Source organism: Microbacterium gilvum (genome assembly GCF_039543865.1).
GTDB classification, from domain to species: domain Bacteria; phylum Actinomycetota; class Actinomycetes; order Actinomycetales; family Microbacteriaceae; genus Microbacterium; species Microbacterium gilvum.
The window spans coordinates 171430-284364 of the sequence record NZ_BAABKO010000002.1; the positions used below are offsets into that span (position 1 = coordinate 171430).

General features: G+C 72.3%; 103 protein-coding genes and 1 tRNA gene (2 of these 104 cut by a window edge). 40 read left to right on the forward strand and 64 right to left on the reverse strand.

Annotated elements, in window-relative coordinates; genetic code table 11:
• The 5 genes from ABD998_RS06610 to ABD998_RS06630 all read right to left on the reverse strand — a co-directional run.
• A protein-coding gene (locus ABD998_RS06610; protein ID WP_345437269.1) for a FecCD family ABC transporter permease crosses the window boundary here: on the reverse strand, nt 1–743 show its 5' portion. 307 nt of this gene lie to the left of the window's left edge; 743 of the gene's 1050 nt are visible here — the first part of the coding sequence; it begins with the start codon at nt 741–743; its stop codon lies beyond the left edge, outside the window.
• A complete protein-coding gene (locus tag ABD998_RS06615; protein ID WP_345437271.1) occupies nt 740–1783 on the reverse strand; it encodes an iron chelate uptake ABC transporter family permease subunit in 1044 nt (347 codons plus the stop codon). Before ABD998_RS06615 ends, ABD998_RS06610 begins: the two co-directional genes overlap by 4 nt.
• Before the next feature lie 4 nt (nt 1784–1787).
• Nucleotides 1788–2678, reverse strand: coding sequence for a siderophore-interacting protein (locus tag ABD998_RS06620; protein ID WP_345437273.1), 891 nt, complete (start codon nt 2676–2678; stop codon nt 1788–1790).
• A complete protein-coding gene (locus ABD998_RS06625) occupies nt 2675–3640 on the reverse strand; it encodes an ABC transporter substrate-binding protein (RefSeq protein ID WP_345437275.1) in 966 nt (321 codons plus the stop codon). The genes ABD998_RS06620 and ABD998_RS06625 overlap by 4 nt, the downstream gene beginning before the upstream one ends.
• A gap of 107 nt (nt 3641–3747) precedes the next feature.
• Complete coding sequence (locus ABD998_RS06630; protein WP_345437277.1) at nt 3748–4530, reverse strand: helix-turn-helix transcriptional regulator; 783 nt, start codon at nt 4528–4530, stop codon at nt 3748–3750.
• A 56-nt stretch (nt 4531–4586) separates the two neighbouring features.
• Here ABD998_RS06630 and ABD998_RS06635 point away from each other — a divergent pair, with 56 nt between their 5' ends.
• The 5 genes from ABD998_RS06635 (at nt 4587) to ABD998_RS06655 (ending at nt 11299) form a co-directional block, all read left to right on the forward strand.
• Nucleotides 4587–6161: an ABC transporter ATP-binding protein gene (locus ABD998_RS06635; protein WP_345437279.1), complete on the forward strand. Its 1575-nt coding sequence runs from the start codon at nt 4587–4589 to the stop codon at nt 6159–6161.
• Entirely contained in the window at nt 6158–7867 is a 1710-nt protein-coding gene (locus tag ABD998_RS06640; protein ID WP_345437281.1) for an ABC transporter ATP-binding protein, read from the forward strand. Before ABD998_RS06635 ends, ABD998_RS06640 begins: the two co-directional genes overlap by 4 nt.
• A gap of 77 nt (nt 7868–7944) precedes the next feature.
• Complete coding sequence (locus tag ABD998_RS06645) at nt 7945–9342, forward strand: MFS transporter (RefSeq protein ID WP_345438246.1); 1398 nt, start codon at nt 7945–7947, stop codon at nt 9340–9342.
• Nucleotides 9343–9478: 136 nt separating this feature from the next.
• The gene (locus ABD998_RS06650; protein ID WP_345437283.1) at nt 9479–10312 is read left to right on the forward strand and encodes an HAD family hydrolase; all 834 of its coding nucleotides are present in this window, start codon (nt 9479–9481) and stop codon (nt 10310–10312) included.
• A 114-nt stretch (nt 10313–10426) separates the two neighbouring features.
• Nucleotides 10427–11299 (forward strand): helix-turn-helix transcriptional regulator, encoded by an 873-nt coding sequence (locus ABD998_RS06655; protein WP_345437285.1) that lies wholly within the window; start codon nt 10427–10429, stop codon nt 11297–11299.
• Nucleotides 11300–11333: 34 nt separating this feature from the next.
• Here the strand turns inward: ABD998_RS06655 and ABD998_RS06660 are convergent, their stop codons facing one another.
• Entirely contained in the window at nt 11334–12527 is a 1194-nt protein-coding gene (locus tag ABD998_RS06660) for an MFS transporter (RefSeq protein WP_345437287.1), read from the reverse strand.
• A gap of 250 nt (nt 12528–12777) precedes the next feature.
• Between ABD998_RS06660 and ABD998_RS06665 the strand changes: the two genes are divergently transcribed.
• Nucleotides 12778–15096: an immune inhibitor A domain-containing protein gene (locus ABD998_RS06665; protein WP_345437289.1), complete on the forward strand. Its 2319-nt coding sequence runs from the start codon at nt 12778–12780 to the stop codon at nt 15094–15096.
• Between the two features lie 232 nt (nt 15097–15328).
• Here the strand turns inward: ABD998_RS06665 and ABD998_RS06670 are convergent, their stop codons facing one another.
• On the reverse strand, nt 15329–15898 hold the full coding sequence (locus ABD998_RS06670; RefSeq protein WP_345437291.1) for a MarR family winged helix-turn-helix transcriptional regulator: 570 nt from the start codon (nt 15896–15898) through the stop codon (nt 15329–15331).
• 133 nt (nt 15899–16031) lie between these two features.
• Here ABD998_RS06670 and ABD998_RS06675 point away from each other — a divergent pair, with 133 nt between their 5' ends.
• Both ABD998_RS06675 and ABD998_RS06680 read left to right on the forward strand, forming a co-directional pair.
• Nucleotides 16032–17168 (forward strand): hypothetical protein, encoded by a 1137-nt coding sequence (locus ABD998_RS06675; RefSeq protein ID WP_345437293.1) that lies wholly within the window; start codon nt 16032–16034, stop codon nt 17166–17168.
• Nucleotides 17169–17497: 329 nt separating this feature from the next.
• Nucleotides 17498–17863, forward strand: a complete 366-nt coding sequence (locus ABD998_RS06680; RefSeq protein ID WP_345437295.1) for a YchJ family protein — start codon at nt 17498–17500, stop codon at nt 17861–17863.
• 83 nt (nt 17864–17946) lie between these two features.
• Here ABD998_RS06680 and ABD998_RS06685 read toward each other — a convergent pair whose 3' ends face one another.
• From ABD998_RS06685 to ABD998_RS06730, 10 genes are all read right to left on the reverse strand, one after another.
• Nucleotides 17947–18726 (reverse strand): lytic murein transglycosylase, encoded by a 780-nt coding sequence (locus ABD998_RS06685; protein WP_345437297.1) that lies wholly within the window; start codon nt 18724–18726, stop codon nt 17947–17949.
• A gap of 323 nt (nt 18727–19049) precedes the next feature.
• On the reverse strand, nt 19050–21938 hold the full coding sequence (locus tag ABD998_RS06690) for an HtaA domain-containing protein (RefSeq protein WP_345437299.1): 2889 nt from the start codon (nt 21936–21938) through the stop codon (nt 19050–19052).
• An 87-nt stretch (nt 21939–22025) separates the two neighbouring features.
• On the reverse strand, nt 22026–22610 hold the full coding sequence (locus ABD998_RS06695) for a hypothetical protein (RefSeq protein WP_345437301.1): 585 nt from the start codon (nt 22608–22610) through the stop codon (nt 22026–22028).
• A 203-nt stretch (nt 22611–22813) separates the two neighbouring features.
• The gene (locus tag ABD998_RS06700; RefSeq protein WP_345437303.1) at nt 22814–23830 is read right to left on the reverse strand and encodes a WxL protein peptidoglycan domain-containing protein; all 1017 of its coding nucleotides are present in this window, start codon (nt 23828–23830) and stop codon (nt 22814–22816) included.
• A gap of 73 nt (nt 23831–23903) precedes the next feature.
• Nucleotides 23904–25031, reverse strand: coding sequence for an HtaA domain-containing protein (locus ABD998_RS06705; protein ID WP_345437305.1), 1128 nt, complete (start codon nt 25029–25031; stop codon nt 23904–23906).
• A gap of 86 nt (nt 25032–25117) precedes the next feature.
• Nucleotides 25118–26392 carry a hypothetical protein gene (locus ABD998_RS06710; RefSeq protein ID WP_345437307.1) on the reverse strand — a complete coding sequence of 425 codons (1275 nt, stop codon included), beginning with the start codon at nt 26390–26392 and terminating at the stop codon, nt 25118–25120.
• Nucleotides 26389–27546, reverse strand: a complete 1158-nt coding sequence (locus ABD998_RS06715; RefSeq protein WP_345437309.1) for a hypothetical protein — start codon at nt 27544–27546, stop codon at nt 26389–26391. Before ABD998_RS06715 ends, ABD998_RS06710 begins: the two co-directional genes overlap by 4 nt.
• Nucleotides 27543–28391 (reverse strand): heme ABC transporter ATP-binding protein, encoded by an 849-nt coding sequence (locus ABD998_RS06720; RefSeq protein ID WP_345437311.1) that lies wholly within the window; start codon nt 28389–28391, stop codon nt 27543–27545. Before ABD998_RS06720 ends, ABD998_RS06715 begins: the two co-directional genes overlap by 4 nt.
• Nucleotides 28388–29443 carry a FecCD family ABC transporter permease gene (locus ABD998_RS06725; protein ID WP_425562957.1) on the reverse strand — a complete coding sequence of 352 codons (1056 nt, stop codon included), beginning with the start codon at nt 29441–29443 and terminating at the stop codon, nt 28388–28390. Before ABD998_RS06725 ends, ABD998_RS06720 begins: the two co-directional genes overlap by 4 nt.
• A gap of 92 nt (nt 29444–29535) precedes the next feature.
• Nucleotides 29536–30633, reverse strand: a complete 1098-nt coding sequence (locus ABD998_RS06730; RefSeq protein WP_345437313.1) for a heme/hemin ABC transporter substrate-binding protein — start codon at nt 30631–30633, stop codon at nt 29536–29538.
• A gap of 70 nt (nt 30634–30703) precedes the next feature.
• Here ABD998_RS06730 and ABD998_RS06735 point away from each other — a divergent pair, with 70 nt between their 5' ends.
• On the forward strand, nt 30704–31009 hold the full coding sequence (locus ABD998_RS06735) for a DUF2470 domain-containing protein (protein ID WP_345437315.1): 306 nt from the start codon (nt 30704–30706) through the stop codon (nt 31007–31009).
• Between the two features lie 46 nt (nt 31010–31055).
• The gene (locus ABD998_RS06740) at nt 31056–31709 is read left to right on the forward strand and encodes a biliverdin-producing heme oxygenase (RefSeq protein WP_345437317.1); all 654 of its coding nucleotides are present in this window, start codon (nt 31056–31058) and stop codon (nt 31707–31709) included.
• Between the two features lie 18 nt (nt 31710–31727).
• Here the strand turns inward: ABD998_RS06740 and ABD998_RS06745 are convergent, their stop codons facing one another.
• Nucleotides 31728–32969, reverse strand: a complete 1242-nt coding sequence (locus ABD998_RS06745) for an MFS transporter (protein WP_345437319.1) — start codon at nt 32967–32969, stop codon at nt 31728–31730.
• 28 nt (nt 32970–32997) lie between these two features.
• On the opposite strand from ABD998_RS06745, the gene ABD998_RS06750 reads away from it, so the two are divergent.
• Together ABD998_RS06750 and ABD998_RS06755 are read left to right on the forward strand one after the other, a co-directional pair.
• The gene (locus ABD998_RS06750) at nt 32998–33537 is read left to right on the forward strand and encodes an NUDIX hydrolase (RefSeq protein WP_345437321.1); all 540 of its coding nucleotides are present in this window, start codon (nt 32998–33000) and stop codon (nt 33535–33537) included.
• 74 nt (nt 33538–33611) lie between these two features.
• Nucleotides 33612–34385 carry an SDR family NAD(P)-dependent oxidoreductase gene (locus ABD998_RS06755; RefSeq protein WP_345437323.1) on the forward strand — a complete coding sequence of 258 codons (774 nt, stop codon included), beginning with the start codon at nt 33612–33614 and terminating at the stop codon, nt 34383–34385.
• Between the two features lie 4 nt (nt 34386–34389).
• On the opposite strand, the gene dcd is transcribed toward ABD998_RS06755, so the two are convergent.
• Both dcd and ABD998_RS06765 read right to left on the reverse strand, forming a co-directional pair.
• The gene (dcd, locus tag ABD998_RS06760) at nt 34390–34995 is read right to left on the reverse strand and encodes a dCTP deaminase (protein ID WP_345438250.1); all 606 of its coding nucleotides are present in this window, start codon (nt 34993–34995) and stop codon (nt 34390–34392) included.
• A 32-nt stretch (nt 34996–35027) separates the two neighbouring features.
• Nucleotides 35028–35948 (reverse strand): hypothetical protein, encoded by a 921-nt coding sequence (locus tag ABD998_RS06765; RefSeq protein ID WP_345437325.1) that lies wholly within the window; start codon nt 35946–35948, stop codon nt 35028–35030.
• A gap of 64 nt (nt 35949–36012) precedes the next feature.
• On the opposite strand from ABD998_RS06765, the gene ABD998_RS06770 reads away from it, so the two are divergent.
• A tRNA-Gly gene (locus ABD998_RS06770) sits at nt 36013–36086 on the forward strand.
• A 32-nt stretch (nt 36087–36118) separates the two neighbouring features.
• On the opposite strand, the gene ABD998_RS06775 is transcribed toward ABD998_RS06770, so the two are convergent.
• Genes ABD998_RS06775 through ABD998_RS06790 form a run of 4 tightly spaced genes read right to left on the reverse strand, consistent with a single transcriptional unit; the run spans nt 36119 to nt 39839 of the window.
• Nucleotides 36119–36883 (reverse strand): GntR family transcriptional regulator, encoded by a 765-nt coding sequence (locus tag ABD998_RS06775; RefSeq protein WP_345437327.1) that lies wholly within the window; start codon nt 36881–36883, stop codon nt 36119–36121.
• Nucleotides 36884–36929: 46 nt separating this feature from the next.
• A complete protein-coding gene (locus ABD998_RS06780; protein ID WP_345437329.1) occupies nt 36930–37727 on the reverse strand; it encodes an ATP-binding cassette domain-containing protein in 798 nt (265 codons plus the stop codon).
• A complete protein-coding gene (locus ABD998_RS06785) occupies nt 37724–38785 on the reverse strand; it encodes an ABC transporter permease (protein WP_345437331.1) in 1062 nt (353 codons plus the stop codon). Before ABD998_RS06785 ends, ABD998_RS06780 begins: the two co-directional genes overlap by 4 nt.
• 55 nt (nt 38786–38840) lie before the next feature.
• Complete coding sequence (locus tag ABD998_RS06790; protein WP_345437333.1) at nt 38841–39839, reverse strand: substrate-binding domain-containing protein; 999 nt, start codon at nt 39837–39839, stop codon at nt 38841–38843.
• A gap of 122 nt (nt 39840–39961) precedes the next feature.
• On the opposite strand from ABD998_RS06790, the gene ABD998_RS06795 reads away from it, so the two are divergent.
• Nucleotides 39962–40849, forward strand: coding sequence for a sugar phosphate isomerase/epimerase family protein (locus ABD998_RS06795; RefSeq protein WP_345437335.1), 888 nt, complete (start codon nt 39962–39964; stop codon nt 40847–40849).
• A gap of 45 nt (nt 40850–40894) precedes the next feature.
• Here ABD998_RS06795 and ABD998_RS06800 read toward each other — a convergent pair whose 3' ends face one another.
• The 3 genes from ABD998_RS06800 to ABD998_RS06810 all read right to left on the reverse strand — a co-directional run bounded on the left by ABD998_RS06800 (nt 40895) and on the right by ABD998_RS06810 (nt 44578).
• Nucleotides 40895–42340, reverse strand: coding sequence for a sugar porter family MFS transporter (locus ABD998_RS06800; protein ID WP_345437337.1), 1446 nt, complete (start codon nt 42338–42340; stop codon nt 40895–40897).
• Between the two features lie 122 nt (nt 42341–42462).
• Nucleotides 42463–43629, reverse strand: coding sequence for a Gfo/Idh/MocA family protein (locus ABD998_RS06805; protein WP_345437339.1), 1167 nt, complete (start codon nt 43627–43629; stop codon nt 42463–42465).
• A gap of 31 nt (nt 43630–43660) precedes the next feature.
• Entirely contained in the window at nt 43661–44578 is a 918-nt protein-coding gene (locus ABD998_RS06810; RefSeq protein ID WP_345437341.1) for a sugar phosphate isomerase/epimerase family protein, read from the reverse strand.
• An 87-nt stretch (nt 44579–44665) separates the two neighbouring features.
• On the opposite strand from ABD998_RS06810, the gene ABD998_RS06815 reads away from it, so the two are divergent.
• A complete protein-coding gene (locus ABD998_RS06815) occupies nt 44666–45655 on the forward strand; it encodes a LacI family DNA-binding transcriptional regulator (protein ID WP_345437343.1) in 990 nt (329 codons plus the stop codon).
• Nucleotides 45656–46065: 410 nt separating this feature from the next.
• Here ABD998_RS06815 and ABD998_RS06820 read toward each other — a convergent pair whose 3' ends face one another.
• Nucleotides 46066–46956, reverse strand: coding sequence for an aldo/keto reductase (locus tag ABD998_RS06820; RefSeq protein ID WP_345437345.1), 891 nt, complete (start codon nt 46954–46956; stop codon nt 46066–46068).
• Nucleotides 46953–48464, reverse strand: coding sequence for an MFS transporter (locus ABD998_RS06825; RefSeq protein ID WP_345437347.1), 1512 nt, complete (start codon nt 48462–48464; stop codon nt 46953–46955). The genes ABD998_RS06820 and ABD998_RS06825 overlap by 4 nt, the downstream gene beginning before the upstream one ends.
• Before the next feature lie 181 nt (nt 48465–48645).
• Here ABD998_RS06825 and ABD998_RS06830 point away from each other — a divergent pair, with 181 nt between their 5' ends.
• Nucleotides 48646–49539, forward strand: a complete 894-nt coding sequence (locus ABD998_RS06830; protein ID WP_345437349.1) for a helix-turn-helix domain-containing protein — start codon at nt 48646–48648, stop codon at nt 49537–49539.
• 337 nt (nt 49540–49876) lie between these two features.
• Here ABD998_RS06830 and ABD998_RS06835 read toward each other — a convergent pair whose 3' ends face one another.
• Genes ABD998_RS06835 through ABD998_RS06850 form a run of 4 tightly spaced genes read right to left on the reverse strand, consistent with a single transcriptional unit; the run spans nt 49877 to nt 54914 of the window.
• Nucleotides 49877–50725 carry a carbohydrate ABC transporter permease gene (locus ABD998_RS06835; protein WP_345437351.1) on the reverse strand — a complete coding sequence of 283 codons (849 nt, stop codon included), beginning with the start codon at nt 50723–50725 and terminating at the stop codon, nt 49877–49879.
• A complete protein-coding gene (locus ABD998_RS06840; RefSeq protein ID WP_345437353.1) occupies nt 50722–51645 on the reverse strand; it encodes a carbohydrate ABC transporter permease in 924 nt (307 codons plus the stop codon). The genes ABD998_RS06835 and ABD998_RS06840 overlap by 4 nt, the downstream gene beginning before the upstream one ends.
• A 55-nt stretch (nt 51646–51700) precedes the next feature.
• Complete coding sequence (locus ABD998_RS06845) at nt 51701–52984, reverse strand: ABC transporter substrate-binding protein (RefSeq protein WP_345437355.1); 1284 nt, start codon at nt 52982–52984, stop codon at nt 51701–51703.
• Nucleotides 52985–53042: 58 nt separating this feature from the next.
• On the reverse strand, nt 53043–54914 hold the full coding sequence (locus tag ABD998_RS06850) for a glycoside hydrolase family 127 protein (protein WP_345437357.1): 1872 nt from the start codon (nt 54912–54914) through the stop codon (nt 53043–53045).
• Nucleotides 54915–55025: 111 nt separating this feature from the next.
• Here ABD998_RS06850 and ABD998_RS06855 point away from each other — a divergent pair, with 111 nt between their 5' ends.
• Entirely contained in the window at nt 55026–56060 is a 1035-nt protein-coding gene (locus tag ABD998_RS06855; RefSeq protein ID WP_345437359.1) for a LacI family DNA-binding transcriptional regulator, read from the forward strand.
• A gap of 33 nt (nt 56061–56093) precedes the next feature.
• Here ABD998_RS06855 and ABD998_RS06860 read toward each other — a convergent pair whose 3' ends face one another.
• Nucleotides 56094–56885 (reverse strand): SDR family NAD(P)-dependent oxidoreductase, encoded by a 792-nt coding sequence (locus tag ABD998_RS06860; protein WP_345437361.1) that lies wholly within the window; start codon nt 56883–56885, stop codon nt 56094–56096.
• A gap of 96 nt (nt 56886–56981) precedes the next feature.
• Here ABD998_RS06860 and ABD998_RS06865 point away from each other — a divergent pair, with 96 nt between their 5' ends.
• Nucleotides 56982–57476, forward strand: coding sequence for a MarR family winged helix-turn-helix transcriptional regulator (locus ABD998_RS06865; RefSeq protein ID WP_345437363.1), 495 nt, complete (start codon nt 56982–56984; stop codon nt 57474–57476).
• 34 nt (nt 57477–57510) lie between these two features.
• Here the strand turns inward: ABD998_RS06865 and ABD998_RS06870 are convergent, their stop codons facing one another.
• The gene (locus ABD998_RS06870) at nt 57511–58761 is read right to left on the reverse strand and encodes a hypothetical protein (RefSeq protein ID WP_345437365.1); all 1251 of its coding nucleotides are present in this window, start codon (nt 58759–58761) and stop codon (nt 57511–57513) included.
• Nucleotides 58762–58836: 75 nt separating this feature from the next.
• Here ABD998_RS06870 and ABD998_RS06875 point away from each other — a divergent pair, with 75 nt between their 5' ends.
• Nucleotides 58837–59748, forward strand: a complete 912-nt coding sequence (locus ABD998_RS06875; protein WP_345437367.1) for a carbohydrate kinase family protein — start codon at nt 58837–58839, stop codon at nt 59746–59748.
• Between the two features lie 3 nt (nt 59749–59751).
• On the opposite strand, the gene ABD998_RS06880 is transcribed toward ABD998_RS06875, so the two are convergent.
• From ABD998_RS06880 to ABD998_RS06890, 3 genes are all read right to left on the reverse strand, one after another.
• Nucleotides 59752–61149 (reverse strand): DUF1593 domain-containing protein, encoded by a 1398-nt coding sequence (locus tag ABD998_RS06880; protein WP_345437369.1) that lies wholly within the window; start codon nt 61147–61149, stop codon nt 59752–59754.
• A complete protein-coding gene (locus tag ABD998_RS06885; protein ID WP_345437371.1) occupies nt 61146–62279 on the reverse strand; it encodes a serine hydrolase domain-containing protein in 1134 nt (377 codons plus the stop codon). Before ABD998_RS06885 ends, ABD998_RS06880 begins: the two co-directional genes overlap by 4 nt.
• Nucleotides 62280–62414: 135 nt before the next feature.
• A complete protein-coding gene (locus ABD998_RS06890) occupies nt 62415–62807 on the reverse strand; it encodes a DoxX family protein (protein WP_345437373.1) in 393 nt (130 codons plus the stop codon).
• A 93-nt stretch (nt 62808–62900) separates the two neighbouring features.
• Between ABD998_RS06890 and ABD998_RS06895 the strand changes: the two genes are divergently transcribed.
• The gene (locus ABD998_RS06895) at nt 62901–63722 is read left to right on the forward strand and encodes a nucleoside hydrolase (protein WP_345437375.1); all 822 of its coding nucleotides are present in this window, start codon (nt 62901–62903) and stop codon (nt 63720–63722) included.
• 56 nt (nt 63723–63778) lie between these two features.
• Here ABD998_RS06895 and ABD998_RS06900 read toward each other — a convergent pair whose 3' ends face one another.
• On the reverse strand, nt 63779–64144 hold the full coding sequence (locus tag ABD998_RS06900) for a winged helix-turn-helix transcriptional regulator (RefSeq protein WP_345437377.1): 366 nt from the start codon (nt 64142–64144) through the stop codon (nt 63779–63781).
• Nucleotides 64145–64238: 94 nt separating this feature from the next.
• Between ABD998_RS06900 and ABD998_RS06905 the strand changes: the two genes are divergently transcribed.
• Nucleotides 64239–65093 (forward strand): SDR family oxidoreductase, encoded by an 855-nt coding sequence (locus ABD998_RS06905; RefSeq protein WP_345437379.1) that lies wholly within the window; start codon nt 64239–64241, stop codon nt 65091–65093.
• 165 nt (nt 65094–65258) lie between these two features.
• Here the strand turns inward: ABD998_RS06905 and ABD998_RS06910 are convergent, their stop codons facing one another.
• Entirely contained in the window at nt 65259–66464 is a 1206-nt protein-coding gene (locus ABD998_RS06910; RefSeq protein WP_345437381.1) for an MFS transporter, read from the reverse strand.
• A gap of 170 nt (nt 66465–66634) precedes the next feature.
• Here ABD998_RS06910 and ABD998_RS06915 point away from each other — a divergent pair, with 170 nt between their 5' ends.
• On the forward strand, nt 66635–67675 hold the full coding sequence (locus ABD998_RS06915; RefSeq protein WP_345437383.1) for an NAD(P)-dependent alcohol dehydrogenase: 1041 nt from the start codon (nt 66635–66637) through the stop codon (nt 67673–67675).
• A 46-nt stretch (nt 67676–67721) separates the two neighbouring features.
• On the opposite strand, the gene ABD998_RS06920 is transcribed toward ABD998_RS06915, so the two are convergent.
• Nucleotides 67722–70541: a sugar-binding domain-containing protein gene (locus ABD998_RS06920; RefSeq protein ID WP_345437385.1), complete on the reverse strand. Its 2820-nt coding sequence runs from the start codon at nt 70539–70541 to the stop codon at nt 67722–67724.
• A 184-nt stretch (nt 70542–70725) separates the two neighbouring features.
• On the opposite strand from ABD998_RS06920, the gene ABD998_RS06925 reads away from it, so the two are divergent.
• Together ABD998_RS06925 and ABD998_RS06930 are read left to right on the forward strand one after the other, a co-directional pair.
• Complete coding sequence (locus ABD998_RS06925; protein ID WP_345437387.1) at nt 70726–72015, forward strand: MFS transporter; 1290 nt, start codon at nt 70726–70728, stop codon at nt 72013–72015.
• Nucleotides 72016–72080: 65 nt separating this feature from the next.
• Nucleotides 72081–72797 (forward strand): FadR/GntR family transcriptional regulator, encoded by a 717-nt coding sequence (locus tag ABD998_RS06930; RefSeq protein ID WP_345437389.1) that lies wholly within the window; start codon nt 72081–72083, stop codon nt 72795–72797.
• A gap of 6 nt (nt 72798–72803) precedes the next feature.
• On the opposite strand, the gene ABD998_RS06935 is transcribed toward ABD998_RS06930, so the two are convergent.
• Nucleotides 72804–74183, reverse strand: coding sequence for a glycoside hydrolase family 30 protein (locus ABD998_RS06935; protein WP_345437391.1), 1380 nt, complete (start codon nt 74181–74183; stop codon nt 72804–72806).
• The gene (locus ABD998_RS06940) at nt 74183–75481 is read right to left on the reverse strand and encodes an MFS transporter (protein WP_345437393.1); all 1299 of its coding nucleotides are present in this window, start codon (nt 75479–75481) and stop codon (nt 74183–74185) included. The genes ABD998_RS06935 and ABD998_RS06940 overlap by 1 nt, the downstream gene beginning before the upstream one ends.
• 118 nt (nt 75482–75599) lie before the next feature.
• Between ABD998_RS06940 and ABD998_RS06945 the strand changes: the two genes are divergently transcribed.
• The 4 genes from ABD998_RS06945 to ABD998_RS06960 all read left to right on the forward strand — a co-directional run bounded on the left by ABD998_RS06945 (nt 75600) and on the right by ABD998_RS06960 (nt 82528).
• A complete protein-coding gene (locus ABD998_RS06945) occupies nt 75600–76622 on the forward strand; it encodes a LacI family DNA-binding transcriptional regulator (protein WP_345437395.1) in 1023 nt (340 codons plus the stop codon).
• Between the two features lie 177 nt (nt 76623–76799).
• Nucleotides 76800–78281: a DUF3375 domain-containing protein gene (locus tag ABD998_RS06950; protein ID WP_345437397.1), complete on the forward strand. Its 1482-nt coding sequence runs from the start codon at nt 76800–76802 to the stop codon at nt 78279–78281.
• The gene (locus ABD998_RS06955; protein WP_345437399.1) at nt 78268–79059 is read left to right on the forward strand and encodes a DUF4194 domain-containing protein; all 792 of its coding nucleotides are present in this window, start codon (nt 78268–78270) and stop codon (nt 79057–79059) included. Before ABD998_RS06950 ends, ABD998_RS06955 begins: the two co-directional genes overlap by 14 nt.
• A gap of 148 nt (nt 79060–79207) precedes the next feature.
• The gene (locus ABD998_RS06960; protein ID WP_345437401.1) at nt 79208–82528 is read left to right on the forward strand and encodes an ATP-binding protein; all 3321 of its coding nucleotides are present in this window, start codon (nt 79208–79210) and stop codon (nt 82526–82528) included.
• A gap of 19 nt (nt 82529–82547) precedes the next feature.
• On the opposite strand, the gene ABD998_RS06965 is transcribed toward ABD998_RS06960, so the two are convergent.
• Complete coding sequence (locus ABD998_RS06965; RefSeq protein WP_345437403.1) at nt 82548–83333, reverse strand: helix-turn-helix transcriptional regulator; 786 nt, start codon at nt 83331–83333, stop codon at nt 82548–82550.
• 74 nt (nt 83334–83407) lie between these two features.
• Here ABD998_RS06965 and ilvD point away from each other — a divergent pair, with 74 nt between their 5' ends.
• Nucleotides 83408–85267 (forward strand): dihydroxy-acid dehydratase, encoded by a 1860-nt coding sequence (gene ilvD, locus ABD998_RS06970; protein WP_345437405.1) that lies wholly within the window; start codon nt 83408–83410, stop codon nt 85265–85267.
• A 17-nt stretch (nt 85268–85284) separates the two neighbouring features.
• Entirely contained in the window at nt 85285–85806 is a 522-nt protein-coding gene (locus ABD998_RS06975; RefSeq protein ID WP_345437407.1) for a GNAT family N-acetyltransferase, read from the forward strand.
• Here ABD998_RS06975 and ABD998_RS06980 read toward each other — a convergent pair.
• The 4 genes from ABD998_RS06980 to ABD998_RS06995 all read right to left on the reverse strand — a co-directional run bounded on the left by ABD998_RS06980 (nt 85779) and on the right by ABD998_RS06995 (nt 88224).
• The gene (locus tag ABD998_RS06980; protein ID WP_345437409.1) at nt 85779–86294 is read right to left on the reverse strand and encodes a hypothetical protein; all 516 of its coding nucleotides are present in this window, start codon (nt 86292–86294) and stop codon (nt 85779–85781) included. The two genes, ABD998_RS06975 and ABD998_RS06980, sit on opposite strands and share 28 nt — an antisense overlap.
• Before the next feature lie 48 nt (nt 86295–86342).
• The gene (locus ABD998_RS06985) at nt 86343–86492 is read right to left on the reverse strand and encodes a hypothetical protein (protein ID WP_345437411.1); all 150 of its coding nucleotides are present in this window, start codon (nt 86490–86492) and stop codon (nt 86343–86345) included.
• A gap of 145 nt (nt 86493–86637) precedes the next feature.
• On the reverse strand, nt 86638–87711 hold the full coding sequence (locus ABD998_RS06990) for a carboxylate-amine ligase (protein ID WP_345437413.1): 1074 nt from the start codon (nt 87709–87711) through the stop codon (nt 86638–86640).
• A 63-nt stretch (nt 87712–87774) separates the two neighbouring features.
• Nucleotides 87775–88224: a MarR family winged helix-turn-helix transcriptional regulator gene (locus tag ABD998_RS06995; protein WP_345437415.1), complete on the reverse strand. Its 450-nt coding sequence runs from the start codon at nt 88222–88224 to the stop codon at nt 87775–87777.
• Between the two features lie 116 nt (nt 88225–88340).
• On the opposite strand from ABD998_RS06995, the gene ABD998_RS07000 reads away from it, so the two are divergent.
• Both ABD998_RS07000 and ABD998_RS07005 read left to right on the forward strand, forming a co-directional pair.
• Entirely contained in the window at nt 88341–89516 is a 1176-nt protein-coding gene (locus ABD998_RS07000; RefSeq protein WP_345437417.1) for an MFS transporter, read from the forward strand.
• A gap of 79 nt (nt 89517–89595) precedes the next feature.
• Nucleotides 89596–90660 carry an FUSC family protein gene (locus tag ABD998_RS07005; RefSeq protein ID WP_345437419.1) on the forward strand — a complete coding sequence of 355 codons (1065 nt, stop codon included), beginning with the start codon at nt 89596–89598 and terminating at the stop codon, nt 90658–90660.
• Nucleotides 90661–90684: 24 nt separating this feature from the next.
• Here ABD998_RS07005 and ABD998_RS07010 read toward each other — a convergent pair whose 3' ends face one another.
• Both ABD998_RS07010 and ABD998_RS07015 read right to left on the reverse strand, forming a co-directional pair.
• Nucleotides 90685–91971 (reverse strand): serine hydrolase domain-containing protein, encoded by a 1287-nt coding sequence (locus ABD998_RS07010; RefSeq protein WP_345437421.1) that lies wholly within the window; start codon nt 91969–91971, stop codon nt 90685–90687.
• Nucleotides 91972–92053: 82 nt separating this feature from the next.
• The gene (locus ABD998_RS07015) at nt 92054–93430 is read right to left on the reverse strand and encodes an ATP-dependent DNA helicase (RefSeq protein WP_345437423.1); all 1377 of its coding nucleotides are present in this window, start codon (nt 93428–93430) and stop codon (nt 92054–92056) included.
• 67 nt (nt 93431–93497) lie between these two features.
• Here ABD998_RS07015 and ABD998_RS07020 point away from each other — a divergent pair, with 67 nt between their 5' ends.
• A complete protein-coding gene (locus ABD998_RS07020) occupies nt 93498–94565 on the forward strand; it encodes a hypothetical protein (RefSeq protein WP_345437426.1) in 1068 nt (355 codons plus the stop codon).
• A 16-nt stretch (nt 94566–94581) separates the two neighbouring features.
• Here the strand turns inward: ABD998_RS07020 and ABD998_RS07025 are convergent, their stop codons facing one another.
• The 7 genes from ABD998_RS07025 to ABD998_RS07055 form a co-directional block, all read right to left on the reverse strand.
• Nucleotides 94582–95196: a Sec-independent protein translocase family protein gene (locus tag ABD998_RS07025; protein ID WP_345437428.1), complete on the reverse strand. Its 615-nt coding sequence runs from the start codon at nt 95194–95196 to the stop codon at nt 94582–94584.
• On the reverse strand, nt 95184–95999 hold the full coding sequence (tatC, locus tag ABD998_RS07030) for a twin-arginine translocase subunit TatC (protein WP_345437430.1): 816 nt from the start codon (nt 95997–95999) through the stop codon (nt 95184–95186). The genes ABD998_RS07025 and tatC overlap by 13 nt, the downstream gene beginning before the upstream one ends.
• Nucleotides 95996–96265: a twin-arginine translocase TatA/TatE family subunit gene (gene tatA / locus ABD998_RS07035; RefSeq protein WP_345437432.1), complete on the reverse strand. Its 270-nt coding sequence runs from the start codon at nt 96263–96265 to the stop codon at nt 95996–95998. The genes tatC and tatA overlap by 4 nt, the downstream gene beginning before the upstream one ends.
• A gap of 23 nt (nt 96266–96288) precedes the next feature.
• Nucleotides 96289–97278 carry an intradiol ring-cleavage dioxygenase gene (locus ABD998_RS07040; RefSeq protein ID WP_345437434.1) on the reverse strand — a complete coding sequence of 330 codons (990 nt, stop codon included), beginning with the start codon at nt 97276–97278 and terminating at the stop codon, nt 96289–96291.
• A gap of 93 nt (nt 97279–97371) precedes the next feature.
• Entirely contained in the window at nt 97372–99342 is a 1971-nt protein-coding gene (locus tag ABD998_RS07045) for a cytochrome c oxidase assembly protein (RefSeq protein WP_345437436.1), read from the reverse strand.
• 173 nt (nt 99343–99515) lie between these two features.
• On the reverse strand, nt 99516–99803 hold the full coding sequence (locus tag ABD998_RS07050) for an HU family DNA-binding protein (RefSeq protein ID WP_271172653.1): 288 nt from the start codon (nt 99801–99803) through the stop codon (nt 99516–99518).
• A gap of 189 nt (nt 99804–99992) precedes the next feature.
• Nucleotides 99993–100577, reverse strand: coding sequence for a TetR/AcrR family transcriptional regulator (locus tag ABD998_RS07055; RefSeq protein WP_345437444.1), 585 nt, complete (start codon nt 100575–100577; stop codon nt 99993–99995).
• A gap of 121 nt (nt 100578–100698) precedes the next feature.
• Between ABD998_RS07055 and ABD998_RS07060 the strand changes: the two genes are divergently transcribed.
• Nucleotides 100699–101523, forward strand: coding sequence for an alpha/beta hydrolase (locus tag ABD998_RS07060; protein ID WP_345437446.1), 825 nt, complete (start codon nt 100699–100701; stop codon nt 101521–101523).
• Between the two features lie 64 nt (nt 101524–101587).
• Here ABD998_RS07060 and rpsN read toward each other — a convergent pair whose 3' ends face one another.
• From rpsN to rpmB, 3 genes are read right to left on the reverse strand one after another with little or no spacing between them, the layout of a single operon-like run.
• Nucleotides 101588–101893, reverse strand: a complete 306-nt coding sequence (rpsN, locus tag ABD998_RS07065; protein ID WP_345437448.1) for a 30S ribosomal protein S14 — start codon at nt 101891–101893, stop codon at nt 101588–101590.
• 2 nt (nt 101894–101895) lie between these two features.
• Complete coding sequence (gene rpmG, locus ABD998_RS07070) at nt 101896–102066, reverse strand: 50S ribosomal protein L33 (protein WP_155049151.1); 171 nt, start codon at nt 102064–102066, stop codon at nt 101896–101898.
• Entirely contained in the window at nt 102066–102302 is a 237-nt protein-coding gene (gene rpmB / locus ABD998_RS07075; protein ID WP_317139406.1) for a 50S ribosomal protein L28, read from the reverse strand. Before rpmB ends, rpmG begins: the two co-directional genes overlap by 1 nt.
• Before the next feature lie 333 nt (nt 102303–102635).
• Between rpmB and ABD998_RS07080 the strand changes: the two genes are divergently transcribed.
• From ABD998_RS07080 to ABD998_RS07105, 6 genes are read left to right on the forward strand one after another with little or no spacing between them, the layout of a single operon-like run.
• On the forward strand, nt 102636–103934 hold the full coding sequence (locus ABD998_RS07080) for an extracellular solute-binding protein (protein ID WP_345437455.1): 1299 nt from the start codon (nt 102636–102638) through the stop codon (nt 103932–103934).
• Nucleotides 103935–103944: 10 nt separating this feature from the next.
• Entirely contained in the window at nt 103945–104868 is a 924-nt protein-coding gene (locus ABD998_RS07085) for a carbohydrate ABC transporter permease (protein WP_345437457.1), read from the forward strand.
• Nucleotides 104865–105710, forward strand: coding sequence for a carbohydrate ABC transporter permease (locus ABD998_RS07090; RefSeq protein ID WP_345437459.1), 846 nt, complete (start codon nt 104865–104867; stop codon nt 105708–105710). The genes ABD998_RS07085 and ABD998_RS07090 overlap by 4 nt, the downstream gene beginning before the upstream one ends.
• A 13-nt stretch (nt 105711–105723) precedes the next feature.
• On the forward strand, nt 105724–106911 hold the full coding sequence (locus ABD998_RS07095) for an ROK family transcriptional regulator (protein WP_345437461.1): 1188 nt from the start codon (nt 105724–105726) through the stop codon (nt 106909–106911).
• Entirely contained in the window at nt 106908–108452 is a 1545-nt protein-coding gene (locus tag ABD998_RS07100) for a GMC oxidoreductase (protein ID WP_345437463.1), read from the forward strand. The genes ABD998_RS07095 and ABD998_RS07100 overlap by 4 nt, the downstream gene beginning before the upstream one ends.
• Nucleotides 108449–109411 carry a sugar phosphate isomerase/epimerase family protein gene (locus ABD998_RS07105; RefSeq protein WP_345437465.1) on the forward strand — a complete coding sequence of 321 codons (963 nt, stop codon included), beginning with the start codon at nt 108449–108451 and terminating at the stop codon, nt 109409–109411. The genes ABD998_RS07100 and ABD998_RS07105 overlap by 4 nt, the downstream gene beginning before the upstream one ends.
• 40 nt (nt 109412–109451) lie before the next feature.
• On the opposite strand, the gene ABD998_RS07110 is transcribed toward ABD998_RS07105, so the two are convergent.
• The 4 genes from ABD998_RS07110 to ABD998_RS07125 all read right to left on the reverse strand — a co-directional run.
• The gene (locus ABD998_RS07110) at nt 109452–110429 is read right to left on the reverse strand and encodes a zinc-binding dehydrogenase (RefSeq protein WP_345437467.1); all 978 of its coding nucleotides are present in this window, start codon (nt 110427–110429) and stop codon (nt 109452–109454) included.
• A gap of 43 nt (nt 110430–110472) precedes the next feature.
• Nucleotides 110473–111057, reverse strand: coding sequence for a TetR/AcrR family transcriptional regulator (locus tag ABD998_RS07115; RefSeq protein WP_345437470.1), 585 nt, complete (start codon nt 111055–111057; stop codon nt 110473–110475).
• Nucleotides 111058–111132: 75 nt separating this feature from the next.
• Complete coding sequence (locus tag ABD998_RS07120; protein ID WP_345437472.1) at nt 111133–111792, reverse strand: DNA-3-methyladenine glycosylase; 660 nt, start codon at nt 111790–111792, stop codon at nt 111133–111135.
• On the reverse strand, nt 111789–112935 hold the 3' portion of the coding sequence (locus ABD998_RS07125; RefSeq protein ID WP_345437474.1) for an Ig-like domain-containing protein. It continues 455 nt past the right edge of the window; 1147 of the gene's 1602 nt are visible here — the last part of the coding sequence; the start codon falls outside the window, past its right edge — the gene reads right to left on this strand; the stop codon is at nt 111789–111791. Before ABD998_RS07125 ends, ABD998_RS07120 begins: the two co-directional genes overlap by 4 nt.

A 112935-nucleotide genomic window follows, 5' to 3' on the forward strand; every position in this document is an offset into this window, starting at 1 on the left:
ACGCCGAGCGCCGCCGCGGCGTCTTCTCCCAGCTCGAGCAGGTGCATCCGGTCGGCGAGGCAGGCTGCGGCGATCGCGAGCGGCACGATGACGCAGGCCGCCACGGCGACCTGCTCGAACGTCACGGCGTTGAGCGAGCCCGAACCCCAGGCGCTCGCGAGGAGCGCGAGGTTGAGGTCGGCGTTGAGGATGATCCAACTGTTGAGCGAGGAGAGCATCGACGCGATGCCGATCCCGACGATGATGAGCCGGAACCCCTGGAAGCCCCGGCGGAACGCGAGGAGGTACACGACGAGCGCCGTCGCCGCGCCGCCCGCGATGGCGCCCGCCGCGGTGGCCGCGACGCCCGTCCCCACGGTGGTGATGACGAGGAGCGCGCCCGTGTAGGCGCCCGCGTCGAACCCGATGATGTCGGGGCTGCCGAGCGGATTGCGCGTGAGCGACTGGAAGATCGCGCCGCCGACCCCGAGCGCGACGCCGAAGAGGAGGCCTGCGAGCACGCGCGGCAGGCGCCACTCGACGACGACCAGCCGCGCGCGCGGCTCGCCCGTCCCCGCGAGGGCGCCGAGGACCTCGGGCACGCTCAGGGCCGACTCCCCCAGCGTGAGCGCGACCACGCCGACGGCGGCGGCCAGCACGGCCGCCGCCGCCGTGACCGCGGCCGCGCGCACGCCGATGCGGCGCGACGCGATCGGCGTGCGGAGGACGACGACACGGCGCCCGGCGTCGAGGGCGGCGGTCACAACGCGCTCGCATTCCGGCGGCGCACGAGGGCGATCAGCACGGGCGCGCCGATGACCGAGGTCACGATCGACACGGGGAGCTCGCCCGTGGGCAGCACGAGCCGGCCGACGACATCGGCCGCGAGCAGCAGGAGCGGCGCGGCGAAGAGCGTTCCCGCGAGGATCCATCCCTGATGCGGGCCGACCATCCAGCGCACGACGTGCGGCACCATGAGGCCGACGAACGCGACGGGGCCCGCCGCGGCCGTCGCGGCGCCGCAGAGCAGCGTCACGGCGACGATCGACAGGATGCGGGTGAGCACGACGCGCGAGCCGAGCGCCGTGGCGAGGTCGTCGCCGAGCGCGAGCGCGTTGAGCGAGGGCGCGAGGCAGAACGCGATGACGATGCCGGCCGCGAGGAACGGGAGAACCGTGTAGGCGTCGGCGGCGATCGCCGTGAGCGATCCCACGTTCCACGAGCGCATGGAGTCGAACACCCGCGGGTTGAGGAGGCCGATCGCGGCGACGACGCCGCCCATGACGGCCCCGAGCGCGACGCCCGACAGCGTCATCCGCAGCGCATCGGGGGCACGACCTCCGGCCGATCCGATGAGGTAGACGAGCACGGTGGCGACGATCGCGCCGGCGAACGAGAACCAGATGTACCCGCTCGCCGACGCGACGCCGAAGAAGGCCAGTCCCACGACGACGCCGAGGCTCGCCCCCGCGTTGACGCCGAGGATGCCCGGATCGGCGAGGGGGTTGCGCGTGAACCCCTGGATGAGGGCGCCGGCGATGCCGAGGGCGGCCCCGACCGCGAGGCCGACGACGGTGCGGGGGATCCGCATGTCGCGCACGATGGCGCCCGCGTCGCCCTCGCCCGTCACGAGCCCCGCCCAGACCGAATCCGGCCCGATGCGCTGCGATCCGAGCACGATGCTCGCGACGCACACGACAGCGAGGGCCCCGGCGAGGGCGAGCACGACGAGCCCCCGCCTCGCGGTGCTCGCATCGGCGGGCATCGCGTCGGAGGCCGCCTCGTCGAGAGCCGGACCGGCCATCCGATCAGAGCCCCAGCTTCTCGAGCTCGGCCTCGTACGCGTCCTCGATCTCCTCCTGCGGGCGCGACTCGTCGTCCCACATCGCCATGAGGCGGTCGCGGACGGCGTCGTCGAGCGCGTCGTAGCGCTCGCGCCAGGCCTCCGCGTGCTCCGTCCAGTAGCCGATGACCTTGTACGCGTCGGAGGGCAGCTTCAGCCCGTGGCGCAGGTGGCGGCGGACGCCCCGCGTCGCCTTCGTCTCGCCGGCGACCCAGACGTAGCCGGGTCCGGACGGCAGCTCCGAGGCGCGCACGATCTCCTCGATCCGGGTGGGCGCGTGGCCGTTGCCGCCGTGCACCCAGTGCAGCTCGACGCCGTCCGGCACCACGAGGGGGAGCTCGTCGGCGGCGGAGGCGACCTCGACGACGACGCGTGTGCGGACGCCCGCGGGCGCCGTCTCCGCGAGCCGCGCGGCGGCGGGGAGCCCGGTCGCGTCGGCGACGAGCAGCTGCCAGGCGATGCCGGCCGGCGGATCGTACAGGCCCTTGGGGGTGTTGACCCCGACGACGTCGCCCGGCTGTGCGCGCAGCGCCCAGGCCGCCGCGACGCCGCCGTCGTGCACGACGAAGTCGATCGTGAGCTCGCGAGCCTCCTCGTCCCATCCGCGCACCGTGTAGGTGCGCAGAGGGGCGGGCTCGACGCCCTCCGGATAGTCCCAGTAGCCGTTGTCCGTGGGGAACGGCAGCTTCGGCTCCTCGCGGCCCTCCTGGGGGAAGAAGACGCGCAGGTACTCGTCGCCGACCCCGGTCGAGACGAAGCCCTCCAGGCCGTCTCCGCCGAAGACGACCCGCGCCATCCCGGGGCTCAGGCGCTCGACGCGCTGCACGACGACGCGGTGCACGAGGTTCACGGTCATCCGAGCAGCGCCTCCTCGACGACGCTCAGGAAGGCGTCCTGACCGCTGGGCGAGCCGTAGAGCATCTCGTAGTTGAAGCCGTGGATCTCGCCGTTCTGCACGAACGGCAGCGCGTTCCAGAGCGCGTTGCCCGTGAGTGCCTCGTCCGTCTCGACCGCCACGGAGCCGTCTTCGTTCGCCCCCGTGAAGGCGATGTCGACGCCCTCCAGCTGGCCGACCTGCTCGGGGCTGAGCTCGGTGTACTCGTCGCCCGCGGGGAGGCCCTCGTCGGTCGCGTTCATGAGCGGCGACATCTCGAGGCCGAGGTCGGCGAGGACGAGGCACGGCACGCCGTAGCACGACGTCGTCACCTGCCCCTCCCACAGGCCGATGTCGGCGACGACGGGGTGGATGTCGGCGGCGTCCAGCCGCTCGCGGATGTCGGCGACGCGCGCCTCGTACTGGTCGACCCATGCCTGCCATTCGTCCTCGCGCCCGAGGTCGACGGCCGCCTGCGCCGCGACGTCGCGCCAGTCGCCGCCGTCGAACGCGTTGTACGTGTAGGTCGGGGCGATCTTCTGCAGCTGCCCGTCGAGGTCCTCCTCGTAGCCGAGGCCGTTGAGGATGAAGTCGGGCTCGGCCTCGAGCACCGCTTCGAGGTTGAACTCGGGGAAGTTCCCGAAGGTGTCGAGGCCCGCGAGCTCCTCCTGCGGGAAGAAGTCGGGGAACGCGGTGAAGTCGTCGCGGATCGGCTGCGTGCCGGCGAGCTCGAAGCCGAGCGTGATGAGCAGGTCGACGTCGGTCGTGTAGAAGCCGAGGGCGGCCTGCGGCTCGGCCGGCATCTCGATGTCGGCGCCGGTCGGCGTCGTCACGGCGACGGTCGCCGCGTCGTCGGCCTCGGTCGAGGTGGTCGAGCTCGCACACGAGGCGAGCAGGAGGCCCGTCGCGGCGAGCGCGGCGAACGTCAGAGCTGTGGAGCGCATGGTGGTGTCTTCCGGGAGGGTTCGGGGGAGCCGACCGCCTTAAGTAAGGCTTGGCTAACCCAGTATGAACCGGCCGATTGTCGCCATCCGGACAGATCGTGTCGCGCTCAGGCCGAGATGCGCGCGGATCGGCTGCGTGCCGATGCGTACTCCCCCGGCGTCCGGCCGATCTCGCGCCGGAACGCCTGCACGAACGCGCTCGGCGTGGCGTACCCGGCCCGTCGGCTCACGCTCACGACGGTGTGGTCGGCGGCGAGCCACTCGATCGCCCTGCGCATGCGGGCGCGCGTGCGCCACCCGGCGAAGCTCATGCCCGTCTCGGCGACGAAGAGCCGGGAGAGGTTCCGCGCGCTCGCACCCACATGGCGACCCCAGTCCTCGATGGTCCTGTCGTCGGACGGATCGGCGAGGATGGCCTCGGCCACGCGCCGGGTGCGCTCGTCGGAGGGGATAGGCAGGTCGACCGTCGCGACCTCGACGGGCTCGAGCAGTCCGAGCGCGAGCTCCTCGGCGTGCAGGCGGGCGGCGGGCGCGAGGTACGGGGCCGCCTCGAGCCGGTCGAGCAGGGCGCGGACGACCTCGGGGATGACGACGGCCGTCGTCGACGGCGCGACGGGCGCGATCTCGGCCTCCACGAACGTGCAGCGGAACGCCGTGCCGGCGGCCGCGACCACGCGATGCGCCACGCCGGCGGGGATCCAGAGGCCGAGCGCTCCGGGGACGGCGAAGTAGCCGTCGTCGGTCTCGGCGGTGAGGGTTCCCCTGCTGCCCCAGAGCAGCTCGTGGCGAGCCTCGTGGACGTGCTTCTCCCACTCCACGCGATCGGACACGTCGAAGGAGTTCGTGCCGATGCGCCAGACGGGCGGGGCATCCTGTCCGATCTGCGACATCCTCTGTCCACCTGTCGTCTTGTCGTCAAGGTTAGGCGACCCTAAGCTACCACGACGTGCCCACCCTCGTCTCCCCCTGGATCCGCGGACGACGCGGTCTCCTCGCCCGCGCCTCGCTCGGATTCTCGCTGCATCAGGCCTGCGAGGCCGCCGTGCCCATCGCCGTCGGGATCGTCATCGACGTCGCCATCTCGGGCTCGGACCCCGCGGGCCTCGCGATCGGCATCGGCCTGCTGGCGGTCGTCTTCGCGGCGCTGCTGTCGTCGTGGCGGATGGGCGAGCTCGCCGCCATGCGCCTCTACGTCGACATGGACTACGCGGTCCGCCGCGATCTCCTCTCGCGCGCGCTCGACCCTTCCGGCCGCGCACGGCGCGGGGGCGGCGAGGCGCTGTCGCTCCTCACCTCCGACGTGTCAGAGACCGCGTCGGTCGCCTGGATCCTCGGCCGCGCGGCCGCCTTCGCCGTCGCGATCGCGGTCGCGGCGGCGGGTCTCCTCGCAATCTCCGTCCCGCTCGGGATCACGGTGCTCGTCACGACGCCGCTCCTCGCCTTGTCCGTGCACCTCGTCACGCGCCCGCTCGAGCGCCGTTCCGCCGCCGAGCAGGCGGCCCTCGCCGACTCCTCGGCGATCGCGTCGGACCTGCTCACGGGACTGCGCACCGTCAAGGGTCTCGGGGCCGAGGACGAGGCCACCCGCCGGTTCGGGCGCGCGAACGCGGCGACGCTCGCCGCCGCCCTGCGCGCAGGCAGCGCGGAGGGCATGTTCTCGGGGGTCAGCGCGCTGCTCTCCGGCGCCTTCCTGGTCGTGCTGGCGGTGCTGGCGTCGAATGCCGCGCTCGACGGCACGATCACGGTGGGCCAGCTCGTCACGGTGATCGGCCTCGCACAGTTCCTGCAGTGGCCTCTCACCTCGCTCGCCTTCACGGGCGCGGAGCTCGCAACGGTGCGCGCATCGCGCCGCCGCATCGAGGAGTTCGCGTCCGGCGTCGAGACGTCCCCGCACGCCGACGTCGCAGCTCCCCTCGGGGCCGTGCGGATCGTCGGCGCGGACGGGGGGCCGCTCGCCGGCCTCGCCCTCGACATCGCGGCGGGCGAGTTCGTCGGCGTCGACGCCGACGAGGAGCGCGCCCGCGCCCTGGAGGCGCTGCTCGGCGGCGTCGCACCCGCCGCCCACGGCACCGCCCTCGTCGACGGCGAGCCGCTCCTGCGTCCCCCGTCGCCGGGCGTCGCGCGCGTGGTGTCCGCTCCCCATGAGGCGGCCATCCTCACGGGCACGGTCGCCGACAACGTCGGCGTGCGCAGCCGGGATGACATCGCCACCGCCGCGGCGCTCGAAGACGTCCTGGCCGTCGACGGATGGGACAGGGCCGTCGGCGAGCGCGGCCGGCTGCTCTCGGGCGGCCAGCGCCAGCGCGTCGCGCTGGCGAGGGCACTCGCCTCCGACGCGGTCGTGCTCGCCCTGCGCGAGCCGACGACGGCGGTCGACGCCGTGACCGAGTCGCGCATCGCGGCCGGCATCCGCGAGCTGCGCTCCGGGCGCACGACCATCCTCCTCACCCGCAGCCGTGCGCTGCTGGCCGTGTGCGACCGCGTCGTCACGGCCGACGACCTCGTCGGAGAGCCCGCATGAGCCTGCCCCTCGCCACCGCAGACTCCCGCCGCACGCGGCGCGCGCTCGGAGAGCTCGTGCGCGGCCAGGCCGCCGGCTTCGCCGTCGCCGTCGCGGCGCTCGCCGCGGGCGCCGCGGCCGGCGTCGCGAGCCCTCTCGTGCTCGGCGCCGTCGTCGACGCCGTGACCGCGCGCGAGCGCGACGACGTCACCGCGCTCGTCATCGCCCTCGTCGCGGTCGTCATCGTGCAGGCGCTCACGGCGGTCTGGTCGCGCGTCGCGGTCGTCCGCGTCGGCGAGCGCATGCTCGCCCGTCTGCGCGACCGGCTCGTGACGCACGTGCTCCGTCTGCCGGAGCGGCGCGTGGAAGACGCGGGGCGCGGTGAGGTCGTGTCGCGCGTCTCCGGCGATGTCGCGGTCGTCGGCGACACCGTGTCGTCGGTCGTCCCCGGCACGGCGGCGGCCGCCTTCTCGATCGCGGCGGCGGCGGCCGGGCTCGGGGCGATCGACCTGCGGCTGACGCTGGCGGCCTGCGTCGCCGTGCCCATCCAGTGGCTCGCGCTGCGTCGGCACCTGCGGAGGTCCATGCCCGTCTACCGCGCATCGCGGGCCGCAGCGGGCGAGCGATCGCAGCGCATGCTCGAGGCCATCGAGGCGCGCGGGACCCTGACCGCCTTCGGCACGACGCGGATGGCGGAGGAGCGCGTGGACGAGTCGGCCCGCCTCACCGCCGACCTGTCGATGCGCGCGACTCGGCTGAGCGCGCGGTTCTGGGGCCGGCTCAACATGGCGGAGTTCGCAGGGCTCGCCGCGGTCCTCGTCATCGGCTTCGCCCTCGTGCGCAGCGGAGCGGCGAGCATCGGCGCCGCGACGGCCGCCGCCCTGATGTTCCTGAACCTCTTCGGCCCGATGGGCACCGTGCTCGCCGGGTTCGACGACCTGCAGCGCGCCGCGGCGAGCCTCGCGCGACTCGTGGGCGTGCTCGACGAGCCGGTGGAGACGGCGGCGGACGTGAGCGCCGGCGCGCGGGCACCGGTCGGGATCGAGATCTCGGGGCTCAGCCATGCGTACGGCGAACGCGTGGTGCTCGACGACGTGAGCCTGGCCATCCGGCCCGGCGAGCATGTCGCGATCGTCGGCGCGAGCGGTGCAGGCAAGTCGACGCTCGCCGCGCTCGTCTGCGGACGACTCGACGTCGAGCGCGGGTCGGTGCGCTTCACGGGTGCGGCGGCCCCGCGCATCGTGCTCGTCACGCAGGAGAACCACGTCTTCGCAGGCGCGCTCGCCGACGACCTGCGGATGGCCGCGCCCGACGCCGACGACGAGGCGCTCCGTGGAGCGCTCGCGGCAGCGGGGGCGGACGGGTGGGCCGCACGCCTCCCCGACGGGCTCTCGACCGCCGTCGGGGCAGGCGGGCAGGAGCTCACCGAGGTGCGTCGGCAGCAGCTCGCCCTCGCGCGCGTGCGCCTCGTCGACCCCGACGTGCTCGTGCTCGACGAGGCGGCGTCCGAGGCGGGGAGCGCCGACGGCGACGTGCTCGACCGGGCGGCGCTGCGGCTCGCCGCGGGGCGCACGACGCTCACGATCGCGCACCGGCTGGAGCAGGCGCGCGCCGCCGACCGCGTCGTCGTGATGGACGCCGGCCGGGTCGTCGAGGAGGGCACTCACGCGCAGCTGCTCGCGGCGGGCGACGGCTACGCCCGGCTGTGGCGGGCGTACGGCGCGTGAGCGGGCGCTAGTCTCGGCGGGAAGGGGCGCGAGGGGGCGCCACCGCGCGTTCACCGAGGAGGCCTAGCGTGACCGACATGCCCGACTCCGCGCATCCGCCCGCCCCGCCCGCGACAGCCGACAGCGGAGCGCTCCCCGTCATGGGCCTCGACCTCGCCGAGCAGCGCTCCACGACCCGTGGCACGATCTTCGCGTGGGCGCTGTGGGACTGGGCGACGCAGCCCTTCAACACCGTCATCCTCACGTTCATCTTCACGGCGCTCTATCTCACGACCGACGTCTTCCTCGCCCCCGAGGTGCGGGCGCTCGCCGACGACGATCCCGTCAAGGTCGCCGCCATCGCCGACCTCACCTCGGGACTCGGCTGGGGCACGACGATCGCCGGCCTCCTCATCCTCGCCGTCGCTCCCGTCCTGGGTCAGCAGGCGGATGCCGCGGGACGGCAGAAGCTGTGGCTCGGCATCGGCACGGGTGCACTGGCCGCCTGCATGCTCGGCCTGTGGTTCGTCGAACCGGCACCCGCCCTGTTCTGGCTCGGGGTCGCGCTCATCTCGGCGGGCACCGTGTTCGGCGAGATCGCGGCGGTCAACTCCAACGCCATGCTCGTCGGCATCGCGACGTCGAAGACGATCGGCCGCGTCTCCGGACTCGGCTGGGGATTCGGGTACCTCGGCGGCATCGTCGCCCTCGTCCTCGTGATCGTCTTCTACGTCGCCGACTGGTTCGGACTGTCCGAGGAGGGCGGGCTCCCCTTCCGCCTCATCGCCGTCGGCTGCGCGCTGTGGACGATCGCGTTCTCGATCCCGATCTTCCTCAAGGTGCCAGAGCCCTCGCTCGGCCGTCCGGAGCGGCGCGCGGGCTTCCTGCAGTCGTACCGCCTGCTCGTGCGCGATGTCACGGGGCTCTATCGATCGCCTGCGACGCGGCACACGTTCTGGTTCCTCCTGTCGAGCGCCGTCTTCCGCGACGGCCTGGCCGGCGTCTTCACGTTCGGAGCCGTCATCGCCTCGGCCGTCTTCGGCTTCGAGTTCCTCGACCTCGTGATCTTCGGCGTCGCCGCGAACCTCATCGCCGGCATCTCGACGATCGTCGCCGGCCGCCTCGACGACCGGTTCGGGCCGAAGCGCATCATCCTCTTCTCGCTCGCGGCGATGGTCGTCTCGGGGCTCGCCGTCTTCGCCCTCGTCGGCGCGGGCCGCACGGTGTTCTGGATCGGCGGCCTCGCGCTGTGCGTCTTCGTCGGGCCGGCCCAGGCCGCATCGCGCTCGTTCCTCGCGCGCGTCACGCCCGCCGGCCGCGAGGGCGAGATCTTCGGCCTCTACGCGACGACGGGCCGCGCCGCGAGCTGGATGGCCTCGGCCGCGTGGGCGGCCCTCATCGCGATCACGGGGCAGACGGCCTTCGGGATTCTCGGCCTCGTCATCGTGCTCCTCGCCGGCTTCCTCCTGCTGCTCCCGGTCAGGGCGACGCGGTAGCGCGCCCCGCGCCGGACGCATCGCAGGAGATCCAGCGCGAAGCGCGACCAGAGCGCCCGGGATGGCCCGCATCGCGCCCCGTCGGCCGCCGGATCTCCTGCGGCATGTCCGCAGGGCAGCGGGGTAGCGTCGGGGGATGACCCGCTCCTCCCGCCGCCGCATCGTGTTCCTCGACATCGACGGGACGATCCTCGACCACGACGGCACCATCCCCGCCTCGACGATCGCGGCCATCCGCGGCGCACGGGCGAACGGGCACCTCGTGTTCCTCGCGACGGGCCGCACCCCGCTCGAGATCGACGAGAAGGTCACCGACATCGGATTCGACGGCATCGTCGCGGGCGCCGGGGCGTTCGTCGAGCACGACGGCGCCTGGGTCGTCGAGCACCTCATGCCGGAGGACGCCTGCCGCCGCCTGCAGGAGGAGCTCGAGGCGCTCGGGCTCGACTACGTCCTGCAGGGCCGCGAGTACGCCCACCCGACCCCCGGGATGCAGGCGCGCCTGCGGCAGCAGCTCGGCCTCCCCGACGGCGACCCCGGCACGGCCGAGCGCGGGCTCGGCCGCTACCTCGGCGAGATCGCCCCGCTGCGCCACGACCTCACCGCGAAGGCCGTCTTCTCGGGCGACGACCTCGGCGCCTACGACGCCGTCGTGCGGGCGCTCGGCGCGGAGTTCACCGTGATCACGGGAACCATCCCCGGGATGGGCACGGCGAGCGGCGAGGTCTCGATGCCGGGCGTGACGAAGGGCAGTGCCATCGTCGAGCTGCTCGACCGCCTGGACATCGACATCGCCGACGCCGTGGCGATCGGCGACAACAACAACGACCTCGAGATGCTCGAGGCGGTCGGCCTCGGCATCGCCATGGGCAACGGCACGCTCGAAGCCAAGGAGGCGGCCGACGAGGTCACCGATCCCCTCGACGAGGGCGGCCTCGCGAACGCGTTCCGCCGCCACAGCCTGATCTGAGCCCGCGCATCCGGGCCGGCGCATCCGGGCCGGATGCGGGGGCCGCGCACGCTCTCCCGGGAAGAAGCACGCCGCGGCACGCGTTGGCTCCGGCATGAGCGGAGCGACGAACACGTGACCGGCGGCGATCCGCACGCCCTCGAGCACCTGCTGGCGACGCTCGACTGGCGGCTCGTCGAGGCGAGCCGCCCGGAGATCGACGCCGGCGGACGTCTCGCCCTCCCTGCGGGCGAGACGCTGCTCGTCTACGTCGCCGCCGGCTCGGCGACAGCGGAGGGCGGGAGCCGCGTCGGCTGCGCCGTCGCCGAGGATGCGCAGCTGCACCCGGCGCCCGACAGCGCGCTCGTCGAGGGCGACGCCCTCATCGCGATGGGCCGCGCGGACGTGCGGTTGGAGAGCTCGGCGGGCGCTTCGCTCGTCATGGCGCGGCTGCGCGACGCGTCGGCCGCCGCGCATCTGCTCGACGTCATCCCCGACGTCGTGTCGGTCTACGGCTTCGCGGCGCTGGAGCCGACGGCCGCCGCCCTCGCCGCGACCCTCGGCCCCGGCACGACGCCGCGCTCCGGCGACCCCGTCATCTGCGGGCTGATGGCGACGACGGTCGTGCTCGCGCTGCTGCGCGCGTGGACCGAGGCGGGCTGCGCCCCCGCCGGATGGCCCGCGCGCTCCTCCGATCCGCACCTCGCCCACGTGCTCGAGGCCATCCACCGCGACCCCGGCCGCAGCTGGACGCTCGATGCGCTCGCCGCGATGGCGACGATGTCGCGGACCGTGTTCGCCGAGCGCTTCCGCGCCGCGACGGGGGCGGCTCCCCTCGGCTATGTGACGGGCGTGCGGATGGCCGCGGCGAAGGCGCTGCTCGCCGGCGCGACCGTGTCGGAGACGTCGCGCGCGCTCGGCTACGGCTCGGACGAGGGCTTCAGCCGCGCGTTCCGCCGCCACACGGGGATGACCCCGACGGCGTGGCGGGCCGGCGCGGTCGTCTGACGGCCCGAGACGGCAGCGCCGGGCGCGCGCGTCGTCAGCGCCTGCCGGCGATCCCGAAGAGCGTCGCGCCGACCGCGACGGCCGCGATGCCCGTGAGGTAGGCGGCCTGCACGCCGGCGGCGTCGACGAGCAGCCCGCCGACGGCCGCGGCGAGCATGATCGCGAGCTGGAAGCCCGCCACGACGAGACCGCCCCCTGCCTCGAGCCGGTCCGGCAGTCGCCGTCCGATCCAGGCGTTCAGCACGATGAGCCACGCGGCGAAGGCGGCGCCCCACACGACCACGGCGGCCCCGACGACGCCGAGCGACGTCGGCCACACGACGACCGCGACGATCGGGAGCCCGACGAGCACGGGGACGACGGCCGACAGCAGGGCCAGGTGGCGGTCGACGATCGCCCCCGTCACGATGTTGCCGACGAGGCCGCCCACGCCGAAGAGCGCGAGCAGGACGACGATCGACCCCTCGGCCAGCGGTTCGCCATCCTGCTGGATGCGCTCGAGCGCGAGCCGGATGTAGGTGTACGCCGTGAAGTGCCCGAAGACGGTCAGAACATGGCCGGAGAGCCCGAGCCCGATGCCGGGTCGGCGGAGCGTGCTCGCGAGGATCCCCAGGCTCGCCGCGCTCTCGGACGGCACGCGCGGCAGCAGCAGGCGCACGGCGACGCCCACCGCCGCCGTCACGACGGCGGCGCCGGCGAACACGGCACGCCAGTCGGCGATCGTCGAGAGCAGGACGCCGAGCGGCACGCCGAGCACCGTAGCGAGCGACGTCCCGGCGGTCGTGAACATCACGGCGCGCCCCAGCCGCTCCGGCCCGGCGATCCGCGCCGACACCGTGAGCGACATCGCCCAGAAGCCGCTCAGCGCTGCCCCCAGCAGCACGCGCGAGGCGAGCACGATCGCGAGCGACGGCGCGATCGCGACGAGGAGGTTCGACGCGGCTGCCGCGAAGGCGAGCCACACGAGGAGCGTGCGGCGGTCGAGCCTCGGCACGAGCAGGCCGATCGTCGGCGCCACGAGGAAGCCGACGAGGGCCGTCACCGTGACGGCCTGCCCGGCCTGTCCCGGTGTGACGCCGAGGTCGCGGGCGAACTCCGTGAGCACGCCGTTGGGCAGGAACTCCGCGGTGACGAGCAGGAAGCTCGTGAGCATCATGACGACGAGCGCCGCGGAGCGGAAGCGGGGCCGGGCGGGCGCGGGAGCCGTCAGGGAGAGCGTGTCGGTCATGACGGAGGTCAACGCCCCCGCGGCGCGTTCCTTCCGACGCGACGTCCGGACCATCCGACCGATCGTCCGGGAGCCCGATCGACCGGCCGCTCGGGGCATGGGCAGAACTCCCCATGCGCGAAACGCCGCAGGACATTCCTGTGTAACACCTGGGTGCCTAGGTTCGGATCATCCGCCCGCTCGGCGAGGTCGCCGTGCGGGTTCCGGGCGCCGGCCGACCGCCGGCGCGACGACATCCCTCGGAGGAACAGTGAAGTCACGCACCGCATGCGCCCTGGGAGCAGCGATCCTGCTCGCTGGCGCGTTCGTCCCGACCGCCGCCACCGCGGCACCCGGCGCGGCGGAGGAGACCCCGCCGCTCGACGCCGCCGCCACCGCGCAGGAGGACAACCGGCCCGACCCCCTCGCCGAGAAGCGCACGGAGGAGAAGCAGCAGGCCGCCGAGCTCGTCGCGACCGGGCAGGCCGACATCCAGCAGCGCGGGTCCGGCAAGAGCAAGACGCGCGTCGTCGAGATCGCGCCGGGCGACTACGTCGAGTACGGCGTCCAGGAGACCGCCCAGCTGTTCTCGATCCTCGTCGAGTTCGGCGACGAGGCCGACACGCGCTTCCCCGACGCCCCCGCGTCGGGACCGCTGCACAACGAGATCCCCGCGCCCGCCGAGGGCGACAACTCCACCTACTGGGAGGAGGACTTCTCGCGCGAGCACTTCCTCGAGATGTTCTTCACCGGCCTCGAGGACCAGGGCGGCGAGTCGTTCGCGGGCGTCTACGACGAGATGTCGTCCGGCCGCTTCGATCTGCAGGGCGACGTGTCGGATTGGGTCACGGTGCCGTACGCGGAGGCCTCGTACGGCCAGACGGAGTCGCAGGACGACATGACGCGCTTCATCCAGGACTCTGCCGACGCCTGGTACGACGCCCAGGTGGCCGCCGGCCTGACGCAGGACGAGATCGTCGCGGAGCTGCAGCAGTACGACGTCTGGGACCGCTACGACCTCGACGGCGACGGCATCTCGAACGAGCCGGACGGCTACATCGACCACTTCCAGGCCATCCACGCAGGAGAGGGCGAGGAGGCCGGAGCACCCGAGTGGGCGATCTGGTCACACCGCTGGGCCGTCGGCCAGTCGGGCCTCGGCACGGAGGGACCGGCCGACTACGCCAAGGTCGGCGGCGTGCGCATCGGCGACACCGACATCTGGATCCGCGACTACACGACGGAGCCCGAGAACGGCGGCCTCGGGGTGTTCGCGCACGAGTTCGGCCACGATCTCGGACTGCCCGACTACTACGACACCGACGGCGGCGAGAACGGCACCGCGTTCTGGACGCTCATGAGCTCCGGCTCGTGGCTCGGCCACGGCGACGGCGCGATCGGTACGACGCCCAACCACATGGGCGCGACCGAGAAGCTCTTCCTCGGTTGGCTCGACTACGCCACGGTCGACGCCGGCACGTCGGCGACGATCGACCTCGGACCGTCGTTCCACGCGACGACGCGCCCGCAGGCGGTCATCGTCAACCTGCCGGACGGCGAGGAGTTCATCGAGACGGGGCCCGCGGCATCCGGGACGAAGTACTTCTTCTCCGGCAGCGGAGACGGCCTCGACACGACCGTGACGAGCCCGGTCTTCACGGTTCCCGCGGACGGCGCGCTGACGGCGCAGGTGTCGTACGACATCGAGGCGGAGTGGGACTACGCGTACGCCGAGATCACGACCGACGGCGGCGCCACCTGGACGGCGCTCGCGACCGACCACTCGACGACGGACGACCCGAACGGGGCGAACCTCGGCAACGGCATCACGGGGGCGACCGACGGTTGGGCGCCGCTCTCGGCCGACCTGTCGGCCTACGCCGGCGCCGACGCGCAGATCCGCTTCCGGTACGTCACGGACGGCGCCGTGTCGAACCCCGGGTTCCAGGTCGACGACATCGCCGTGGGTGACGCCCTCGCGACGGACGTCGAGGACGACGGCGCGGGCTGGACGCTCGACGGCTTCGTGCTGATCGACGGCGGCGGATACACGGTGCCCTACACGCACTACTACATCGCCGAGAACCGCGCGTACGGCGGGTACGACCTCACGCTCGCGGAGGGTCCGTACAACTTCGGCTGGTCGACGTCGGCGCCGAACACCGTCGAGCACTACCGCTACCAGGACGGACTTCTCATCTGGTACGCGAACTCGCTCTACGCCGACAACAACGTCTCCGCCCACCCGGGCGGCGGCGAGGCGCTCCCCGTCGACGCCCGTGCGGCGGCTCTGACGTGGTCGGACGGCACGGTCGCCCGCAACCGCATCCAGTCGTTCGACGCGACGTTCGGCCTCGACAAGACCGACAAGCTGTCGCTGCACCGCGAGACGGAGGCGGGCATGACGACGCTCACGGTCGGCAAGCAGAAGCCGGTCGCGGTGTTCGACGACACCGACCCGTACGCGTACTACGACGAGAGCAACCCGCAGAACTCCGTCATCGTCGGCGGCACGGGCACGACCATCCAGGTCGTGAAGGCCGACGCGAAGGCCGGAACCATGCGCATCGCGGTGACCGCCGGGGAGTGATCCCGGCGTGACCCGGAACGCCGGGCGGCCGCTTCGGCCGCCCGGCGTTCCGTGTTGCGCGGGATGGCGGGGGCGGGCGGGCAGCACGGGCGCGGGGCGGGCGTGCACACCGCAGGAGATCCGCGCTCGGCGCAGCCGGTCTGGCACGCGACTCTGCGGATGGCACCCCGTGCGATGGAGGGATCTCCTGCGCTGCATCCGCGGGGCGGGGCGCGCCGGGGGCGGGCCCCGCTCAGGGGGTGGGCGGTCGCTGCGGCCACGCGTCGGCGAGGCGGGTCAGCAGCGCGGCGAGCTGCTCGCGCTCGGCGTCGGTGAATCCCCCGAGAGCCTCCTCCACCGCGTCGGCGCGGGCGCCGCGGGTGCGGGTGGCGAGAGACCTCCCCTCGTCCGTGAGGACGATGAGCGTGCGGCGGGCGTCGTCGGGGTCGGCCTCGCGCCGAGCGTGCCCGGTCTCCACGACGGCGGTCACGAGGCGGCTCGCCCGCGGCTGGTCGACGCCGAGACGCTCGGCGATCTGCCCGACCGACAGCGGCGCATCCGCCGACACGAGCACCTCGAGCAATCGCATCCGCGCCACCGAGCGGCCGAACGGCCCGTGCGGATGGTCGCCATGGGGCCCGTGCGGATGGCCGTGTCCGTGCGCGAACGGGCCGCGTCCATCGGCCCCGGGGAACGGAGCCGCGCCATCCGGCCGGCGCCCCTCGAAGCCCGGGGGTCGCCCGAACGGGCCCTCGCCCCCTCGGCGCCCGAGACGCAGGCGTGCGAGGGCGGCGGCGATGCGGGCGGCGGGCGCGTCGGACATGGAATCCAAAATACATGACATTTGACATGCACCGATCTTGCATGTCATCATGCATACATGTCATCTGACATATGAAGCGGATCGATCCGCCGGTGCCGACAGGGCGCCACCGATCCGCGACGAGAGGATCACCATGACCACCGACACGAACACACCCGACACACCCGACACACCCGACACACCCGACGTCCCCGACACCGACCGCACCGCGCGCCGCCCGCTCGGGTTCTGGCTCACGGCCGCCGACGCCGTGCTCGCCCGGGAGATCGACGACGCCTTGGCGTCCGAGCACGTCGACCGCCGCGACTGGCGTCTGCTGAACGCGCTCGCCGGAACCGTCGACGCCCCGGGTCTCCACGACCGTCTCGCACGCAAGCCGCATCGGGTCGCGCGTCTCGCCGACCGCGGATGGACCGCGCTCGAGGACGGGGAGTGGACGCTCACCGACGACGGACGCGCCGCCCTCGCCCGCATGACGACGGCGGTCGCCGCCGTGCGCGAGCGCGTCGCGGCGGCCGTGCCCGCCGACGACCTCGCCACGACGATCGCCTCACTCGAGTCGATCGCACGCGCACTCGGATGGGAGGAGGGCGCGCCGCTCCCCCGCCGTGGGAAGCGCGCAGGACGAGCCGAGCCCCGCGGCCGGCGCCGCGGCGTCGAGCCGGAGGCGCACGGTGCCTGGCCGGTGCGCGGCCACGGGTTCGGGCCGGGGCACGGGCGCACGTTCGGACCGGGGCACGGGCACGGGCGCGACCACGGGTTCGGGCGCGGCTTCGGGCCGGACGGACACGGCATCGGGCAGGGCCACGGGCGCGACATCGGGCAGGGCCACGGGCACGGGCGCGACTTCGGGCCGGACCACGGGCGCGACTTCGGGCAGGGCCACGGGCGCGAGTTCGGGCCGGACCACGCGCGCGAGTTCGGGCCGGGCCACGGGCGCGAGCGCGAGTTCGGGCCGGGCAACGGGCACGCGCGCGACCACGGGTTCCGGACGGACGGCCGCGGCTTCGGGCCGGACGACCGCCACGGGTTCGACCCGCACCGAGGCCACGGTCACGACCGGGGAGGGCGACGTCGGCGCGACGTCGCCACGGGCCCCCGGCATGGCGCGGGGATGGGCCAGGGCGATCACCGCCGCCACGGCTTCGACCCGGACCAGAACCACGACCGCTGCGTCGGCCCGGACCGCCGGCACGGCGCCGGCATGGCCCAGGGCGACCACCGCCGCCACGGCTTCGGACGACCCCACCGCCGCGACGACGCCGCGTGACCAGCTGCTCGCGTCGCACGATCTGCCCTCCCGAGCAGCAGGACGTGCGACGGGCAGCACCCTCCGCGTCCGGCGGCGGCGTTCGAACGTCGCCGCCGGGCATTCGCACATCCCTCCAGGCATTCCGCGCGGTGCATACCTTCCCCTCCGCGGTCTGTGCACAGCCTCTGCCCGCGCGATCACGGCCCTGCCGTCTCGCCCCTCCACAGCGTCTCCACACTGCGTACAGCGCTCTGCACACCTTCTCCACATGGTTATCCACAGGCTGGGGAGAAGCCCGGGAGGCGTATGCGCGGCGGGCATTCGAACGCACGCCGTAGGCTCGCCCCGTGAGCTTCGCCGAGACGTGCCCGTGCGGCAGCGGCCGCCCCTATCCGAGCTGCTGCGGCGCGCTCCACAGCGGCGCGCGGGTCGCCGCGACGCCGGAGGAGCTCATGCGCTCCCGGTACGCCGCCTTCGCCCGCGGCGACGCCGACTACCTCGTGCGCACGTGGCATCCGCGCACACGCCCTGGCGAGCTCGATCTGCGCGACAACCCCGTGTGGACGGGTCTCGAGATCGTCGAGGCGAGCGGAGACGAGGTCGCGTTCGTCGCGCATTTCACGACGGCAGATGGCCCCGGATCCCTCTCCGAGCGATCGCGTTTCACCCGGCGCGGCGGCCGTTGGGTCTACGTCGACGGCGACGTCGCGTAGCCCTCACGCCGTGCGTGGGCGGAATCCGCCGCCGACGTGCCGCCGAACCGGCCGAAACCGCCCACACGCGATCTGGATGATCGCTACCCTGCGGCGGCGTAGCGGGTCGCCGCCTCCGCGACCTGCAGCTGGTAGTCGTCGGTGTCGTTGTACGAGCGGATGGCCGCGATCCAGGCGTCCGATCCCTCGAGCGTGCCGCGCGCCTGGCAGAGGTAGCGGGCGGCGGTGAGCGCGACGTCGTCGATGTCGTGCGGATCGACGACGCCGTCGCCGTCTCCGTCGACGCCCCAGATCGCCCAGGTCTCGGGGATGAACTGCATCGGCCCGACAGCTCGGTCCCACATCGTGTCGCCGTCGAGCGATCCGCCGTCGGTGTCGGGGATGGCCATGGTCTCGTTCGTCCCGTCGAGCGGGATGCCGACGATCCCCGGGCGCGCGACGCCGTCGGCGTCGATCGCGCCGCCGAGCAGGGTGCCGTGATGGCTCTCGACCCATCCGATGCCCGCGAGCGTGTTCCAGCCGACGGCGCAGCCGTAGCGCGTCCGCGCGGCCAGGTCGGCGGCCGCGTATGCCGAGAGCGCGCGCTCGGGGATGCCCGTGGCGGCGGCCACGCGCACGACCCATTCGGCGTCGACCACGGCGGCGGCCGTCGCGGTGTCCGCCGAGGTGGGGGTCTCCTCGGCGGAGAGCGGTGCGGCGGGCTCGGCTGCGGTGACCGCCGGGCTCGGCGGGGCGGGCGGCTGCCCCGGCTGCAGCGCAAGGGCGAGGAGCCCGCCGATGACGCCGAGCGCGACTACGCCGCTCACGGCCGAGACGGCGATCTGCGCGCCGTTCCGCCGCGCCGTCCGCCTCCTCCGTCCCATCCGCTCAGCCTGCCCGATGCGCCTGACCGTCTGCCCCGCGGAGGGCACGGAGGACACAGCGCAGGAGATCCACACACCCCCGAGGCGGGCACGCCGGAGACAGCGCAGGACATCCGCACACCCCCGCGACAGGCGCCCGCACCATCCGGGCAGAGGCCGCGGGCCGGGGCTCAGGATCTCCTGCACTGTGTCCACCTCCGCACGGGCTCCACCACCTGCACAGGCTCCACCTCCTGCACTGTGTCCACCGCCCGCCAGGATCCACCGCCTGCACAGGCTCAACCTCCTGCGCGGTGTCCGCCTCCCGCCCGCTCTGCCGGGAGTCAGCTCACCGCCGTGACGGTGACGAGCGCGCGATAGTCTCCGGCCGGCACGTCGGCGTCGATCCGCAGCGCGAGCGCCGCGCCGAGCTCGGCGCTCGCGGGTCCGGTCGACACGGCGAGCGTGCGCGGCTCCGCGAGCCCCGAGGCCGCCGGGCCTGCGACGACCGCCGCGCTCTCCGACACCGCCGTCGGCGTCCACGACAGCGCGTCGGCCGCGAACGACGCGGCGCCCGACTCGAAGTCGCTCACGCTCGCCGACACCGTCCATCCCGCCGCCGTCGTGCGGGTGTCGTCAACGACGACCGTGTTGAGCGACCCGGATGCCGTGAACGAGTCCCCCTCCTGCGTCGCCGTGCCGAGGTGCGCACCCTGGCCGGGTGACCACGACCACGAGAACGAGCCGCCCGGAGTCGCCCCGTCGGGGAGCGTCACGACCACCTCACCCGCCGACGGCGCGCCCACCGTGAGCGCGGCCGGCTCGGTGAGCGCCTCTCCCGCGACGTTGACGAGCCGGGCGCGGAACAGCGCGCCGTCGGCGCCGCCCGTGACCCGCAGCGTCGCGCCGTCCACGGCGTAGACGTCCGAGTCGACGATGTCGACCCATCCGCCGCCTTCGGCCCGCTGCCAGGTCACCGCGGGTTCAGGTGCGCCGAGCGACGACACCGAGAAGACCGCCGTCGCCCCGGCCGCGACGGCCTGCGGCTGCGGATGCGCCGTCACGCGCGGAGCGGCGACCACCTCGACGGAGAGCTCGACCGCGTCCGACACGACGTCGCCCGCATCGCTGCGCGCGATGAGCCGGTAGCCGGCGCCCGCGAGCGCCTCGCCCGCCTGCACCGTCAGCCTCGACGTCGTCGCGCCCGCGTGGGTGCCGTCGTCGGCGACATCGCGCCATCCCGACGCCGTCGACGTCTGCCATTGCAGGGCGTCGGCGCCCTCCACCTCGGCGGAGAACACGACGGCGGCGGGCTCGGCAGGTCCGGGGGAGCCGTCGTCGAGATAGTCGGTCGCGGTGAGCACGGCCGTCTGCGACATCGGCTGCGACGCGAACGTCGGGGCCGCCTGCCAGTCGTAGACGTACGCAGTCCGGTACGTCTTCTGCGCGAGGTACTGCTCGACGGTGAGGAGGTTGGCGTTCGTGACGGCCGTGGGGTACGAGGTGCCGGCCGGCGACGGCACCGTGATGAAGACGCGGTCGCCGACGGCCGCGACCGAGGTCGGCACGCCGACGCCCTCGCCGACGACGAGCTCGGCGCGCAGGGGCAGCACGCCGTCGGCCCGGTCGCGGCCGTCGAACGCCTGCACGAGCTTCGATGCCGAGTTCACGACGTAGACGCGGCCAGCGCCGTCGATCGAGAGCGCCGTGGCATAGGCGGGAAGCGGGGTGTGCGCCACGACGGCGCCGCCCTCGACCGTGGCGATCCAGCTGCCGCCGGCGGTGAGCGACTCGTTGACGATCGCGTGCACGGTGCCCGTCTCCGCATCCCGCACGATGCCGGCCGCCCTGTCGGTGTCGGCAGCTGTCGTCGTGAGGGTCACGGCGCGATCGCGATGCACGACGGGCACCCCTGCCCGCAGGCCCGTGACGGGGTAGAGCTCACGGGTGCCCGCGGTCGACCCGGCGTCGTAGATCCACGCCTCACCCGTCGACCGGTCGACCGAGAGGTAGCGTGCTCCGACCCCGGTGAGCTCGGACAGCAGATGCTCCTGCGTCCAGGCGCCGTCGACGCGCGTGAACGTGAAGAGGCCCTTCGCCGCGTCGAGGAAGAACAGGCGTCCGCCGGACGGGTCGACATCGACGGTCGCATACGAGGGCGATGCCGACATGCCCGTCAGCACCTGCACCGCGCCGTCGGCCGTCGGCGGGATCACGACGAGCCCGTGGTTCGCGATGTGCGCGAACACCTCCCCCGTCGCGGTGTCGAGGGCCGCGGTGTAGAGCATGTAGGCGGGGTTCGCACCGACCGATGCGGTGCGCCCCTCGGTGAGGTCGAACTGCGCGCGGACGTCTCCCGTCGCCGCTTCGACGATCGTCGCGGTGACCTCGCCCTGGTCGGGGTGGGGGATGCGCGTGGTCGCCGCGATGCAGTCGGCGTAGACGCCGACGTTGTGGGCGCGGCACTGCGAGTAGACAGAGGGGCTGTAGCCCGTGGCGATGATCGTCACGGTGCCGCGCGCCTCGTCCGCGACGACGTGCACGGGTTTCACGCCGCCTTCGACCTCGCCGGCCGGCATCAGCGACGCGGTTCCCGGTTCGGCCCAGTCCTCGCCCTCGCCGTCCGCCTCCCAGTCGCCCGTGAGGCTCAGCGAGACGGGATCGAGCACGGCGCCCGCCCCGTAGAACCCTCCGAAGGCGGCGGCCCCCGTCGCCGTGAGGGTCGTCGGGATGCCGTTCCAGTCGAGCGTGCCCGCTCCGACGACGCGGTCGCCGCGGGTGGCGTCGAGCGTCGCGAGGTCGACGCGCCCGTAGTCCACGGTCTCCCCCGTGGTCTTGTTGCTCGTCACGTCGGCGCGCAGCGTCGCCGAGCCGTCGGCCGCGATGCGCGCCTCGATGTCGGCGATGCGCAGGTCGAGCACGCCGTCGTGCCCCGTGAAATGCACGGCGCCCGTGGTCGCGACCACGACCTCCCCCGAGGAGGCGTCGTAGGACGCGTTCGACGAGGGCCAGCGGTAGGTGCCGTCGGCGTTCTGCGTCACGCCGCCCTCGAGCGTCGCGCTGCCGTGCGCGGTGCCGGTGATGTACGTGCGGAAGCTCGCCTTGACGCCCCAGTCGAGGAAGGCGCCGCCCTGCGCGGAGGCGAGGTTCGAGACGCCGACGACGGCGCCGAGCGCGAGGAGAGGAACGACGAGGGCCGCGAGCAGGCGGCGCGGGCGACGGCGGATGGCCATGGGCGGGGTGCTCTCTGGTCGGGTGGAGCGCGAGGGAAGGAGGGGAGAGAGGAGGGGAGGGCGCCGTGGGGCGCCCTCCCCGGACGATCAGCCGAAGTAGACGGGGATCTTGTTGTCGTTGCCGCGATCCCAAGAACCGTGGGCGCTCAGCGTGTAGACGAAGCAGTCGACGCGGCCCGCGGTCGTGTCGGTCGGACCGCTCGTGCACGTGAACGAGTTCGCGTCTCCATCCGAGAACGTCGACTGCACGGTCAGGGCCAGGCCGTCGAAGTCGCCCGCGGTCGTGAGCTCCCACTCGTCAGAGGCGGTCGCGTCGGCGCCGTTGTGCACCCAGAACTGGCCGCCCGCGTGCGACGCGAACGTGCTCGCCTCGAGGTAGACGTCCTCGATCTCGACGTCGGGCCCGAAGGCGACGTAGATGCCGGCGTCGGAGAACAGCCATCCCGCCCAGGCGGGGTTGTAGTCGAAGCCCTCGCCCGAGATCTCGATCGTGTGGCTTCCGGAGCCGCCGGTGTAGATGGCGGCCGGCGACGAGCCGGCGCCGTTGTCGATGTGCAGCGGCACGATCGCCGCCGACGCGCTCAGCGGGGCGACGGCGAGGAGCGCGAGCGTCGCGCCCGTGGCCGCTGCCGCCTGGAGTGCGCGCTTCGCGCGCGGGGTGATGACAGTCATTTCCCTGATGCCTTTCGGTATCGTCGGGAGAACGCCGGTCGGCGCTCTCTTCCAGCGCGGCGCCGTCTTCACGGCGCCGTTCTCGAGGCCGCCGGCGCGCCGGGGCGAGTCCCTTTCCACTGAGCTCGCCCCGGCACCCCTTCCGGGGCGCGGCCGACGTCGTCGAGCGACGGACGGCTCCGCGCGGACGCGGAGCCGAGGTCTCACATCCGCGGCTCCTCTCGGCGTGCGCGGGAGCGACGGACGAGCACGAGCGCGAGCACGACGCCGGCGACGACGAGGACGAGGAGTCCGCACAGCGTCCACGAGACGGCGGGTGTCGAGAGCTCGACGGTGACGGCGGCGAGGGGCTGCGCTCCGAGCCCCACCGCGGCGGGGGCGAGGGTGACGGCCCCGCTCAGCCATCCCATGGCGGGCACGTCGGCCAGCACGCGCTCGACGACGATGACGGAGCCGGGCACCACCTCCGGCGTCGTCTGGGCGCCGAGCGCCACGGCGCCCACGCCGAGCGGTCCCGCGAGGGCGACGGCGTCGTCGGCGAGCACGCGCGTGTTGCCGGTGTTCTCGAGGCGGTAGGTGACGGTGACGGTGCCGCCGGCGAACGGGTTCCAGGAGGGGGCGAACACCGCCTGCGCGTCGACGACCTCCGCGGAGGGGGCGAGCTCGCCCGCGACGCGCAGGTTGATGCGGATGCCGAGGCGGCGGTCGACGGCGAGCGGCTCGCCGTCGGTGCGGGTGACGAGCGAGGTGACCACGCCGGCCGGGTGGTCGCCGGGAGACGCGTCCGTCGGCACCGTGACGGTGAAGGGCACCTCGGCCGACTCGCCCGGCGCGAGCACGATCTCGGAGACGTCGAGGGCGATCCAGGCGCCGGAGTCCTCGAGCGGCTCGTCGGCGAGACGCAGGTCGAGCACCCCCTCGGCCGTCGTGTAGGCGTCGGCGGCGTATACGCCGAGTGCGAGCGACTCGGTCCCCGTGTTGCGCACCACCATCGCGTCTTCGACGACGGCGCCGGGATCGACCTCGTAGTCGAAGTTGGCGCGGTCTTCGGCGCCGCCGGGTTCGACGCCCCAGGCGACTCCCTCGGATGCGGACGCCGCCGCGACGGGGGATGCGGACGCCGCCTCGGCGGCAGGTGCGGCCGCCGCCGGTGCGGCGACGGCGAGCGGGAGGGCGACGGCGACGGCGAGCGCGGCGGTCGCGGAGCGGGTTCGGATCATGGCTCCGGGTTCAGACGGGGTGTCCCCCCGGCGCGGAAGTCCTCTTCCACGCCGGGGGAGGCGGTGGTGGGAGTCAGCTCAGGGCTGTGACAGTGACGGTGGCGGCGTAGTCGCCGGCCGGGGTGTCGTTGGGGACGGACAGCGAGAGCTCGGCGTCGACCTCGGCGCTGGCGGCCGCGGTCGACGAGGCGAGCACGGTCGACGAGCTGAGATCGCTCGCGGCCGCTCCCGGCGTGACGGCCGAGCTCGCGGACGTGACCGACGGCGTCCAGCTGAGGTTCTCGGCCCCGAACGAGCCGGCGCCCGACGTGAAGTCGCTCACGCTCGCCGAGATCGACCAGTCGTACGGCTCCGATCCGCCGGCGCGCGTGTCGGTGACGACGATGGTGTTGAGCGCACCCGTCGCGACGAAGCTGTCGTCCTGCTCGACCGCGGTGCCGAGGCTCGCGGCGTCGCCGCTGCCCCATGCCCACGAGAACGCCCCGCTCGGCTCGGTCGGGGTCGTCGTCTCGGGCACGGTGACGGTGATCTCGTCCTCGCCCGCCGGCTCGACGGGCGTCTCGCCCGCGCCCTCGATCGTGGCCGTGACGGAGAAGTCGTCGAGCACGGTGCCCGCCGCGTACAGCGGGTTGGCGCCGGCTCCCTCCTCCGTGACGACGACGTTCGTGCCGGTCACGGTGACCTGGTCGCCGTCGATCGTGACGACGGGCGAGCCGATGTCGGCGAGGACGACGTCGGTCTCGTTGAAGGTGCCCTGCGGGAACGAGCCGAAGGCGATGTCGGCCTTCACGTAGGTGTCGGCGACGATGCTCGCTTCGGCGCCGTCGACGACGATCGAGATGTTCGAGAGCGCGACGTCGAAGAAGTGCGCCGTGTAGGTGAACTGGGCCTTGCCCGCGGTGTCGATCGTGACGGTGTCGGCGTCGACGACGTGACCGCCCGCGACGGGGAACAGGAAGCCCGCGTTCGCGGCCGTGCCGTTGCGCTCGGCGCCGTCGGCGACGCTGATCTGGCCGCCGCTCGAGACGTAGTTGCGGAAGCTCTCCTTGTAGCCCCAGTCGAGGTCGCCGCTGTCGGCGACGACGTCGTTCTCCGCCGCGTTCGCCGGTGCGGCGAACGCGACGCCCGCCAGGGTGAGGGCTGCGGCGGCGAGGGTCGCGGCGGTGCCGCGGCCGAGCCGCCTGGTGATCGTGGAGTCCACGTTCGTCCTTTCGCTGTGTGATCCACCCGTTCGGCACGCGCCGAACGGGACGGGTTGAACCAAGGTAAACCTAACTTAGGCGAGCCTCACCTTACAAGTCGCGGATGCGGCCTCATCCAGGGGAGGATCGGGATCCCTGCGAGGTGCATGGCGGCGAGCGCCGCGACGAGACCCGCGAGCATCGCGACGAGCCCCGGGAGGGAGAAGCGAGAGAACCAGTCGCCGGCGTCGGGGATGAGCCCGGTGCCATCCGTCCGGACGAGGCTCGCCGTCGCAGCGGTCGGCGCCGCAGCGGCCGCAGCCGTCGTGGTCGTGACGGGTGCCGCTGCGGTGGGCGCCGCGGGCGCCGCCGTGGTCGTGCGCGCTCCGAGGCTCGGCTGCAGCACCTGCCCCGTGCCCTGCGCGGGCGACTGCGCGGGCGGGTCCGACGACACCGGGACGGCGGCGTCGTAGCTGACGTAGAGCGTCGTGGGCGGCTTGACGCTGTCGCGCTGCCCGTTCGTCGTCATCCAGTAGCCCGCCTGCCCGAGTCGCTCCTGGAACTGCAGGAACGTCGCCGGGAACGCGCCCCAGTACTCCGCGTTGTCGAGGGTCTTGGCCGCCTGGCCGTCGATGGCGGCCTCCACGCCGACATAGACGGGCACCTCCGCGAAGCCGCCCGAGGAGAGCTCGGCGCCGCGGATCTCCGCGATCACGACGTCGTCGGCCGAGATCGGCGCCCACTTCGACATGTCGTCTCGCGAACTCGCGAAGCCGCTGAGGTCCGCCGTCACGACGCCGTCGCCGTCGGCATCCATGACGAGCCTCGGGTCGCTCGCGCTCCAGTACGACATCCCGCCGTAGAACGCGACGGTGAACGAACCCGTCCACTGGATTTCCACGCCCTCGGCGGAGGCCTCCCCTACACCGCCTGAGACGATGACCTGCGATTCCGACCTGCTCGTGAGCGAGGTCGACGAGACGGGCACCCCGTCGCGGTCCAGGCACTTCGTCTCCCAGGTCGCCGGCGCCCATCCACCCGTGGACGTCGCCTTCACGATCGAGACGTTGCCGCTCTCCGATGCGTAGAAGCCGTCGGCGGCCGTCCACTCGCGGGCTCCGCCCGCATCGCCGGCGACACCGGCGGAGAGGAAGTTGCATCCCCCGGCGAACGCGCCGCTGTTCGCCTCGTCGCTCACTCCCCAGCGCAGCTCGGCGTTCGCGATCTCCCCCTCGCCCGCGTGTCCGCCACCGGATGCGGCGTCGGGAATGGTGACGGTGAGGTCGGAGCCGTCGCCATCCTCCGCCGACGCCGCTGCGATGCCCGCGAGCGGCGCGACGAGCAGGCCGAGCACGATGCCCGCGGCCGCGACGGCCCTCACGCCGCCACCTCCGTGCGGGCTCGGCGCGTTCTCGCGGCGCGCACGATCGCGGTGACGATGTTGGCGACGACCAGGACGGCCGCGAGGGCGACGGCCACGAGCATGACGGTGATGACCCAGGCGGGCGCTCCGCTCTCGGTCGCGGCGGCGGCGCCGGCGACGGCGTTCGCCGCGACGGTGATCTCGGCCTCGACGACGCCCTCCGTCGCCGCCCCCGTCACGGTGACGAGGTGCGTGCCCGCCGCGAGGTCCGCCGGCAGCTGCAGCACCCCGGCGACCTCGCCCGCCGATCCCGCGGCGAGGGGCCCGACGGCCGAGACGCCGCCGTCGAGGCTCGCGACGACCTGCTCGCCGGCCGCGAAGCCGCGTGCCGTGAAGGAGAGCACGTCGCCAGCCGTCAGCGTCGCGGTCGACATCCCGAGGCGGAGATCGCCGATCGCGACGGCATCCTGCACCGTCGCCCCCGCGGCGGCGTCTGCGGAGTCGGCGGCATCTCCCGAGGCGGCCGACGCGTCGGATCCCGTTGCCGCCCCGGTCGCCGGTGCTTCCGCTCCCGCCTCCGGCACGACGAACTCGACGGGCGTGAAGGTCTCGTTGGCGGCGTTCTTCACACCATGAGCACCGAACGTGATGACGCCGCACTGCACCGACAGGCAGTCGACCGTCGTGGCGTTGCCGCTGCGGTCGAGTGCCTGGAACTGCGGACCGGGGACGGTCATCTGCACCGACCACGAGCCGGACGCGTCGATGACGGCCTGCGCCGACGCCTCGGTCTCGCTGCCGGGAAAGGACACGAAGCGCTGGTACCCCTGATTGTCCTTGGCCTCGCTGTCGGGGATGTAGAGGTAGTCGTCGCCGACGACGCCGCCCTCGCTGGGCTTCCACCCCGACTGGTCGACCCATCCGAAGAGCACGTAGATGCCGCCGAACCCGCCCTGCACGGACTGGAAGCCCGAGCCCGTCACCGTGATCGACGTCGCGTACTCGGCATCGACGCGCCCGTCGCCGAGCGAGCTCGTCACGGAGACGCCGGCGGCCGCGTGCGCCGCCGTCGCGGGCGCGAGGAGCGCCGCCCCGAGGGCGAGGAGCACCGCCGCCGCGGTGCGGACCCGGCGGACGGTGCGGCGGGGGGTCGCTGTTGCCTGGATGGTCATGAGGCGGTCCCTTCGGGTGGGAGCACGTGCGCGATGCCCGTGCGGACGACGTCGGCGAGAGCGGCGGGCGCCGCGCTGCGGTCGGGGACGACGAGCGGGGGCTCGCCGGGGAACGGCGCGATGACGCGCACGGGATGGCCGTAGACCTCGGTGAGGAGACTCGCGTCGAGCGCGCGGGCGGGGCTGTCGACCACCCGCAGCCGACCGTCGTGGAGAACGGCGATGCGGTCGGCGTGCGCGGCGGCGAGGTTGAGGTCGTGCAGCACGATGAGCGCCGCCCCTCCCGCCGAGGCATGCGCCCTGGCGCGCAGCAGCACGCGCTCCTGGTGCCGGATGTCGAGGGCCGCCGTCGGCTCGTCGAGCACGAGCACGGGCGCCGCCTGTGCGAGCGTGCGCGCCAGGGCCGCCCGCGACCGCTCCCCGCCCGACAGCTCCGTCGTGCGCCGCGCCGCGAGGTGCTCGACCTCGGCATCGGCAAGGGACGCCGCGATCACGACGTCGTCGTCGGCCTCGAGGGGATGGCCGCGCCACGGCGTACGCCCCATCTCGACGACCTCCGACACGGTGAAGGGGAACGACACCTCGTTCGCCTGCAGCAGCACGGCCCTCGTGCGGGCGAGATCCCGCCGGCCGGTGCGGGCGATCGGCTCGCCGAGCAGCCGCACGTCGCCGCCGTCGAGGGGGATGTCGCCGACGAGCGCGGCGAGGAGCGTCGACTTGCCGGCGCCGTTGGGGCCCACGAGCACGAGCACCTCGCCGCGGCGCAGGTCGATGTCGACTCCGTCGAGCAGCAGGCGCCCGCCGAGACGCACGCGCAGCCCGCGGGCCTCGATGAGCGCGGTCATGCCCATCCCCCCGACCTCCGTCGCGCGCGTCGGAGCAGCCAGAAGAAGAACGGTCCGCCCACGAGCGCCGTGATCATCCCGATCGGCAGCTCGGCGTAGGGCACGAGCGTGCGCGCGGCGAGATCGGCTGCGCTCAGCAGCACGGCGCCGCCGAGCGCGCTCGCGGGCAGCAGGAGCCGGTGACCGGGACCGAGGATCATCCGGAAGACGTGCGGGACGACGAGGCCGACGAACGCGATGATCCCGCAGGTCGCCACGCCGACCGCCGTGAGGAGCGCCACGAGCGCGATGGCGGTCATCCGCAGGCGCTCGACGTCGACCCCGAGGTGGCGCGCCTGGCGCTCGCCGAGGGCGAGGAGGTCGAGCCGCCGCGCCAGCAGCAGGCATGCCGCCGTGCCGAGGACGAGGAAGGGCGCGGCGACGGCCACGTCCTGCCAGCGGGTCCCGTTGAGCGATCCCATCTGCCAGAACACGATCTGCTCGCGCTGCTGCGTGTCGCCGAGGAACACGAGGAGCGCGATGACCGCACCGCCGAGCGCGTTGACCGCGACACCCGTGAGCACGATCGTGACCACCTCGGTGCGCCCGCCCGAGCGCGACGACAGGTAGACGAGGAGGGTCGTGAGGACGCCCGTGGCGAAGGCGAACGCGAGCGCCGTGAAGCTCCCGAGGAACGAGAAGCCGAAGACGATGACGAGGCACGCGCCGATGGCGGCGCCGCTCGACACCCCGACCACGGCGGGTTCGGCGAGCGGGTTGCCGAAGACGCCCTGCATGACGGCTCCGGAGATGGCGAGGCCCGCACCGACGAGCCCCGCGAGGACCACGCGGGGGAAGCGGACGGCCCAGAGCGTCGCGTCACCCTGCGGATGAACCGGGCCGGGCAGTGCGGGGAGGCTGAGCCATCCGGCGCCCGCGCCCCGGACGGTTGCGTTCCAGTGGCCCACGAGCGAGCCGACGACCTCTCCCGGGGGGATGCGGAGCTGTCCCGTGCCCGCCGACACGACGAGCAGGATGACGAGGGCCGCGACGAGCGCCGCGAACGTCGCGATGCGCACGGTGCGCGACCGGCCGCCGCGCGCGTTCTGGCGCGCGTCGCCCGCATCGCCCACGAGGACGGCGGGCTCGGCGACGACCACGGTGCTCAACGCGCCTCGTCGGGGGCGTACACGGCGACGGCGAGCGCGTCGAGGACGTCGGCCGTGGCGGGCCCGAAGCTGAGGATCTCCGTGTCGTCCATGTCGACGAACCGGCGGTTCTCCCCGGCGGGCGTCTGCGCGAGCGCGGGCAGCTGCTCGAGGAGGCCGTCGACGCCGCCGGCCGACTCGATGCCCTTCGTCATGACGAGCACGAGCTCGGGTGCCGCGGCGATGATGCCCTCGTCGGTGACGGGCTTCATACCCTCCCAGCCGATCTCGGCCGCGACGTCGTGGCCGCCCAGCGCGTCGATGAGCGACTGCGCGCCCGATCCCTCTCCGAAGAGGTAGTAGACGCCCGCATTGCCGCGCACGTAGAGGAAGACCATCCGCAGCTTGTCGGCGTCGTCCTGCGGCGCGACGGCGGCGACCTCGGCGATCTTCTCATCGATCCGCTCCTGCGTGCGCGCCGCGAGCACCTCGCCTCGCTCGGTCACGCCGAGGGCGGCCGCGACGGCGCCGATGAGGTCGTCGACGTTCTCCGTCGACCGCGCGGAGTCGAAGACGACGACGGGGATGCCGGCGTCGCGCATCTGCAGGATGACGTCCCACGGGCCGAGGCTCGTGTCGGTGAGGATGACGGTGGGGGCGAGCTCGAGGATGGCCTCCGCGTTCAGGTCGTGGCCGTTCTCGGTGACGACGGGCCGGTCGGAGATCTCGGGGAACGCGCTCGACACGTCGCGGCCGACGACGCTGTCGCCGAGGCCGAGCTCGAAGACGATGCGCGAGAGCGATCCGTAGATGTCGAGGGTGAGGATGCGGCTCGTGTCGGTCACCGTCACCTGCGTGCCCTGGTTGTCGACGACGGAGACGGGCAGCGTCTGGGCGCCGTCGGTCACGGGGTCGATCGCGGAGGCGGCCGACACGGCGGTGCTGGGGCCGGTGAGCGCGTGGGGGTCGGCGGCGACCTCGACCGTGTCGAGGCGGGGTGTCGCGGCTCCCGCTGCGGCCGTCGCGCCGCCCTCGGCGGTGCAGGCCGACAGCACGGCGGCGATCGCGACGAGGAGGGTGGCCGCGATGCCGCGGCGGAGGGAACGGGGACGCATGGAGGACTCTCAGGTGGGTAAGGGATACCTAAGTACGAAACATCAGCGTAGCAAGGCTAGCCTTACCTTCATGACCCACGTCTTCCCCGACGAGGTGGTCGCGGCGGTGCTCCGGCACATGAACGGCGACCACACCGACGACAACCTCCTGATCGTCCGCGCCTTCGCCGACCCTGCGGCGGCATCGGCTGTCATGACCCGGTTCGACGGCGACGGCGGCGAGTGGGAGGCGACGGCGGCCGACGGCACCACGTCGACCGTCCGCGTCCCGTGGCCCGGCGGCGCGATCGACGACCGACCGGCCGTGCGACGCGAGGTCGTGGCGCTCTACGACGGCGCCTGCGCCGCGCTCGGCCTCGAGCCCCGGCCGCACTGACCCCTCCTCCCCCGATCCCTTCCCCCGAGCCCGGAAGACCGCCATCATGACGAACGTGATCCCCCTCTCCGCCGCCATCCGCACGCGCTCGCAGGCCGCGCACTCGTCGAGCGAGGGCGCCGGCTTCATGTCGTCTCTCCTGCGCGGCGAGCGCACGCGCGACGACTACATCTCGCTCGTCGCGCAGCACTACTTCATCTACTCCGCCCTCGAGGCCGCGACCGAGCGCATGCGCGACGAGCCGGTCGCCGCGCGCTTCATCAGCGACAAGCTCACGCGGCTGCCCGCTCTCGAGGCCGACCTCGCCTTCCTGCTCGGCGGCGGATGGCGCGAGCGGATCGCGCCGCTCCCCGCGACGGCGCGCTACGTCGCGCGCATCGAGCAGGTCGGCGCGACGTGGGCCGGGGGGTTCGTTGCGCACCACTACACGCGCTATCTCGGCGACCTCTCGGGCGGGCTGCACATCGGGCGGGTCATCCGGCGGCAGTTCGGGTTCGAGACCAACGGCATCGGGTTCTACCTCTTCGGCGACATCGCCGACCCGGCGGCGTTCAAGGACGTGTACCGCCACGAGCTCGACGCGGCTCCGTGGGACGACGCCGAGAAGGAGCGCGTGATCGACGAGGTGCTGCTCGCCTACCGGTTCAACACCGAGGTCTTCGAAGAGCTCGCCGGCGAGCGCGGCACCGCGATCGCCTGACGGCTACGCGGCGGCGGGCTACGCGGCGGCGGGCTTCGCCGCGGCGATGTGGCCGAGCTGACGCCAGACGAGCAGCAGGGTGATCCCGGCGCCCGCGAACGCGAACCACCACGGCGCGGTGAGGCCCCACAGCTGCGCGATGGCGCCGCCGAGCACCTGGCCGACGACCATCCCGCCGAAGACGCACACCATGTTGAGCGAGCCGACGCGGCCCTGCAGAGCGGTCGGGACGACGCGCTGGCGCACCGTCGTCGAGATCGTGTGCCACACGAACGCGTACGCGCCGAAGCCCGCCATGATGACGAGCGCGACCCATCCCTCGGTCGTCAGGGCGAAGGCGAGGTGCATGAGCACCTCGAGCGACAGGCACACGCGCATGAGCGTCGCGAACGAGACGCGCCGCTCGAGCCATCCGAATGCGAACGTGGCGGCGATGCCGCCGAGGGCCGAGGCCGTCGTGAGCGCGCCGTAGCCGACCGGCCCCATGTCGAGGTGGTCGGTGGCGTAGAGCACGAGCACGCCCCACGGCGCCGCCCACGTGATGTTGAAGACGAGGATGACGAGCGCGAGCGTGCGCATGGGCGGGTTGCGGAGGATCCACCGCAGGCCGTCTGCGATGTCGTGGCGCACGGGAGGATGGCCGCCGTCGCGCGGCGGCAAGGGCGGCAGCGCGATGCGCGAGACGAGGACGACGGCGAGGGAGACGCACACGACCTGCGCCGCGAAGGGCCAGACCATGCCGGCGGCGAAGAGGAAGGCTCCGAGGGGCGGGCCCGCGAACTGGTTCGCGACGAGGTAGCCGCCCTGCATGCGCGCGTTGGCGAGTCCGAGGTCGTCCGGCGACACGATCATCGGCAGCACCGTGCTCGACGCCGAGTCGGCGAACACCTCGGCGACGCCGTAGAGGAACATGACCGCGAGCACGACCGCGATCGACACCGTCCCCGTGGCGATGAAGACGCACAGCACGCCGACGACGACGGCGCGCACGCCGTTCGCGGCCATGACGAGTCGGCGGCGGTCGAAGCGGTCGGCGATCGCGCCGGCGTGCAGGCCGAACAGCAGCCAGGGCAGGTACTGCAGCATGGCCGCGAGGGCGACGAGCAGGGGCGCGTCGGTCTGCGAGGCGACGAGCAGCGGGCCCGCGGCGAGGGCGATGCCGTCGCCGACGTTGCTCGTCCAGGCCGAGGCGAGCAGCCAGCGGAACCCCGGGCCCATGCGCCGCGGTGCGATGAGGTCGCCCAGTGATGCCACGGTCATCCATTCTGGCCGAACTACGCTGGCGGGCATGGCCTGGTCGACGCGCAGCTCCCGCACCGTGTACGAGAACCCGTGGATCCGCGTGCGCGAGGATGCCGTCGGGCGCCCCGACGGCGGCGAGGGCGTCTACGGCGTCGTCGAGCTGCGGCATCCCGCCGTGTTCGTCGTGGCGCTCGACCCCGACGACCGCGTGCTGCTCGTCGAGGTCGACCGCTACACCGTCGGCCCGTCGTGGGAGGTCGTCGCGGGCGGCAGCGACGGCGAGCCCGCCGAGGTCGCCGCGCGGCGCGAGCTGCGCGAGGAGTCGGGGTTCGAGGCCGACGAGTGGATCGAGGTCGGGCGCATGAACGCGCTCAACGGCATCTGCGTCGCGCCGGAGACGGTGTTCATCGCGCGCGGACTGCGGGCCGCCGCCGACGCCGCGCCCCATCAGGCGGAGGAGGGCATCACGTCGTCGCAGTGGGTGCCGCTCGACGAGGCGCTGCGGATGACCGTGGACGGGCGGATCACGGACGGGGAGTCGATCGCCGCACTCGGGATGGCCGCGGTGCGGCTGCGGATGCTCTGAGCATCGACGGCGCCGATGCCCTGCATCGACGGCGTCGGGTTCCCCTCGCGCCGCCCGGTCCGTAGCGTCGTGGCATGAGCTTCTCCGGACTCGATGGAGAGACGGTGGTCGTGACGGGCGCGGCGGGCGGCCAGGGCGCCGCAGAGGCGCTGCTGCTCGCCGGCGCCGGCGCGCACGTCGTGGCGACGGACATCCGCGACCGCGCGACGGACCTGCTCGACGCCGCGAACGGACTGCCCGGCAGCGTGACCTACCGGCGCCTCGACGTCGCGTCGGAGCGGGACTGGGCCGAGCTCGCGGGGGCTCTCGAGGGCAGGGCCGTCAAGGGCCTCGTCAACAACGCCGGAGTCACGCACCGCGTGCGCATCGGCGCGGTCGACCGCGCCGAGTGGGATCGGGTGCTCGCGATCAACGTGACGGGGGCGATGCTCGGCATCCAGGCGCTGCTGCCACTCATGGGCGCAGGCTCGTCGATCGTCAACATCGGGTCCGCCGCCGCCGTGTCCGGTCACTACACGGCGGCCTACACGACGAGCAAGTGGGCGCTGCGCGGCCTCACCCACTCGTGCGTCACCGAGCTCGGCCCGAGGGGCATCCGCGTCAACATCGTGCACCCCGGGTTCATCCGCACCGAGATGACCGCCTCCGCTCCCGCGGCCTTCGCCGACGCGAACATGCGCCTCGCGCCGCTCGGCCGCGCAGGCGAGGCCGAGGAGGTCGCGCAGGTCGTCGCGTTCCTGCTGTCGGATGCCGCCGCCTACGTCACGGGGGCCGAGATCTCCGCCGACGGGGGCCAGCGACTCTCCGGCGCCTCGACCATCCTGTCGGAGGCGCTGCGCGGGGTGTGACGGGTCAGGCCCCTGTCGACCCGGCTTCCGTCACCGACACGTCGGTGCGGTGGAAGTTCTGGAACGAGCGGGAGGCGGTCGGGCCGCGCTGCCCCTGGTAGCGGTTGCCGTAGGGGCCGGAGCCGTACGCGTTCTCCGCGGCCGACGTGAGCTGGAAGAAGCAGAGCTGGCCGATCTTCATGCCGGGCCACAGCTTGATCGGCAGGGTCGCGACGTTCGCGAGCTCGAGGGTGACGTGGCCCGTGAAGCCGGGGTCGATGAACCCGGCCGTCGAATGCGTGATGAGGCCGAGGCGCCCCAGCGACGATTTGCCCTCGAGACGCGCGGCGATGTCGTCGGGCAGCGTCACCTGCTCGAACGTCGCGCCCAGCGCGAACTCGCCGGGGTGGAGGATGAACGGCTCGTCGGGTTTCACCTCGATGAGGCGCGTGAGCTCGGGCTGATCCTCTGCCGGGTCGATGAAGGGGTACTTGTGGTTGTCGAAGAGGCGGAAGTACCGGTCGAGCCGCACATCCACACTGGAGGGCTGCACCATCGCGAGGTCGAGGGGGTCGAGCCCGATGCGGTCGGCGTCGAGCTGGGCCTTGATGTCGCGATCCGAGAGCAGCACGGTGCCAGCGTAGTCGGCTGCGGCCATCCGCCTCACTGCCCGTATCGCGAGACGTCGTCGACCAGGACGGAGGCGCCATCCGGCACGTCGCCGACGAGCTCCGCCTCGACCGTGGCGGTCTCGCCGGGCGCGATGACGGGGGTCCACGCGATCGTCCAGGCGGCCTCCGCGCCGTCGGGGCCGACCGCGACGAGGTCGACGGCGAACTCCATGGGCTCGTCCGCCGTGTTGCGCACCGCGATGTCGGCGACGGCCGAGCCGTCCCCGATGCGGAGCGAGCCCGGCGTCACGTCCTGTGTCAGGTCGTACAGGCCGATCTCGGCGAACGACACGGCGTCGAGGCGCACGAGGTCGAGCCCCGCGTCGGCGTAGTACGACGACGTCGAGGCGGGGTCGGCGACGACGACGTCGACGACGAGCACCTCGCCCGCCGCGAGCGCGGCGCCCGTCGCGTCGACGACGATCGCCTGCACGGAGCCGAGGCTCTCGTAGGCCGTCGCCGGCTGCGCCGCCGTGAGCGTCATGATGTGCGCGGCCGCCCCCGCCGGCAGGTCGCGCTCCGGGACGTCGGCGCTCAGCACCTCGGCATACGCCGTGAACGCCTCGTCCGCGTGCGCCGCGGGGTCGGCGAGGATGGCCGCGAGCCCGTCGCGGTCGATCGTCGCGAACGACTCCGGGGCGGCTCCCGCCGGGGATGGCGGCGGCGAGGATGCGGGGATGAACCCCTCCTCCTCGCCGGCGGGAGCCACGACGGAGATCACGACGAGGGCGAGCGCTCCGGCGACGACCGCGATGAGCGGGACGACGAGGAACCATCCCAGGCCCCGCCTGCGTCCACCGGGTCGGCGAGGCGGCCTGCCCTGCGGCCCGTCGAGCGGCGGGATGACGTACGCCCCCTGATGCCCTTCGGGCACCGACGACCACGTGGCGGTGTAGCGGTCGTCTCTCCCCATGCCGCCGACGCTACCCTGCTCGCCGCTGCTGTTATGCTGGCGAGGTCGCGTCTCGGACGCGCACGGGGCTGTAGTTCAATGGCAGAACTTCTGCTTCCCAAGCAGACAGCGCGGGTTCGATTCCCGTCAGCCCCTCCACCTCTCCCCCGGCCCGTGGCCCCGGGCTCGCGTCACCGCAGCAGCGTGCGCTGCCGGAAGTGCTCGGGGAGGTACGCGTGCACGGCGTGCTCCACGGGGTCTCCTGCCGCGGTGAGCATCGTCCGCTCGATCGTGAGGACCCAGCAGTCCTCGGTCCGCGCGAGCAGCGCGCGCTCCGCCGCCGACGCAGGGCGCGCGCCGACGCTCTCCGCGCCGAAGCGCGGCCGGGCGTTGCGACGGGAGAGCACCGCGTAGAGCCCCGCCCGCGCGATCGTCTCCGCATCGAGCGGATGCGCGGCGGGCACGTGGCTCTGCAGCACCGCGACGGGCGAGCCGTCGACGTGCAGCACGCGCGTCGCACGCTGCACGATCGTCCCCGCCTCGATCACGAGCGCGGTGGCGATGGGTGCCGTCGCGGCGATGCGGTCGATCGCGACCGTGCGGTCGGCGGCGAGGCCCGACTCATGTGGCAGCTCCTCGGCGAGCGTGTCGTCGGGGACGTCGTCGTGCAGCGAGACCACGATCGTCCCGATCCCCCGGCGGCGGATGGCCAGGCCGCGGCCGACGAGGTGCGTGACGGCCCGCTTCACCACCCAGGTCGATGTGCGGAGCAGGCGGGCCATCTCGGCCTCGCTGGGCAGGAGCGTGCGCCCCTCGATCCCGCCCGCGCGGATGGCCCGCTCGAGTTCGCGTGCGATCTGGGAGGAGAGCGGCTCGGGATGCGCGGGATCGCATCGGTCGGCGAGGGCGGCGATCGTCGCGTCGAGCGCGGGGTCGTGCACGTGGGCGAGGGTCATGACGGCCTTCCTGCCGGGCGCGGACCGGCGCCCGCGCCCGGCGTGTTCACCGGCGGATGGAGGAGATCTCGTGCGCGAGCGATTCGAGCTCGGCTCCGCCCGCCATGGCGCTGATGAGCTCTTCCAGCTCGACGTTGCCCCGCTCGAACGCGGCGATCATCCGCCCCCGGTTGAGCAGCGAGAAGCGGTCCCCGACCATGAACGCGTGGTGCGGGTTGTGGGTGATGAAGACCACCGCCACCCCGCGCTCGCGCGCGGCGAGGATGTACTTCAGGACGATGCCCGACTGCCGCACGCCGAGCGCGCTCGTCGGCTCGTCGAGGATGAGCACCTTCGCCCCGAAGTGCACGGCGCGGGCGATCGCCACGGCCTGGCGCTCTCCGCCCGACAGCGTGCCGATCGGCTGGTTCGGGTCGCGCAGGTCGATGCCCATCTCGAGCAGCGCGCTCTTCGTCGTCTCCTTCGCCTGGCTCACCGACAGGAAGCCCGCGGCCCGGGGACCGGCGACCGGCTCGTTGCCGAGGAAGAAGTTGCGCCAGATCGACATGAGCGGAACCGTCGCGAGGTCCTGGAAGACGGTGGCGATGCCGCGGGCGAGGGCGTCGCGCGGCGACGAGAACGACACCGGCTCGCCCTGCACGCGGAACTCCCCCGACGTCGGCCTGTGCACGCCGCTGAGGATCTTGATGAGCGTCGACTTGCCGGCGCCGTTGTCGCCCAGCACGCACGTGACGCTGCCGGGGTCGACGCGCAGGCTCACGTCGCGCAGCGCGATGACGCTGCCGAAGGTCTTGCCCGTGCCCTCGAGCTCGAGGGCCGGGGTCGGGTTCTGGGTCGCGGTCACTTCTTCCGCCCTCCCTGGGCACGGCGCGAGATGGTGATGTTGATGAGCACGGCGGAGAAGAGGATGACGCCGAGGAACGTCGACACCCAGTCCTGGTCCCACAGCGCGTACGGGATGCCGACGGCGGCGAAGCCCATGATGAGCGCGCCGATCGAGGCCCCGATCGCGGAGCCGGCGCCTCCTGTGAGCAGGCATCCGCCGACGGCCGCGGCGATGATGTAGTAGAACTCCTGGCCCACGCCCTGCCCCGCCTGCATCCCCCGCAGTCGGAGCAGGAACATCACGCCGACGAGCGCCGCGGCCATCGAGGTCAGGACGAACAGCGTGATCTTCGTCCGCGTCACGGGGACGCCCGCGTTGCGCGCGGCGTTGGCGTCGCCGCCTGACGCGAAGATCCAGTTGCCGAACACGGTCCGGGTGAGGAGCACGGTCGCGAGGGCGGTCAGCACGATCCACCACACGATCGAGATCTGGAACGTCGCCCCGGCGATCGGGATGGTCGTGGCGAAGACCGCGCGGGCGGAGTCGAACCCCGCCCCCTGCTCGATGCCCGAGACGCGCACGGTGCCCGTGAGCCCCTTCGTGATGGCGAGGTTCGCCCCCTTCAGCACGAAGAACGTGCCGAGGGTGACGATGAAGGAGGGCAGCGCGGTGCGCACGACGAGCAGCCCGTTGACGAGCCCGACTACGGCCGCCATGACGAGCGTGGCGATGACCGCCGGCCAGACGGGCCATCCGAGCTGCGTGATGAGGAGCCCGGCGAACAGCCCGGATGTCCCCACCATGACGCCGGCGGAGAGGTCGAACTCGCCGCCGATCATGAGTAGGGCGACGAAGACGGCGACGATGCCGACGGGCGCCGCGAAGTCGGTCCAGCCCGCGGCGCCCGACAGCGAGGCGAACTGGCCGGTGGTGTCGGCGACCGCGAAGACGATGAAGATCGCGATCGCGCCGATGAGGGCGCCGAGCTCCGGGCGACGCAGGATGGCGAGGTACCAGGGGGTGCGCGAAACGCGTTCGTCCACGGCGATGTTGCTCGTGGCGGTGAGGAAGGCCATGGGATTCTCCGGATGGGGCGGGGCGGCGCGGAGCCGCCCCGCAGCCGTCAAGGGGTCAGCGGGTGCCCGCGTCGACCGACGCCTGCACGGCGTCGACATTGTCTGCGGTGACGAACGCGGGGCCGGTGTACATCGGCAGGCCGCCTCCGAGCTCGATCGCATCGGTCACGGCGAGGAAGAGCAGCTCGATCGCGAGGTGCCCTTGCGCATACTGCTGCTGGTCGATCGCGAAGGCGAGGTCGCCGCTCGAGATCGCGGTGAGCGCGTCGGCCGACAGATCGACCGTGCCGACCTGGATGTCGCGCCCGACGGCGGCGATGGCGGGGAGCGCGGCGCCCGTGGCGACGTCGGCATTGACGGCGAAGACGGCGTCGATGCCGGGATCGGCCTCAAGCGAGGCCCTGACCTTCGCCTCGGCCGCCGTGAGGTCGGCGAGCGCCTGGTCGGCGTTGAGCTCGACGACCTCGCCGTCGAAGGTCTCGGCCGCTCCGTCGCACCGCTCCAGGAGACCGGAGTTGGCGGCCTCGTGGACGACGCACAGGATCTTCGTGGCACCGAGCTCGTCGAACTGGTCGCCGGCCTCGCGACCCGCGACGATCTCGTCCTGACCGACGTGCGTGAAGGCGCCGAGATCGGCGAAGACGGCCGATCCGGAGTTCACGGTCACGGTGGGGATACCCGCGTCGGCGGCGGCCTGCATGGCGTCGGTGATCGCGCCGGGATCCGGCGCCGATGCGGCAATGCCGTCGCAGCCTCCGCTGATGCCGGCTTCGATCATGGACGCCTGGCGTGAGGAGTCGTTGGTCGACCCCTGGTAGTCGAGCGTGACGCCGTAGGCGGCGGCGGCATCCTCGGCGCCCTTCTGGACGACCGACCAGAACGTCCCCCCGTCGCCGTGCGTGTAGACGCACAGCTTGATGTCGCCCGCGGCGGCGGGCGCGTCGCCGGCGCCGGCCTCTCCCGTTCCGGCCGTGCCCGAGCCCGAGCACCCCGCGAGGGCGATGACGAGCGCTGCGGCTCCGAGTGCTGCGGCCGCGATCCTCTTGATGGACATGTGACGCCTCTCTTCCTTGAGATGGTGGCGGTCCTCCGCATCGGGTCGGGAGGACTTGATCGGAGACTAGAGCGCTCTAGACTCAGTTGTCAAGACATTCCATCAACGATGAGGAGAGCCCCATGACGGCGAAGATCGCCATGAACGTGACGACGACGTTTCACGGCAACGTCCGCACCGACCTGCGTGCCGCGCGCGACGCGGGCTTCGCGGGCGTCGAGCTGCAGAGCCCGAAGCTGTACCGGTATCTCGACGCGGGCTTCCGGCCGGAGGACGTGCGCGCGCTCGCCGGCGACCTCGTCGTCACCGGCCTCGGCGCCGTCCAGGACGTCGAGCGGCAGGGCGATGCGCACGACGAGTTCGTCGCCGACGTGGAGCGGATGGCCGACATCGCCGTCGCGGTCGGCGCACCCAGCGTGCAGCTGTGCACGGGCCCCTCCGACTGGCGGGTCGTCCGCGACTTCCGGTTCGGGGGCCTCGACGTCGACGACCCGCGCTACCGCGGGACGCTCGGGCGGTCGGAGCAGGACGCGCTCGACGCCGTGGCCCGCAACGTCCGCACGGCGGCCGACATCGCCGCCGACCGCGGTCTGCGGGTCTTCGTCGAACCGCTCGCGTGGACGAACGTCAACCGCTGCGAACAGCTGCTGCGGCTCGTCGACGCCGTAGGACGTGACAACGTGCGGATCGCGGTCGACTTCTGGCACTTCTGGCTCGTCGGCGACACGCTCGCCGAGGTCGCCGCACTGCCCGCCGAGCTCATCGAGGCGGTGCACGTGTCGGACGCGACGCCGATCGACCTGGCCAGGGAGGTGCCGAACGTCGCGGACCATCGCGACGTGATCATCGGAGGCGGCGCCATCCCGCTGCAGGAGTGGGTGGACGCCGTGAAGGCGACCGGCTACGACGGATGGTGGGTGACGGAGATGTTCTCGACGCGCGCCGACGAGCACGAGTTCGGCGACGTCGCGCGCACGATGCGCGGACTGGTCGAGCTGCTCGTGTCGTGACGACGGCGGCCCGGGCGCGGGGCGCCCGGGCCTCCGGAAGGGCCCTCAGCGCCGCCCGCGTCGCGGCACCGTGTAGATCGCGCCGGTCGTGACGTCCTGCTCGAGGGCCTCGAGGGTACGGCCGCGCGTCTCCGGCAGCCAGCGGTGCACGAACCCGAGCGCCAGCAGGTTGAACGCGGCGAGCATGAGGAACGAGCCGGTGATGCCGATGCCGTCGACGATCGTGGGGAAGAACAGCCCGAGGAGGGCGTTCGCGATCCACATGCAGAACACCGAGATGCCGATCCCGAGGCCGCGCATGTGGAGGGGGAAGATCTCCGAGAGGATCACCCACGTCGCGACGTTGAGGAACGTCTGCATCGACCCGACGAACGCCACGACGAGCACGAGGATGACATACGGCCGCGCGGGGTTCCCGACGGGGAACGCGACGGAGGCGATGCCGATGAGCACGTGGCAGACGGTCGTCAGCGCGTAGCCGAGGATGAAGGTCGTGCGGCGGTCGATCCGCTCCATGTTGACGATCGCGATGAACCCTCCGACGACTCCGATCGCCCCCGGCACGACGTTCGCGATGAGAGCGGCGTGCTCGTCGAAGCCCGCTTCGACGAGCACGGTCTGGCCGTAGTAGATGATCGTGTTGATGCCGGTCAGCTGCTGGAACACGGCGATCCCGATGCCGATCAGGAGGATGCGGCGCAGCCAGGGGTTGGCGAGCACCGCGCGCCATCCCGTCGTCCGCTCCGCGCTCTCCTCAGCCGCGACCCGCGCGATCTCCGCGAGCTCCGCCTCCGCGCGTCCGTCCGGCCGGATGGTCCGCATGATCTCGAGCGCCTCCGCGTCGCGACCGCGCGCCATGAGCCAGCGCGGCGACTCGGGCATCCGGAGCATCCCGACGAAGAGGAAGACCGCCGGGATCGCGCAGACGGCGAGCATGATGCGCCACACGCCGTCGAGGTGGCCGAGCAGGTTGCCGATGACGGCGTTGACGACGAACGCGGCGAACGCGCCGATGACGATCATCAGCTCGTTGCGCCCCGAGAGCGATCCGCGGATCTCGAACGGGGCGAGCTCCGCGAGGTAGACGGGGACGACGGTGGATGCGGCGCCCACGGCGATCCCGAGGACGATGCGGCCGGCGACCATGACCTCGAACCCCGGCGCGGCGACGCATGTCAGCGTGCCGGCGAGGAAGGCGAAGGCGAGCAGCAGGATGGTGCGCTTTCTTCCCCATCCGTCGGCGAGGCGCCCTCCGACCACGGCGCCGACTGCAGCGCCGAACAGCAGCGACGAGGTCACGACGCCCTCCGTGATGGGCGTGAGGCCGAGTTCCTCGGTCATCGGGCGCAGCGCGCCGTTGATGACGCCGGTGTCGTACCCGAACAGCAGGCCGCCGATGGTCGCGACGAACGCGACGACGGTGAGACGGCGGCGGTAGGGGCCTGCGGTGAGCGGCGGCAGCGGGGACGCGCCTCGGGGGACGGTCGACATGGGGACTCCTTCGTCTGTGCGCGAGCGTACGCCCGACAGGGCGGCGGGATGGCCCCGGTCGTCGCGCGCGACCGGAGCGGGAGCGGGAGGGCGCCGGTCAGGCGGCGCCCTCCCCGTCAGGATCAGCCGACGACGACGGCGGCGCCCGTGCGGCTGGACTCGAGGGCCGCGCCGACGACGCGCATCATGGCCGAGGCCGCGGCGAAGTCGGTGTCCATGGGCGTTCCGGCCGCCACGCTCCGGAGGAACTCCTGGATCTCGGCGGTGAACGCCTCGGCATACCCCGTTCCGACCCCGCCGCCGGGCATCGCGGCGACGTCGCGGAAGTACGGGTGGGCCGGGCTCGTGAAGATGCGCCGCGGGCCGTTGTAGGCGGCGTCGGTGAGCCCGTCCTCGAAGACGGAGAACTCGCCGGCCGCGATCGAGTCGAACGTCGCATGGCCGCGCGTGCCGAACACCTCGATGCCGAGCGAGTTCGGCACGCCCTGGGCGATGCGGCTGAGCTCGACCTGCCCGATCGCGCCGGAGGCGAAGCCGACGGTCAGCAGCGCGACGTCGTCGTTGTCGACGGGGCCGACCTCGTCGGAGGTCGACGCGCCGTGCCCGATCGCGCCGGCGGCGGGCTTGGGCCGCTCGGCGATGACGGTGCGCAGCGTCGCATTGCGCACCTCCGAGATCGCGCCGGCGACGAACTGCACGGCGTCGATGGCGTGGGATCCGATGTCGAGCAGCGCGCCGCCGCCTGACTGCTCCTGCGAGTACCGCCAGGAGAGAGCACCGGAGGGATCGGCGGCGTAGTCGGCGTAGTACCAGCCGCGCACCGTGTGCACCTCGCCGATGCGGCCGTCCGCGACCGCCTGCGCGAGCGCGGCGAGTCCGGGCAGGCGCCGGAAGGAGAAGCCCACCCCCGTCACCGCGTCCGACGCGTCGGCGAGGGCCTGCAGCGCGGTCGCCTCGGCGACCGTGCGGCCGATGGGCTTCTCGGCGAACACGTGCTTGCCCGACGCGATCACGGCGGGCAGCACGTCGGCGTGGAGGAAGTTCGGCAGCGCGACGCTGATGGCGTCGATGTCGTCGCGGGCGAGCAGGGCGTCGATGTCGGCGGTGGCCTGCGCGAAGCCGTAGCGGTCGGCGACCGACTGGGCGAGCGGGAGGTTCGGATCGGCGATGGTGTCGAGCACGACGCGGATGGGGGCGCTCACGGCCATGGAGGCGGTGCGGTAGCCGAAGGCGTGCGCCTGGCCGGCCATGCCGGCTCCGATGACGGCGACGCGGATGGGGGTGGTCATGATCTCTCCTCTGAGACGGGGTCGGATGGGGTCAGCGGAAGCGCACGGGCGCGCCGCAGGTCTCGATGTACGCACGCGTGCGCCGGGCGATCTCGAGCGGCTGCGCGAAGTCGGCGACGGGGTACATGTCCTGCTCGACGATCGCGAAGAGGCCGGGGTTCGCGATCGCCGCCTCGGCGAGCAGCGACCCGTACTCGGGCACGCCGAGCGGCGGCTCGACCATGACGCCGTCGCGCACGGCTTCGGCGAACGGGATGTCGTTCTTCAGCACGTCGGCGAGGAGGTCGGGCTCCACCTGCTTGAGGTGCAGGTAGCCGATGCGCGAGGGGAACGCGCGGATGAGCCGGACGCTGTCGCCCGCGTAGTACGCGAGATGGCCGGTGTCGAGGCAGAGGTTGACGTAGCGCTCGTCGGTTCCCTCGAGGAGGCGCACGACCTCCCGGTACGAGCCGATCGGGCTCTCGGCGTGGGAGTGGAACTGCTGGCGCATGCCGAGCTCCTCGAAGAGGCGGCGGCCGATCTCGTCGTGCCCCGCGAGGAACGTCGACCACTCGTCCGCGGAGAAGGCGCGGTCGCCCTGGACCGTGCCGTCGGCTGCGCGATCCCAGAGCTGCGGGATGACCACGACATGCTCGGCGCCGAGCGCGTGCACCACCTGCGCGACCTCGCGCACATCGACCCACGCGCGCTCGACATCCCCCGCGTGCAGGGCCGTGAACACGGTTCCCGCCGACAGGGCGAGATCGTGGCGCGCGAAGTCGTCGCGGAGTCGCGCGACGTCGGTCCCGAGGTAGCCGAACGGGCCGAGCTCGGTGTAGTGGAAGCCGGCCTCCCCGACCTCGCGGAGGTACTGGGCTGCGGGCGGCTGGACGGGGTCCTCCGCATTCCACACTCCCCAGGAGTCGGGCGCGATCCCCACGCGGGGGGCGGCGGCGTCGCCAGCGGTCATGAGCTTCCTCGCTTCGATCCGTGTTTGTCAGGACATGACAGAATCTAGAGCGCTCTAGATACTACTGTCAAGCCCGGGAGGTGATCCGTGCCGCGGACCACGATGGAGGATGTCGCACGCGAAGCGGGCGTCTCCCGCGCGCTCGTCTCCCTCGCCTACCGCAATGCGTTCGGGGTGAGCGAGGCGACCCGCCGGCACATCCTCGAGGTGGGAGAGCGACTCGGGTACGTCCACAACCGTGTCGCCGCGCAGCTCGCGACACGGGGCTCCTCCGCGCTCGGGGTGTTCCTCCAGGACCTCCACAACGACCTGTTCGCCGGCCTCTACGACGGCATCCGGGAGGTGGCGGAGGAGCACGGACGAGAGCTCGTGCTCGCGATCGGCTCACGCGACGAGGATCGCGACGCCGCCTCGCTGACCACGCTGCAGGGCACCCGCGTCGCGGCGATCGTCGCGGCGGGTCTGCGGCTGCCCGACGCCGAGGCGCTCACGCACTCGGCGCGCACGCCACTCGTCGCCGTGGCTCGACGCATCCCGGGCGTCGACAGCGCGTACTCCGACAACCTCGTCGGAGCGCGGCTCGCGACGGAGCACCTGCTCGCGCTCGGTCACCGCGACGTCGTCTTCTTCGCGAACCCCCCGGCCGACGGCTACCGCGACCGCGGCCGCGGATACGAGGCGGCGATGGCCGGCGCCGGCCTCCGACCGCGCACCGTCGTCACGTCGTACGCCCGCGAGGAGGTCGCCGCCGAGGCCGCGCGGCTCTTCGACGCGGTGGATCCGCCGACGGCGGTGTTCGCGCACAACGACCAGGCCGCGCTCGGCGTGCTCGACCTGCTGCACGCGCGCGGCCTGACGCCGGGAGCGGACGTGTCGGTGGTCGGGTACGACAACTCGTCGATCTCGAGCGCGCCCGGCACGGCGCTCACGACGATCGACCTGCACGGCCGCGACCTCGGCCGTGCAGGCGCCCGGATGGCGATCGCCCGCACTTCGGATCCCGATGCGGCCCCCGCGCTCGAGGTCTCCGACCCGACGCTCGTCGTCCGCCGGACGACGGGGCCGCCCCCGCGCTGACGCGGACCGCTAGCCATCCTCGCGGTTGGTCACGCCGATCGCGGTCATGAGGGCGATGTGGACCGGACGGGCGCCGGTGGCGTTTCACCCTGGGTTTCGAGACTCACGTCACGGTGTGAGGGCAGCGACCCGTACCAACCTGTCGCGGTGTCGACGCCGTCGACGTAGTCGCTCACGTCGGGCGCCTGCTCCGGTGAGCAGCCGGTCAGGGCCGTGCTGAGAAGCACGACCCCGACGGCGGCTGAGCTCCCTGCCGGCGTCGAGCGCGGCGTGGATGATGCGGATGCTGTCCTCGACGTCCTGGTTACCTCAGGGACCGAACATCATCGTGCCGAGGCAGAGCGGGCTCACGGAGACGCCGGTGCGTCCGAGGAGACGGTTGTCCATGATGGTGTCCTTCGCTGAATGGGTCAGGCTTCGTCGATGACGCGGTCGTAGAACGCGGCTCGCGGCTGGTCGGGGTCCGGGCCGCCGCGTACGCCCGTGTCCAGGGCGTCGATGCGGTGGAGGTCGTCCCTGCTGAGCGCGAAGTCGAACACGTCGAAGTTCTCCGCGATGCGGGCCGGGTTGGTGGACTTGGGGATGACGGAGCGGCCCTGCTGGATGCCCCAGCGGAGCATGACCTGGGCGGGGGTCTTCCCGTGGGCACGGGCGATGTCCGCGATGGTCGCGTCGTCGAGGACGCTGCGGCGGGTCTCGTCACCCCACCCGGGGTAGAACGTGATCCCCCCGATGGGTGACCACGCCTGGGTGAGGATGCCGCGCGCGGCGTCTGCTGCCTGAACCTCAGACTGAGTGAAGTAGGGGTGCAGCTCCACCTGGTTCACTGCCGGCACGACCTCGGTCTCTCGGATCAACCGCTCGAGGTGGTGGGGCATGAAGTTGCTGACACCGATGGCGCGGACCTTCCCGTCAGCGAGCAACGTCTCGAGCGCCTTGTAGGCACCGATCGTGGTGTCGAACCGGTCCGGTGCGGGCTGGTGCAGGATCAGCAGGTCGAGGGTGTCGATACCGAGCTTGCCGGTCGCCTTCTCGAACGCGTGGAGAGTCTTCTCGTACCCGAAATCCGACACCCACACCTTGGTCTCGATGAAGATGTCGTCTCGGTTCACGCCGGAGCGGCGGATGCCTTCCCCGACCTCACGTTCGTTGCCGTAGGCGGCGGCGGTGTCGATGTGCCGGTACCCGACGCGCAGCGCTTCAGCGACGGCCGCGGCGGTCTCTTCGGGGGCGGACTGGAACACGCCCAGCCCGATGGCCGGGAGGGTGACGCCGTTGTTGAGGGTGAGGGTCGGGGTCATGCGTGGTTCTCCTTTTCTGCGAAGACGCGCTTCGCGACGGTGATCAGGCTGCGGCCCCGGGAGGGCCCGGTGTTAGCTCCCAGCGGGTCGCGACCGGCCCGGCTCGCGGCGCGGGTGGCGGGTGCGATGAGCACCGCGGCGGCCAAGAGGGAGAGCGTCAGGAAGATGCTGCCGACCGTGAGGGCCGCGGAGGCTTCCGCCGTCACCGCGGCCGCGGTCCCGGTGACACCGGCCTCGGCTGCGGTACCCACCGCGACGAGGATGCCGAGTCCGAGGGAGGAACCCACCTGGTGGAAGGTGTTCACGACCCCGGATGCGGCTCCGGCATCGGAGGCGGTCGCCCCGGTGATGCCGAAGTTGGTCAGCGGCGCGAACGCGAAGCCCTGGCCGATACCGATGAGTAGCATGGGCAGTGCGACGGCGAGCAGGTAGTCGCTGTCGGTGGTGATGCGGCTGAGCCACACCATGCCCGCGAGGGTGAATGCGACGCCGATCAGCAAGGTCGCGGTGTTCCCGAACCAGGCGGTCAGGCGAGGGATGAACATGGCGACCGCGAAGTTCACGAGCGTCATGGGGAGGAACGCGAAACCCGCCTGGAGGGGCGTGAACTCGAGGGCTTCTTGCAGGAATTGGCTGGTGAAGAAGAAGAATCCGATCATCGCGCCCATGTACATCAGGCGTGCCAGGTACGCGCCGGTGCGGATGCGGCTGGCGAACAGCCGGAGCGGCATGATCGGCTGCGCCGCACGTGCTTCGGCGAGGACGAACAGCGCGAGCACGACAGCCGCGGCGGCGAACCCCGCGAGAGTCGGAGCAGCCGTCCATCCCGATTCCGCCGCGTGGAGGATCGCGAAGACGAGGGATCCGACGCCGACCGTGGAGGTGACGGCTCCGAGGATGTCGAATCGTCCGGGCAGCTTCGCGGCACGAGGAAGGAAGCGCGGAGCGAGAAGCAGCATCGCGATTCCGATCGGGACGTTGATGAAGAACCCTGCCCGCCACGTGATCCATGACGCGGCGGCCCCTCCCACGACCAGGCCCAAGCTCGCGCCGATCCCGGCGGTGGCGGAGTACCAGGCGACTGCACGTGCGCGTTCCTCACCCTGGAAGCTCACCGTGATCAGGGAGAGCGCTGACGGGGCGATCACCGCGGCACCGATGCCCTGCACCGCACGTGCCGTGATCAGCCACCATCCGGCCGGTGACAGGGCGATCAGCAGCGACGCGATGGCGAACACGATCAGGCCGAAGATGAACACGGACTTGCGGCCGAGGAGGTCCCCCGCACGGGCGCCGAGCAGCAGCAGACCGCCGAAGACGAGTGTGTAGGCATCCTGCACCCACGCGAGCTCCGTCGATGACAGGGTCAGGTCGGCCTGCAGGCTGGGCAACGCCGTGAAGATGACGGAGTTGTCCAGGAGGATCATGAAGTAGCTGACGAGGACGATCGTCAAAATCGCCCCCTTGTGGAGAGGGGTGGTGCGCACCGCATCGGTGGTCGTGGTCATCGGTTTCCTTCCCACGTCCATGTCAGCACCGGCGATGTTCGGGCGGCAGTGTCCGCTGTCCCAGGTACTGCCGGTACTCCCCTCGCGGCAGACAGGTCATCAAGCGCGACGGGCCCGTTCCGGTGTGCCCGGTAACGGCAGACCCTCCCTCGAGCCGCGCGGGCGGCGTAGGTTCGTCCGCATGGACCACCGTGGCGAAGTGCGAGAGTTCCTCTCGACCAGGAGGAACCGGATCACCCCCGACCAAGCCGGCCTGCCCGCATTCGGCGGTAACCGTCGAGTCCCCGGGCTCCGCCGCGAAGAGGTAGCCCTCATGGCCGGTGTCAGCGTCGACTACTACACGCGCCTCGAGCGCGGCGACCTCTCCGGCGCCTCCGACAGCGTTCTCGACTCGCTCGCCCGAGCACTGCACCTCGATGACGCCGAGACGGCTCACCTCTTCGACCTCGCGCGAACGGCGAATGCCTCCCCCGCCGCACGCAAGCCGCGAAAGGCTGCAGACACCATCCGCCCCAGCATCCAGCGTCTCCTCGACGCGATCACGGATGCACCAGCGATGATCCGCAACAACTACTTCGACTACGTCGCCGCCAACAGGCTCGGTCGCGCACTCTACGCACCCCTCTTCGCGGAGCCGGCACCGAACAGCGCCCGCTTCGCATTCCTCAACCCAGCCGCTCCGGAGTTCTATGTCGAGTGGGAGAAGAACACCCAGGAGCTCGTGGCCACGATGCGCGGAGAAGCCGGCCGCAACCCCTACGACAAGCGACTGACCGCTCTCGTCGGCGAGCTATCGACACGCTCCGACCGGTTCCGCACGCTCTGGGCCGCCCACAACGTCCGCTATCACCGCACCGGAGTCAAGAAGCTGCGCCACCCCGTCGTCGGACCGCTCGAGCTGACCTACGAAGCCTTCGAACTGCCCGCGGACCCTGGCCTCACGATGTCGACCTACACAGCAGTACCTGGTACACCCTCAGCAGACGCGCTCAAACTCCTCGCGAGCTACACCGCCACGACCGTCCCCAAAAGCGCCAGCGGGGAGCCGGTGGGGTCTGAGCGACAGGGAGCGTAGTCCGCCGAGAGTTGCTGACGGGCGAAGTCGCCCGATCCAAGACGGCGGGGGTATCGGAGAACGGGCCTGCTTGAGAAATAGGTGCCGGTTTCGGGGAGGCCACGCCACACGCGGCCGCCCCGCGGGGGTCGTCGGGGACGACCCAGCGCACTCCCGCGAGCCGATCACGCCGGAGGAGCGCGCGATGCTCGCCCGGGCGGGAACGACACGGCCTGGTTCGCGTATCCCGGCTACGCCCCGGACACGGTCTGGGAGCGGCTCGGCGCCCGCGGAGTGGGAGCAGCCTGCCGCCGGCGGAGCATCCGCATCGGGGAGCTCGAGGTCCTCGGCGTCCAGCTCACTTCAGCGCCCCTCCCAGGAGGCCCGCGACGTAGTACTTCTGCAGCACCAGGTAGACGACGACGCACGGGACGACGGTGATGGCCACACCGGTCTGCATGAGGCCGAAGTCGAGCTGGAAGTTCGCGTCGGCCGACAGGATGCCGATGCTGACGGGGAGGGTGTACAGCTTCTGGTCGGTGATGAGGATGAGCGCGGCGAAGAACTCGTTCCAGGCGGCGAAGAACGACAGCAATGCGGTCGACACGACCCCGGGTACCGCGACAGGGAGCATGACTCTCCACATGGCGCTGAATGCGGTGGCGCCGTCGATCTGCGCCGCCTCCTCGAGCGAGGATGGGATCGCTGCGAACGAGTTGCGCATGAGGAAGATGCCGAGCGGCAGGTTGAAGGTCGCGATGACGAGCGCCACGCCCACGAGGGTGTTCTGGAGGCCGATGTCGCGCAGCACGAGGTAGAGCGGGGTGATGATCGCCTGGAACGGGATCATGAACGTGATCAGGGTGATGAAGAAGGCGATGCTGCTTCCCCGATAGGGCAGCTTCGCGAACGCGTATCCGGCGCAGGTGCTGACCACGACGGCAACGCCGGTCGCGAGCAGCGCGACGAAGGCGGAGTTCCCGGCGCTCTGCCAGACGCTGAGCCCCCGACGGGAATCGAAGATCTGCGCGAGGTCGCTGGGCCCGACCTGGGACAGCATGACCCCGATCGGATAGAGGAAGAGGACGGCGAGGCAGACGCTGATGACCCACCACGCGACACGAGGCAGTATCCGCTGACGGCGCTGAGGGCGCTGGGTGGCGTTGGGCAGGACGACGAGGGTCGTCGAGGAGAGCGTGGCGGTCATGAGTTGTCCGAGTTCCGAAGGAGAAGCATCTGCACGGCGCTGACGACACCGAGGGCGAGCATGAGCAGGATGGAGAGAGCAGAGGCATAGCCGACGTCGAACTTCACGAAGCCCGATCGGTAGATCTCGAACACCGCAGTGATCGTCGACCCGGCAGGACCGCCCGTGGTCAGGATGTAGAACTGATCGAACGCGAGCAGCGAACCGGCGACGGAGAACACCAGCACGAGCGCGAGCGTCGGGCGGAGCAGCGGGACGGTGATGTGCCAGAAGCTCTGCCAGGGGATCGCCCCGTCGATGCGCGCTGCCTCGTTCACCTCGTCCGGAACGCCTTGGATGCCGGCGAGCACGAGGAGCATCTGGAGCCCGACGACCTTCCAGGTGACCATGGCGACGACGATCGCGAAGGCGGAGCCGAACTCGGCGAAGAAGTTCCGGGTGGGGTCGATGAGGCCGAGATCGCCGAGGAGAGTCGTCGTCGGTCCGATGTCGGACTGCCACATGAACAGCCAGATGTACGACCCCGACGCGAGGCCGATGACGACCGGGAGGAAGTAGATGGTCTGGAAGAAGCGGTGAGCGCGGGTGCCGCCTCGGACGAGGAAGGCGAGCAGGAACGCCAGGATGATGAGGATCGGCGTGGTCACAACGGTGTAGAGCAGCGTGAAGCCTGCGGCGCGGAGGAAGCCCTCATCGCGGAAGGCGGCGATGTAGTTCTCGAATCCGGTGAACTCGGGGACGCCGAGCAGCGGCCAGTCGTGCAGGGACATCACGACCGTCCGAACAAGCGGCCAGACGAAGAAGAGGCCCAAGAGGACGAAGGCGGGGAGGCTGAGAAGGAGCCCGAGACGTCCTCGTCGTCGAGCGATGCGGTCGGTGCGCGTCCGTGTCGGCGGCGCTGCCTGCGGAAGTGCGGTCATGGTGTCTCTCCGGAAGGGCCGGGGCGGCCGGCGTGGCCGCCCCGGCGAGGACGTGTCAGCTGTTGGCGTCGTCGAGAAGCGCCTGAGCGGCCTCCTGCGCCTTCGCCTGCGCGTCCTCGACGCTGCCGGGTCCGAAGACGGCCTCCTGGATCATGGTCGACCAGACGCCGTTCGGGTCGTTGATGATCTCGTTCTCGATGACGCTGTAGGGCACGCGTCCGACTTCGAGAGCGTCGGCGAAGACCTGGAAGCGCGCGTCCTGCGAGATGTAGAGGTCCTCCAGCAGGTCGAGCCGCGTCGGCATCACGCCGTTCTCCGCGATGATCGCCTGCGCGTCCTGACCGGTCGCCCACTCCAGGAACTCCCACGCGCCGTCGGGGTTGTCGGCTCCGGCGGGGATGGTGAGGTTGTCACCGCCCGCGAACGAGCCGATCTGCCCGTCTTCGGCGCCCGGGATGGGGGCCACGCCCCAGTCGAAGTCGGCTTCCTCCTCGAGGGAGCTGAGGAAGAAGGTGCCCCAGTTGTAGATGCCGACCTTGCCCTGGTTGAACGCGTCGCCCGCGTTGGACCCGCCGTCTGACTGCACGAGAGCGGGCATGGCACCCGACTCCCACATGCCGCGGTACAGCTCGAGGGTCGATGTCACCTCGGCGCTGTCGAATCGCGCGTCGATGCCGTCCTCGGAGAGCACGTCGCCTTCCTGTGCCCAGACGTACGGGCCCATGGAGAAGATGTTGCATCCGCCGCAGGCACCGGAGAATGCGAAACCGTAGTCGCCGTCTCCGGCCGCGGCGATCGCGTCAGCGGCTGCCCTGACCTCGTCCATGGTCGTCGGCGGAGCTTCCGGGTCGAGCCCGGCAGCCGCGAACAGGTCCTTGTTGTAGAACATCGCCGAGACGTCGGCGGTGAACGGCACCGAGTACACCGCGTCCTCGTACACGCCCTGGGCCACGTGTCCCGGGCTCATGTCGTCGGTGTAGTCGAGGCTGTCCCACTGATCGCTGATGTCGGATAGCGCTCCGACGGAGGCGAAGTACGGCACGTAGACGAGGTCGAGCGATGCGATGTCGGGGGCGTCGCCGCCTGCCGCCGCCGTCCCGAACTTCTGCACGTAGTCGGCCGAGGTGACGAGGGTGATCTCGACCTGGGTGTCATGGGCCTCGTTGAACGCGTCAGCGAGCTGCTGCATGAACCGGGACTGCGAGTCCCGCACCCACATGGTGACCGTACCGCCGCTCTCGGCTCCGTCTCCCCCGCCGGACGTGGAGCAGCCGGCCAGGCTGATGCCCAATGCCGACACGGCGGCCAGGGCGATGAAAGGCTTCAGGTGACGCCTCATTGCGTGGTTCCTCTCTGAGTGGTGAAGGGTGTCCGATTGCTCGGCAGCGTGGAAGGTGTCAGACGGTCGGCACCCACACGCGCATGGCTCCGGGGGCGCGGTTCGCCCACCGGAAGTAGGGAATGGCTCGGATGTCTCCGAGCTCGGTCGCGGGAGCAGATTCACCCGCCGAGTACAGGTCGGCCGCGTCGGCGCGACGGCGGGCGCCGCCGATGGCCAGCGTCGGCGCGCCGAGGCTCGCTTCGACACCTGCCTCAGAAGCGACGGGCTCGGTCGGGATGAGCACGTCCTCCAGTCGGACGCCGGCGGGCAGGTCTGCTTCCTCGAGGCAGTAGTAGACCGGCCCGCGACGCAGCGCCAGTGCACCACGCGCGCCGTCCACCCACGGATGGGCTCGCTCGAACACCGGCTCGACAGGCAACGTGAGCGTGACCGTGGACACGCCCGCCTGGACGGTCGTATAGCCGTCCTCGACCGGGCGGTCGTCGCTGCCGTCGGTGGAGAGCGTCGCGCCCCGCGCCCACGCGGGCACGCGAAGGTGCGTCTCCCGCACCGTCGGCGCGTCGAAGGCGATGCCGATGCGCCCGTCCCACGGGAAGTCCGTCGTGACCGTGGCGGTGATGCCGTCGCCGATGTCGTAGCGTCCCGCTGCGTAGAGGTGGAACTGCACCGCCTCATCCGTCTCCGTCAGGAGATAGGCGTTGATCGACGAGAGCAGTCGCGCGAGGTTGGGCGGACAGCAGGCGCAGAAGTACCAGTCGAGACGCGTCGAGGGGGCGTCCTCCTCGTGCGTGTGCCCGGAACGCAGCTGCAGCGGATTGGAGTAGAAGTACGACCTGCCGTCGATCGACGTCGACACCGCGATCGCGTTGTAGAGGCCGCGCTCGATCTCGTCGGCGTAGCGTGCGTCGCCGTCGAGCAGGAGCATCCGCCAGTTCCAGTGCAGGTTCGCGATGGCCGCGCACGTCTCGGAATACGCGCGGTCGGCCGGCAGCTCGTACGGGTCGCCGAACGACTCGCCGCGGTGCCGTGAGCCGAGGCCGCCGGTGATGTACATCTTCTGCTCGTGCACGCTGGCCCACAGCGCGTCGAGCGCGTCGCGGTACCCGGCGTCCGCCTCGTCGAGCTCGACGTCGGCGGCTCCGGCGACCAGGTACAGCTGGCGCACGGCGTGTCCGGTCGCCTCCCGTGCGTCCTTCACCGGCGTGTAGTCCTGATAGTAGGCGCCCCCGAACGCGCCCTCGCCGATGGTCCGGTACCCCCGGAGATCGAGCATCCGCTTCGCGAGCTCGCGATGACGGCCGTCTCCGGTGAGACGGGACAGCTCGACGAGCGCCGTCTCGATCTCGGGATGCCCGTCGATGTCGTCCCGACCGCCCGCGCCGAAGGTCTCGTGCACGAGCTCGACATAGCGCAACGCGATCTCGAGCAGGTCGGTCCGACCCGCGTGGGCCCACGCGACGGCCGCCTGGATGAGATGCCCGAGCTTGTACATCTCGTGCCCCTGCGTCAGGTCGGTGAACCGCTCCCCCGCCCGCGGACCCTGGTAGTAGCTGTCGAGGTAGCCGTCGGGCTCCTGCACCGCCGCGAGCAGGCGGACCGACTCGTCGACGAACTGCAGGAACTCCGTCACATCGCCGCGCGCGGCCTCCCATCCGATCGCCTCGAGCGTCTTGTAGAGATCGGAGTCGGCGAACAGCGGCCCGCGGAAGGGGGCCTCGCTCTCGCCCACGAGACGGCGCAGATTGTCGAGGACGCCGGTCGACTCCAGACGGGCGATGACGTGCGGAATCGTCTCCCCTCGGTTCACCCGCTGCCAGTCGCCGAGGAAGCCGTCCCCCAGCTGCACGCGACGCAGATCCATCGGCCGAAGCGTGGTGGGACGGGCCGGCGCGGCAGGGGCGATGAGCGAGTCAGAGACGCTGACCATGGTTCTCCTCGATGAGATCGATGTCCGTTTGTCGGTAGTACACCGGTGCACTACGGCGATAGTACACCGGTGCACTAGACTTGCAATAGGCAATTCAGGATGGTGGGGACGATGAACAGCGCACCGACGATGGCGGACGTCGCCCGGGTGGCCGGGGTCTCGAAGAAGACCGTCTCGAACTACTTCAACGGGTACCGCTACCTGCGGGACGAGACGCGCGCCCGCATCGCCGCGGCCGTCGACGAGCTCAACTACAAGGTCAACATCTCGGCGCGGAACCTCAGCTCAGGGCGCACGGGGGCGATCGGCCTCGCCGTGCCGGAGCTCGCGCACCCGTACTTCTCGCAGTTCGCGCAGGCGGTCGTGGCTGCCGCGCAGAGGAACGACGTGAACGTGCTCGTCGAGGTCACGGGCGGCGACCGTGCGCATGAGCTCGCGATCCTGAGTGGGGGCCGGGGGCGCTCCGTCGACGGCTTCGTGTTCGGGCCGCTTGCTCTGGGTGCCGACGACATCGCCGCAGCGACCGTGGACGTGCCGATCGTGCTCATCGGCGATCGGGCCGACGCGTCGCGGTTCGACTTCGTCACGGTCGACAACGAGCGCGGCGCCTACGACGCGACCCGGCACCTGGTCGCGGGCGGGCGCCGGCGCATCGTCGGCCTCGGCGCCGAGCGCAGCGATGCCCCGGCCGCCGCGTCGCTGCGCGCGCGCGGGTTCTTCGCGGCACTCCGCGACAGCGAGCTGCCCGTCGACGACGACCTCGTCGTCGGGCCGATCGCGTGGACGAGATCGGCCGGCGCCGCCGCCGTGCACGCGTTGATCGAGGGCGGCGCGGAGTTCGACGCCGTGTTCGGCCTGAATGACGCGCTGGCCCTCGGCGCCCTCAGCGCCCTCCAGGCGCACGGCGTCCGCGTGCCAGAGGAGGTCGCCGTCATCGGCTTCGACGATGTGGACGAGGCGCGGTTCGCCTCGCCGCCCCTCACCACGATCGAGTCGGGTCTCGACTGGGTCGCCGCGCGCGCCGTCGACCTGCTGCTGGAGCGCATCGCGGGCGCGGCCGGCGGACCGCGCGCCGAGATCGCCGGGCATGCCCTCGTGCAGCGGGAGACGACTCCGCGGGAACCGGCTCCGTCGCCGCCCGTGTGACAGGGATCGGGGCGCCGCCCGGCCGCACCCGCATCACAGCATCGCCGTGAGCACACCCCCGTCGGCGCGGATGGCCGCCCCGTTCGTCGCCGACGACAGCGGGCTCGCGAGGTAGACGGCGAGGTGCGCGACCTCGCGGGGTTCGAGGAAGCGCTCGAGGAGCGTCGTCGCGTTCTGCCCGATGACGGCCGCCTTGACGACGTCCTCCGGCGCTCCCTGCGCGTCGGCGATCGCGGCGACCGCGCCGGCGACACCCTCGGAGTAGGTGGGGCCGCCGAGGATGGTGTTCACGGTGACTGCCGTGCCGCGGGTGAGCTTCGCCAGGCCGTTGCCGAGCGCGATCATGCCCGCCTTCGTGACGCCGTAGTGGATCATGTCGGCGGGCACGTTGACGCCCGACTCGCTGCTCACGAGCAGCACACGGCCCCAGCCGCGCTCGAGCATGCCGGGGAGCAGCCGCCGCGAGAGGCGCACAGCGCTCATCAGGTTCACCTCGAGATAGCGCGCCCAGTCATCGTCGTCGATGTCCGCGAACTCCGCGAGCCCGAACAGGCCCACATTGTTCACGAGGATGTCGACCTCGCCGAGCTCATCGTGAAGCCGGTCGACCTCGTCGACCCGTGCGAAGTCGGCAGCCACCCCGCGATGGACGACGCCGGGATGAGCGGCGCGGAGCGCCGCCACCGCCCGGTCGACGCTGTCCGCCGACCGGCCGTTCACGACGACGGCCGCCCCCTCCGCGGCCAGCGCCGAGGCGATCGCGAACCCGATCCCCTGCGTCGATCCGCTCACGAACGCCGTCCTGCCCTGCAGCTGAAGATCCACGGATCCCGCCCTCCACTCATCATTCACTTTCCCAGGCAAGCAATGCTGGCACGATTGACTTTCCTGAGCAAGTGAATGCGAGGTAGGCTCCTGAGAATGGACGCCGATACCGCCCCGATCGGACTCGAACCCGCGCGCCTCGCCGTGTGGGCGTCGGTCGCCACCGTGCTCGAGCGTCTCCCGGCTGCCCTCGACGCGCAGCTGCAGCGCGACAGCGGCCTGGCCCATTTCGAGCACGGGGTGATGTACGCGCTGTCGACGGCCCCCGAGCGCACGTTGCGGATGAGCACCCTCGCGGGCTATGCGAGCAGCACGCTCTCCCGCCTCTCGCGCGCCGTCGCGCGATTGGAGAAGAAGGATCTCGTGCGGCGCCGCATCGACCCGTCCGACGGGCGCGTCACCCTCGCGACGCTCACCGACGCCGGGATGGCCCTGCTCGTGCAGTCGACGCCGGCCCACCACGCGCTCGTCGAGGAGCTCGTCTTCGCTCCGCTCACCGACGCGCAGGTGCGTCAGCTCGGCGTGATCGCGGAGCGCATCGCTCGCGCCGTCGACCCCGCCGCACCCTGGAGCGCGCCGCACACCGCCTGACGACCCGCAGGCGCAGGCGAGCGCCGCGACCCGGCTATCGCGCCGCGTTCCATGCGTCCGCGAACGACCCCTCGCCCTCGATCCGATCGGCGGCCGTGACGCACAGCACCGCCTCGGCCGGCCGCTCGACGCAGATCCGCTCGCCCGTGCGTGCGAGCTCCCGGAGTGCCGACGCGTAGTCGGCCGTCGGCGCGGCACCCTCGTCGAGTTGCAGCGTCACGCCGGTCGACGGGTTCACGCGGACGGCCGCGACGCCGTCGTGCTCGATCACCCTCGTCGTGGCCTCCATACGCGCCTCGAGCCGCGCAGGGTCGTCGCCCACCTCGATCCCTGGAGCCGAGAGCGTGACCGGATCGAGCGTCGTGGCGCCGACCGACCGCGCCGCCGCCAGCAGGTCGTCCGCCGTCGGGAACTCCAGGCTCGCCGACCGGTCGTCCGACCAGGCCGACATCGGCGGCGACGGAAGCGAGGCGATGAGTGCACGCACGGCGTGGCCCTGCGCTCCGGGCGCGAGCACGACGAGCTCGCTCGAGACGAAGACGGCCATCCCCGAGCCGTCGAGCGCGTGCGCGAGGATCGCCTGCGCACGTGCGGCATCGTCCTCCTCGAGGATGCGGACGTCGAAGCCGTCCGCGTCGATCTCCGTGGACACCACCGGGATCTCGGCCGTGAGGGCACGCCACGCCACCACCCCGCGGCGCACCCATTCGCCCGCGCGCCCCCTGAGGGAGAGGACTCCGTCGACATCCTCGGCGGCGCGGGTCGCGGGTGCATGCGGCGCGTCCCCTCCGACGAAGGCGATGGCGCGCTCCGCGTCGCGCGTCACGACCGAGACCCCGTCGAGGCGCTCGTGCGCGTCGTCGGCGATGAGCGACCCCGACACCAGCGCGTCGTCCGCGCGCAGCTCGCGGAGCACTCCGAGCGCCTCCTCGTTGCGCGCCGCATCGCGCAGGACGGGCACGCGCCATCCGCCGACGACGACGTCGACGCGCACGTCGGCGCCCTCGTCGTGCGAACGGATGCGCTCGGAGATCGCCGCGAGACGGTTGTCGTCGAGATCGTCGACGACCGTGACGGTGCCGCCCGCACCGCCCGTGAAGGGCATGCCGTCGGCCGTCGTGAGGTCGGTCTCGACGACGGCCGGGTCGTCGGCGAGAGCTCGCGCGAGCCCGCCGCTCACGCCGTCGCCCGTGAGGCACCCCGCCGGCAGCAGCATCGCCGCCAGCATCGAGACGGCGACGACGGCGCGCGCCATGGCGCGACCGCGCGAGCCGGAGGATGCCATCCCCTCACGCTACGGCATGACTGAAGATGCATTCAGGTAATACGGCCCCGTCTCGGAGCACGCCACAATGAACGCATGACCTCCACTCCGGACATCCTCGTCGTCGGCGAAGCCCTCGTCGACGTCGTCCGCCGCGCCGACGGCTCCGTCGACGAGAAGCCCGGCGGCAGCCCCGCCAACGTCGCGATCACGCTGGGCCGCCTCGGGCGCGCGCCGCGTCTGCTGACCCACCTGGGCGACGACGAGCGGGGTCGCGGCGTGCGCGCGTGGCTCGAGGCGTCGGGGGTCGCCGTCGAAGGGGCTGTCGCCTCCCGCACGTCGACCGCAGCGGCCGCGCTCGATGCGACCGGGGCGGCCTCCTACGAGTTCGCGATCGACTGGAGCGTCGACACGACCGACGCCGGCGAGCCCGATGCGCTGCACGTGGGGTCGATCGCGACCGTGCTCGCACCGGGAGCCGACGCGGTGTCGGCGCTCGTCGACCGGCTGCGCGCCAGGGCCCTCGTGACGTTCGATCCGAACATCCGCCCCTCCCTCGTCGACGACGCGGACGACGTGCGGCGACGGGTCGCCTCGCTCATCGCGCGCGCCGACGTCGTGAAGGCGAGCGACGAGGACGCCGCCTGGCTGCACCCCGGCGAGCCGATCGACGTCGTCGCGCGACGATGGACCGCCGCCGGCGCCGTGCTCGTCGTGATCACGGCGGGATCGGACGGCGCGCTCGCGGCCCGCGGCGACCGGGTCACCCGCGTTCCCTCACCACGCGTCGACGTCGTCGACACCGTCGGCGCCGGCGACACGTTCATGGGCGCGCTCGTCGACGGCCTCATCGCCGCGGGCGCGGCCGGCACATCCGCACGCGAGGCGATCGCAGCCCTCTCGGAGCCGGAGCTCACCGCCATCCTGCGTCGCAGCGCCGACGCGGCGGCCGTGACCGTCTCGCGCCCCGGCGCCGACCCGCCCACCCGAGCCGAGCTGGACGGCTGACCCTCACCCCACCGTGAGCACGAACCGCGCGTAGCCTGTGAGCGCGGGCGTCCCGTCGTCGACCGCCTCGACGATCACCTGGATGGCCGTGCCCGGCTGCGCGTCGGCGGCCACGTCGACGACGCATCCGGCCTCGGAGACCGACACCGTGCCATCCCCCGCGACGATGCGCGCGCTCACCGCGACGGCATCGCCATCCGGATCGGCCGTCGAGAACGCGAGCTCCACGCGCTCGCCGGGCCGGACCCCGCGATCGAGCGGGCCCTCGACGACGACGCGCGGCGCGTGGTTGGCATCCTCCGGGGCGGCGACGGTCCAGCGCAGACGGGCGGCGAGATCGCGCTGGAACGCTCCGAACCATTGCGCGACCTCGCCCGCGTCGACCATGGGCGCGGACGGGTCCCATGGTCCGAACCCGACACTCGTCCAGCGCTTCGGATCGTCGGCGTGCGGCACCTGGCGTCCGCCCCAGCCGCCGAACGACGGGTGCTCGGCATTGCGCAGGCCGTTGTCGATGTGCATCGCGACGTTCGACGTGTCGCCCTCGGAGATCCAGGCGCCGTTCTCCCGCAGCGGCGCCCAGACCCGGTACCCGGTCGCCTCGAGCTCCTCGCGGGTGGCGTCGGGGATGCCGAAGTAGTCCTCGTCGTCGAAGCCGTCCGCCATCTGCCGGCCGTCGCCCCACACGCGGTACGCGGCACCGATCGGGCCGACCGACGAGACGTTCTCGCGCATCCACTCGGCCGTGAGGTACTTCTGCGCCTCGGGCGCGACGACGTCCCACGCGAAGTACCCCCACGCGGTCGTCGCGACGTCGCGGAACTCGAGGTCGGGCCAGTGCGGCCGGATGTACTCCGCGAACGTCCCGTCCTGTTCGGCGAAGCTCGTGATGACGGTTCGGCCGACGATGCGGGCGCGGACCTCATCCCATTCCGCGGTGTCCGCGTACTCCTCCTCGATCGACAGCAGGGCACGGGCGATCGTGTTCGTCCCGCCCCACGCCTGCGCGAACACCTGTCCGGGGGCGTCCGCGAGCAGCACGTCGCGGACGAGGTCGGACCCAGGCGTGGGCGCGGCCATGTCGCCCTCCGTCGCGACGTTGCCCATCGCCGTGATCGAGCGGAGGCGCTCCGGGTGCGGATACCGCGCGTCGTGCCGGCGCAGGCTCTCGTACGCCTCCGCGTACGCGTCGACGGCCTCGTCGATGTGGAGGCGCGCGCCGGGCGCCGGCCACCGGTGGGGCGCGATGCCGCGCGCCGGGTCGCCCGTGTAGTGGAAGCGGCTCGACGAGTAGACGAGCGCCGCGATGTCGATCTCGTTGCTGTAGAGGAGCAGCCGGAGCATCGAGTTCAGGTCGTCGAGCTCGGGGTCCGTCGTGACGATGATGCGCGCGTCGTTCACCACGACACCCCTCCGATCTCGCGTGCGGCGCGGACGGCGCGAGGATCGGCCCCGCCGGGCCACGGCCCGCGGGCCACCGTGTAGCCGAAGGCCACGCCCGAGTCGGGATCGACGGTGCCGAGTGCCCCCATCGCACCGTCGTGCCCGAAGCTCCGCGGCCCGCCGAAGGCCAGCTGCTGGCTGGGCTTCTGGAACACGATCGAGTGGGCGCGGTCCTCCTGGCCGAGCACCTCGTCGAATCCGCGCACCTGCTGCTCGCCGACGACCGCCACGGTGTCGGCGTCGAGCAGCGGCGCGGCGCCGTCGACCCCCGTGACGGCGGCCGCGAGCAGGGTGGCGATGCCGAGGGCGCTCGCGGTCGCCGATCCGGCGGGATGGCCGAACCGGTACGAGCGCTCGTCGTTCGCGAGGTCGACCTGCTCGCCCGGGGCCGGGGCGAAGACGATGTCACGGAGCGGGTGATGGCCGGATGGCGCGGGGACGTCCCCGAGCGGGGGAACCATGGGCAGCGTGGCGACGCGACGGCCGTCCCGTTCGCGGGGAAGGCCGAGGAAGACGTCGGCCCCGGATGGCGCGCGCACCGCTTCCTCGTAGAACGCGTGCAGGGTGCGGCCGTCGAGGCGCTGCACGGCCGCGTCGGCGAGGTTGCCGATCGTGATCGCGTGGTACCCGAACGCCGATCCCGGCCGCCAGAACGGACGCGTCGCCGCGAGCCGGTCTGCAGCCTTCGAATGATCGAGCAGCTCGTCCCAGGTGAGGCGCGGGTCGGCCTCGGGGATGCCCGCCTGATGCGAGAAGAGCTGCCGGCCGGTGACGTGCTCCTTGCCCGCGACGGCGAACTCGGGCCACCAATCGGCCACGGGCGCGTCGAGATCGAGGACGCCGCGCTGCACGAGGAGGGCGAGGGAGACGCCGATCGTGTTCTTCGAGACGGAGTACGGCACCATGAGCGAGTCGGCGGCCAGGTGCGGGCCGCCGTGCACGTCGAGCACGAGCCTCCCGCCCGCGTACGCCGCCATCTGGAAGGAGTAGTCGGGGTCGGCGGCGAGGTGCTTCTCGAAGCGCTCGACGAGGGGGCTGAGCCGGTCATCGGCCCGTCCGTGCAGGGGTCCCGTCAGGGGTGACAGCATCGTCGTCCTCTCGATTCACCTCCAATATTGGCAAACCGGTTGCGCAATTTCAAGCAGCCACGGAAAGGCGCCCCTCGCACGAGCAGCGGGTCGAGCGCGCGGAGATCGCGACGGGCGCCGGGGCGAGGCCGACCGTCAGCGATGCCGCGGCGAGCGTGTCGACCAGAGGGCGAGCGCGACGAGCACGGGCTGGAAGAACAGCCGCCCGAAGCGCTTGCCGTCGGTGTCGAGTCCGAACGCGCTGCGGCGCTCGAGCCACTGGGCGATGTTGCCCGGGAAGATCGCCGTGAAGAACAGCGCGGCGATCACCCCGACGGCACGACGGCGCTTGCGGGCGAAGAGCAGCGCGGCGCCGAGCCCGATCTCGACGACACCGGATGCGACGACGGTCGTGTCGGGCTCGAGCGGGACGAAGTCGGGCACCTGCGCCTGGAACTCCTCGCGCGCGACCGTGAGGTGCGACGCGCCCGCGAAGGCGAGTGCCGAGCCGAGCAGGATGCGTCCGATGGTGCGCGCCGGTGTCGTCATGCGCCGAGTCTAGGCAGGCCGGGTCGCGACCCGCCCCTCATCCAAAACATGCCGGGTGTAATGTTTTCACCACAAGACTCGAGGAGGAGCTCCATGGCACTCGCGATCGCGCAGACGAGCCGGATGATCGTCGACAACGACTGGGCCGGCGACCCCGACGGGCTCGTCGCGCTCGCACACCACGTCCTCTCGCCATCCGATCGCGTGATCGGGGTGACGAGCTCCCTCCTGAACCCCATGTTCGGCCCCGCGGACGGCACCGCCGAGCGCGGGGCGGTGCTCGCGCGCGACCTGCTCGCGATGCTGGGCCAGCCGGATGTGGCGGTGAGGGCGGGAGCCGACGATCCCGTCACGGACACCGCGCGCGAGACGCCGGCGGCCCGGCTCATCGCCGATGCGGCGGTGACCGCCGACGAGCCGCTCACCGTCGTGTGCGGCGGACCGCTCACCAACGTGGCCGATGCCATCCGCCTCGACGCGCGCGTCGCCTCGCGCATCAGGCTGCTCTGGGTCGGCGGCACCCTCGACGACTCGTTCGAGTACAACCGCGACACCGATCCGCAGGCGGCGGCGCTCGTCCGGGCGACAGCGGGGCTCGAGGTCGTCCGGTTCCCCGCGGAGACGTACCGCCTCCTCGCGATCTCCGTCGCCGAGACCGAGGAGCGGCTCACGGGCGCAGGCTCGGTCGGGCGATGGCTGTGGGAGCGCTACGTCCAGCTGCCTCTTCCGGACGGCGTCGCGATCGACCCGGTGTGGCCGCTCGGCGACAGCGCTCCGCTCGCCGCGACCGCATTGACCCACACGCGCGCACGCTTCGAGCGCCGCGACGGCGAGAGCGTGTGCGTCGACCTCGACGAGCGCCTCATCATCGAGGACCTCTTCGCGCGCCTGCGGCTCTTCGCACGCGGGCGCTGACGCGTTCGTGTCGCGACCCCCGGAGCGAGGGAGGCGAGACGAGACGTCGCGGACGACTACGGCCGTCCGACCATCCCCTCGGCATGGTCGGCGACCCAGGCGACGAGCGGCAGCATCCGCTCCATGAGGTCGCGCCCGAGCGGCGTCAGGCTGTACTCGACGTGCGGCGGCACGCTGGGGAACGACTCGCGGTGCACGAGCCCGTCTGCCGCGAGGGTGCGCAGCGTCGAGGCGAGCATCTTCTCGCTGATGCCGTCGACCTGGCGGCGCAGCTCGCCCCAGCGCAGCGTGCCGTCGGAGAGGGCGGAGAGCACGAGCACGCCCCATTTGCTCATGATGTGGTCGAGCACGACGCGCGTGCCGCATCCCTCGTCGAAGATGCGCTCCTGAGAAGCCCGGATCTGCGCGAAACTCACCGCCATGTAGGTACCTTACCGAAAAGTGGGTACCTTCGGATGGGAAGGCGCAAGAGGATCGCGGCGTTGTGGCCCGCGAACCCCTGAGAAAGGACTCGCCATGACCATCCTCGTCACCGGTGCCACCGGCCACCTCGGCCGCCTCGTCGTCGACAGCCTGCTCGCCCGCGGCGTCGACCCCTCCGCCGTCCGTGCGGGCGCACGCGACACCGCGAAGGCCGCCGACCTCGCCGCACGCGGCGTGCAGGTCGTCGCACTCGACTACGACGCACCGGAGTCCGTCGCCGCAGCCGTCGACGGCGTCGACACCGTCCTGCTCGTCTCGAGCAGCGAGGTCGGCAAGCGCGCAGCCCAGCACCGGGCCGTCATCGACGCCGCGCGCGCGGCGGGCGTCGCGAAGCTCGTCTACACGAGCGCCTCGAAGGCCACCACGAGCGACCTCGTGCTCGCCCCCGAGCACAAGGCGACGGAGGAGGCGATCGCGGCCGCGGGCATCCCCGCCGTGATCCTCCGCAACAACTGGTACACCGAGAACTACGTCGGCGACGTCGCCCGCGCGAAGGACACGGGCGTCATCGCGGCGAGCGTCGGCGACGGCCGCGTCGCGTCGGCGAGCCGTGCCGACTATGCCGAGGCCGCAGCGGTCGTGCTCACCGAGGACGGCCACATCGGCGAGGTGTACGAGCTCGGCGGCGACGTGGCGTGGAGCTTCGACGAACTCGCCGCCGCCGCCTCGGAGGTCGTGGGACGCGAGGTGCGCTACACCCCGCTGAGCACCGAGGAGCACGCCGCAGCGCTCGCGGCCGCCGGCCTCGACGAGGGCACGGTCGGCTTCGTCACGGCGCTCGACGCGAACATCCGCGACGGTGCGCTCGCCGAGACCGACGGAACGCTCGCCCGCCTCATCGGTCGCCCGACGACGCCGCTCGTGGACGGGCTGCGCGCGGCGCTCTGACGCCGGTCGCCGCGAAACGCGGCGATTCCCGCGACGGTCGCCCCGTTTCGCGGCAACTCCCCGCGACGGTCGCCCCGTTTCGCGGCGATTCCCGCGACGATCGCCCCGTTTAGCGGCGACCGGCGCGGCGCGACGACCGGCGCGGCGCGACGACCGGCGCGGTTCTCACGCCTCCCGGTGGAGCGCGCGACGGGCACCCGCGGCGAGCGCGGCGGCGGCGAGGAGGATCCCCGCGCTTGCCGCGAACGTGCCGGTGTGGCCGGTCGCGTCGAAGAGCACGCCGCCGACGGTCGACCCGAGCGCGATGCAGAGCTGGATGACCGCGACCATGAGCCCGCCTCCCGCCTCGGCGTCGGCGGGCATGGCGCGCGTCAGCCAGCTCCACCAGCCGACCGGCGCCGCCGTCGCGAGCAGTCCCCACGCCGCGAGCAGCGCGACGACGACGGCGACGGAGCCGCCCAGCGCCGCGAGCGCCACGGCGATCGCGGCCATGAGCACGGGGATGAGCACGAGCACGCCGAACAGACTGCGACGGAGCACGCCGCCGACGAGCGAGGTGCCGACGACCCCCGCTGCGCCGATGACGAGGAGCACGACCGAGAGCGTCGCCACGTCCACCCCCGTAGCGCCCTCGAGGAACGGGCGCACGTACGTGAACAGCACGAACTGGCCGAGGAAGAACGCCCCGCACGCCGCCATCCCGATCGAGACGGCGGGGCGCCGCAGCGGCACGAAGACGCTGCCGCCCGCCGTCGCTGGCGCCGCCATCCGCGGCAGCGAGAACCACTGCCACGCGAACGCGAGGGCCGCGATCGGCACGAGCAGAGCGAACGCGCCGCGCCATCCCACGACCGAGCCGAGCAAGCTGCCGAGCGGGGCGGCGAGCACGGAGGCGAGCGCGTTGCCGCCGTTGAAGATCGCGAGGGCGCGCGGCACGCTCTCGGCCGGGACGAGCCGCATCGCGGTCGCCGCGGAGAGCGACCAGAACCCGCCGATCACGACGCCGATGAGCGCCCGGCCGACGAGGTACACCGCGTAGCTCGGCGCGAGCGCGATGACCGCGCCCGACACCGCCATGGCGGCGGTGAGCGCGAGCAGGAGCGTGCGCCGGTCGCGGCGCCCCGCGAGAAGCGGCAGCGACAGGCTCGTCGCCACGGCGAAGAGGCCGGAGATCGCGATCCCCTGCCCCGCCATCCCCTCCGTCACGCCGAGGTCGGCGGCGAGCGGGGTGAGCAGGCTCACGGGGAGGAACTCCGACGCGATGAGCGCGAACACGCACAGAGTCATCGCGAAGACGCCGCTCCAGTTCGCGGCGGCGGGCGCGGCCGGCGGTCGGGCGGCGGGGATGTCGGCGGTGCGGGCCTCGGTCATGTCTTCCTCAGGGTGGACGGGAGGGGATGCCGTCACGCTAGAAGCCGGTCGACCTGCTGCGGGAGTCCCTGACAGGGCACCCCTCGCCCGCCCCGCCGCCCCCGATCCGGGTCGATGATGGATGGCGGCGCCCCGTCGGGCGTCGAACGAACGACGACAGGAGACCCCCTGTGCTCACCGTGAAGGCCTACGCGGCGCCGTCCGCGACGGAGCCCCTCGTCCCCGCCACCATCGAACGACGCGACGTCGGCCCGTCCGACGTGCTCATCGCCATCCGCTACGCCGGCATCTGCCACTCCGACATCCACACCGTCCGCGGCGACTGGGGGCCCATCACGTACCCGCAGGTCGTCGGCCACGAGATCGTCGGCGAGGTGGTCGAGGTCGGCTCGTCCGTCACGAAGCACGCGGTCGGCGACCGTGTGGGGGTCGGCTGCATGGTGAACTCGTGCCGCGAGTGCGAGAACTGCCTCGCCGGCATGGAGAACTACTGCCTGAAGGGCAACACGCAGACGTACGCCGCCGTCGACCGCGACGGCACGATCACGCAGGGCGGCTACTCCACCCACGTCGTCGTCGACGAGGACTTCGTGCTGAGCGTTCCGGAGGCCATCCCGTACGACGCCGTCGCGCCGCTGCTGTGCGCCGGCATCACGACGTACTCGCCCCTCGCGCACTGGAAGGCGGGCCCCGGCACGCGCGTCGCCGTCGTCGGCCTCGGCGGCCTCGGCCACATGGCCGTGAAGATCGCGGCGGCGATGGGCGCCGAGGTGACGGTGCTCTCGCGCACGCTCGACAAGCACGACGACGCCATCGCCTTCGGCGCTGCCGACCACTACGCGACGGCCGACGAGGCGACGTTCGCGACGCTCGCCAACCGCTTCGACCTCATCGTCAACACGGTCAGCGCCCCGCTGCCGCTCGACCGCTACCTGCGGCTGCTCCGCCTCGACGGCACGATGGTCAACGTCGGTGCGCCGCCCGAGCCCATGCCGCTGCACGTCTTCACGCTGTTCGGCAACCGCCGTTCGTTCGCCGGCTCGAGCATCGGCTCGATCGCCGAGACGCAGGAGATGCTCGACTTCTGCGCCGCGCACGGCATCGCGCCGGAGACCGAGCTGATCGACGCCGCGCAGATCAACGACGCCTACGAGCGCGTGCTCTCGAGCGACGTGCGCTACCGCTTCGTCATCGACACCGCGACGCTGTAGCGGGCGGCGAGGCGGCGGGGCAGAGGCGACTCCGGGCCCGGCAGCCTCAGCCGAGCAGCCCGTGGATGTCGTCGCCCTCGAGCACGGCCGAGGGGGCGAAGTCCGGCCCCGCCATGTAGGCGAGGAGCGACGCACGGAAGGCGCGCGCGGCCGGCCGATCGCCATCCGCGTCGAGGTCGAGCGAGCTCACCACGATGCGGCCTCGACCGACGCGCGCCTCGATGAGCGCACCCAGCCGCCGCGCCTCGAACCACGTGTCGATGGGCTGCACGAGCGGGCGCACGCCGTCGGGCAGCCCGTCGAGCACGAGCGCCCGCGCGCCGTGCACGAGCTCCCACCACTGCCAGTCGGTCGTGCCGTCGGTGGGGAACCCGTCGAACACCGGATGGCCGGGATCGTGCAGCAGGCCGAGCGTGTGAGGCGCCTGCCCCGAGGTCCACGCCGTGTTCCAGAACACGGTCGTGAACCCGAGCGCGACGTCGTTCGCGACGTCGGCCGGCGACACCTCGAGCAGCACGTCGGCCCCCCGCTCGGCGCGTGCGATCGCCTCGGCGACGTCCCGCGTCTGCACGACCTCGCCCGGGTCGACGGATGCCGGCGGGTAGACCCACAGGTCCCAGTCGTTCTCGAACCGGTCCGCGCCTTCCCCGTCGATCGTGAGCACGAGGCGCACGCGCTGGGCCTCCGCGACGGTCCATGGTGCGATCGAGACGGCCTCGAAGCGCGTGCCGTTGCCGATCGGCAGGAGCGCGCCCCTCGCGAGCGCGCCCTCTCGCAGCGTCTCGCCGCCCACGCTCTCGAGCCGCCAGAGCACATCGGCACGGAGCGGCTCCGCCCCGAAGTGCGCGATCTGCGCCTCGAAGCGGATGGCCTCGCCTGCCCGCCAGACCCGCCGCGGCAGGCGGGCGAGCGGCACGGTCGGCCCGCAGAACCGGGCGAACTCCGCGGGCGTGCAGTAGCTCTTGGACTGCCAGAACGCGTTGAGCACGCCGACGGTGGCCGTGCCCTGGCCGGGGAAGTCGCTGAGTCCCAGGAGGTGGAACCCGCCGAACCCCTCGGTGCGCAGCGCCGACTCGATCTCCTCCTTGTAGCAGAGCACCTGCAGCCGGCCCGATGCGGCGAGGAAGTCGCCGGCCTGGTCGCGCATTCCGGAGGCCTCGAGGAAGTCGGCGAAGACGCCGTAGTTCCGCGCCTCCATGAGGCCCGTGTACGCGTCGATCTCCGCCAAGTCGGGGTAGGCGCACCACTGGCCGATCTCGTGGCCGACGATCGGCCGGTCGCGGGTCGCGACCCATCCCGAGTAGTCGGTCTCGGTCTCGGGAGGATCGGCGTTCATGCGCGAGCCGAGGCCGTCGCCCCACTGATGCGCCCGCGGCTCCGGCACGTTGTCGAAGTCGTTCTCGGCGATCGCGGGCCATCCCGCCGCCGACGTGTAGAGACGACGAGGGTCGACGGTGCGGAAGTGCCGCACCCATCCGCCGAGGAACTCGGCATCGCGGCCGGCGGGCTCGTTGCCGTGCGCCATGAAGACGAACGACGGATGGTCGCCGTACGCCCGCAGGATGCGCTCGGTCTCCTCGTAGAGGAACGCGTCGACGGGGCGCCCCTCGCCGATCGACGACCCCTGGTTCGCCCACAGCGGCCCCTCGACGTGCAGGTACATGCCGGCCTCGTCGGCCGCCTGGAACGCGGCCTCGGGCGGGCACCAGGAGTGGAAGCGCACGACGTTGAGGCCGTGCGCGCGGCACGTGTCGAAGATGCGGCGCCAGGCGACGACGTCGACGGGCGGATACCCCGTGAGCGGGAACACGGCGCACTCCAGCGTGCCGCGGAGGAACGTCGGGCGGCCGTTGACGGCGATCCGCGTCCCGTCGACGGACACCTCGCGCAGGCCGAAGACGGTGCGGGTCTCGTCGTGCACGGCATCGCCGCCGACCACGGCGTCGAGGCGGATGTCGAGGGCGTGCAGGGCGGGATGGAACTCGTCCCACAGGGGCGCGTCCTCGCCGAGCGCGAGCTCGACGTCGACGTGCGCGCCGCCCGCCGTCACGCCGCGCTCGGCGAGGTCGCGGTCGTAGCCGGCGTCGTACCGCGCGACGACGCGCGCGACGTCGCGCCCGTCGTCGACGCGGCGGGCGACGACCGTCACCTCGCCCGCCCCCGCCCCGGCCGACCCCGATGCGATGTCGATGCGCGCCGTGACCGCGCGCCGCGCGACGTCGGGGAAGACGCGCACGCGCGCGATGCGCACGGCGGGGAGCGGCGCGAGCGTCATGGCGCCGACGATGCCGTTCCAGTTGCCCTGGGTGTGATCGGAGACACTATGCGCGTTCGGTCCGACGTCGACGACGGTGCGGTTGTCGACGCGCACGACGATGCGGTGCGCGCCCGCGGCGAGCGCGGCCACCTCGAACCGGTGCGCGGTCGTGAGGCTGCGTTCCGACCCGACCGGCAGCCCGTCGATCCACACGGTCGACTCCCAGTGCACGCGCTCGAACTCGAGGGCGAGCGGATGGCCGGCCCAGTCGTCCGGGATCACGACGTCGCGCGCGAACCACGCTGCGCCGCGGTAGACGACGCGTGGCTGCAGCCAGAACGGCACGGAGACCGCGCCGTCCTCGCGGTAGGGCGCGTAACGGTCGTCGTCGAAGAAGGCCCGGTCGACGATGCCGCCCGTCCAGGGTGCGTCGACCGCCACGGTGTCGCCCAGACCCTGGTGCTGGACGGAGCCGGGGAGGCGGATGCCGACGGCATCGCCCGGCAGGGCGACGTGCCAGCCGTCTCGTTCGCCGACGCCCTCCCGATCGAGCAGGCAGCGCCATCCGCCGGCGAGGTCGAGGGGTGCAGGGGCGGTGTCGAACGTCATCGTCGGTCCTCCGTCGGGGCGGTTCCTCCGACCGTAGGCACCCGCGCGACGACGCCGGCAGGACGATGCGGCGGAGAACCTGGACGATCCCCCCGCATCCGTTACACGCCCGTCATACGCGGGGTGCACCGGCGCAACACGGCTCCGCTCGAATTGGTACGACCAATCCGATCCGAGGAGAGACATGCCGACGACCACCGGGACCCAGCCCGCCGCCGTCCCCGACACCGCGCCCGCATCCCGCCGGCGCCTGCTGCCCGTGCGGCGCCGCCCGCCGGGTCCGCTGCTCGTCACCGCCCTGTTCTCGCTCGGGTGGGTGTTCATGTACGCGGATCGCAACATCCTCTCGCCCGTGATGACGGTCATCCAGGAGGAGTGGGGCCTCTCGAGCACGCAGCTCGGCCTCATGTCGACGGTCTTCTTCCTCACCTACGCGCTCATGCAGATCCCGACCGGCTACATCGCCGACCGGATCGGCCGCGTGCGCGTCGTGGTGATCGGCTACGTCGCGTTCGGAATCGGCACCATCCTCAGCGGATTCGCCTCGACGTTCCTCATCTTCCTGCTGTTCCGCGCCTTCACGGGGATCGGCGAGGGCACGTACTACAGCCCCGTCTACGGCATCTCGTCCAGCTACGTCTCGAAGCGGTGGCGCGGCGTCTCGGCGGCCGTCATCAACAGCGGGATGGCCGTGGGCATCTCGCTCGGGTTCATCGGCTCGAGCTACCTCACCTTCACCCTCGGGCTCCCGTGGCACATCACATTCCTCGTGTTCGGCGCGGCGACGGTCGTCGTCGCCGCGCTCATCCACTACTTCCTCTCCCCGGTCGACGACGCGCACCGCGCGTCGATCGCGGCCGCCCGCGCCGACGACTCCGCCCAGGAGGCGCCCGCTCGCGGTGCGCTGTTCTCCCGGAACCACCTCCTCACCTACGTGCTCATCTTCTGCTCCCTCTACGGGTTCTTCTCGATGCTCACGTGGCTGCCGACCTACCTCCAGCAGGCCCGCGGCGTCGACCCCTCGCAGACGGGCATCATCGCGTCGCTCGTGCCGTGGGCGTCCATCCCCGGCGCCATCCTGCTGAGCATGCTGGCGCGGAGGCTGTCGAACACGCGGCCGCTCATCGTCGTGCTCGCGCTCCTCGGCGGGCTGTGCCAGATCCTCGTCCCCCTCACAGGCGACTACGCGCTCATGATCGTCGGGCTCGTCGTGTACGGTCTCGTCGGGAAGCTCGCCCTCGACCCCATCCTCATCGCGTTCCTGGCCGAGAACACGCCGTCGTCCATGTACTCCCGCGCCTACGGCTACTTCAACTTCGCGGGGATGGTCTCGTCGATCTTCGCGCCGTACGTCACGGGGGCGCTCGCCGACGCGACGGGATCGCTCGAGTCGGGCTTCTTCCTCTCGGCCGTCCTCCTGCTCGTCGGAGCCGTGGCGTTCTGCTTCACGAAGAAGCCCGCCGTCGTCTCCTGATCGCGCGTGAGAGCATGGGGGCGGCGCTGCCGCGCCCATGCTCTCACCAGTCAGGAAGCCCGCTGATGACGGATGCCGCCCGTTTCGGCCCCCTCGCGCGGACGGCGGCGCCGGTGTCCGACGACATCGTCCGGCACCTCGAGCGGCTGATCGTGTCGGGGGCGCTCGCCCCCGGGGCGCGGATCCCGCCCGAGCGCGCCCTCGCGGTCGAGCTCGGCGTCTCGCGGACCGCATTGCGCGAGGCTCTCACGCGGCTGCAGTCGGCCGGGCTCGTCGAGCGCCGGCAGGGCAGCGGCACGCGCGTCGCCGAAGACGCACCGGGCTCGACGGCGCTCGCGAGGGGCATCGCGAAGCATGCGGACGACGTGGCGCACTCGGCCGAGCTGCGGGCGCTCATCGAGCCGCGCATCGCGGCTCTCGCCGCCCAGCGGGCGACGCCACCCGAGCTCGCCGAGCTGCGGTCCACGCTGGCCGCGTCGGACGGCGAGCGCGATCCGCTCCGATCCATGCAGCTCGACATCTCGTTCCACACGGGGGTCGCGCGCGCGTCCGCCAATCCGCTGCTCGAGTCGCTCACGCGGATCACCGCCGCATGGACCGTCGAGGAGCGCGTGCACTCCCACCTCGACGGCGACGGGCGCCGCATCTCGCGCGAGGGGCACGAGCGCATCCTGCGCGCGCTCGAGCGGCGCGACGCCGCGGCCGCCGAGTCCGCGATGGCGGACCATCTCTCGGAGATCCGCGCCGTGATCGACGCGTCCGCCCCGATCACGGCGGAGTGAGGGCGCTCAGGCCGCAAACACGAAGGTGCTGAACGAGTCGGCCGGCAGCGTCACCGCGACCGCCGTGTCGCCGAGCGCGAGGGTCGCGGTCGTCTCCTCAGCCAGGTCGTTCTGCATCACCACGACGACCGATCCGTCGGGGTTGCGGAACGCGAGCTGGTTCTCGTAGCCCGTCCAGCTGAACGCCTCGATGCTCTGCGCCCCCGGTTGCAGGAAGTGCGTGAGGTGCTTCATGAGGTGGTACTCGTGCGTGTACCGGAACCGCCCCGTGTCGGGGTCGACGACGACGAGCGAGTTCTGCGCCCATCCCCATCGGCTCACGCCGCCCTCGTCCAGCGCGAGGTTCCAGTACGTGTACGCCGTCGCGCCGTCGTCGATGAACCGCCGCATGAGCGACCAGGCATAGCGGCAGAACCGCCAGTCGTTCCGGCCGTCGCCGCACTCCTGCTCGGTCTGGTAGAGCGCCAGCTCGGGCGCGATGCGGCGCGCGTCGGCGATGGCGCCCTTGCCCGCCCACTGGAATCCCGCGCCGCGGATCCACGGCCCCGCATCAGGATCGGCGAGGACGGTCGCGAGATGCGAGGGAGCCGGCCGCTCCTGGGTGCCGAAGAAGACCTCCACCCCTCGCTCGGCCATGACGGGTCCGAGGTGGGCGATGAAGCGGGCGAGCCCCTCGGGCGTCCACGTGCAGCTCGGGAAGACCTGGGCCGAGTTGAACTCGTTCTGCGGCATGACCATGCCGATCTCGATGCCCTCGGCCCGGTAGTCGTCGATGAACCTCGCGAAGTAGCGGGCGTAGGCGGCGAGGTTCTCGGGCGTCTGGATCATCATGTCGGTGCCCTCGCGACCGACCTGGTCGGGTCGCAGGCCGTTCTCGACGCCGCTGCCCGGCCACGGCAGCGCCGCCGCGTAGTGCCCGTTCGTCTTCATCCACGACGGCGGGCTCCACGGCGAGGCCCACAGCCGCAGGGCCGGCTGCTCCTTCTGCGCGGCGCGGATGAACGGCACGAGCGTGTCGCGGTCGCGCTCGATCGAGAAGTGCTCGAGCGCGAGGTCGCCGGGCTCCTCGTCGTACGAGTACCAGTCGGCGGAGAAGTCGTTCGCACCGATCGGCATGCGGCACAGGGTGAAGCCCGTTCCGACACCGGGCGCGAACAGCTCATGGAGGATGCCGTCGCGGTCGTCCGCGGACAGACGGGAGAGGGCGCGCCATCCGAGCTCGTTGAAGCAGACGCCGAAGCCCTCCATCGTCTGCCGGACGCGATCGGGGCGCAGCATGACGTCGGGCATGCCGGCGAGCCGGGTCGGCTGCGGCGCCTCGCGCGGCTGCCAGGCGGCGTCCTGGGTCGTCACGACCCAGGTGAGGGATGCGGCGGGTGCGGACATCAGCGGACCTTCCGGATCGGGACGAAGCAGAGGGCGGCGCCGACGAGCAGGACCCCGGCGGCCGCGAAGGATGCCTGGTACCCGCCCGTGGCGACGACGAGGAACGAGGTGACGACGGGCCCGATGATCTGGCCGCCCGTGTTCGCGACGTTCAGCAGGCCGAGATCCTTCGCGGCGTTCTCCTTGTCGGGGAGGACCTCGATGTTGAGCGCCTGGTCGACGGAGGAGAAGACCCCGTTGCCGATGCCCGAGCACACGGCGAACAGGATGTAGCCCCACGCGAAGGGGGCGACGGCCGGGAAGACCGCGCCGATGGCGATGAGGAGCGCCGACGCGATGACGAACGGCTTGCGGCGCCCGAGGCGGTCGGAGAGCGGGCCGGATCCCACCCCGAACACGAGGCCCGTGACGAGCGTGATGACGGCCGCGATCGAGATGATGCCGCCCGCCGCCGAGGCATCGAGGCCGATGTAGTCGGTGAGGATGTAGAGCTGGTAGTTCGTGATGGCGTAGCCGCCCGCCTGGAGCAGGAACTTGCCGGCGAGCGCGAGGTAGAAGTCGCGCGCTCCGCGCCGCGGGAGGGCGAAGCTCGCGAGCACGCGGCGGGCGGTGAGACGCTCGCCCGCCTCACCGCGGTTGGAGCCCTCCGGGGCGATGAGGATGAACTGCACGCCGGAGGCGAGTGTGCACAGCGCGAAGAGGATGAGCCCGGCGCTCGCGTTCTCGAGGAACGACGCCCCGACGATCTGCGACAGCGCGCTGCCGACGATGAATCCGACGCCGTACACGGCCGACACGGTGCCGCGGTACTTGACGCTCACGCGATCGGAGATGACGGCGACCATGGAGGCGACGATCGCGTTGAGTCCGAGGATATAGAGGCACCACCAGGCGAACACGAGGGGGACCGACATCGTCGTGCTCATGCCGAACAGGGCGACCGCCCCGACGACCGCTCCGCCGAGGATCCACGGGCCGCGCCGCCCCATCCGCGAGCGCGTGACGTCGGAGAGCGCACCGAAGACGATGTTCGCGACGAGCGCCAGCACGGCGCCGATGACGCCGACCGCTCCGACGAGGGCGACCTTGTCGTCGGGGGCGATCTCCTGCAGGAGCGCGGGGAGGAGGATGCCGATGCTGCCGATGTAGGGGCCGATCCAGAGGACGGCGCCGAGGAGGAGGGCGATCACGAGACGCCAGTTGAGTCGGGAGAGCGACGTCCGCCCGACGACCACGTTGCTCGTGGTCAGCTCGGGGTCCTCCCCCACCGCGTTGAAGAGTCCGCGCTCCGTCGCCATCCTGCTCCCCTTTGAGAAACTGTTTTGCTGCCTTTCGCAACTTTTTAGAATGTAGCGCTCGATCTACCCTGTTCTCCTGCCAGGATGGGAGAAACACTTTCGCAGATGGGAGCGTGCGATGACTCGTCGACCGACCCTGGCTGATGTCGCGCGCCGCGCGGGAGTGTCCACGGCGACGGCGTCGAAGGTGCTCAACCGGCGGACGGGGTTCTCCGCCGAGACGGCGGCTGCCGTGGAGGCGGCCATGTCCGAGCTCGGCTATCTGCCGATCACGCGGGAGCGCACGCCCCGCGCGACGGGATCGATCGTCGCCGTGTTCGACACGCTCTACACGCTGTACTCGCTGCGGGTGATCGAGGGCATCGCCGAGGGGGCGCAGGTCGCGGGAGTGGAGCTCGTGACGCAGGTGAGCGACCCGGGACACGTGGGCGCCCCGACGCTCTCGCTCGACGAGCGCCGTGTCCGGTCGATGGCCGACCGCGGGCATGCCGGAGTGATCATGGTGACGAGCCGCATCCCGGCGGACCTCGTGGAGCTGCTCCGCGCCTACGGGCTGCCGCTCGTCTCGATCGACGCGTCGGCAGCCCTGCAGGCCGACGTTCCCGATGTGAGCTCGACGCACTGGCGGGGCGGGCAGCAGGCGGCGGCGCATCTGCTCGAGCGGGGACACCGGCGCCTCGCGTTCGTCGGGGCAGAGCCCGCCAACCCCGGCATCCGCGAGCGGCTCGCGGGATTCCGCGATGTGCTCGCCGAGGCCGGCGCCCCGCTCGACGATCGGTTCGTCGTGACGGGCCTGCACGCCGATGCGACCGCGCTGAGCGCTCTTCTGCGGCGGGACGATCGGCCGACGGCGGTGTTCGCGGCGACGGACGCCGCGGCCGTCGGGACGATCGCCGTCGCGCGCGGGCTCGGGCTTCGCGTGCCCGACGATCTCAGCGTGGTCGGATACGACGACACCTACGCGCCCGTCGTGCCCGGGCTCGACCTCACGACGGTGCACGCGCCGCTCGAGGCGCTGGGGCGCACGGCTGTCGAGACCGTGCTCGCGCTCGCCGCCGGTCGTCCCGCACCGCGCGGCGACCTGCACCTGTCGACGCGGCTCATCGTGCGCGGGACGACGGCGGCGGCGCCGACGGGATGACGTCCCCGGTCGTCGGGCGAGCAAGGAACGAGCGCGACCAAACGCCGCTCGACGACCTCGAGACGCGGGCACCGCCATCCCGGAGGACCGGACGACGGGGGACGGGCCGCACAGCGCGGGCATGCGAGAATCGAGGGTTGTCGCGCGAACGCGCGGCCATCGAGAGGAGCGGCCGGAGTGAGCGGAGTCCCCCGGGACGTCGCGCGCCTCACGGAGGCGCGCGAGGGTGCGGCCCTCAGCCTCGTCCGCAGCCGCTGGGCGCCCCTCGTCCTCGCGGTGTTCCGCGCCTCCTTCTCGCAGGAGACGAAGCAGGTCAAGGCCGAGCGACTGCACGTGCAGGTCGACACCTACCTCGCCGAGCTGCGCGAGCACGGGCACGACGTGCCGGCGCAGGAGGAGGGGCGGGCCCTCTGCCTCTCGTGGATGCGCAGCCAGTGGCTCCGCCGCGTGCCCCTCGACGACGGAGGCGAGGCGTACGAGCTCACCTCCCACGCCCTCGCCGCCATGCAGATGCACGATGGGCTGTCGCGCGAGCGCGCACTGCTCAGCGAATCGCGCCTCACGACCATCCTCGACGCCGTGCACCGCTGGGCCGTGGAGGCCGACCCCGACGAGACCACCCGCGTCGCGGCGCTCGACGCCGAGATCGCGCGCCTCACGGCCGAGCGCGATCGCCTCGCGGGCGGCGGCGAGGTCGAGGTCGCCGACGACGAACGGATGCGCGGCGGCTACGCCGACCTCATCGACCTGCTCGACCAGCTCCCCGGCGACTTCCGCCGCGTCGAGGAGGCGCTCGACGCCATCCACGACCAGATGGTGCGCGACTTCCGCGCCGACGACCGCCCCAAGGGCGAGGTCCTCGGCGAGTACCTCGCCGCCAGCACGCACCTTGCCTCGCAGACGCGGGAGGGCCGCGCCTTCCAGGGCGCCCTCACGGTGCTCGGCGACGAGGAGCTGCTCGCCGCGTTCCGCGACGACCTGCGCGCCATCATGACCCACCCGTTCGCCCGCGACCTCACGCAGGACGAGCGCTACGGATTCGTCAACGCCGACGCCGTCCTCCGCCGCGGCCTGCGCGACGTGCAGCTGCGCCAGCACCGCGCCTCGCAATCGCTCGCCGAGTACCTCTCGGGCTACAACTCGCTGCAGGAGCGCGAGCTCACCCGCACCCTCCGCTCGCTCGAGCAGGAGCTCGCGGTGTGGATGGAGACGGCGCGCGCCCGCGACACCGTGCCCATCCCGGGGATGCCCGCGCGTCTCGACATCGACCATGTGCGCACGCGCTTCCACGACCCCGAGGCGCACCGTCCCGCCCCTCCCCTCGAGGACGTGTCCGACCAGGCTCCCGACGCGCCCACCCTCGACGACGTGCGCCGCCAGGGCGGGCCGCTCCTCGAGGAGGTGCGGCGCGGGCTCGACCGCGCCGTCGCCGACGGCGCGGAGGGGCTCGCGGAGGCGTTCAACGCGCTTCCCGCTGATCTGCGCCGCCCCGTCGAGCTGTACGGCCTGGCCTACCTCGCCTCGCGCGGCGAGCTCGACCTCGACGGCGGCGGCGGCATGGTCGAGACGATCCGGGCGGACGGCTCCCGCCGCTCGTTCGCGCTGCCGCGCATCCATCCGCCCGCACACCACACAGGAGACGGCGATGACGACGCCTGACGACGACCCCTTCGTCGCCGCGACCGCGGTCGAGGACGCACCGGACGACTCGCGCCTGTCGCTCTTCGACGGCGACGACGGCGCGCTCACGCTCGAGCAGCGGCGCTGCCTCGTCGTGCTCATCAAGCACCCCATCGTCACCGACGACCGCGACGAGTGGGCGACCCTCGTGCGCGATCACCGGCTCATCAAGAGCCGCCTCAACGACCTGTTCCTCGACCTCGTGATCGATCGCGACCGCGGCGTCGCGTACAAGGTGCAGATCCGCTCCGAGGCGTCCGGATACGTGCCTCCGCTCCTGCGCGACGCGACCTACACGCGCGAGGAGACCATCCTGCTCGCTTTCCTGCGCCAGCGGCACCTCGCCGAGCGCGGCAGCGGCCTTCCACAGGCGCACGTCGACCGCGACGACTGCCTCGCCGCCGTCGCGCCGTTCCGGCCGGCGCGCGCGACCGACCGCGCGGGCGACGCCAAGAAGGCCGCGGCCGCCGTCGACTCGCTCGTGAAGACCGGCATCCTCGTGAAGGCCGATTCCGACGACCGCTTCGCGATCTCCGACGTCATCGAGACGCTGCTGCCGCTCGAGAAGCTGCGCCTCATCCAGCAGTGGCTCGCCGACCAGAACCGGCCGGAGAACGCGCGCCGTCGCCTCGACGAGGGCGAAGGCGAAGGCGAGGTCGAGGGGGACGCCGACCCGGAGGCATCGGAGCCCGACGACGCCGACGACGCCGACGGCGAGGTCGACGCCGATGGCACCGACGAGGAGGACGCGGCATGAGCACATCCGATTGCCGAACGGGCATCCGTTTCCGCGCAATCCGGTGTGCTTTCGTCCAACGGATATCCGTTGGACGAAAGCACACCGGAAGGTCGGGAATCAGGTGTGGGTCGGGCAATCGGATGGCCGTTCGAGAGGAGTGCACGGCATGAGCGACTTGCTCATCGCGGGCTACGACGACGAGACGGCGCAGTGGCGCGCGCGCCACCTGCAGGTCGTCAACTGGGGCGGCTTCCACGGACACCACCGCGTCGACTTCGACCGCGACGCGACCCTCATCTCCGGCGGCTCCGGCACGGGCAAGAGCACGCTGCTCGATGCGTACATCGCGCTCATGATGCCCTCGACCATCCCCTTCAACGGCGCGTCCAACGACGCCACCGTGGGACGGGCGCGCGGAGCCGATCAGCGGAACATCCTCACGTACCTGCGCGGCAAGCGCGACACCGTGCGCGACGTCGAGCGGGTGCTGCGCGGAGACGGGACGAGCGCGTGGGGCGCGATCTCGATGACGTTCGTCGACGGCTCCGGCCGGCACTACACGGCGCTGCGCACCTACTGGGCGCCCGCGGGCGCCCAGCGCAGCACCGAGGTGCGCTCGCGCCACCTCACCTACGAGGGCGACATCGACCTGTCCGAGCTCGCGGCGTTCGCCGACGGCCGCTTCGACCCGCGGGCGCTCCGCGCGCGCTACGCCGGCATGCGGTACCACGAGACGACGCAGGACTTCCTCTACGCCGTCGCCGCGCGCCTCGGCATCGGCGAGGGAGGCAACAGCGACAACGCGCTGCGGCTGCTCGCGCGCATCCAGGCCGGGCACCAGGTGCGCACGGTCGACCGTCTGTACAAGGAGATGGTGCTCGAGGAGCCGCCGACCTACGCCGCGGCCGACGCCGTCCTCGCGCAGTTCCAGGCGCTCGCCCAGAGCCACGAGAGCCTCTCCGTCAACGCCGCCAAGGAGCGCATGCTGGGCGAGATCGCCCACCTCCACGGCGATTGGGAGGCCGCGCGCACGCGGGTGGCCCGCCTCGACCGCTACGGGCTCGCCCGTCCCGACGAGCCGACGCCCTTCCTCCTCTGGAAGGCGCAGGCCGAGTACCGGCTGCTGGGCGAGGCCGAGGAGGCGAACAAGGCCGCGCGCGAGGCCGCGCGCGAAGCCGTCACGGCGGCCCGCGCAGCGGAGACCGCGCTCGCCGTCGAGGTCGAGGAGCTCAAGGAGCAGCGCGCGCAGAACGGCGGCGACCTGCTCGCGCGCCTCGACGCCCGCATCGCGGAGGGCAGGGCGCGCGCCGAGCGCGTCGCCGACGCCCGCCGCACGCTCCAGGGCCGCGTCGAGGTGCTCGGCGCGACCTTCCCGACGCGCGACGCCTTCCGCGCCGTGAAGGAGGCTGCCGCCGACTACCTCGAGACGGCCGGCCCCCGGCTGGCCGAGCTCAAGCGCCTGCGCGACGAGGAGGTGCTCGCCGTCGGCGACCTCGTCCGCAAGCGGCGGGCCGACGCGGCCGAGCTCGACTCGCTCTCGGGGCGCGAGAGCCTCATCCCCGACGCATTCGACCGCGCGCGCCGCGACATCGCGCAGGCGGCCGGCCTCGACCCGTCGGAGCTGCCCTTCGCCGCCGAGCTCATGGACGTCCACCCCGACTTCGAGCCGTGGCGGACGGCCGCCGAGGTCACGCTGTCCGGCATCGGGATGACCCTGCTCATGGACGCGCGCCGACAGCAGCACGTGCGCGAGGCGATCGAGACGCTGCGGCTCGGACGCCGCATCCGCTTCGACGGCGTCGACCTGCAGGACGACGCGGAGCCGCCCGCCGACGACCGCTACATCTCGGGCCGCCTCGTCTTCCGCGACTCGCCCTTCACCGCGTGGGTGAAGCGCCGCGTCGCCGCATCCGACCACCTGTGCGTCGGCTCGGCCGCGGAGCTCGGCGGCGACGCCCCCAAGGTGACCGTCAACGGACAGGTGTCGCAGGGGCGCCGCGGCGCCGCCGGGCGCGACGCCCGCGAGCGGCACATCCTCGGGTTCTCGAACGACACGCGCCGCCGCGAGATCGAGACCGAGATCGAGGCGACGGCTGCCCGCATCGCCGAGCACGAGACCACGCGCGCCGAGCACGAGCGCGCGACGGACGACGTGCAGCGCGTGGCCGAGGCGTACCGCCGGATCCAGGACGCCGAGTGGACGTCGATCGACGTCGACGCCGTCGTCGCCGAGGTCGCCGAGCTCGAGACGCAGCGCGCGGCCATCCTGGAGAAGTCCGATCTGCTCGGCGAGCTCGCCGAGCGGCTCTCCGACGCCGAGACCCGCCTCGAGGAGGCACGCGGCGAGCGCTTCGGCCATGCGGGGGCGCTCGACGCCCTCGAGCGCGCCTGGGGCGCCATCGTCGACCGGCAGGACGCCGTCGCGACGCTGCGAGACACCCTCGCGCAGGGCGCCCAGCTGTCGGACGACGACGCGCGGCACCTCGACCGCGAGCTCGTCCGGATGGACCCCGAGGTCGACCACGAGAGCTTCGAGAAGGTGTGCGCGCGCCTCGCCGACGAGCTGCAGCTCGACGTCAAGCGCGCGGCCGCGACGCTCGACTCCGTCGCAGCCTCCCTCGAGCGCATCTTCGCGGCGTACAACGAGAAGTGGCCGGATCCCAACCGGGGGACGACCGTCGAGGCGTACGACGAGTTCGCCGCGATCTACGCCGAGATCACGCGCGACGGGCTCTCGCAGCACCGGCTGGAGTTCCGCCGGCACCTGCAGGAGGTGTCGACCATGGACCTCAAGATGCTGAGCGACTCGTTCGGCCACGCGCTGCTGAGCATCGAGGAGCGCCTCGAGCCCGTCAACGACATCCTGCGCCACCTCGACTTCGCGTCCGACACCGACCGTCTGCGCATCGACATGCGACACCTCCACCCCGAGCGCATCGAGGGCGTCAAGGCGCAGCTGAAGGCGCTGTCGGCCCCCGTGGAGGGCGACTGGTCGGACGAGGAGGCCGATCGGCGGTTCGCGCAGCTGCAGGAGTTCATCGACCTCATCGAGCTGCCGGAGTCGGGGGTCAACGCGCGTCGCGACGAGATCCTCGACGTGCGGCGGCACATCGAGATCACGGCGAGCCGCATCGCGCCGGACGGCCAGGAGGTCTCGACGTACTCGACCCTCGGCGACAAGTCGGGCGGCGAGTCGCAGGAGCTCGTGGCGTTCATCGTGGGGGCCGCCCTGCGATACCAGCTGGGCGACCAGACGCGGTCGTGGCCGCGCTTCGCGCCCGTGTTCCTCGACGAGGGGTTCGTGAAGGCCGACAGCGCGTTCACGGGACGGGCCATCAAGGCGTGGCTGGGCCTCGGGTTCCAGATCGTCGTCGTCGCCCCGCTCGACAAGGTCAACACGCTCGAGCCGCACATGGGGCTCAACCTCTCGGTCACGAAGAACGCGGCGGGGTACTCGTTCATCACGGCGTTCCGCGACGCGGCGTAGACGGTCGACCCGCCGCGCCTCACACCGGCACGTACATCACGACGTGCAGGTCGGCGGCGTCGGATGGCACCAGCCGGTGGTGCTCGAACGTCACGATGCCGTCCTCCCGGTGCCGGAACTCCCGGCGGCGCGACGCGAACCGCTCCACGGCGAGCTCTGCCCACTGCGCACGGAAGTCGCCGCTCGCCTCGCGCAGCCGCTCGAGCAGCACGCGGTGCCTGGGCGACGTGAGGCGCACGCCCGACTCGGCGCGGAACTCCGCGAGGAACGCCCGGCTGTCGCGCTCCCAGTCGGGCAGCATGTCGCGCAGCTCCGGGTCGGTGTAGACGAGCCAGAGGAGGTTCCGGTCGGCGGCGTCGAGCGTCTCGATGCGCGGATACAGCCAGGCGTAGCGCGCGTTCCATCCCGCGATGGCCCAGTCGGTCGCGACGACGAACGCGGGGAAGTCGAGCGCGTCGACGAGGTGCTGCAGGTGCGGCGGCACGCTCTCCCGCTCGGCCGGGGCGGCGCCCTCGTCGCGCTCGGCGAGGGCGTAGACGTACTCCGTCTCCGCCGCCGACAGGCCCAGCACCCGCGCGACCGCGCCCAGCACCTGCCGCGAGACGTTGATGTCGCGCCCCTGCTCGAGCCACGTGTACCAGCTGCCGCTCACACCCGACAGGGTCGCGATCTCCTCGCGGCTGAGCCCCGTGTCGCTGCGCCGGCCCGTCGGAGGCAGCCCCAGCGCCGACCGGCTCGTCGTCCGCCGTCGTGCCGCGAGGAACTCCCCCAGCTGCTCGCGGCGGGGGGTGCGGGGCTGGATCATCCTCCGATGGTACTGCCAGTACCCGTACCGGCCGCATCTCCCCGCGCCCGCGCGCGAGGGGTCTGAATGGTTCCATGCCCGCTCTCCGCTCACGCACCATCACCCACGGCCGCAACATGGCCGGCGCCCGCGCACTGCTGCGCGCCGCCGGCGTCCCGGGCGGCGACATCGGGCGGAAGCCGATCATCGCCGTCGCGAACTCGTTCACGGAGTTCGTGCCCGGCCACACCCACCTCGCCCCCGTGGGCCGCATCGTGTCCGACGCGATCACCGCCGCGGGCGGCACTCCGCGCGAGTTCAACACGATCGCCGTCGACGACGGCATCGCGATGGGCCACGGCGGCATGCTCTACTCGCTGCCGTCCCGCGACCTCATCGCCGACTCCGTCGAGTACATGGTCAACGCGCACTGCGCCGACGCGCTCGTCTGCATCTCCAACTGCGACAAGATCACCCCCGGCATGCTCCTGGCGGCCCTCCGTCTGAACATCCCGACCGTCTTCGTCTCGGGCGGACCCATGGAGTCGGGGCGCGCCACGCTCGTCGACGGCTCCATCCGCACGCTCGACCTCGTCGACGCGATCTCGGAGGCCGTCAACGAGAATGTCTCGGACGCCGACATCCAGCGCATCGAGGAGGCCGCGTGCCCGACGTGCGGCTCGTGCTCGGGCATGTTCACGGCGAACTCGATGAACTGCCTCACGGAGGCCATCGGCCTCTCGCTCCCCGGCAACGGCTCGGTGCTCGCCACGCACACCGCCCGCCGTGCTCTCTACGAGAAGGCCGGCTCGCTCGTCGTCGACATCACGCGACGCTTCTACGACGAGGACGACGCCTCCGTGCTGCCGCGCAGCATCGCGACGCCCGCCGCGTTCGGCAACGCGATGGCCCTCGACATCGCCATGGGCGGGTCGACGAACACCATCCTCCATCTCCTCGCCGCGGCCCACGAGGCCGGGGTGCCCTTCGGCCTCGACGAGATCGACGCCGTCTCGCGCCGCGTGCCGTGCCTGGCCAAGGTCGCCCCCAACGTCGCGAAGGACCGCACGTACTACATGGAGGACGTGCACCGCGCGGGCGGCATCCCCGCGCTCCTCGGCGAGCTGCGCCGCGGCGGGCTCCTCGACGACGCCGTGCACACGGTCCACGCCGCGACGCTCGGCGAGTGGCTCGACGAGTGGGATGTCCGCGGCGGCAAGGCATCCGATGAGGCGTTCGCGCTGTGGCACGCCGCCCCTGGCGGTGTGCGGTCGTCGACGGCGTTCTCGCAGTCGGCGGAGTGGACCGAGCTCGACCTCGACGCCGCGGGCGGATGCATCCGCGATGTGGCGAACGCGTACTCGAAGGACGGCGGCCTCGCGGTGCTCCGCGGCAACATCGCCGTGGACGGCGCCGTCGTGAAGACGGCGGGCGTCGACCCGTCGATCTGGACGTTCTCGGGTCCCGCCGTCGTGTGCGAGTCGCAGGACGAGGCCGTCGAGAAGATCCTCAACAAGCGCGTCGGCGAGGGCGACGTGGTCGTCATCCGCTACGAGGGGCCCAAGGGCGGCCCGGGCATGCAGGAGATGCTCTACCCGACGTCCTTCCTCAAGGGACGCGGGCTCGGCAAGAAGTGCGCGCTCATCACCGACGGCCGCTTCTCCGGCGGCACCTCGGGGCTCTCCATCGGCCATGTCTCGCCCGAGGCCGCCGCCGGCGGGCTCATCGCGCTCGTCGAGGACGGCGACATCGTCTCGATCGACATCCCGACGCGCGCGATCTCCCTCGACGTCGCTCCGGAGGAGCTCGAGCGCCGCCGCGCGGCGCTCGAGGCCGCTGGCGGCTACCGCCCGAAGGACCGCGTGCGCGAGGTGTCTCCGGCGCTCCGCGCCTACGCCGCGTTCGCCCAGTCGGCCGACAAGGGCGCCGTGCGCATCGTCCCCGAGATCGTCTGATGGGAGAGGATGGCCGGGTGCTCCGTCCCGCTGCGCCGGCCGACGCCCCGGCCATCCTCTCCCTCCGGGATTCGCTCGCCCTCTGGCATGCCGCTCGGGGAATATCCCAGTGGCGCGAGGGGCAGATCCCGCTCGCGGTGTTCGAGCGGCAGATCGCCGACGGCGAGTGGCATGTGCGCGACGGCTCGGACGGCCTCGCGGCCGCCGTGCGCGTGCTCGACGACGACCCCGCGTTCTGGGTCGACTCCGACACGGCCGATGCCGGCTACGTCCACGGCCTCATGGTGGCGCGCGAGGAGTCGGGGGCGGGCCTCGGCGCGCGCGTGCTCGCGTTCGCCGAGGACCTCATCGCCCGACGCGGATGGTCGACGGCGCGCCTCGACTGCATGGCCGCGAACGCGGGGCTGCGCGCCTACTACGAGGCGCGCGGCTACACGCTGCAGGGCGTCAGGGAGTTCCCGCCCGGCGACGGCCGCTACGCCGCGGCCCTGTTCGCGAAGCCGGTCGCGCCTCAGGACGGGATGGCGCGCGCCAGCTGACGCGCACGCTCGCGCTGAGATGCGGCCTCGCCGTGCTCGGCGCAGAAGCCGTCGACGCCGGCCGCGCGCAGCTCCGCGAGCAGGCGGGCCGAGACGTCCAGCCGCTCCACCGGCAGCGCGCCCTGGGGGAAGGCGCGGACGTCGTCGAAGTCGTTGTCGTCGAGGACGAGCAGCGCGTAGGGCCCCACGCCGTCCGGTGTCGAGAGGGGCACGAGCACGTAGCCCGTCGCCCCCGAGCGCTCCAGCACCTCGGCGAACCGCCCCGACACGATGGGCCCGACGGGAGTGCTCGACCACAGGATGTCGCCCATCCTGCCCGTCTGCTCGAGCGCGAGGCGCAGCGCGGGGAGCGCATCGAGGTCGCCCGCCGCGAGCACCTCGTCGACGGCTCGGCCGTCGGGGAGCTCCCACCAGCGGTCGTCGGCCCAGCCGTCCCAGGCCACGAGAGCCCATGCGTCTCCCTCACCGCAGCATCCCTCGAGGATCATCCGCCCCGCGTAGCCGCGGCGCCCCCCGATCTGCCTGAGCACGGCCCGTCACCGCCCGGTGCGGCGCACGCCGGCGTCGAGCGGCGGGAAGTGCGGGATGGGGACGGGCCGCTGCGAGGGGTGGCGTGCCGTCCCCTTCGAGGACGCCCCGCCATCCGGTCTGCGGGGCTCCCCGCCTTGGTTCGCGGTGCCGGTCATGATGCTCCTCATCGATGGTGCGAGTCGTGCGTCCGCGAGGGTCTCCGCCGTCTGCCCCGACGCGGTCCTCTTCGCGGGATATCAGTCAAGGCGACCGACGCCGCGACCTGAACGGGGTTGACAGATCGGCGGGACGTGGGGCACGTCAGCCGGTGCTCGCGCCGAGCGCCGCGCCGGAGAGCGCGCCCGTGAGCTCGTAGCGGGCGCGCTGGCGCTCCGCTCCCGTCCCCCGCTCGAGGATGGCCCGCACCCCGTCGCGCACCGTCTCGAGGTCTCCGTGACGGCGCAGGCCCGGCCGGGAGCGCTCGACGAGGGCGTTCACGGCCTCCGCCGCCGGCACGGCGCGCCCCGTCTCGGGGTGCGACAGGTCGCCGCGCACGCCCCACCGGGCGGCCATCCACGAGCCGAGCCGGATGACGGGCGATGGCAGCCGGCTCGGCGGCTCGCCCGCACGCCAGTCGGCGGCGGCGGAGTCGACGAGACCGCGGATGAGCGCGGCGATCGTGACGGTGTCCTCCGGGTCGAGGCAGACGTCGGCGACGCGCACCTCGACCGTCGGATGGTTGCGCGAGAGCCGCGCGTCGAAGTAGATCTGCGCGTCGTCGAGGATGCCGCCCGCGCCGAGCAGCCCGTCGATGACCGCCTCGTAGTCCGCCGCCGTCTCGAAGAGCTCGAGCGGGCCGGCGGTCGGCCACTGGTGCCACAGGATGTGCCGGAAGCTCGCGTACCCGGTGTCCTCTCCACCGCGGAACGGGGAGTTCGCGCTGAGAGCGAGGATGACGGGGACCCAGGAGCGGATGCGGTTGAGGACGGCGACGCCCTCGTCTGCGCTCTCGATCGAGACGTGCACGTGCAGGCCGCACTCGAGGGTCGCCTCGGCCAGCACCCGGAAGCGCTCCAGGATCGCGCCGTAACGCGGGCTCACGCTGGGGTGGGGCCGCGTCGGCACGGGCGATGTGGCGAGGGCGACGGCGCGCGCGCCGAGATGGCGCGCGCGGTCGTCGGCCGCGCGGCGGCCGGCGAGGATGCGCGCGCGCAGCTCGTCGACGTCGGCGCTCGGCGCGGAGACGACCTCGATCATCTCCTGCTCCATCTCCGACGTCAGCTCGAATCCGTCGCCCTGCGTCGAGGCCGCGAGGATCTCGGGAGCCAGCGGGCGCGGCTCCCCCGTCGTCGCGTCCAGGAGGAGCAGCTCCTCCTCCACACCGAAAGTCCGCATGCACCGAGTGTGCGGCGCCGCACCCCGCCTGCGCAGGAGGTTGCCAGCGCCGCGGTCGATCGGCTAGGCGCGCGCCGACGCCCCCTGCACGGCGTGCGCGACGGAGGAGAGCTCGGGCCGTGTCTCGGCCTCGGCGAGCACGCGCTCGAGTGCGGCGTCGTGCACGGGCCGCACCTCGTCGAAGAGGGCGCGCCCCTGCGGCGTGAGCTCGGTGTAGATCCCGCGCCGGTCGTCGGCGCAGATGATGCGCGTCAGCAGTCCGCGGTCCTCGAGCCGGTTGACGAGACGCGTGGTGGCGCTCGGGCTGAGGGCGGCAGCGCCCGCGAGCTGCTGCATGCGCATGTGCCAGCCGTCCTGGCGGCTGAGCGCATCGAGCACGGTGTACTCCACGACGGAGAGATCGGCCGAGGCGCCGAGCGCGCGCTCGAGCTCCGTCTCGATCAGCGCGTGCAGGGCCGCGAGCGTGCGCCATCCGCGTGCACGCACCTCGACGGCGTCGTCGGCGATGCCCATGTCGTCCCCTTCCGAGATAGTTGCTTGCGCTTGCTATCGGCGTGTGGCAGTATTTTCGACGCCATTGCAATAACCCGCGCGTGCAAGTAAATCGAGCATACCAGGAGACCCCTCACATGCCATTGGGATTGATCGCCCTCGCCGTCGGCGCCTTCGGGATCGGGCTCACCGAGTTCGTCATCATGGGCCTGCTGCCCGAGGTCGCCGCCGACTTCGGAGTGAGCGAGGCCGCAGCAGGATGGCTCATCTCGGGATACGCGCTCAGCGTCGTCGTCGGCGCGCTCGCGCTGACCGCCGCGACCATCCGCCTGCCGCGCAAGGCCGTCCTCGTCGCGCTCATGGTGCTCTTCATCGCGGGCAGCGTGGTCACAGCGCTCGCCGACGACTACGCCGTCGCCCTGCTGGGCAGGGTGCTCGCCGCGCTCTGCCACGGCGCCTTCTTCGGCATCGGGTCGGTGGTCGCCGCGAGCCTCGTCGCCCCAGCACGCAAGGCGGGTGCGATCGCCGTCATGTTCACGGGACTCACCGCAGCGAACGTGCTGGGCGTCCCGTTCGGGACGTTCCTCGGCCAGCAGCTCGGATGGCGCGCCACGTTCTGGGCCATCGCCGCGATCGGCGTCGTCGCTCTCACGGGGGTCGCGCTGCTCGTCCCGCGGACGGCGGCACCCGCGGAGCGCGTGAGCCTGCGCCGCGAGCTCGGCGCCTTCCGCTCCGGCCAGGTGCAGCTGTCCCTCCTGGCGACCGTGCTCGCGTTCGGGGGCATGTTCGGCGCCTTCACCTACATCGCCTACACGCTCACCGAGGTGAGCGGCTTCGCGGCGGGTGCGGTGCCGTGGCTCCTCGTGCTCTTCGGCGGCGGGCTCGTCGTCGGCAACGCCGTCGGCGGGCGGCTCGCCGACCGCGACGTCGACCGCACGCTCATCGGGTTCACGGGTGCGCTCGCCGTCGTGCTCGTGCTGTTCGCGCTCTCCGCCGCATCGCAGCCGGCGACGATGGCGGCCCTCGTCCTCATGGGCGGGTTCGGCTTCGGCACGGTTCCCGGCCTGCAGACCCGCATCATGGGCTACGCGGGCGGTGCGCCCACGCTCGCCTCGGGGGCGAACATCGGCGCCTTCAACGTCGGGAACGCCCTCGGCGCCTGGGCGGGCGGCGTCGCCATCTCCGCCGGGCTCGGGTACACCGCGCCGATCTGGGTCGGCGCGATCATGACGGCCGCCGCGCTCGTCGTGCTCGTCGCCGCGGCGGCGGCCGCGCGTCGTCCCGTCCGCGCCGCCGCGCCCGCCTCCGTCTGAGCCGCCGCGGGGTTCCGCCGTCTCCCGCCCAGCGGGCGGGACCTCGCGCGGCGTCGAGCGCAGGAGGAGAATGGAGGTGATGCCCCGCTCCCCGTTCCTCCGCGATCTCGTCCGCATCCAGCCCTCGCGCGGGGAGTGGACGGTCGCCGTCCGGGCCGCGCTGTCCGTGCTCGTCCCGCTGCTGGTGCTCTTCGCCAGCGGACGGCTCGAGTGGGCCATGTACGCGTCGTTCGGCGCGCTCGCCTCGATCTTCGGGCGCACCGTCCCGCTCCCGCAGCGCCTCCGCGCGCAGACGGAGGCGGGCGCGTCCATCATCGCGGCGATCCTGCTCGGCGTCGCGATCTCGATCCCCGCCGGACGGTCGTGGATCCTCATCCCCGCGGCCGCGGTGTACGCGACCGGGATGGCCGTGCTCGCGCATCGGCGCAACTGGCATCCGCCGGGGGTCGTGTTCCAGGTGTTCGCGCTCGGCGGCTGCGCGTCGACCCCGCACGCCGCCGGCGATCTCGTGCCGGCACTGCTCGTCTCCGCGTGCACCCTCGCGTTCTGCCTCGCCCTGACGTACCTCACCTCGCTCGCCCGGCACCTCTGGCGCCGCCACGTCGCGCGCGTGTCGCACACATGGCCGCGCCGGCCCGCCTCTCCGGGCACGCTGCCGGGTGAGGGCCCGGAGTGGCCGCTGCGGCACTACCTCGTGCGCTACGGCGTCGGCGTCCTGCTCGCCGGCGGCCTCGCCACGCTCAGCGGCATCGGCCATCCGTACTGGGCGATCGTGTCGGCCGTCGTGCCGATGGCGGCGGCATCCGCCGCCGGGCGCACGCTCCGCGGCGTCCAGCGGGTCGTCGGCACGCTTCTCGGCGTGCTCGTGACGGGCGCCGTGCTCGCCTTCGACCCGTCGCCGCTCGCGCTCATCGCGATCGTCACCGCCATGCAGATCGGCGCCGAGCTGTTCGTCGGCCGCAACTACGGCGTCGCCATGCTCTTCATCACGCCGCTGGCGCTGTGCATGGTGCAGCTCGGCCATCCGCTGCCCGTCGCGCAGCTCGTCGGCGACCGCGCGCTCGAGACCGTGCTCGGCGTGGCGGTCGCACTCGTCATCACCCTCGTCACGCGCGAACGCCGTCAGCGCGGCGACGCCGACTGACGGCGGCGGGACTCGCCCGGCGCCTCAGCCGATGGGGCAGACGGCGCGTTCTGCGACGACGGCGCGGTACTCCTCCGCCGTCCAGGGCAGCCCGAACTCCGGCTGCTCCTGCCCGTCGGCGGCCGGAGCCTTCGACGCGATCGCGGCGAGCTCCTTCGCGAGCGCGCTCACGAGCGACGCCCCTGCGGCCGAGTTGTTGAGCACGACCGCCACGGTCATCCCCGTCTCGGTATCGGCGTACACGCTCGTGAGGTACCCCAGAGCCTCGCCCTTCTGGCCGATCATCGACCCCGCGATGAACGCGCCGCCCGCGTAGTCGGCGCCTTCGAACGGCAGCGCCTTCGCCCAGCGGCCGGTCAGCGCCCCGTCGTCGTCGACGGCGTCGAGCGCGAGCGCCTGCCCGAAGCGCGCGAGGTCGGTGATGGTGCTCGTGGCGCCGGAGTCGGTGTACCCGCTGCTCGACGACGCGACCGTGTAGTCCGTCGGCGCGACGCAGCCGTTCTCGCGGTCGGCGCTCCACGACACCCAGCCGGGGAGCGCGGGGTCGCCTGGCTCGGCCGCCGCGGCACGCGGCAGCTGCGTCCCGGCGAGGTCGAGCGGCTCCGTCACGTACTCGGCGATGACGCCGCTCGCGCTGAGCCCCGTGGCCTTCTCGAGCGCCATACCGAGGAGGATGTACGCGGCGTCCGAGTCGACGACCTGCGAGCCGGGGGCGGTCCGCTCCGCGATGCCGGGGGACGCGAGCTCGCGCGGGCTCCAGGTGCGCTCGGGGGTGGAGTGCAGCTGCGGCGCGAGGCGCTCCCTCCCGTCTCCGAGCCCCGATGTGCCGTCGCACAGCTGCTGCAGCGTGACGTCGCCGAGGTTCGGCACGCTCGACACCCAGTCGGTCACGGGATCGTCGAGAGCGACGGTCCCCTCGTCGGCGACCGCATAGAGCGCGCTGCACGTGAGGGCGCGCGTGACCTCGCCGATGCGGAAGTGCATGTCGGTCGTCACGGCCTCGTCGCTGTCCGGCCCCGTCGTGCCGACGCCCTCGACCCATGCGCCCGCCCACGGGATCCACACGGCGACGAGCGCACCGGTCGAACCCGACGCCTGCATGGCGTGGTCGACGGCGTCCTGCAGCTGCGCGACGGTGTCGTCGGCGAGCTCCGCCGACGGGATGGGCACCTCCGATTGCGAGGCGCTCGCCGCCGTCGACGCCGTGCATCCGGACATCGCGACCGCCATCGCGACGAGGCCCGCGACGACGGCCGACGCACGGCCCAGACGCGCGCGCGTCGTGGACAGACGCACCGTGGACTGACGCATTTCCACAACCCCCCAGTTGCTCCGCCTCCGATCCTAGGCGAGCGGATCGGCGGCTCACCGGGAGGATGCCGAACCGTGACGTTCAGGAGCGCGCTGCCGAGCGCATCCCCGCCGCGTCGCGCTCCCACGCCGCGCGCATGAAGCGGCGCACGTCCTCGTCCACGCGGATGTCGGACGGACGCAGCGGCCGCGTGAGGTAGAGCCCGTCGAGCGAGGTGAGTCGGCTGAGCGCGACGTACGTCTGACCTGGCGCGAAGACCCCGGAGCCGAGGTCGACGACGGCCCGGTCGTAGGTCTTGCCCTGCGACTTGTGGATGGTCACGGCCCATGCGAGCCGCAGCGGGAACTGCGTGAACTCCGCGACGACGTCGCGGCTGAGCTTCTTCGTGGCCGCGTCGTACGAGTAGCGGTGCTTCTCCCAGACGGCGGGCTCGACGTCGACCTCCTCGCCGTCGACGTCGACGCGCACGGAGTCGCCGAGGATGCGCCGCACGGTGCCGATCGTCCCGTTCACCCAGCGCGGCCCATCCGGCCCCGAGACGTCGTTGCGGAGGAACATCACCTGCGCGCCGACTTTGAGCTTCAGCTGCTCGTCCGCGGGGTACACGTCGCCGCGGCCGAAATCGCCGCTGATCTCCGCGACGGCCGTCTGCTCCCGGCCTCCGAGGGCGGCGAGGTGGCGCGCGTTGATGGCGTTGACGCGGTCGTTGCGGGTCGCGAGCGTGATGACGGGGTCGGACGGGTCGGTCGGCGGCGTCCGGGCTCCGGCCGCGTTGAGGCGCTGCGCGATGTCGGCGGTCACGCGTCCGTACCGCACGGCATTGAGCATCGCCTTGAACCCGTCGTCCGACTGCCGGTGGATGTGCGTGAGCTCGCGGATGTGGAGGTCGGCGCCGTGCCGGCCCAGGTCGATGAGCCCGTCGCCCCCCGGCTCGGCACCTGCCCACACGTGCGCGTCGAAGAACCAGAACGACCGGTAGTGGTCTCGCACGTAGTGGGCCTCGTCGCCCCGCGGCGGCACGGGCGCGAGCTGGTAGGGATCGCCGAACATGACGACCTGCACGCCGCCGAACGGCTCCCTGCGGCGCCCGCGCGCCTGCCGCAGCGACCTGTCGATCCCGTCCATGAGGTCGGCGTTGACCATGGAGATCTCGTCGATCACGAGCGTGTCGATGGCGTTGAGGAGCTTGCGGGTGGCGTCGGTCTGCTCGATGTCCTGATCGGCGATGAGGCCGATCGGCAGCTTGAAGAGCGAGTGGATGGTCTGGCCCTCGACGTTGAGCGCGGCGACCCCCGTGGGCGCGCAGATCGCGATCTGCTTGTCCGTGTTCCATGTGAGATGACGCAGCAGGGTGGACTTGCCGGTGCCCGCGCGGCCCGTGATGAAGACATGCTCGCGCGTGTCCTCGATGAGACGGAACAGGGCCTCCTGCTCCGCCGACAGGGCGGGCTCGGTCACTCGTCCATCGTAGGGAAGCGCCGCCGTTCGCAGGCTCCGCGCGGCGGGGCGTTCCTAGACTGGCGGCATGGAACCTGCCGCCGCCGACCCCGCGCCGACCCGCGCGCGGCCGCGGGCGGGCGAGATCGTCGGGATGGTCGTGGTCGGCGCCCTGCTCGTCGGCGCGATCGCGGCGGGGTTCGCGACGCTCTACCGCGTGTTCTGGGGGCCCGAGGCGTTCGTCGAGCGCTACGTCTCTCTCATCGCCGAGGGCCGCGCGGCCGACGCCCTGACGGTGCCCGGCGTGGCTGTCGACTCGACCGTGCTCGAGGGCGCCGGCGTCGCGCCGACCGTGAGCGACGCCCTGCTGCGCTCCTCCGCCCTCGCCGCCGACGTCGACGACGTCGAGGTGATCGGCTCGGAGATGGTCGACGGCGTCGTGTCCGTCACGATCTCCTATCGCGCGGGAGGGCAGGACGGCCGCTCGACGTTCCGCGTCGAGCAGAGCGGATGGTCGGGACTCGTCCCCGCCTGGAGGTTCGAGACCACCCCGCTCGCGGTCGTCGACGTCGTCGTGCGCGGATCGATGCGGTTCGCCGTGAACGGGTTCGAACTCGACAAGCGGCAGGTGTCGCCCGACGGGGTCGACGCCGAGCCCCTCGAGCCCGTCTCGATGCTCGTCTTCACGCCGGGCTCGTACGCCGTCTCGGTCGACACCGCCGCGGCGGAGTCGGCGCCCGTGGCCGCGCTCGCAGAGGATCCGCTGAGCGAGGTCGACATCGCCGTGCAGGCCCAGCCGACCGAGGAGTTCACGGGCATCGTGTCGGAGCAGGTGCACGACTTCCTCGACCAGTGCACGACGCAGGGCGTGCTCAAGCCGACCGGCTGCCCGTTCGGGTACGAGACCTTCGAACGGGTCGTGTCGACGCCGGAGTGGTCGATCGTCACGCAGCCGACCATCGCGGTCGTCCCCGACGGGGCGTACTGGGCGATCGCGCCCGCGGGCGGCATCGCGCACATCGAGATGGACGTGCAGTCGATCTACGACGGCTCCTACCTGCACATCAGCCAGGACGTGACCTTCACGCTCGACGGCGCCATCGACATCCTCGCCGACGGCTCGGCCGCCATCAGCATCGGATCCCCCGACCTCTGAACGACGGGCGGGCCGCCTACGCGGCCTCGACGGCCGCCCGGTCGCGCTCGGCGCGCTCCTCCTCGTCCTGCGCGAGATCCTCCGCGACATCCATGAGCATCCGCCTCGGATGACCGGAGCTGCCTCCCACGACGACCCACTTCCGGCGCTGCTCGGGAGCCGTCGCGTCGTCGTGCCCCGAGACGTCGGGTGCGCCGTCCGAGACGTCGTGCTCGGCCTCCGCCGCTGCAGCGGCGCCATCCGCCTCCCGCGCGCGTTCGGGACGGATCGTGCGCACGGACGGCGACTCCGACCCGGGCACCGCATCCGCGGCATCCGGGCGCCCGTCCGCGTCGGCGGCGCTCACGACATCCGTGGACGCCGCCTGCTCGCGCGGCACCTCCGCGGGCGCGACGAGTGCCTCGCGGACGATCCGGCGTGGATCGTACCGACGAGGGTCCATCTGCTTCCATTCCTCGAGCGAGACGCCGGTCTCGGCCTCGGTCCGCTCTCGGGCGGCGTCGAGGAACGAGCGCACCGAGCGGATGAGCTCGGCCAGCCGATGCGCGTACTGCGGGAGACGCGAGGGGCCGACGATCACGGCCGCGATGAGCGCGAGGACGAGGAGCTTCTCGAAGGTCAGGCCGAACATGATGGATCCTCCTGGAGAGCGGCGGGCTCGGACGCGGGCGCGGCCTCCGGCCGGTCCGCCCTGCGGGCGGCGGCGCGGTCGTGAAGGTGCGCGATGAGGTACGCGGCGGCGAACAGCCCGCACATCGGGATCGCGATGAGGAACATCGACAGCACGTCGGCCGACGGCGTCACCATCGCGCTGAACGCGACGATCGCCACGACGCAGATGCGCCAGGACCGCGCGATCGTCCTCGCCGAGAGGACCCCGAGGAGGTTCAGCATGACGATGAAGACAGGCAGCACGAACGCGATCCCGGTCGCGACGATGATCTTCATCACGAAGTCGACGTAGTACGAGGCGACGAGGATCGTGCTGTCCTCCTCCGACGCGAAGCCCGCCAGCAGCTCGACCATGTGGGGGAAGAGCGAGAACCCCATGGCGCAGCCCGCGGCGAAGAGCGGGATGGCGGCCCCCAGGAAGCCGAACGTGTACGCCCTCTCCCTGCGGGTGAGGCCCGGGGCGAGGAACGCGAACAGCTCGAACAGCCACACCGGGCTGGACAGCACGACCCCCGCGAAGAGCGCGATCTTCAGCCGGAGGTCGAACGCCCCTGTGACGCTGTCGTAGTTGAGACTCGCGTCGCGCGACGCGGCGAGCGCGTCGATCGGCTCCCGCAGGACGTCGAGGATCTGGTCCGACAACAGGTAGCCGAGCACGGCCCCCACGACGAGCGCCACCGCCGCGCGGACGGCACGCGTGCGCGCCTCGCTCAGGTGCTGGGAGAGCGGCATGCGCCCTCGCGCGGCGGTGACGGCGGTCATGACGCCGCGCGCTCCGCGAGCGTCGTCGTCTCGAGCGGACGCGTACGGGGGGAGTCATCCGGCGCCAGCACGACGGGCACGGCGGTGGTCTGCGGCGGGGCCGCCGACGGCTCGTCCTGCGCGGATGGCTCGGCGACCTCCTTCTTGAGGATGCGCACCGACTGGCCGACGCTCTTCGCGAGCGCCGGCAGCTTGGTCGCCCCGAAGATGAGGACGACGACGGCGAGGATGACGAGCGCGTGCCATCCCGTGAGGTTCTGCAGCATGGTGTTCTCCTGTTCTTCCCGGCTCAGGCCGGCGGCTGGCCGCCGCCGCCCTCGGGGGCGGCGCCGGCCGTGGGCTCGGTGGTGGTGTCGACGCGGGCGACGAGCGACGCGACATAGCCGCTGGTGTCACCGGTGACGGTCGCCATCTGCAGGGCCCCGCCGTCCTCGCCGAAGACGTTGTCGCTGTCGAGCGTGATCTGGGCGAGGTTCTCGGCCGACCCCGCGTAGGCATCGAGGGTGTAGACGGTGTCGAGCACCTCCTGCGGGAACGCGATCTGCGAGGTCGCGATCGCGTTCGCGGAGTCGGTGATGGACGCCTCGTCGGGGTACACCTCGAAGTGGATATGGGTCCAGCGCCCGAGATAGCAGCCGGGGAGGATGGAGGTGAAGGTCACCTCGCCGTTCGCATCGGCGATCTGCACGCCGCGCAGCCATGTCTCGTCCTCGACGCCCTCCGAGTACATCGAGTAGAGCCCCTGGGCGTCGCAGTGCCAGGCGTAGACGGCCACCCCCTCGAACGGGGCGTCGGCGTTCGCCATGTCCGTCACCGTGATGGTGAAGGTCAGCGGCACGCCGGCGACCGCCTCGCCCCCGGCGATGCTCGTCGTGATGTCGCTGCGGACGATGCCGGATTCCTCGAGCACGTCGGGCCCGTTCGATCCGTCGCCGGGATACGGGCCGGCCGTCTCATCGGGGATCTCGCCGCTCGGCAGCGTGATCGACTCGGCCGTCTCGGTCGGAGTCGGGGTGGCGGTCGCGGACTCCGTGGGCGTCGACGTCGCCGTCGGGGTCGACGTGCTCGTCGTGCTCGACGTCGCCGCCGGGGCGCACGCGGCGAGCGTCGCCGCTCCGACGCCGACGCCGACGAGGCTCAGCACCCCGCGGCGGCTGACGAGCGTCTTGATGTCGAAGCCGGCGCCCTGGTCGACGACCTCCTCATCCGGCCTGTCGAGAAGGCGTCCCTCGTAGGAGGGGCCGTCGGGGGTCTGCTCGGGTTCGGGGATGCGTGCCATGATCGGCCTCTCTTCCTCTCGGTTGAAGATGAGACCACTGTGCCCGGCGCATCCTGGCGCACCCGATGGTGCGCCTATGACCCGGCTATGACATCACAGTCCACGCTTCGCATCGCGCTCGGCGAGCCTCGCGAGGCGCGCGTTGTACTCCTCGAGCTCGGCGTCGCCCGTGCGGTCGGCCTGCCGGTCGGCCCGTCGCTGGAGGCGCTCGTCGCTGCGGCTCCACTGGATGGCCACCACCACGGCCGTGATGAGCGTGGGGATCTCGCCGATCGACCACGCCACGCCGCCGCCCGCGTACTGGTCCTCCAAGGGCGTCGCACCCCATGTGCGGCCCATCGCGCCGAACCACTCGGCGACCATGAGGCCCGACTGGCTCATGATCGAGATGCCGAAGAAGGCGTGCATCGCCATCGTCACGATGAGCGTCACGAGGCGGCCGGCGTACGGCAGCCGGTAGGGCACGGGGTCGATGCCGATGAGCGACATGACGAAGAGGTAGCCCGACAGCAGGAAGTGGACGATCATCCACTCGTGCCCCAGGTGGTCGTAGAGCGACCACCGGAAGAGGTCCGTGTAGTAGAACGCCCACAGCGACCCGATGAAGATGCCCGCCGCGACGATCGGATGCGTGATGACGCGGGCGAACGGCGTGTGCACGGCCCAGAGGATCCACTCACGGCCACCGCGGGTGCCGTCCTCGCGCTTGCGGATGGCGCGAGCCGCGAGGGTGACGGGCGCCCCCGGCACGAGGAGGAGCGGGATGGCCATGCTGAGCAGCATGTGGCCCAGCATGTGCATGCTGAAGAGGTAGTCGCCGTACGCGGTGAGCGGTCCGCACGTCACCCAGACGAGCAGGAGCATGCCGAGGACCCAGAGCACGGTCCGGTACACGGGCCAGCGGTCGCCGCGACGGCGCAGACGCCGCACCCCGGCGAGGTAGAAGAAGATGCCGAAGGCCGCGACGAAGACCCAGAGCAGGTCGACGTCCCAGGCCGTGAACCAGCGCTCGATCGTGAGCTCGGACGGCAGCGGCGCCTCCGTGAGGATCTCTGCCGGCGTCGTCTGGGGCACGGTCGCCTCGCCCGACGGCGGGGCGGTGCGAGCGAGCGCCGCCGCAGCACCCGAGGCGATGCCCATGAAGGCGAGCTCGAGCGCGACGAGCCCCCAGAACGGGCCGCGGCCATCCGACGCCCTGGCGATGAGCCGACGCCGGTAGAGCGCCCCGAGGCCGCCCATGACGAGCAGCGCGACGATCTTCGCGATGAGGATGGCGCCGTAGGGCGTGAGCAGCTCGTCCCAGCGCCCGATCGAGGTGAGCGTGCGGGCGTAGCCCGACACCGCGACGACGACGAACGCGACGAGCGCGAGGGACGAGTAGCGCAGCAGCAGCGGCCCGAGGCGCGCGGCATCCACGGCAGGGCGCACGATGACGAGCATCACGAGACCGCCGAGCCACACGGCGGCTCCGATCACGTGCAGCGTGAGCGCCATCACCGTGGCGGTGTGGTTCGCGAGGTCGCCGGAGTGGCCCTGCGTCGCCATCGGCACGAGGCTGACGAGCGCGAGCGCCGCGGTGAGCAGCGTCGGCGTCCACGAGCGGATGGCGAACGCCAGCACCGTGACGATCGCGGCGAGCACGGTCGTGAGGAGCCAGGCCCGGCCGAGCTCGGTGCCGACGAGGAACTGCCCGAGCTGGGCCCCGAACTCCGACCCCAGGCTGAACTGCGCCCCCAGGGCCGAGAGGAAGGTGAGGAACCCGACGGCTCCCGCCGACACCGTGAACACGGCAGCGCCCACCGACGCGGTGTCGAGCGCGACGTCGAACTCGCGCTCGCCGGACCTCAGCGCGAACAGGGCGAGGACGAGCGAGCCCACCATGGTCGCCGCGGAGAGGTTCACGAGGAGCTTCGCGACCGGGAGCCCCCACCGGACGACGGCGCCGGGGTCGCTCGTGAAGCGGGGAGCCGCCCCGCCGCCGATGAGGAGCCCCGCGACGACCGCCGCGATCGCGACCACGACGAGGATGGCGGGCCCTGCGGCCCGCAGGACGCGCGGATTCACCCCTCAACCCTATGCGCGCGCCCCTGGACACTCGCCGCTCTCGCCCTCGCCCCTCTTGTCCAACGGATACCCGTTTGCCGAGCGCACACCCGATTCCGCGCAAACGGAAGGGTTCTCGTCCAACGGATATCCGTTGGACGAGAACCCTTCGCAACAACCGTGCGGCAGCGGTCTTACTTGACGGCGGCCTTGAGCTTCGAGCCGGCGGTCACCTTGACGCGCTTGCCCGCGGGGATCGCGATCTCCTCGCCGGTCTGGGGGTTGCGGCCCGTGCGGGCGGCGGTGTCGACCTGCTCGAAGGCGATCCAACCGGGGATCGAGACCTTCGCGCCCTTCGCGACGGACTCGGAGACCGAGGTGAAGAGGGCGTCGAGGACGCCCGAGACGGCGGCCTGGCTCTGACCGGTCGCGCTCGCGATGCTCGCGACGAGCTCGGTCTTGGTGATGGTCTTGTCGGCCATGTCATCCTCCAGCGGCGTGAGGACGCCGCAAGTTCATTCGGACCGGCGGCGTTTGCCTCCGGTGGTCTAGCGACCGTGACGAATGTATCAACGCCCCCCGGAATTCCGCGGATTCTGGCGGGTTTGCGTCGGATTGGGGCGGCGTGTCGCGGTTCGCGTGTGACGGATGGGGCGGATGTCGACGTCTGATCAGGGCCGGTGGGAGGCCACGACGGCGCGCGCCGTGCGGGCGAACGCAGTCTCGATGCGCTCCGAGCCGTCGAGGTAGCCGCCCACGAGAGCGGCGTCGCGCAGCAGCACGAGCGCCCCCGCGACCTCGTCGGACGCGGAGAGGCCCGCCGCCTCGGCGAGGGCGCGGAGGGTCTGCCGGAACCAGTCGCGGTGCTCGGCGATGAGCAGGCGCACGGGGCCCTCGCCGTCCGGGTACTCGGCGGCGGCGTTGATGAACGGGCAGCCGCGCGTATGCCGCTCGCGCACGTCCTCCGCGATGCCCTCGATGACGAGCTCGAGCAGCACGTCGGGGTCGTCGGATGCCGACGCCGCGCGGGCGAAGAGCGCGCGCAGGACCTCGTCCTCGCGTCGCAGATAGGCGAGCACGAGGTTCTCCTTGCCGCCGAACTGCTTGTACATGGTCGCGCGCGTGACGCCGGCCTCCGAGATCACACGGTCGATCCCGACGGCATGGATGCCCTCTTCGTAGAACAGGCGGTTCGCCGTCTCGAGCAGCCGCTCGCGAGCGGGCGACGGGCGGGCGGACGTGCCGGTGGTGCTCATGCGATGGCCTCCTCGGATCCCATCGTGCCATCCGCGACGGGAATACTTGTGTAGATAGAACGTTCGGTCTACCATCGAGCATACGCCGGATCCCCGGCCCCGAGACGAAGGAGAAGGAATCATGAGCACGACCGAGAAGGCGCCGATCGTCCTCATCCACGGACTGTGGATGACCCCGAAGAGCTGGGACACGTGGGCGGAGCGGTTCCGCGCCCGCGGCCACGAGGTGATCGTCCCCGGATGGCCCGGGATCGACGACCGCGAGGTCGCCGACATCCGGTCGGACCCCGAGGCGCTGAAGGGCGTCGGCCTCGCGCAGATCGCCGACCACTACGAGCGCATCATCCGGGCGCTCCCCCGCACCCCGATCATCATGGGCCACTCGTTCGGAGGCGTCATCACGCAGATGCTCGCCGACCGCGGGCTGGGCGTCGCCTACGTCGGCGTGGCACCCGGGCAGGCCGCCGGCGTCACGGCGCTGCCGCCGTCGACCCTGTGGACGGGCACGCCCATCCTCTCCAACCCCTTCGGCCGCAACGGCGCGAAGCCGCTGTCGAAGCGCCACTTCCACTTCACGTTCGGCAACGACCTCGACCGCTCCGCATCCGACGCCCTGTGGGAGGAGTACGCCGTGCCCTCCTACAACCGGGTCCTCTTCGAGGGCGTCACCTCGGTGCTGAATGAGAAGGGCGGCGTCACGCGCGTCGACTACGCGCGCGCCGACCGCGCGCCGTTCCTCGTCATCACGGGCGAGAAGGACAACGTCGTGCCGCCCGCCATCGGGCGCGCGATCGTGCGGAAGTACACGTCGGCCGGCCCCGCGACGGTCGAGTACCGCGAGTACGCGGGGCGCACGCACCGCCTCGTGAGCCAGGACGGATGGGAGGAGATCGCCGACTTCGCGCTCGCCTGGGCGGAGGAGCACGAGAGCGCGCCGGCCCGGTGATCCGGGGGAGACGACGAAGGGCGGGACTCCGTGAGGAGTCCCGCCCTTCGCGTGGAGCGGATGCTTACCAGCTCGACTTGGTCACGCCGGGCAGCTCGCCGCGGTGCGCCATGTCGCGGAAGCGGACACGCGAGATGCCGAACTTCGTGAGGACGCCGCGGGGACGGCCGTCGATGACGTCGCGCGAGCGGACGCGCACGGGCGACGCGTTGCGGGGCAGCTTCTGCAGGCCCACGCGAGCGGCCTCGCGCTGCTCGTCGGTCGCGTTCGGGTCGATGAGCTGCTTCTTCAGCTCGGCGCGCTTCGCCGCGTAGCGCTCGACGACGACCTTGCGCTGCTCGTTGCGAGCGATCTTGCTCTTCTTGGCCATGATTAACGCTCCTCGCGGAAGTCGACGTGCTTGCGCACGACCGGGTCGTACTTCTTGAGCACGAGGCGGTCGGGGTTGTTGCGGCGGTTCTTCTTGGTCACGTAGGTGTACCCCGTGCCCGCGGTCGAACGCAGCTTGATGATGGGACGGACGTCCTGTGCCTTCTTCGCCATTAGAGCTTCACACCCTTCGCGATGAGGTCCTTCACGACCGACTCGATGCCGCGCGCGTCGATCACCTTGATGCCCTTGGCGGACACGTTGAGCGTGATCTTCCGACCGAGCGACGGGACGTAGTACGTCTTCTTCTGCACGTTCGGGTCGAAGCGGCGCTTCGTCCGGCGGTGCGAGTGCGAGACGTTGTGACCGAAGCCGGGAACGGCACCGGTCACCTGGCACACAGCAGCCATGGTTCACTCCTTCATTACCGTGGGACCGACGGCCCCACCCAAGATCTCTTGTCTGCACGCCCGTCACCCGCCCGCGGACGGGCTGTGTTCAGGTGGGAGCGCACGAACTGCGCACAGGAGCGTGCGCAGACAAACGACGATCCTAGCACATCCGGGCGTGTCGCCGACGCGGATGGTCTCCGCGATTTCGCTACAACCGCCGAAATTATTCGTGACGGTCGGGACACGGTCCCGAAACACCGCCTTCCTAACGTCGTCCCCGGATGCGGCACCCCCGATTTCGCTACATCCGCACCTAATGCTCCACTCCCCTCCTCGAGAATCGAGCACCGCATGCCCTCCTCCTCCTGTACGCTCCGCGTCGTCGCCGGCCTCGGCCTCGTCGGCGTCCTCGCCCTCGCCGGCTGCGGCCGCGCCGACGACGCAGCGGCCCCCGCCGCGGCCGACACCGTCGTCGACGACTCCGCCGCGACCGGCACCGTGTCGCTCTGGGCCCCCGACGGCGACGCCAAGGTCCTCGACGAGGTGCTCGCGCCGTTCCTCGCCGACAATCCCGACCTCGACCTCGAGATCACCCTCGTGCCGGAAGCCGAGTACGAGACGAAGCTGCGCTCCGCCATCGCCGCGGGAACCGGTCCCGACCTCGCGCAGCTCTACCCCGAGACCGAGACGCAGTTCCTCGAGACGGGCGCGTTCGCCGCGGTCCCCGACGGACTCGTCGACGCCGGGTCGTTCTTCCCCGGCGCCTGGGATTCCGGCGTCCTCGACGACGTGGCGTACTCGGTGCCGTGGTACTCGTACACCTACACGCTCGTCTACCGGTCCGACCTCGCCGAGGCGGCGGGCGTCGACGCTCCCGCGACGTGGGACGAGACCGTCCCGTTCTTCGAGGCGCTCCAGTCGGCCGGCGCCGAGCGCGGCCTCGGCGCCGACATCGGCTGGGACAAGTACACGGGTCAGACCCTCGCGCAGTTCATCTGGCAGGCGGGCGGCTCGCTGCTCTCCGACGACGCGACGGCGTGGACGCTCGACACCCCGGAGACGGTCGCGGCGATCGAGTACAACGCCTCCTTCTTCACCTCCGGCGTCGCCGACCTCGACGGCCCGCAGTTCCTCGACGCGCAGCCCTACTTCGTCGACGCGAAGACGGCCGCGAGCATCACCGGCCCGTGGGTCATCGGCCAGCTCGACGAGGTGGCGGGCGAGGACGGCTGGACGGCTGAGCACGTCGCGACGGCGCCGCTCCCCTCGGGCGACGGCGGCTCCGTCGGCGCGCTCGCGGGCGGCAACTGGGGCGTGCTCGCCGACAGCGACGCCGCCGACGCCGCGTGGAAGCTGATCCGCCACATGGCGGACAGCGAGACGCAGCTCGCTCAGTACGCCGCCTACGGCTCGATGCCCGCCGTCGCCGCCGCCTGGGACGACCCGGCCATCGCCGACCAGCCGCTGCTGGACGCCTTCTACGACCAGCTCCAGACGGCGCAGACCTACCCCGCGTCGACGACGTGGCCGCAGATCGCGGCCCAGCTCGGAACGGAGCTCGAGCAGGTCGCGAAGGGCCAGAAGACCGCCGAGCAGGCGGCCGCCGACATCCAGTCGTTCGCCGACGGGCTCGGCACGGGCGCGGAGTGACCTCCCGCTCATGACCGCCTTCACCCCGGGGACGCCGCGTGCGCGCACGCGGCGTCCCCGCCCCGCGGCCCGGCGCTCGCTCGTCGCGTGGCTCTTCCTCGCCCCGTTCGCCGTCGTCTTCGTCGTCTACACGGCCGTCCCCGCGATCGCCGCCCTCGCGATGAGCCTCTCCGACCTGCGCGGAAGCGACCTGAGGAACCCGTTCGCCGTCGACTTCGTCGGCCTCGAGAACTACGTCCGGCTGTTCGGCGACGCGCGCTTCCTCACCGACCTCGGCAACACGGCCGTCTTCGTCGTCGTCGGCGTTCCGCTCACGATGCTCACGGGCTTCGCCCTCGCCGTCGCCCTCAACACGGGCATCCGGCGCCTTCGCGGCGTCTTCCGCACCGTCTTCTACGCACCCGTCGTGACGAACATCGTCGCCATCGCCCTCATCTGGCAGTACGCGTTCAACGCCGACGGCACCGTCAACGAGGCGCTCGGATGGTTCGGGTTCGCCGGCCCGAACTGGCTCACCGACACCGACCTCGCGATGCCCGTCGTCATCCTCCTGGGCGTATGGCGCAACTTCGGGACGGCCATGGTGCTCTTCCTCGCCGGGCTGCAGGCCATCCCCGAGGAGGTCTACGAAGCTGCCGCGCTCGACGGAGCAGGGGCGTGGAGCCGGCTGGTGCACGTGACGCTGCCCCTCCTCCTCCCCACCGTCCTCCTCGTGTCGGTGCTGCTCTCCACCTTCTACCTCCAGGTGTTCGACGAGCCGTACCTCCTCACCGACGGCGGGCCGCTCGGATCGACCGAGTCGGTCGCGCTCTACACCTACCGTCAGTTCGGGTTCGGCGAATACGGGCTGTCGTCGGCCGCGTCCTTCGTCATGCTCGCGCTCGTCGTCGTCGTGAGCGCCGTCCAGTTCCGCATCCTGAGGCCACGCACATGACCGCATCGACCGTCGCCCGCCGGCCCCGCGTCGGCCGCCCGCTCCTCTACGCCGCCGTCGTCGCCACGGCGCTCATCACCCTCCTCCCCTTCTACTGGGTCGTGTCCGGGTCGCTGCGGAGCCTCCAGGAGATCCGTCAGGAGCCGGGGGCGTGGTTCCCCGCCGCGCCGACGCTCGACAACTTCGCGCGCCTGTTCACGGAGGTGGGCTTCGGCACGTACCTCGTGAACAGCGTCGTCGTCGCGGCGATCGTCGTCGTCGGCAACGTCATCGCCGCGACCGCGGCGGGCTACGCGCTCACGAAATTCGACTTCCCCGGCAAGCGGCTCGCGTTCGCCGCCGTGCTCGCCGCGCTCATGATCCCGTACACGGCCGTCTTCGTGCCGCAGTTCGTCATCACCGTCAACCTCGGGCTCGTCGACACGCTCGCGGGCATCGCGCTGCCGAGCGTCGCGCTGCCGATCTCGATCTTCATCATGCGGCAGTACGCCTCGTCCGTCCCCGACGAGCTGATCGAGGCGGCCCGCCTCGATGGCGCGGGCGAGTTCCGCATCTTCTTCCGCATCTTCCTGCCGCTCGCCGGCCCCGCCGTCGCGACCGTCACGATCATGTCGTTCCTCACCTCGTGGAACAACTTCATCTGGCCGCTCGTCGTCGCGCAGTCGTCGGGGACCTACACGCTGCCCGTCGCGCTCGCCGCGACGAGCCAGGCCTCGGCGCACGTGCTCGACTACGGGCTCGTGCTCGCGGGCGCACTCGTCATCATGCTGCCCGTGCTCATCCTGTTCCTCCTGCTGCAGCGATACTTCGTCCAGGGCATCGCGGCGGCGGGGCTCAAGTGACAGGAGGAGCAGGATGATCGCCGGTCTCGATCCGCGGGCGCTGCGGCGCGTCAACACGTCGGTGACGCTCCGCACGCTCGCGGTGGCCACCGAGCCCGTCAGCATGACGGCCATCGCCGAGACGGCGGGGCTCTCGCGGCGCACGGTCGAGCTCATCCTCGACGAGCTCGTCGAGGCGGGATGGGTCGACGAGCTCGCGCGCATCCCCACGACGGGATCGGCGGGACGCCCGCCGCGTCGGTTCGAGCTGCGCGCCGAGCACGCGCTGCTCGCGGCGGCGCGCGTGACCACGCGCGAGGCGTCGGCCGTCGTCGCCGACGCACGCGGGCGCATCCTCGGCCGCGCGCGTCTCGAGCTGCCCGACGCGGACGACCCGCCCCGCACGCTCGACATCGTCGCGGACCTCGTCGTCGAAGCGGCGGACGCGGCGGGCGCGCCGTTCGGCCGGCTGCGGGCGGGAGCCATCGCCTCGGGCGGCGCGATCGACGACGACGGCGTGCTCCGCCGCCTCGTCAACACCGACCGCTGGCAGGGCGTCGATCTGCCAGCCGAGCTCGGTGCGCGCATCGACGTGCCGTGGTTCGCCGACAACGACGCCAACCTCGGCGCGCTCGCCGAGCGCTGGCGCGGCGTCGCGCGCGACCACGACGACGTCGTGTGGGCCATCCTGGGCGCTCGCACCGGAATCGGGACGCTCATCCGCGGGACCGTGCACCGCGGGTTCCAGGGCGGCGCCGGGGAGCTCATCGAAGCAGCCTCGCTCCCCGCGGACGCCTTCCACAGCCACCCCATCGGGGCGCTCACCTCACCGGACCCGTCAGAGCGCGCAGAGGCGCTCGCCCTCGTGGAGAACGCGCGCACGGGCCACGAAGCCGCGCTCGACCTCGTCGGCGAGTACGCCGAGTACATCGCGACCATCCTCGTCACCCTCTCCTGGACCGTCGCCCCCTCGCTCTTCGTCCTGGGCGGGGGCGCCGAGGACGCCGCCGACCTGCTGCTGCCGCGCGTGCGGGCGGCTCTCGACCGCGCGCGCACGCCGGCGGGCATCGCGGTCGAGGCGACCTCCGTGGGCGCCGACGCCCCGCTCATCGGCGCCCTGCGGTTCGTACTCGACCGCATGGACGTCGCCCTCTTCGGACCCGTCGTCTCCCTCGGCGCCGCCTCCCCTTCCACCCCCGCCCCCGCCAAGGAGCTGCCGTGATCCATCTGCCGCCGTCCGACGTCCTCATCGTGGGAGGCGGGCTCATGGGCGCCGTCGCCGCACGGCTGCTGCGCGAGGCCGACCCGACGACGCGCATCGCGATGCTCGACGCGGGGGCGCCCATCGGCGATGTTCCGGGCGTCCACCTCCACGACATCGCCGACCCCGCGCTGTGGGCGCAGTACAACGCCCGCGTGAGCTCGGGCATCCAGGGCATGTACACGGGCGCGGAGGTCGTGCGCGACGTGCCGGCCGACATCCGCGACGTGCCGCCCGGCATGTTCCACACCCTCGCCTTCGGGGAGGACGCGGAGCAGATGCCCGCGACGGCGATCGCGTGGAACGCCGGCGGAATGGGCGTGCACTGGACGGCGGCGACGCCGTGGCCGGCGGGTGCCGAGGTGTTCGCCGACGACGGGCGATGGGCGGACGACCTGGAGACTGCGCGGCGCGCGCTCGACGTGCGTCCCGTCGCGATCGGCCCCACCCCGCTCGGCCGCCGCGTCCTCGACGTGCTCGACGCGCGCTTCGGCGACGGCGCACCCGCCGACCGCCGGCCGCAGCCCATGCCGATGGCGGTCCGTCCAGGCCCCGACGGCGTGCTGCGGCGCACGAGCCCCGCGACGGTCTTCCCGCCCCTCGCCGACGGCTCCGACCCCGCGTTCGCGCTCGCGACGGGCGCGCTCACGACGTCGCTCATCGTCGAGGACGGCCGCGTCGCGGGAGCCCGCGTGCGCGATATGCGCGACGGCTCGGAGAGCGAGGTGCGCGCCGCCACGGTGCTCGTGTGCGCCGACGCCCTCCGCACCCCGCAGCTGCTCTTCGCCTCGGGCATCCGCCCCGACGCGCTCGGCTGCTACCTCAACGAGCACGCCTTCATCGCCTCGCGGGCGCTCCTCGACCTCGACCGGTTCGGCATCGCTCCCGACGACCTGCCGCGCGCGAGGGAGGGGGAGTTCTGCACCGACTCGCTCTGGATCCCGCAGAACGGCCCCGGCCAGCCCTTCCACGGGCAGGTGATGAACTCCACCTACCTCGACGACGACGGGCGGCCGCTCGCGCACTCCGTCGGCGTGTCGCTCTACACGCCGGTCGAGTCGCGGGCGGAGAACCGCGTGGCCTTCTCGGACGACGAGCGCGATCTCGCGGGGATGCCGCGCATGCGCATCGAGTTCTCGTACTCCGACGCCGACCTCGCGCTCATCGAGCGCGCGCTCGCCGTCGCGGAGGAGACCGCGCGCGCGTTCGGCGACTTCGACCCCGCGACGGAGCGCGCGCACCTCGTGCCCGGATCGTCGCTCCACCTCACCGGCACCGTCCGCTCCGGCCCCGTCGACGACGGGACGAGCGTGTGCGCGCCCGACGGCGGCGTCTGGGGGATCGAGGGCCTCTACCTCGCCGGAACCGGCGTCGTCCCGACCCCCGTCGTCGCCAACGCCACGCTCACGGGCGCCGTCACCGCCGTCCGCGCCGCACGCGCGATCACCGCGCGCGTCGCCGCCACGCACGCCACCCGCCTCGATCAGAAGGAGCCCGCATGACCTCCCGCCCCCTGCTGCGCGCCGACCGCGTCGCCCTCAACCCGATCCCGTGGATCAACGTCAAGGCCGACCCCGACGACCCGGCCAGCGAGGACCTCTGGCTGTTCGCCGACCCCGCCTTCCGCGCCGACTACCCGCGCGTGCTGCGGGCCATCCGCGAGTCGGGGTTCACCGCGACCATGATGGAGGTCCTCGACACGCAGACGCTCTTCGACTACCGGCGGATGGTCGAGGACGCGGGTCTCGCGCTCGCCCCGGGCTATGCGAGCGTCGCGCTCCCCGAGGACCACGGCGTGCTCTTCGAGCCGGCGTCGGCCGAGGGCGTGCGCTGGTTCGACGGCGTGCGGCGCAAGGCGGAGGAGTCGCTCTTCTTCGGCCTCGACACGGTCTTCCTCGCGCCGGAGGTGTCGTGGGCACCCGCCGCCCTCCGCACGCGCGACGCCGCGGCGATCGGCGCGGGCTTCCACGCCGGTCGCCTCGACCGGGTGATCGACGGGCTGGGCCGCGCCGCCGAGGTGCTCGCCGCCGAGGGCGTGCGCGCGGGCCTGCACAACCACGTCGGGACGTGGATCGAGACGGAGGAGGAGATCGAGCGGACGCTGGCGGCCATCCCGCCGTCGCTCCTCGGAGCCTCGTTCGACATCGGCCACCTGGCATGGGCGGGCATCGATCCCGCGGCGCTCATCGCGCGCCACGCCGACCGCGTGCTCGACCTCCACGTGAAGGACCTCGACCTCGGGATCGCCGCCGACACGCGCCGCACGCCGACGCCGTACCGCACAGCGACCGACCGCGGCGTCTTCCGCGAGCCGGGTCTCGGCGACATGGACATCGACGGTGCGCTCGCCGCGCTCCCCGAGGGATGGGACGGGTGGGTCATCGTCGAGGTCGACCGCGCGACCATGGCCCCCGAGGCGTCCGCCGCGGCGAGCTGGGAGTGGGTCGCGGCGCGCCTGTGACAGTCGGGTGCCCGCTCCGCGGGGCGGGCACCCGACCGCGTCAGAAGCGCAGCAGGACCTTGCCTGCGCGACCGGGGGCCGCGCTCGCGGCGGCCGCGGCGCGCGCCTCCTCGAACGGGAAGACGGCCTCGACGGGCAGCGCGACCTCGCCGGAGCCCACGCGCTGGAAGAGCTCGCCGATGAGCGCCCGGCGCTTCTCGGGCGCCATGGTCGCGCTGACGCGGCTGCCCCAGAAGCCCTTGAGCGTGGCCTGCTTGAAGATGAGGTCGCCCGATGACACCTCGAGCCGGCCGTCGGCCATGGCGCCGAACGACACCAGCGTGCCGCCTTCGCCGAGCAGCGACAGCAGGTCGCCCGCCGCCGAGCCTCCCACCGAATCGACCGCGGCGCGGGGCTCGGCGCCCGCGAGGATCGCGGCGGCGCGCTCGCGCCATCCCTCCGCCTCCGTCGAGACGATGTCGCCGATGCCGACGGCGGCGAGCTCGTCGACTCCGGCGTCGCGCCGCACGAGGCCCAGCACCCGGACGCCCCTCGCCCGCGCGAACTGCGCGACGAGCCGGCCGACGGCGCCGTTCGCCGTGTTCTGCACGATCCAGTCGCCCTCGCCGACCTCGAGGAAGTCGAGCAGGCTCAGCGCGCTGAACGGCATGGCGACGAGCTGCGCCGCCGTCTCGTCGGGGATGGCGTCGGGCACGGGGATGAGGCCGGCCGCGTCGGCGACGAACTGCTCCGCCCACACGCCGAAGGTGCCGCCCGTGACGACGCGCTGGCCCACGGCGAGACCGTCGACGCCCTCGCCGAGCGCGTCGACGACGCCGACCGCCTCGGTCCCGGCGCGCGCAGGCAGCTCGGGCCTGTAGCCGTACGTGCCGCGGATGGTCCACAGGTCGTGGTTGTGGATGGGCGAGAGCACGGTGCGGACCCGCGCCTGGCCGGGGCCCGGTTCGGGTGCGGTGACCTCGGCAACGTCGAGGACGTCGACGGCCTCGCCGAAGACGGGGTGGACGAGTGCGCGCATGGTGATGCCTTTCGTTCGTGTCGGTCGGGCGGATGGCCCGTGCTCACGACAGGAGGATGTCGGTCGTGAGGAGCGCGGAGCGGAACGCCTCGCCGTCGCGGCGGAGCCGGTCGACGAGCGCGGCGCCGAGCCACAGCTGGTACAGGGAGGCGGCGAGGTCGGCCGCGGGGCGGCGCTCGGGGATGCTGCCGTCGGCGTGGCCGGCGGCGACCGTCACCGCGAGAAGCGCGACGAGGCGCCGCACGCCGTCGTCGAGCGTCTCGCGCAGCGGCTCCGAGTAGCCGGACACCTCCGCGGAGAGCTTGACGACGAGGCACCGCTCGGCGGATGCCTCCCCCGCCTGCCCCGCCCAGGCCTCAGCGAGACGGCGGATGCGCTCATGCGCCGTGCCGCCGTCCGCGAGCAGCGCCTCGACGGCGGCGAGGTATCGCTCCACGTAGCGCTCGAGGACGGCGACGCCGAACGCCTCCTTGGACGGGAAGTAGTGGTAGAACGAGCCCTTCGGGACGCCGCACGTCGCGAGGATCTCCTGCAGGCCGACGCCCGTGAAGCCCTTCGCGCGGATGAGCTCCTCGCCCGTCGCGAGGATCGCGTCGCGGGTGAGCTCGGCCTTGGCGGTGCGGGTCATGCTCCCATGCTACGCGCCAGAATAGACCGGTCGTCTTGTTCTGGGCAGATGCTCAGGGCGCACTCGGCACCGCCCTCAGACGGCGGCGCCCCTGCCCGCTCTGAACGCCGACACGGTGGGATCGCCCGGGATCCAGAACCGCCAGGGGAAGGCGCTCGTCCCCGCGGTCCCCGCCACCCCGACGCGCGGGCCCGCGACGGCCTCGACCGGCCGGTCGGGCAGGTCGAGCCGAGCCACGGCGCCCGCGAGCTCCATCCCGTCCACGGCGTCGATGCCGTCGTGCTGCGGATGGCGCAGACCGACGGCGTCGCCGAGCCGCCCCGGCCCGCGCGCGAGATCGCGCGGCGCGCGGACGACGCCCCTGGCCATCCGCCGTCTCGTCGCGATCTGCTCGCCGCGCACGATCTCACCACCGCGCAGCAGGATGCCGCCGGCCTCGCCGTCCGGCCCGCACACGACGTTGACGCAGCTGTGGATGCCGTGGCTGAGGTACACGTAGAGGTGCCCTGGCTCGCCCCACATCGTGGCGTTGCGCGCCGTGCGGCCCATGCGCGCGTGCGATCCGGCGTCGTGCACGTCTCCCGTGCCGAGCCCGTGGTACGCCTCGACCTCGGTGAGCCGCACGGCGACCTCCTCGCCGTCCACGAGCGTCGTGAGCACGCCGCCGAGCAGCCGCGGCGCGACGTCCGCCGGCAGGCCGAGCAGCTCTGCGCGCTCGGCACGGTGGACCGTCATGCCGAGACGCCGTCCCACGGGCCCACATCGCACCAGCTGATGTCGAAGCCGTCGAGCGTCGACACCGTCTCGCCCGTCGCGATCTCGACGATGTGCGTGCGCACGGTCGCCGGCAGCGGCTGCAGCGCGTCGTACCCGTACGGATTGGTCGTGAGGTCGGGGGCGACGAGCGCCGCGATGTAGCGCCCGCTCGGCGACACGCACGTCTGCAGCAGCCCATCGGCGCCCGTCGCCTCGAACAGCGGCGTCGCGGCGCCCTCGTCGTCGACGAAGGCCACCGTCTGGGACGTGGGCACCCCGTCCGCCCCGAAGGTCACGAACTCGCGCACCGTGCCGCCGCCGGGCACGGGCAGCACCCGCCCCGCCTGGCCGAGGTCGTCGGCCGGCGCGACGAGCGCGGTCTCGTCTCCCGTCGTGAGGTCGAGCTGCACGCCGCCCGCCGCGTCGAGGCGCTCGACGAACGCGGTGTACGTGCCGCGGGTGACGGCGTCGATCGACATCGCCTGGCCGAGCACGGTGGGCGAGGGATCGTCGGCCTGCGGATCGTAGATGACGAGATCGCCCGCGAAGTCGACGTAGAGGAGCGCCGTCGAGTCGGGCACGAACCGCCAGCTCGCGATGCTCGGCTCCTCGTCGGCCACGACGAGCGGCACGGGCTCGGCGTCGGCGTCGTCGAGCGCGACCGTGAAGAGCACGCTCGCGCGCCCCTCCGTCTCGCTGAGCCCGTGGTCGGTGTACGTGAACCCGGCGAGGCGCCCCTGGGCGGAGACCTGGAGTCCCGTCACGTCGCCCTCACCCGGGAGCGGGATCTCGCGCGCGTCGCCGCCGTCGCGGTCGAGGACGAGGAGGTGCGAGACGTCGTCCTCCCGCACCGAGACGACGATGCGGTCGGACGTCGCCCGGAAGTCGTCGATGGTCTCGGCGGAGTAGACGGGCACGGCGCTCTCCCCGGAGAGGTCGCTGCGGAAGATCGTGTCCTCGCCGTCGGCGCCGCGCTGCAGCAGCAGGATCTCGGCGGCGGGAGTCGTGAACGACGCCTCGAGGGTCGCAGCCGGCCCCCCGCCGACGCTCTCCGCGCCGTCGATCGCGATCGTGTACTCGGTCGCGTCGTCGAGCGGCACCGTGAACCGCACCCCGACCATC

Excerpts from the sequence above, each read along its gene's own strand:
- ABD998_RS06900 (WP_345437377.1), bottom strand. The coding sequence starts at position 64,144 with ATGGCGGTGAGTTTCGCGCAGATCCGGGCTTCTCAGGAGCGCATCTTC.
- ABD998_RS06775 (WP_345437327.1), bottom strand. The coding sequence starts at position 36,883 with ATGACCCTCGCCCACGTGCACGACCCCGCGCTCGACGCGACGATCGCC.
- ABD998_RS06800 (WP_345437337.1), bottom strand. The coding sequence starts at position 42,340 with ATGTCGACCGTCCCCCGAGGCGCGTCCCCGCTGCCGCCGCTCACCGCA.
- ABD998_RS07095 (WP_345437461.1), top strand. The coding sequence starts at position 105,724 with ATGATCGCCGGTCTCGATCCGCGGGCGCTGCGGCGCGTCAACACGTCG.
- ABD998_RS06810 (WP_345437341.1), bottom strand. The coding sequence starts at position 44,578 with ATGACCGCTGGCGACGCCGCCGCCCCCCGCGTGGGGATCGCGCCCGAC.
- ABD998_RS07000 (WP_345437417.1), top strand. The coding sequence starts at position 88,341 with ATGCCATTGGGATTGATCGCCCTCGCCGTCGGCGCCTTCGGGATCGGG.
- ABD998_RS06985 (WP_345437411.1), bottom strand. The coding sequence starts at position 86,492 with ATGACCGGCACCGCGAACCAAGGCGGGGAGCCCCGCAGACCGGATGGC.
- rpmG (WP_155049151.1), bottom strand. The coding sequence starts at position 102,066 with ATGGCGAAGAAGGCACAGGACGTCCGTCCCATCATCAAGCTGCGTTCG.
- ABD998_RS06765 (WP_345437325.1), bottom strand. The coding sequence starts at position 35,948 with ATGGGGAGAGACGACCGCTACACCGCCACGTGGTCGTCGGTGCCCGAA.
- ABD998_RS06715 (WP_345437309.1), bottom strand. The coding sequence starts at position 27,546 with ATGACCATCCAGGCAACAGCGACCCCCCGCCGCACCGTCCGCCGGGTC.
- ABD998_RS06885 (WP_345437371.1), bottom strand. The coding sequence starts at position 62,279 with ATGCTGTCACCCCTGACGGGACCCCTGCACGGACGGGCCGATGACCGG.
- ABD998_RS07090 (WP_345437459.1), top strand. The coding sequence starts at position 104,865 with ATGACCGCATCGACCGTCGCCCGCCGGCCCCGCGTCGGCCGCCCGCTC.
- ABD998_RS06990 (WP_345437413.1), bottom strand. The coding sequence starts at position 87,711 with ATGCGGACTTTCGGTGTGGAGGAGGAGCTGCTCCTCCTGGACGCGACG.
- ABD998_RS06750 (WP_345437321.1), top strand. The coding sequence starts at position 32,998 with ATGGCCTGGTCGACGCGCAGCTCCCGCACCGTGTACGAGAACCCGTGG.
- ABD998_RS07080 (WP_345437455.1), top strand. The coding sequence starts at position 102,636 with ATGCCCTCCTCCTCCTGTACGCTCCGCGTCGTCGCCGGCCTCGGCCTC.
- ABD998_RS07115 (WP_345437470.1), bottom strand. The coding sequence starts at position 111,057 with ATGACCCGCACCGCCAAGGCCGAGCTCACCCGCGACGCGATCCTCGCG.
- ABD998_RS06670 (WP_345437291.1), bottom strand. The coding sequence starts at position 15,898 with ATGTCCGACGCGCCCGCCGCCCGCATCGCCGCCGCCCTCGCACGCCTG.
- ABD998_RS06980 (WP_345437409.1), bottom strand. The coding sequence starts at position 86,294 with ATGATCCTCGAGGGATGCTGCGGTGAGGGAGACGCATGGGCTCTCGTG.
- rpsN (WP_345437448.1), bottom strand. The coding sequence starts at position 101,893 with ATGGCCAAGAAGAGCAAGATCGCTCGCAACGAGCAGCGCAAGGTCGTC.
- ABD998_RS06795 (WP_345437335.1), top strand. The coding sequence starts at position 39,962 with ATGACGGCGAAGATCGCCATGAACGTGACGACGACGTTTCACGGCAAC.
- ABD998_RS06965 (WP_345437403.1), bottom strand. The coding sequence starts at position 83,333 with ATGATCCAGCCCCGCACCCCCCGCCGCGAGCAGCTGGGGGAGTTCCTC.
- ABD998_RS06995 (WP_345437415.1), bottom strand. The coding sequence starts at position 88,224 with ATGGGCATCGCCGACGACGCCGTCGAGGTGCGTGCACGCGGATGGCGC.
- ABD998_RS06700 (WP_345437303.1), bottom strand. The coding sequence starts at position 23,830 with ATGATCCGAACCCGCTCCGCGACCGCCGCGCTCGCCGTCGCCGTCGCC.
- ABD998_RS06735 (WP_345437315.1), top strand. The coding sequence starts at position 30,704 with ATGACCCACGTCTTCCCCGACGAGGTGGTCGCGGCGGTGCTCCGGCAC.
- ABD998_RS06620 (WP_345437273.1), bottom strand. The coding sequence starts at position 2,678 with ATGACCGTGAACCTCGTGCACCGCGTCGTCGTGCAGCGCGTCGAGCGC.
- ABD998_RS06630 (WP_345437277.1), bottom strand. The coding sequence starts at position 4,530 with ATGTCGCAGATCGGACAGGATGCCCCGCCCGTCTGGCGCATCGGCACG.
- ABD998_RS06955 (WP_345437399.1), top strand. The coding sequence starts at position 78,268 with ATGACGACGCCTGACGACGACCCCTTCGTCGCCGCGACCGCGGTCGAG.
- ABD998_RS06740 (WP_345437317.1), top strand. The coding sequence starts at position 31,056 with ATGACGAACGTGATCCCCCTCTCCGCCGCCATCCGCACGCGCTCGCAG.
- ABD998_RS07005 (WP_345437419.1), top strand. The coding sequence starts at position 89,596 with ATGCCCCGCTCCCCGTTCCTCCGCGATCTCGTCCGCATCCAGCCCTCG.
- ABD998_RS06650 (WP_345437283.1), top strand. The coding sequence starts at position 9,479 with ATGACCCGCTCCTCCCGCCGCCGCATCGTGTTCCTCGACATCGACGGG.
- ABD998_RS06930 (WP_345437389.1), top strand. The coding sequence starts at position 72,081 with ATGACGGATGCCGCCCGTTTCGGCCCCCTCGCGCGGACGGCGGCGCCG.
- ABD998_RS06925 (WP_345437387.1), top strand. The coding sequence starts at position 70,726 with ATGCCGACGACCACCGGGACCCAGCCCGCCGCCGTCCCCGACACCGCG.
- ABD998_RS06755 (WP_345437323.1), top strand. The coding sequence starts at position 33,612 with ATGAGCTTCTCCGGACTCGATGGAGAGACGGTGGTCGTGACGGGCGCG.
- ABD998_RS07055 (WP_345437444.1), bottom strand. The coding sequence starts at position 100,577 with ATGAGCACCACCGGCACGTCCGCCCGCCCGTCGCCCGCTCGCGAGCGG.
- ABD998_RS06835 (WP_345437351.1), bottom strand. The coding sequence starts at position 50,725 with ATGACCGCCACGCTCTCCTCGACGACCCTCGTCGTCCTGCCCAACGCC.
- ABD998_RS07105 (WP_345437465.1), top strand. The coding sequence starts at position 108,449 with ATGACCTCCCGCCCCCTGCTGCGCGCCGACCGCGTCGCCCTCAACCCG.
- ABD998_RS06805 (WP_345437339.1), bottom strand. The coding sequence starts at position 43,629 with ATGACCACCCCCATCCGCGTCGCCGTCATCGGAGCCGGCATGGCCGGC.
- ABD998_RS06935 (WP_345437391.1), bottom strand. The coding sequence starts at position 74,183 with ATGTCCGCACCCGCCGCATCCCTCACCTGGGTCGTGACGACCCAGGAC.
- ABD998_RS06855 (WP_345437359.1), top strand. The coding sequence starts at position 55,026 with ATGAACAGCGCACCGACGATGGCGGACGTCGCCCGGGTGGCCGGGGTC.
- ABD998_RS06845 (WP_345437355.1), bottom strand. The coding sequence starts at position 52,984 with ATGAGGCGTCACCTGAAGCCTTTCATCGCCCTGGCCGCCGTGTCGGCA.
- ABD998_RS06615 (WP_345437271.1), bottom strand. The coding sequence starts at position 1,783 with ATGGCCGGTCCGGCTCTCGACGAGGCGGCCTCCGACGCGATGCCCGCC.
- ABD998_RS06660 (WP_345437287.1), bottom strand. The coding sequence starts at position 12,527 with ATGACCGACACGCTCTCCCTGACGGCTCCCGCGCCCGCCCGGCCCCGC.
- ABD998_RS06785 (WP_345437331.1), bottom strand. The coding sequence starts at position 38,785 with ATGGCCTTCCTCACCGCCACGAGCAACATCGCCGTGGACGAACGCGTT.
- ABD998_RS06920 (WP_345437385.1), bottom strand. The coding sequence starts at position 70,541 with ATGACGTTCGACACCGCCCCTGCACCCCTCGACCTCGCCGGCGGATGG.
- ABD998_RS06790 (WP_345437333.1), bottom strand. The coding sequence starts at position 39,839 with ATGTCCATCAAGAGGATCGCGGCCGCAGCACTCGGAGCCGCAGCGCTC.
- ABD998_RS06870 (WP_345437365.1), bottom strand. The coding sequence starts at position 58,761 with ATGGCATCCTCCGGCTCGCGCGGTCGCGCCATGGCGCGCGCCGTCGTC.
- ABD998_RS07060 (WP_345437446.1), top strand. The coding sequence starts at position 100,699 with ATGAGCACGACCGAGAAGGCGCCGATCGTCCTCATCCACGGACTGTGG.
- ABD998_RS06895 (WP_345437375.1), top strand. The coding sequence starts at position 62,901 with ATGGCACTCGCGATCGCGCAGACGAGCCGGATGATCGTCGACAACGAC.
- rpmB (WP_317139406.1), bottom strand. The coding sequence starts at position 102,302 with ATGGCTGCTGTGTGCCAGGTGACCGGTGCCGTTCCCGGCTTCGGTCAC.
- ABD998_RS07025 (WP_345437428.1), bottom strand. The coding sequence starts at position 95,196 with ATGTTCGGCCTGACCTTCGAGAAGCTCCTCGTCCTCGCGCTCATCGCG.
- ABD998_RS06720 (WP_345437311.1), bottom strand. The coding sequence starts at position 28,391 with ATGACCGCGCTCATCGAGGCCCGCGGGCTGCGCGTGCGTCTCGGCGGG.
- ABD998_RS06625 (WP_345437275.1), bottom strand. The coding sequence starts at position 3,640 with ATGCGCTCCACAGCTCTGACGTTCGCCGCGCTCGCCGCGACGGGCCTC.
- ABD998_RS07050 (WP_271172653.1), bottom strand. The coding sequence starts at position 99,803 with ATGGCCGACAAGACCATCACCAAGACCGAGCTCGTCGCGAGCATCGCG.
- ABD998_RS06690 (WP_345437299.1), bottom strand. The coding sequence starts at position 21,938 with ATGGCCATCCGCCGTCGCCCGCGCCGCCTGCTCGCGGCCCTCGTCGTT.
- ABD998_RS06685 (WP_345437297.1), bottom strand. The coding sequence starts at position 18,726 with ATGGGACGGAGGAGGCGGACGGCGCGGCGGAACGGCGCGCAGATCGCC.
- tatA (WP_345437432.1), bottom strand. The coding sequence starts at position 96,265 with ATGCTGCAGAACCTCACGGGATGGCACGCGCTCGTCATCCTCGCCGTC.
- ABD998_RS06840 (WP_345437353.1), bottom strand. The coding sequence starts at position 51,645 with ATGACCGCACTTCCGCAGGCAGCGCCGCCGACACGGACGCGCACCGAC.
- ABD998_RS06910 (WP_345437381.1), bottom strand. The coding sequence starts at position 66,464 with ATGACCGAGGCCCGCACCGCCGACATCCCCGCCGCCCGACCGCCGGCC.
- ABD998_RS06830 (WP_345437349.1), top strand. The coding sequence starts at position 48,646 with ATGGACCACCGTGGCGAAGTGCGAGAGTTCCTCTCGACCAGGAGGAAC.
- ABD998_RS06825 (WP_345437347.1), bottom strand. The coding sequence starts at position 48,464 with ATGACCACGACCACCGATGCGGTGCGCACCACCCCTCTCCACAAGGGG.
- ABD998_RS06820 (WP_345437345.1), bottom strand. The coding sequence starts at position 46,956 with ATGACCCCGACCCTCACCCTCAACAACGGCGTCACCCTCCCGGCCATC.
- ABD998_RS06645 (WP_345438246.1), top strand. The coding sequence starts at position 7,945 with ATGCCCGACTCCGCGCATCCGCCCGCCCCGCCCGCGACAGCCGACAGC.
- ABD998_RS07110 (WP_345437467.1), bottom strand. The coding sequence starts at position 110,429 with ATGCGCGCACTCGTCCACCCCGTCTTCGGCGAGGCCGTCGACGTCCTC.
- ABD998_RS06960 (WP_345437401.1), top strand. The coding sequence starts at position 79,208 with ATGAGCGACTTGCTCATCGCGGGCTACGACGACGAGACGGCGCAGTGG.
- ABD998_RS06640 (WP_345437281.1), top strand. The coding sequence starts at position 6,158 with ATGAGCCTGCCCCTCGCCACCGCAGACTCCCGCCGCACGCGGCGCGCG.
- ABD998_RS06745 (WP_345437319.1), bottom strand. The coding sequence starts at position 32,969 with ATGACCGTGGCATCACTGGGCGACCTCATCGCACCGCGGCGCATGGGC.
- ABD998_RS06875 (WP_345437367.1), top strand. The coding sequence starts at position 58,837 with ATGACCTCCACTCCGGACATCCTCGTCGTCGGCGAAGCCCTCGTCGAC.
- ilvD (WP_345437405.1), top strand. The coding sequence starts at position 83,408 with ATGCCCGCTCTCCGCTCACGCACCATCACCCACGGCCGCAACATGGCC.
- tatC (WP_345437430.1), bottom strand. The coding sequence starts at position 95,999 with ATGACCGCCGTCACCGCCGCGCGAGGGCGCATGCCGCTCTCCCAGCAC.
- ABD998_RS06940 (WP_345437393.1), bottom strand. The coding sequence starts at position 75,481 with ATGGCGACGGAGCGCGGACTCTTCAACGCGGTGGGGGAGGACCCCGAG.
- ABD998_RS06695 (WP_345437301.1), bottom strand. The coding sequence starts at position 22,610 with ATGACTGTCATCACCCCGCGCGCGAAGCGCGCACTCCAGGCGGCAGCG.
- ABD998_RS06850 (WP_345437357.1), bottom strand. The coding sequence starts at position 54,914 with ATGGTCAGCGTCTCTGACTCGCTCATCGCCCCTGCCGCGCCGGCCCGT.
- ABD998_RS07040 (WP_345437434.1), bottom strand. The coding sequence starts at position 97,278 with ATGGCACGCATCCCCGAACCCGAGCAGACCCCCGACGGCCCCTCCTAC.
- ABD998_RS07010 (WP_345437421.1), bottom strand. The coding sequence starts at position 91,971 with ATGCGTCAGTCCACGGTGCGTCTGTCCACGACGCGCGCGCGTCTGGGC.
- ABD998_RS06730 (WP_345437313.1), bottom strand. The coding sequence starts at position 30,633 with ATGCGTCCCCGTTCCCTCCGCCGCGGCATCGCGGCCACCCTCCTCGTC.
- ABD998_RS07085 (WP_345437457.1), top strand. The coding sequence starts at position 103,945 with ATGACCGCCTTCACCCCGGGGACGCCGCGTGCGCGCACGCGGCGTCCC.
- ABD998_RS06890 (WP_345437373.1), bottom strand. The coding sequence starts at position 62,807 with ATGACGACACCGGCGCGCACCATCGGACGCATCCTGCTCGGCTCGGCA.
- ABD998_RS06865 (WP_345437363.1), top strand. The coding sequence starts at position 56,982 with ATGGACGCCGATACCGCCCCGATCGGACTCGAACCCGCGCGCCTCGCC.
- ABD998_RS07020 (WP_345437426.1), top strand. The coding sequence starts at position 93,498 with ATGGAACCTGCCGCCGCCGACCCCGCGCCGACCCGCGCGCGGCCGCGG.
- ABD998_RS07120 (WP_345437472.1), bottom strand. The coding sequence starts at position 111,792 with ATGACGGTCCACCGTGCCGAGCGCGCAGAGCTGCTCGGCCTGCCGGCG.
- ABD998_RS06905 (WP_345437379.1), top strand. The coding sequence starts at position 64,239 with ATGACCATCCTCGTCACCGGTGCCACCGGCCACCTCGGCCGCCTCGTC.
- ABD998_RS06945 (WP_345437395.1), top strand. The coding sequence starts at position 75,600 with ATGACTCGTCGACCGACCCTGGCTGATGTCGCGCGCCGCGCGGGAGTG.
- ABD998_RS06675 (WP_345437293.1), top strand. The coding sequence starts at position 16,032 with ATGACCACCGACACGAACACACCCGACACACCCGACACACCCGACACA.